Annotated in this window: 116 protein-coding genes, 1 pseudogene, 2 CRISPR repeat arrays, 2 riboswitches and 2 other annotated features (1 of these 123 running past the window's edge); of the genes and pseudogenes, 32 read left to right on the plus strand and 85 right to left on the minus strand. The window is 45.6% G+C overall.

The genetic code is table 11. The annotated features are described in order from the left end of the window. The first annotated feature begins 470 nt into the window (after positions 1–470). On the plus strand, positions 471–1,589 hold the full coding sequence (csaB, locus tag AB3351_RS15040; protein ID WP_371147967.1) for a polysaccharide pyruvyl transferase CsaB: 1,119 nt from the start codon (positions 471–473) through the stop codon (positions 1,587–1,589). A gap of 364 nt (positions 1,590–1,953) precedes the next feature. Here csaB and AB3351_RS15045 read toward each other — a convergent pair whose 3' ends face one another. Next, positions 1,954–2,871, minus strand: coding sequence for an SDR family oxidoreductase (locus AB3351_RS15045; protein ID WP_371147968.1), 918 nt, complete (start codon positions 2,869–2,871; stop codon positions 1,954–1,956). A gap of 6 nt (positions 2,872–2,877) precedes the next feature. Beyond that, the gene (gene murJ / locus AB3351_RS15050) at positions 2,878–4,464 is read right to left on the minus strand and encodes a murein biosynthesis integral membrane protein MurJ (protein ID WP_371147969.1); all 1,587 of its coding nucleotides are present in this window, start codon (positions 4,462–4,464) and stop codon (positions 2,878–2,880) included. A 216-nt stretch (positions 4,465–4,680) separates the two neighbouring features. On the opposite strand from murJ, the gene AB3351_RS15055 reads away from it, so the two are divergent. The 6 genes from AB3351_RS15055 (at position 4,681) to AB3351_RS15080 (ending at position 9,682) form a co-directional block, all read left to right on the plus strand. Next, entirely contained in the window at positions 4,681–5,808 is a 1,128-nt protein-coding gene (locus tag AB3351_RS15055; RefSeq protein WP_371147970.1) for a glycosyltransferase, read from the plus strand. A 128-nt stretch (positions 5,809–5,936) separates the two neighbouring features. Continuing rightward, positions 5,937–6,440 carry a DUF4330 domain-containing protein gene (locus AB3351_RS15060; protein ID WP_371147971.1) on the plus strand — a complete coding sequence of 168 codons (504 nt, stop codon included), beginning with the start codon at positions 5,937–5,939 and terminating at the stop codon, positions 6,438–6,440. Next, positions 6,440–6,910, plus strand: a complete 471-nt coding sequence (locus AB3351_RS15065; RefSeq protein WP_371147972.1) for a DUF4330 family protein — start codon at positions 6,440–6,442, stop codon at positions 6,908–6,910. Before AB3351_RS15060 ends, AB3351_RS15065 begins: the two co-directional genes overlap by 1 nt. A gap of 14 nt (positions 6,911–6,924) precedes the next feature. Further along, positions 6,925–7,269 carry a hypothetical protein gene (locus tag AB3351_RS15070; protein ID WP_371147973.1) on the plus strand — a complete coding sequence of 115 codons (345 nt, stop codon included), beginning with the start codon at positions 6,925–6,927 and terminating at the stop codon, positions 7,267–7,269. A gap of 20 nt (positions 7,270–7,289) precedes the next feature. Continuing rightward, complete coding sequence (locus tag AB3351_RS15075) at positions 7,290–8,627, plus strand: O-antigen ligase family protein (protein ID WP_371147974.1); 1,338 nt, start codon at positions 7,290–7,292, stop codon at positions 8,625–8,627. Then, positions 8,624–9,682, plus strand: a complete 1,059-nt coding sequence (locus AB3351_RS15080) for a glycosyltransferase family 4 protein (RefSeq protein WP_371147975.1) — start codon at positions 8,624–8,626, stop codon at positions 9,680–9,682. Before AB3351_RS15075 ends, AB3351_RS15080 begins: the two co-directional genes overlap by 4 nt. Positions 9,683–9,819: 137 nt before the next feature. After that, positions 9,820–11,946: a CRISPR direct-repeat array (repeat unit 29 nt; unit sequence CTTTACATCACACTACGTTCAGATAAAAC). A 34-nt stretch (positions 11,947–11,980) separates the two neighbouring features. On the opposite strand, the gene AB3351_RS15085 is transcribed toward AB3351_RS15080, so the two are convergent. The 10 genes from AB3351_RS15085 to AB3351_RS15130 form a co-directional block, all read right to left on the minus strand. After that, positions 11,981–12,112, minus strand: a complete 132-nt coding sequence (locus AB3351_RS15085; RefSeq protein ID WP_371147976.1) for a hypothetical protein — start codon at positions 12,110–12,112, stop codon at positions 11,981–11,983. Between the two features lie 48 nt (positions 12,113–12,160). Next, positions 12,161–12,421, minus strand: a complete 261-nt coding sequence (gene cas2 / locus AB3351_RS15090; protein ID WP_371147977.1) for a CRISPR-associated endonuclease Cas2 — start codon at positions 12,419–12,421, stop codon at positions 12,161–12,163. A 5-nt stretch (positions 12,422–12,426) separates the two neighbouring features. Then, positions 12,427–13,413: a type I-B CRISPR-associated endonuclease Cas1b gene (gene cas1b, locus AB3351_RS15095; RefSeq protein WP_371147978.1), complete on the minus strand. Its 987-nt coding sequence runs from the start codon at positions 13,411–13,413 to the stop codon at positions 12,427–12,429. Next, positions 13,403–13,921, minus strand: a complete 519-nt coding sequence (gene cas4 / locus AB3351_RS15100; protein ID WP_371147979.1) for a CRISPR-associated protein Cas4 — start codon at positions 13,919–13,921, stop codon at positions 13,403–13,405. The genes cas1b and cas4 overlap by 11 nt, the downstream gene beginning before the upstream one ends. An 18-nt stretch (positions 13,922–13,939) precedes the next feature. Further along, positions 13,940–16,177 (minus strand): CRISPR-associated helicase Cas3', encoded by a 2,238-nt coding sequence (cas3, locus tag AB3351_RS15105; protein ID WP_371147980.1) that lies wholly within the window; start codon positions 16,175–16,177, stop codon positions 13,940–13,942. Between the two features lie 53 nt (positions 16,178–16,230). Next, on the minus strand, positions 16,231–16,920 hold the full coding sequence (cas5b, locus tag AB3351_RS15110; protein WP_371147981.1) for a type I-B CRISPR-associated protein Cas5b: 690 nt from the start codon (positions 16,918–16,920) through the stop codon (positions 16,231–16,233). Next, positions 16,917–17,813, minus strand: a complete 897-nt coding sequence (gene cas7i, locus AB3351_RS15115) for a type I-B CRISPR-associated protein Cas7/Cst2/DevR (protein ID WP_371147982.1) — start codon at positions 17,811–17,813, stop codon at positions 16,917–16,919. Before cas7i ends, cas5b begins: the two co-directional genes overlap by 4 nt. Next, entirely contained in the window at positions 17,813–19,609 is a 1,797-nt protein-coding gene (locus AB3351_RS15120; protein ID WP_371147983.1) for a hypothetical protein, read from the minus strand. Before AB3351_RS15120 ends, cas7i begins: the two co-directional genes overlap by 1 nt. After that, positions 19,606–20,340, minus strand: a complete 735-nt coding sequence (gene cas6, locus AB3351_RS15125; RefSeq protein ID WP_371147984.1) for a CRISPR-associated endoribonuclease Cas6 — start codon at positions 20,338–20,340, stop codon at positions 19,606–19,608. The genes AB3351_RS15120 and cas6 overlap by 4 nt, the downstream gene beginning before the upstream one ends. A gap of 515 nt (positions 20,341–20,855) precedes the next feature. After that, positions 20,856–22,664: direct repeats of the CRISPR family, unit length 29 nt; unit sequence GTTTTATCTGAACGTAGTGTGATGTAAAG. Between the two features lie 224 nt (positions 22,665–22,888). Continuing rightward, positions 22,889–24,346: an aminotransferase-like domain-containing protein gene (locus AB3351_RS15130; protein WP_371147985.1), complete on the minus strand. Its 1,458-nt coding sequence runs from the start codon at positions 24,344–24,346 to the stop codon at positions 22,889–22,891. A 162-nt stretch (positions 24,347–24,508) separates the two neighbouring features. Between AB3351_RS15130 and AB3351_RS15135 the strand changes: the two genes are divergently transcribed. Then, positions 24,509–25,129, plus strand: a complete 621-nt coding sequence (locus AB3351_RS15135; protein WP_371147986.1) for a LysE/ArgO family amino acid transporter — start codon at positions 24,509–24,511, stop codon at positions 25,127–25,129. Here the strand turns inward: AB3351_RS15135 and AB3351_RS15140 are convergent. The 5 genes from AB3351_RS15140 to AB3351_RS15160 form a co-directional block, all read right to left on the minus strand. Continuing rightward, entirely contained in the window at positions 25,113–26,495 is a 1,383-nt protein-coding gene (locus AB3351_RS15140) for a glycosyltransferase family 4 protein (protein WP_371147987.1), read from the minus strand. The two genes, AB3351_RS15135 and AB3351_RS15140, sit on opposite strands and share 17 nt — an antisense overlap. Positions 26,496–26,692: 197 nt before the next feature. Continuing rightward, positions 26,693–27,988, minus strand: coding sequence for a nucleotide sugar dehydrogenase (locus tag AB3351_RS15145; protein WP_371147988.1), 1,296 nt, complete (start codon positions 27,986–27,988; stop codon positions 26,693–26,695). A 300-nt stretch (positions 27,989–28,288) separates the two neighbouring features. Further along, complete coding sequence (locus AB3351_RS15150; RefSeq protein WP_371147989.1) at positions 28,289–28,693, minus strand: DUF350 domain-containing protein; 405 nt, start codon at positions 28,691–28,693, stop codon at positions 28,289–28,291. Positions 28,694–28,784: 91 nt separating this feature from the next. After that, positions 28,785–31,145, minus strand: a complete 2,361-nt coding sequence (locus AB3351_RS15155; protein WP_371147990.1) for an endonuclease MutS2 — start codon at positions 31,143–31,145, stop codon at positions 28,785–28,787. 97 nt (positions 31,146–31,242) lie between these two features. Further along, complete coding sequence (locus AB3351_RS15160; protein WP_371147991.1) at positions 31,243–32,532, minus strand: amino acid permease; 1,290 nt, start codon at positions 32,530–32,532, stop codon at positions 31,243–31,245. 122 nt (positions 32,533–32,654) lie between these two features. Between AB3351_RS15160 and AB3351_RS15165 the strand changes: the two genes are divergently transcribed. After that, positions 32,655–33,548 carry a LysR family transcriptional regulator gene (locus tag AB3351_RS15165; protein WP_371147992.1) on the plus strand — a complete coding sequence of 298 codons (894 nt, stop codon included), beginning with the start codon at positions 32,655–32,657 and terminating at the stop codon, positions 33,546–33,548. A gap of 14 nt (positions 33,549–33,562) precedes the next feature. Here the strand turns inward: AB3351_RS15165 and AB3351_RS15170 are convergent, their stop codons facing one another. Then, the gene (locus AB3351_RS15170; protein WP_371147993.1) at positions 33,563–34,540 is read right to left on the minus strand and encodes a GNAT family N-acetyltransferase; all 978 of its coding nucleotides are present in this window, start codon (positions 34,538–34,540) and stop codon (positions 33,563–33,565) included. Between the two features lie 156 nt (positions 34,541–34,696). On the opposite strand from AB3351_RS15170, the gene AB3351_RS15175 reads away from it, so the two are divergent. Beyond that, positions 34,697–35,206 carry a PIG-L family deacetylase gene (locus AB3351_RS15175; RefSeq protein WP_371147994.1) on the plus strand — a complete coding sequence of 170 codons (510 nt, stop codon included), beginning with the start codon at positions 34,697–34,699 and terminating at the stop codon, positions 35,204–35,206. A gap of 46 nt (positions 35,207–35,252) precedes the next feature. On the opposite strand, the gene AB3351_RS15180 is transcribed toward AB3351_RS15175, so the two are convergent. The 4 genes from AB3351_RS15180 to pheS form a co-directional block, all read right to left on the minus strand. Then, positions 35,253–35,825, minus strand: coding sequence for a CvpA family protein (locus AB3351_RS15180; RefSeq protein ID WP_371147995.1), 573 nt, complete (start codon positions 35,823–35,825; stop codon positions 35,253–35,255). An 8-nt stretch (positions 35,826–35,833) separates the two neighbouring features. Then, the gene (gene zapA / locus AB3351_RS15185) at positions 35,834–36,151 is read right to left on the minus strand and encodes a cell division protein ZapA (RefSeq protein WP_371147996.1); all 318 of its coding nucleotides are present in this window, start codon (positions 36,149–36,151) and stop codon (positions 35,834–35,836) included. A gap of 146 nt (positions 36,152–36,297) precedes the next feature. Then, a complete protein-coding gene (pheT, locus tag AB3351_RS15190) occupies positions 36,298–38,724 on the minus strand; it encodes a phenylalanine--tRNA ligase subunit beta (RefSeq protein WP_371147997.1) in 2,427 nt (808 codons plus the stop codon). Positions 38,725–38,738: 14 nt separating this feature from the next. Beyond that, positions 38,739–39,773 carry a phenylalanine--tRNA ligase subunit alpha gene (gene pheS / locus AB3351_RS15195; protein ID WP_371147998.1) on the minus strand — a complete coding sequence of 345 codons (1,035 nt, stop codon included), beginning with the start codon at positions 39,771–39,773 and terminating at the stop codon, positions 38,739–38,741. Between the two features lie 59 nt (positions 39,774–39,832). Beyond that, positions 39,833–40,058: a binding site (T-box leader), on the minus strand. 231 nt (positions 40,059–40,289) lie between these two features. On the opposite strand from pheS, the gene AB3351_RS15200 reads away from it, so the two are divergent. Beyond that, positions 40,290–41,003: a DUF2225 domain-containing protein gene (locus AB3351_RS15200; protein ID WP_371147999.1), complete on the plus strand. Its 714-nt coding sequence runs from the start codon at positions 40,290–40,292 to the stop codon at positions 41,001–41,003. On the opposite strand, the gene AB3351_RS15205 is transcribed toward AB3351_RS15200, so the two are convergent. Together AB3351_RS15205 and AB3351_RS15210 are read right to left on the minus strand one after the other, a co-directional pair. Beyond that, a complete protein-coding gene (locus tag AB3351_RS15205) occupies positions 41,000–41,791 on the minus strand; it encodes a TrmH family RNA methyltransferase (RefSeq protein WP_371148000.1) in 792 nt (263 codons plus the stop codon). The genes AB3351_RS15200 and AB3351_RS15205 overlap by 4 nt on opposite strands. A gap of 31 nt (positions 41,792–41,822) precedes the next feature. Next, entirely contained in the window at positions 41,823–42,479 is a 657-nt protein-coding gene (locus AB3351_RS15210) for a potassium channel family protein (RefSeq protein ID WP_371148001.1), read from the minus strand. Between the two features lie 138 nt (positions 42,480–42,617). On the opposite strand from AB3351_RS15210, the gene sspI reads away from it, so the two are divergent. Beyond that, complete coding sequence (gene sspI, locus AB3351_RS15215; protein ID WP_371148002.1) at positions 42,618–42,833, plus strand: small acid-soluble spore protein SspI; 216 nt, start codon at positions 42,618–42,620, stop codon at positions 42,831–42,833. Between the two features lie 74 nt (positions 42,834–42,907). Here sspI and AB3351_RS15220 read toward each other — a convergent pair whose 3' ends face one another. Then, positions 42,908–44,008 carry a M42 family metallopeptidase gene (locus tag AB3351_RS15220; protein WP_371148153.1) on the minus strand — a complete coding sequence of 367 codons (1,101 nt, stop codon included), beginning with the start codon at positions 44,006–44,008 and terminating at the stop codon, positions 42,908–42,910. A 239-nt stretch (positions 44,009–44,247) separates the two neighbouring features. On the opposite strand from AB3351_RS15220, the gene AB3351_RS15225 reads away from it, so the two are divergent. Then, entirely contained in the window at positions 44,248–44,454 is a 207-nt protein-coding gene (locus AB3351_RS15225; protein WP_371148003.1) for a DUF378 domain-containing protein, read from the plus strand. A 73-nt stretch (positions 44,455–44,527) separates the two neighbouring features. Here the strand turns inward: AB3351_RS15225 and AB3351_RS15230 are convergent, their stop codons facing one another. Continuing rightward, entirely contained in the window at positions 44,528–46,294 is a 1,767-nt protein-coding gene (locus tag AB3351_RS15230) for a B12-binding domain-containing radical SAM protein (protein WP_371148004.1), read from the minus strand. Between the two features lie 126 nt (positions 46,295–46,420). On the opposite strand from AB3351_RS15230, the gene AB3351_RS15235 reads away from it, so the two are divergent. Next, entirely contained in the window at positions 46,421–46,795 is a 375-nt protein-coding gene (locus tag AB3351_RS15235; RefSeq protein WP_371148005.1) for a sigma-w pathway protein ysdB, read from the plus strand. A 60-nt stretch (positions 46,796–46,855) separates the two neighbouring features. Here the strand turns inward: AB3351_RS15235 and leuB are convergent, their stop codons facing one another. From leuB to AB3351_RS15275, 8 genes are all read right to left on the minus strand, one after another. Beyond that, positions 46,856–47,950, minus strand: coding sequence for a 3-isopropylmalate dehydrogenase (leuB, locus tag AB3351_RS15240; RefSeq protein ID WP_371148006.1), 1,095 nt, complete (start codon positions 47,948–47,950; stop codon positions 46,856–46,858). A gap of 18 nt (positions 47,951–47,968) precedes the next feature. After that, positions 47,969–49,504, minus strand: coding sequence for a 2-isopropylmalate synthase (locus AB3351_RS15245; protein WP_371148007.1), 1,536 nt, complete (start codon positions 49,502–49,504; stop codon positions 47,969–47,971). A gap of 33 nt (positions 49,505–49,537) precedes the next feature. Further along, positions 49,538–50,527: a ketol-acid reductoisomerase gene (gene ilvC, locus AB3351_RS15250; RefSeq protein ID WP_371148008.1), complete on the minus strand. Its 990-nt coding sequence runs from the start codon at positions 50,525–50,527 to the stop codon at positions 49,538–49,540. A 70-nt stretch (positions 50,528–50,597) separates the two neighbouring features. Then, positions 50,598–51,101 carry an acetolactate synthase small subunit gene (ilvN, locus tag AB3351_RS15255; RefSeq protein ID WP_371148009.1) on the minus strand — a complete coding sequence of 168 codons (504 nt, stop codon included), beginning with the start codon at positions 51,099–51,101 and terminating at the stop codon, positions 50,598–50,600. A 1-nt stretch (position 51,102) separates the two neighbouring features. Continuing rightward, on the minus strand, positions 51,103–52,848 hold the full coding sequence (ilvB, locus tag AB3351_RS15260; protein WP_371148010.1) for a biosynthetic-type acetolactate synthase large subunit: 1,746 nt from the start codon (positions 52,846–52,848) through the stop codon (positions 51,103–51,105). A 156-nt stretch (positions 52,849–53,004) separates the two neighbouring features. Beyond that, positions 53,005–53,255 (minus strand) — a binding site (T-box leader). A gap of 149 nt (positions 53,256–53,404) precedes the next feature. After that, positions 53,405–54,736: a nucleobase:cation symporter-2 family protein gene (locus AB3351_RS15265; protein WP_371148011.1), complete on the minus strand. Its 1,332-nt coding sequence runs from the start codon at positions 54,734–54,736 to the stop codon at positions 53,405–53,407. 37 nt (positions 54,737–54,773) lie between these two features. Continuing rightward, the gene (locus AB3351_RS15270; protein ID WP_371148012.1) at positions 54,774–55,361 is read right to left on the minus strand and encodes a xanthine phosphoribosyltransferase; all 588 of its coding nucleotides are present in this window, start codon (positions 55,359–55,361) and stop codon (positions 54,774–54,776) included. A 129-nt stretch (positions 55,362–55,490) separates the two neighbouring features. Continuing rightward, positions 55,491–55,592, minus strand: a riboswitch (purine riboswitch). Between the two features lie 136 nt (positions 55,593–55,728). Next, positions 55,729–57,237 carry a leucyl aminopeptidase gene (locus AB3351_RS15275; protein ID WP_371148013.1) on the minus strand — a complete coding sequence of 503 codons (1,509 nt, stop codon included), beginning with the start codon at positions 57,235–57,237 and terminating at the stop codon, positions 55,729–55,731. Between the two features lie 120 nt (positions 57,238–57,357). Here AB3351_RS15275 and AB3351_RS15280 point away from each other — a divergent pair, with 120 nt between their 5' ends. Then, a complete protein-coding gene (locus tag AB3351_RS15280) occupies positions 57,358–57,840 on the plus strand; it encodes a divergent PAP2 family protein (RefSeq protein WP_371148014.1) in 483 nt (160 codons plus the stop codon). Positions 57,841–57,903: 63 nt separating this feature from the next. Here AB3351_RS15280 and AB3351_RS15285 read toward each other — a convergent pair whose 3' ends face one another. From AB3351_RS15285 to AB3351_RS15305, 5 genes are all read right to left on the minus strand, one after another. Beyond that, complete coding sequence (locus AB3351_RS15285) at positions 57,904–58,578, minus strand: 3D domain-containing protein (RefSeq protein ID WP_371148015.1); 675 nt, start codon at positions 58,576–58,578, stop codon at positions 57,904–57,906. Between the two features lie 102 nt (positions 58,579–58,680). Next, on the minus strand, positions 58,681–58,950 hold the full coding sequence (locus AB3351_RS15290) for a YuiB family protein (RefSeq protein ID WP_371148016.1): 270 nt from the start codon (positions 58,948–58,950) through the stop codon (positions 58,681–58,683). Positions 58,951–59,040: 90 nt separating this feature from the next. Then, positions 59,041–59,193 carry a YuiA family protein gene (locus tag AB3351_RS15295; protein WP_371148017.1) on the minus strand — a complete coding sequence of 51 codons (153 nt, stop codon included), beginning with the start codon at positions 59,191–59,193 and terminating at the stop codon, positions 59,041–59,043. Between the two features lie 118 nt (positions 59,194–59,311). Beyond that, positions 59,312–59,566: a hypothetical protein gene (locus tag AB3351_RS15300; protein ID WP_371148018.1), complete on the minus strand. Its 255-nt coding sequence runs from the start codon at positions 59,564–59,566 to the stop codon at positions 59,312–59,314. Between the two features lie 17 nt (positions 59,567–59,583). Beyond that, positions 59,584–60,774: an NAD(P)/FAD-dependent oxidoreductase gene (locus AB3351_RS15305; RefSeq protein WP_371148019.1), complete on the minus strand. Its 1,191-nt coding sequence runs from the start codon at positions 60,772–60,774 to the stop codon at positions 59,584–59,586. Between the two features lie 344 nt (positions 60,775–61,118). Between AB3351_RS15305 and AB3351_RS15310 the strand changes: the two genes are divergently transcribed. The 3 genes from AB3351_RS15310 (at position 61,119) to AB3351_RS15320 (ending at position 62,679) form a co-directional block, all read left to right on the plus strand. Beyond that, the gene (locus tag AB3351_RS15310) at positions 61,119–62,114 is read left to right on the plus strand and encodes an NAD(P)/FAD-dependent oxidoreductase (protein WP_371148020.1); all 996 of its coding nucleotides are present in this window, start codon (positions 61,119–61,121) and stop codon (positions 62,112–62,114) included. 114 nt (positions 62,115–62,228) lie between these two features. Continuing rightward, on the plus strand, positions 62,229–62,411 hold the full coding sequence (locus AB3351_RS15315; RefSeq protein ID WP_371148021.1) for a hypothetical protein: 183 nt from the start codon (positions 62,229–62,231) through the stop codon (positions 62,409–62,411). Positions 62,412–62,427: 16 nt separating this feature from the next. After that, positions 62,428–62,679: a hypothetical protein gene (locus tag AB3351_RS15320; RefSeq protein WP_371148022.1), complete on the plus strand. Its 252-nt coding sequence runs from the start codon at positions 62,428–62,430 to the stop codon at positions 62,677–62,679. Positions 62,680–62,736: 57 nt separating this feature from the next. On the opposite strand, the gene AB3351_RS15325 is transcribed toward AB3351_RS15320, so the two are convergent. The 22 genes and pseudogenes from AB3351_RS15325 to AB3351_RS15430 all read right to left on the minus strand — a co-directional run bounded on the left by AB3351_RS15325 (position 62,737) and on the right by AB3351_RS15430 (position 79,159). Continuing rightward, positions 62,737–63,486 (minus strand): superoxide dismutase, encoded by a 750-nt coding sequence (locus tag AB3351_RS15325; protein ID WP_371148023.1) that lies wholly within the window; start codon positions 63,484–63,486, stop codon positions 62,737–62,739. 267 nt (positions 63,487–63,753) lie between these two features. Further along, positions 63,754–64,215, minus strand: a complete 462-nt coding sequence (locus tag AB3351_RS15330) for a carboxymuconolactone decarboxylase family protein (protein ID WP_371148024.1) — start codon at positions 64,213–64,215, stop codon at positions 63,754–63,756. A 112-nt stretch (positions 64,216–64,327) separates the two neighbouring features. Next, complete coding sequence (locus AB3351_RS15335) at positions 64,328–65,194, minus strand: RNA polymerase sigma-70 factor (RefSeq protein ID WP_371148025.1); 867 nt, start codon at positions 65,192–65,194, stop codon at positions 64,328–64,330. A 448-nt stretch (positions 65,195–65,642) separates the two neighbouring features. Continuing rightward, positions 65,643–66,320, minus strand: coding sequence for a superoxide dismutase family protein (locus AB3351_RS15340; protein WP_371148026.1), 678 nt, complete (start codon positions 66,318–66,320; stop codon positions 65,643–65,645). Between the two features lie 272 nt (positions 66,321–66,592). Then, a pseudogene (locus AB3351_RS15345) lies at positions 66,593–66,694 on the minus strand (iron-sulfur cluster assembly accessory protein); the annotation flags it as partial. Between the two features lie 752 nt (positions 66,695–67,446). Beyond that, positions 67,447–67,884, minus strand: a complete 438-nt coding sequence (locus AB3351_RS15350) for a phBC6A51 family helix-turn-helix protein (protein ID WP_371148027.1) — start codon at positions 67,882–67,884, stop codon at positions 67,447–67,449. After that, the gene (locus tag AB3351_RS15355; RefSeq protein WP_371148028.1) at positions 67,874–68,467 is read right to left on the minus strand and encodes a hypothetical protein; all 594 of its coding nucleotides are present in this window, start codon (positions 68,465–68,467) and stop codon (positions 67,874–67,876) included. Before AB3351_RS15355 ends, AB3351_RS15350 begins: the two co-directional genes overlap by 11 nt. A 52-nt stretch (positions 68,468–68,519) precedes the next feature. After that, positions 68,520–68,936, minus strand: a complete 417-nt coding sequence (locus tag AB3351_RS15360; protein WP_371148029.1) for a DUF2577 domain-containing protein — start codon at positions 68,934–68,936, stop codon at positions 68,520–68,522. Continuing rightward, a complete protein-coding gene (locus AB3351_RS15365; protein ID WP_371148030.1) occupies positions 68,936–70,867 on the minus strand; it encodes a hypothetical protein in 1,932 nt (643 codons plus the stop codon). The genes AB3351_RS15360 and AB3351_RS15365 overlap by 1 nt, the downstream gene beginning before the upstream one ends. A gap of 6 nt (positions 70,868–70,873) precedes the next feature. Beyond that, entirely contained in the window at positions 70,874–71,200 is a 327-nt protein-coding gene (locus AB3351_RS15370; RefSeq protein ID WP_371148031.1) for a hypothetical protein, read from the minus strand. 62 nt (positions 71,201–71,262) lie between these two features. Continuing rightward, positions 71,263–71,928: a hypothetical protein gene (locus AB3351_RS15375; protein ID WP_371148032.1), complete on the minus strand. Its 666-nt coding sequence runs from the start codon at positions 71,926–71,928 to the stop codon at positions 71,263–71,265. A gap of 46 nt (positions 71,929–71,974) precedes the next feature. Next, a complete protein-coding gene (locus AB3351_RS15380) occupies positions 71,975–72,427 on the minus strand; it encodes a hypothetical protein (protein ID WP_371148033.1) in 453 nt (150 codons plus the stop codon). A 2-nt stretch (positions 72,428–72,429) separates the two neighbouring features. After that, positions 72,430–73,023 carry a hypothetical protein gene (locus AB3351_RS15385; RefSeq protein ID WP_371148034.1) on the minus strand — a complete coding sequence of 198 codons (594 nt, stop codon included), beginning with the start codon at positions 73,021–73,023 and terminating at the stop codon, positions 72,430–72,432. Next, a complete protein-coding gene (locus AB3351_RS15390) occupies positions 73,013–73,444 on the minus strand; it encodes a hypothetical protein (protein WP_371148035.1) in 432 nt (143 codons plus the stop codon). Before AB3351_RS15390 ends, AB3351_RS15385 begins: the two co-directional genes overlap by 11 nt. A gap of 10 nt (positions 73,445–73,454) precedes the next feature. Continuing rightward, on the minus strand, positions 73,455–73,628 hold the full coding sequence (locus tag AB3351_RS15395) for a hypothetical protein (RefSeq protein ID WP_371148036.1): 174 nt from the start codon (positions 73,626–73,628) through the stop codon (positions 73,455–73,457). Between the two features lie 503 nt (positions 73,629–74,131). Next, positions 74,132–74,362 (minus strand): helix-turn-helix domain-containing protein, encoded by a 231-nt coding sequence (locus AB3351_RS15400; RefSeq protein ID WP_371148037.1) that lies wholly within the window; start codon positions 74,360–74,362, stop codon positions 74,132–74,134. Between the two features lie 106 nt (positions 74,363–74,468). After that, positions 74,469–75,305 (minus strand): hypothetical protein, encoded by an 837-nt coding sequence (locus AB3351_RS15405; RefSeq protein WP_371148038.1) that lies wholly within the window; start codon positions 75,303–75,305, stop codon positions 74,469–74,471. 19 nt (positions 75,306–75,324) lie between these two features. Further along, the gene (locus AB3351_RS15410) at positions 75,325–76,527 is read right to left on the minus strand and encodes a hypothetical protein (protein WP_371148039.1); all 1,203 of its coding nucleotides are present in this window, start codon (positions 76,525–76,527) and stop codon (positions 75,325–75,327) included. A gap of 455 nt (positions 76,528–76,982) precedes the next feature. Further along, a complete protein-coding gene (locus AB3351_RS15415) occupies positions 76,983–77,768 on the minus strand; it encodes a DUF3102 domain-containing protein (protein WP_371148040.1) in 786 nt (261 codons plus the stop codon). Positions 77,769–77,785: 17 nt separating this feature from the next. Beyond that, complete coding sequence (locus AB3351_RS15420) at positions 77,786–77,968, minus strand: helix-turn-helix domain-containing protein (protein ID WP_371148041.1); 183 nt, start codon at positions 77,966–77,968, stop codon at positions 77,786–77,788. Between the two features lie 451 nt (positions 77,969–78,419). Beyond that, positions 78,420–78,764 carry a hypothetical protein gene (locus AB3351_RS15425; RefSeq protein ID WP_371148042.1) on the minus strand — a complete coding sequence of 115 codons (345 nt, stop codon included), beginning with the start codon at positions 78,762–78,764 and terminating at the stop codon, positions 78,420–78,422. Further along, positions 78,764–79,159 carry a hypothetical protein gene (locus AB3351_RS15430; RefSeq protein ID WP_371148043.1) on the minus strand — a complete coding sequence of 132 codons (396 nt, stop codon included), beginning with the start codon at positions 79,157–79,159 and terminating at the stop codon, positions 78,764–78,766. The genes AB3351_RS15425 and AB3351_RS15430 overlap by 1 nt, the downstream gene beginning before the upstream one ends. Positions 79,160–79,357: 198 nt before the next feature. Between AB3351_RS15430 and AB3351_RS15435 the strand changes: the two genes are divergently transcribed. Then, on the plus strand, positions 79,358–79,612 hold the full coding sequence (locus AB3351_RS15435; protein WP_371148044.1) for a helix-turn-helix domain-containing protein: 255 nt from the start codon (positions 79,358–79,360) through the stop codon (positions 79,610–79,612). 1,006 nt (positions 79,613–80,618) lie between these two features. Further along, a complete protein-coding gene (locus AB3351_RS15440; RefSeq protein ID WP_371148045.1) occupies positions 80,619–81,146 on the plus strand; it encodes a hypothetical protein in 528 nt (175 codons plus the stop codon). A 219-nt stretch (positions 81,147–81,365) separates the two neighbouring features. Here the strand turns inward: AB3351_RS15440 and AB3351_RS15445 are convergent, their stop codons facing one another. The 5 genes from AB3351_RS15445 to erpA form a co-directional block, all read right to left on the minus strand. Further along, positions 81,366–81,629: a hypothetical protein gene (locus AB3351_RS15445; protein WP_371148046.1), complete on the minus strand. Its 264-nt coding sequence runs from the start codon at positions 81,627–81,629 to the stop codon at positions 81,366–81,368. A 216-nt stretch (positions 81,630–81,845) separates the two neighbouring features. Beyond that, positions 81,846–82,412 carry a recombinase family protein gene (locus AB3351_RS15450; protein WP_371148047.1) on the minus strand — a complete coding sequence of 189 codons (567 nt, stop codon included), beginning with the start codon at positions 82,410–82,412 and terminating at the stop codon, positions 81,846–81,848. A gap of 345 nt (positions 82,413–82,757) precedes the next feature. Further along, the gene (locus AB3351_RS15455; protein WP_371148048.1) at positions 82,758–83,609 is read right to left on the minus strand and encodes a hypothetical protein; all 852 of its coding nucleotides are present in this window, start codon (positions 83,607–83,609) and stop codon (positions 82,758–82,760) included. A 235-nt stretch (positions 83,610–83,844) separates the two neighbouring features. Beyond that, entirely contained in the window at positions 83,845–84,900 is a 1,056-nt protein-coding gene (locus AB3351_RS15460) for a tyrosine-type recombinase/integrase (protein WP_371148049.1), read from the minus strand. A gap of 171 nt (positions 84,901–85,071) precedes the next feature. Continuing rightward, positions 85,072–85,425, minus strand: coding sequence for an iron-sulfur cluster insertion protein ErpA (gene erpA, locus AB3351_RS15465; protein ID WP_371148050.1), 354 nt, complete (start codon positions 85,423–85,425; stop codon positions 85,072–85,074). 334 nt (positions 85,426–85,759) lie between these two features. On the opposite strand from erpA, the gene mqnE reads away from it, so the two are divergent. Then, positions 85,760–86,866, plus strand: a complete 1,107-nt coding sequence (mqnE, locus tag AB3351_RS15470; RefSeq protein WP_371148051.1) for an aminofutalosine synthase MqnE — start codon at positions 85,760–85,762, stop codon at positions 86,864–86,866. Positions 86,867–86,910: 44 nt separating this feature from the next. On the opposite strand, the gene proB is transcribed toward mqnE, so the two are convergent. From proB to cysK, 5 genes are all read right to left on the minus strand, one after another. Continuing rightward, positions 86,911–88,056 (minus strand): glutamate 5-kinase, encoded by a 1,146-nt coding sequence (gene proB / locus AB3351_RS15475; protein WP_371148154.1) that lies wholly within the window; start codon positions 88,054–88,056, stop codon positions 86,911–86,913. A gap of 266 nt (positions 88,057–88,322) precedes the next feature. Next, complete coding sequence (locus AB3351_RS15480; protein ID WP_371148155.1) at positions 88,323–88,577, minus strand: YuzB family protein; 255 nt, start codon at positions 88,575–88,577, stop codon at positions 88,323–88,325. A 15-nt stretch (positions 88,578–88,592) separates the two neighbouring features. Then, positions 88,593–88,892 carry a YuzD family protein gene (locus tag AB3351_RS15485; RefSeq protein ID WP_371148052.1) on the minus strand — a complete coding sequence of 100 codons (300 nt, stop codon included), beginning with the start codon at positions 88,890–88,892 and terminating at the stop codon, positions 88,593–88,595. A 10-nt stretch (positions 88,893–88,902) separates the two neighbouring features. Next, positions 88,903–90,036 carry a bifunctional cystathionine gamma-lyase/homocysteine desulfhydrase gene (locus AB3351_RS15490; protein ID WP_371148053.1) on the minus strand — a complete coding sequence of 378 codons (1,134 nt, stop codon included), beginning with the start codon at positions 90,034–90,036 and terminating at the stop codon, positions 88,903–88,905. 3 nt (positions 90,037–90,039) lie between these two features. Beyond that, positions 90,040–90,963 carry a cysteine synthase A gene (gene cysK / locus AB3351_RS15495; protein WP_371148054.1) on the minus strand — a complete coding sequence of 308 codons (924 nt, stop codon included), beginning with the start codon at positions 90,961–90,963 and terminating at the stop codon, positions 90,040–90,042. A gap of 204 nt (positions 90,964–91,167) precedes the next feature. Between cysK and AB3351_RS15500 the strand changes: the two genes are divergently transcribed. After that, positions 91,168–91,407 (plus strand): NifU family protein, encoded by a 240-nt coding sequence (locus tag AB3351_RS15500; protein WP_371148055.1) that lies wholly within the window; start codon positions 91,168–91,170, stop codon positions 91,405–91,407. Between the two features lie 62 nt (positions 91,408–91,469). Here AB3351_RS15500 and AB3351_RS15505 read toward each other — a convergent pair whose 3' ends face one another. Beyond that, on the minus strand, positions 91,470–92,345 hold the full coding sequence (locus AB3351_RS15505; protein WP_371148056.1) for a LysR family transcriptional regulator: 876 nt from the start codon (positions 92,343–92,345) through the stop codon (positions 91,470–91,472). Between the two features lie 110 nt (positions 92,346–92,455). On the opposite strand from AB3351_RS15505, the gene AB3351_RS15510 reads away from it, so the two are divergent. Further along, the gene (locus tag AB3351_RS15510; protein ID WP_371148057.1) at positions 92,456–93,700 is read left to right on the plus strand and encodes an MFS transporter; all 1,245 of its coding nucleotides are present in this window, start codon (positions 92,456–92,458) and stop codon (positions 93,698–93,700) included. A 30-nt stretch (positions 93,701–93,730) separates the two neighbouring features. Here AB3351_RS15510 and AB3351_RS15515 read toward each other — a convergent pair whose 3' ends face one another. Continuing rightward, complete coding sequence (locus AB3351_RS15515; protein ID WP_371148058.1) at positions 93,731–94,261, minus strand: NUDIX domain-containing protein; 531 nt, start codon at positions 94,259–94,261, stop codon at positions 93,731–93,733. 65 nt (positions 94,262–94,326) lie between these two features. Here AB3351_RS15515 and AB3351_RS15520 point away from each other — a divergent pair, with 65 nt between their 5' ends. Continuing rightward, positions 94,327–95,112 carry an SDR family oxidoreductase gene (locus AB3351_RS15520; RefSeq protein WP_371148059.1) on the plus strand — a complete coding sequence of 262 codons (786 nt, stop codon included), beginning with the start codon at positions 94,327–94,329 and terminating at the stop codon, positions 95,110–95,112. Between the two features lie 56 nt (positions 95,113–95,168). After that, positions 95,169–95,693, plus strand: coding sequence for a phosphatidylglycerophosphatase A family protein (locus tag AB3351_RS15525; RefSeq protein WP_371148156.1), 525 nt, complete (start codon positions 95,169–95,171; stop codon positions 95,691–95,693). A gap of 50 nt (positions 95,694–95,743) precedes the next feature. On the opposite strand, the gene AB3351_RS15530 is transcribed toward AB3351_RS15525, so the two are convergent. Further along, positions 95,744–96,535 carry a TIGR01457 family HAD-type hydrolase gene (locus tag AB3351_RS15530; protein ID WP_371148060.1) on the minus strand — a complete coding sequence of 264 codons (792 nt, stop codon included), beginning with the start codon at positions 96,533–96,535 and terminating at the stop codon, positions 95,744–95,746. 164 nt (positions 96,536–96,699) lie between these two features. Next, positions 96,700–96,807, plus strand: a riboswitch (SAM riboswitch). Positions 96,808–96,889: 82 nt separating this feature from the next. On the opposite strand from AB3351_RS15530, the gene mtnK reads away from it, so the two are divergent. Then, a complete protein-coding gene (gene mtnK, locus AB3351_RS15535; RefSeq protein ID WP_371148061.1) occupies positions 96,890–98,101 on the plus strand; it encodes an S-methyl-5-thioribose kinase in 1,212 nt (403 codons plus the stop codon). Positions 98,102–98,148: 47 nt separating this feature from the next. Here the strand turns inward: mtnK and AB3351_RS15540 are convergent, their stop codons facing one another. Then, complete coding sequence (locus AB3351_RS15540) at positions 98,149–98,808, minus strand: helix-turn-helix transcriptional regulator (protein WP_371148062.1); 660 nt, start codon at positions 98,806–98,808, stop codon at positions 98,149–98,151. A gap of 99 nt (positions 98,809–98,907) precedes the next feature. Then, on the minus strand, positions 98,908–99,336 hold the full coding sequence (locus tag AB3351_RS15545; RefSeq protein ID WP_371148063.1) for a DUF86 domain-containing protein: 429 nt from the start codon (positions 99,334–99,336) through the stop codon (positions 98,908–98,910). A gap of 287 nt (positions 99,337–99,623) precedes the next feature. On the opposite strand from AB3351_RS15545, the gene AB3351_RS15550 reads away from it, so the two are divergent. Together AB3351_RS15550 and AB3351_RS15555 are read left to right on the plus strand one after the other, a co-directional pair. Further along, a complete protein-coding gene (locus AB3351_RS15550) occupies positions 99,624–99,899 on the plus strand; it encodes a DUF3055 domain-containing protein (protein WP_371148064.1) in 276 nt (91 codons plus the stop codon). 74 nt (positions 99,900–99,973) lie between these two features. Next, a complete protein-coding gene (locus AB3351_RS15555; protein ID WP_371148065.1) occupies positions 99,974–100,294 on the plus strand; it encodes a hypothetical protein in 321 nt (106 codons plus the stop codon). 70 nt (positions 100,295–100,364) lie between these two features. Here AB3351_RS15555 and AB3351_RS15560 read toward each other — a convergent pair whose 3' ends face one another. Then, entirely contained in the window at positions 100,365–100,841 is a 477-nt protein-coding gene (locus AB3351_RS15560; protein WP_371148066.1) for a YutD family protein, read from the minus strand. Positions 100,842–100,976: 135 nt separating this feature from the next. On the opposite strand from AB3351_RS15560, the gene AB3351_RS15565 reads away from it, so the two are divergent. Continuing rightward, the gene (locus AB3351_RS15565; RefSeq protein ID WP_371148067.1) at positions 100,977–102,062 is read left to right on the plus strand and encodes a YhcN/YlaJ family sporulation lipoprotein; all 1,086 of its coding nucleotides are present in this window, start codon (positions 100,977–100,979) and stop codon (positions 102,060–102,062) included. Between the two features lie 55 nt (positions 102,063–102,117). Here AB3351_RS15565 and lipA read toward each other — a convergent pair whose 3' ends face one another. Beyond that, the gene (gene lipA / locus AB3351_RS15570; protein ID WP_371148068.1) at positions 102,118–103,041 is read right to left on the minus strand and encodes a lipoyl synthase; all 924 of its coding nucleotides are present in this window, start codon (positions 103,039–103,041) and stop codon (positions 102,118–102,120) included. A gap of 83 nt (positions 103,042–103,124) precedes the next feature. Between lipA and AB3351_RS15575 the strand changes: the two genes are divergently transcribed. After that, complete coding sequence (locus AB3351_RS15575) at positions 103,125–104,144, plus strand: M23 family metallopeptidase (protein ID WP_371148069.1); 1,020 nt, start codon at positions 103,125–103,127, stop codon at positions 104,142–104,144. Positions 104,145–104,163: 19 nt separating this feature from the next. Continuing rightward, on the plus strand, positions 104,164–104,685 hold the full coding sequence (locus tag AB3351_RS15580; protein ID WP_371148070.1) for a L,D-transpeptidase: 522 nt from the start codon (positions 104,164–104,166) through the stop codon (positions 104,683–104,685). Positions 104,686–104,704: 19 nt separating this feature from the next. On the opposite strand, the gene AB3351_RS15585 is transcribed toward AB3351_RS15580, so the two are convergent. From AB3351_RS15585 to AB3351_RS15615, 7 genes are all read right to left on the minus strand, one after another. Continuing rightward, the gene (locus tag AB3351_RS15585; RefSeq protein WP_371148071.1) at positions 104,705–105,253 is read right to left on the minus strand and encodes a class I SAM-dependent methyltransferase; all 549 of its coding nucleotides are present in this window, start codon (positions 105,251–105,253) and stop codon (positions 104,705–104,707) included. Positions 105,254–105,368: 115 nt separating this feature from the next. Next, positions 105,369–106,235, minus strand: a complete 867-nt coding sequence (locus tag AB3351_RS15590; protein WP_371148072.1) for an SDR family oxidoreductase — start codon at positions 106,233–106,235, stop codon at positions 105,369–105,371. Next, on the minus strand, positions 106,216–107,736 hold the full coding sequence (locus tag AB3351_RS15595; protein ID WP_371148073.1) for a carboxypeptidase M32: 1,521 nt from the start codon (positions 107,734–107,736) through the stop codon (positions 106,216–106,218). The genes AB3351_RS15590 and AB3351_RS15595 overlap by 20 nt, the downstream gene beginning before the upstream one ends. Before the next feature lie 146 nt (positions 107,737–107,882). After that, positions 107,883–109,847 carry a methyl-accepting chemotaxis protein gene (locus AB3351_RS15600; RefSeq protein WP_371148074.1) on the minus strand — a complete coding sequence of 655 codons (1,965 nt, stop codon included), beginning with the start codon at positions 109,845–109,847 and terminating at the stop codon, positions 107,883–107,885. Positions 109,848–110,037: 190 nt separating this feature from the next. Next, positions 110,038–111,564: an alpha/beta hydrolase gene (locus AB3351_RS15605; RefSeq protein ID WP_371148075.1), complete on the minus strand. Its 1,527-nt coding sequence runs from the start codon at positions 111,562–111,564 to the stop codon at positions 110,038–110,040. 446 nt (positions 111,565–112,010) lie between these two features. Next, complete coding sequence (locus tag AB3351_RS15610) at positions 112,011–113,324, minus strand: phytoene desaturase family protein (protein ID WP_371148076.1); 1,314 nt, start codon at positions 113,322–113,324, stop codon at positions 112,011–112,013. 170 nt (positions 113,325–113,494) lie between these two features. After that, a complete protein-coding gene (locus AB3351_RS15615) occupies positions 113,495–114,445 on the minus strand; it encodes an NAD(P)H-dependent flavin oxidoreductase (protein WP_371148157.1) in 951 nt (316 codons plus the stop codon). Between the two features lie 211 nt (positions 114,446–114,656). On the opposite strand from AB3351_RS15615, the gene AB3351_RS15620 reads away from it, so the two are divergent. Further along, positions 114,657–115,343, plus strand: partial view of a class I adenylate-forming enzyme family protein gene (locus tag AB3351_RS15620; protein WP_371148077.1) — the 5' end (the start) only. Its footprint extends 855 nt past the window's final position; 687 of the gene's 1,542 nt are visible here — the first part of the coding sequence; its start codon is at positions 114,657–114,659; its stop codon lies off the right edge, out of view.

Genomic DNA, 115,343 nt, shown 5'->3' on the forward strand with positions numbered 1-115,343 from the left:
CGTTCATCGGTCATGATTTCTTCGCCTTGAATGACGAGCGGGTAGTCACGGCCCAATTCAGCAGAAACTTTTTCTAGTGCGTCATTAATCGCTTTCATGTTGTTCTCTTCCGCAAAGTTAGTAAACGGTTCGGGACGATATGGGATCATATACGTAAGCCTCCTTAGTTCTTCTGTGAACAAACGATAAAATGTTTTTTCATGTCACCGTTTTAACAATGCAAAGGTCATGCCAATTACAAGATCAAGTTCTTTTTTGTATTTTCGACAAAAAATTCGAAACATAATGTAAAGATATATACACAAGTGTAAAATCACCTTTCCATTTTGAACAAAATTGTAAACATTCTAATCTTTATCAACCGAACCCAGATAAAATCTTCTAGCTAAGGGAACAACTTTCTTTCTGAAGACCAACCTGCTATACTAAAGTGTACATGTTTTAGTTCGGTTTGAAAGAAGGTCGCTTTCATGGCAAGAATACTGATATCAGGGTACTACGGATTCGACAACGCCGGGGACGATACGGTGCTGTACGGAATCATCTCTTCACTTACCAAACATATACCAGGTGTCGAGCTCGCCGTTCTATCGAATACTCCTGCCGAGACGCAAACCCTGTTCGGCATTCCGGCATATAATCGTTGGCGGATGGGTTCCATCATTACACAACTGCAACAATCCGACCTTCTTGTCATGGGAGGCGGCAGCCTGCTTCAGGATGCGACAAGCCCCCGAAGCGTCATCTATTACCTGGGCATCGTTATGATGGCCAAGATGCTGGGCAAGCCTGTTATTTTTTATGCTCAGGGCATCGGACCAATCACATCCACAATCAGCAAGCAGTTGATCCGCCGGATTGTAAACCGGGTCGATGTGATTACCGTGCGTGATGAACAATCAGGAGCCGATCTGAAATCATTCGGCGTTCACAAAGCACCCATCTATGTCACAGCAGATCCTGCCATAACGATTAACCCAAGTCAGGTCGATATTACGTTCGGGCAAAGCATCATTAAGAAATACAAGCCCGATACATCAAAGCCGATCATGGCGATCTCCGTGCGCGCATGGAAGAATGAACAGCATTACAAATCGGTCATCGCCAGGTTCGCAGATGAAGCACTGCGCATGGGCTGGGAAGTATTCTTCCTGCCGATGCAGAACCCGGCCGATCTGGCCCCCTCGCTTGATATTGTTGAACAGATGAGCGAAACCGGAGCTGTCGTTATTGAAGAGAAGATGAATTTCAAACAGATTTTCAGCTTCATCGGCGCATCCCAATTCGTACTCGGGATGCGGCTCCATTCCGTCATCCTAGCAGCGGTCATGGGCGTCCCGTTCGCAGGCATTTCATATGATCCGAAGATGGATCGTTTTGTGCAGCGGCTCGGTATGACCTCCGCCGGACATATCAAGAACCTGCAGTATGAATCAATGCTTGCACATATCGAACCGCTCCTTGCTGACCTTCCCGGTGCAAGGAAGAAGATGCAGCATAATATTGGCTCTCTCATTCAAGATGCGGAGAAGAGCAGCCGACTTGCTGTCGAACTGCTTGAGCGCAGTCAATCTAAAAAAAGCACGTAGCATTTTGTCGAATCCTGGGGCGAAAAAACACTTCTTTTGCTTCTTTACCACTAGTTTTGTAACGTCAGCAGGAAAATCCAAACAAATAAAGAAATCCCCCTTCACACGGACTATTCTACCTGTGAAGGGGGAATTTTTTTGAAGAAGTATGAGCAAGCTAATGTGCAGATCCTGTTCGATTTGTTTTCATGGAAAAAACGTGCCGGCGAAATCATCCGATTCGAGATTACTGAACGAGGGCGTTATTGGGTCATCTCTTTCATCTCATACAGCATGATATCCTCCTATGAGCATACGTTTGCTGCCTTCACAGGCGACAGTCACGATGACCTTTATCATTGGGTCTTGCCGCTTCTGACCGATTTTACCTTAGCGTTTGATAATAGCGAAGCGTCTTTTCCAATCCCTCCGCAAGCGAATACTGCGGCGTCCAGCCAAGCTTTTGTATAGCATTTTTGTTATCGAGATAGCTATGTACAATATCACCTTCACGCGGTGCTTCATATTTTACAGCTATCTCCTGACCAAGCGTCTCACCCATGAGTGCGATCAACTGATTTACGCTTGTTGGCTGATTGGTGCTAAGGTTAAAAATCTCATGATCTCCTACGGTCAGGGCCATAATGTTGGCTCTGGCCACATCCTGTACGTAGACGAAGTCACGCGTCTGTTCACCGTCTCCGAATACGATCAATTCCTCTCCTGCGAGCGCACGATCCACAAAAATGGACACTACGCCGCCCTCTCCTTTTGGGTCCTGTCTTTCACCGTACACATTTGCATAGCGAAACGCTGTATAAGCAAGTCCATACAGATGATGATAAGCATGCAAATAAAACTCTGGCACGTATTTAGAGATGCCGTACGGAGACAGCGGCTGTTTCGGATGCGCTTCATCTACCCCCATATACTGCGGCTCGCCATATACAGCTGCCGAAGAGGCGTAGACGAACTTGCGCACATGATGCCGACGTGCTGCTTCAAGCAAATTTACCGTACCTACAATATTTGTTGTCGCATCGCCCATCGGATCTTTTAGGGAAACCGGAACAGAACTTTGCGCTGCCTGATGGATTACGAAATCAGGTTTTTCCTTGTTGAATACATGCTCAATATCTGACAATGTAATGCTCATCTCATAAAAAGAAGCCTGCGGATTCACCTGCTGTCGCTTCCCTGTCGAAAAATCGTCAACAATACATACTTCATACCCGGCTTCGAGCGCCTGATCTACAATATGGGAACCAATAAAACCGGCCCCGCCCGTTACCAATACTTTCATGGCCTACTATCCCCTTTTTCTTCTTAGTAATTTCCCGGCAAACCTTTCGATAATACGCGTTGCCAGTGGCTCTCGCAATACAACAAGTGAAACGAAGAACAAAGCTGCGCCCACTCCAATTAAAATGACTGTGTATACTTTCTGCATCACAACATTATCAATGGAGACAAATGCGCTCGCCGTATACAACACAGCCCCCATAATCGCTGCCCCGGCAACCGTCTTCACCGCAGTAATCCAAAAGGTGCGCTGAATGAACGGACCGATATGCCTGCGCAAAAAGAAGCTTAGCACGAGCATATTCGCAAGCGAGCCGATCGTCGTGCCAAGCGCTACCCCCCCGTGACTTAAATACGGCATAAGTATCAGGCTCGACACAACATTAACAACAATCCCAATCACTGCGGCAATGACTGTGACTTTTGTATTTTCCATTGCATAGCACGCGCGGGTCAAAAGATCACGCGCCGCAAGAAAGAACAGTCCCAAACCCAAGAACATCAGTGCAGTTGCTGTTAATGTGACAGCATCCAGACCAAATTTGCCTGCCTCACCGGAATAAAACAATAATGAAATCAACTGCTCCGGAATGACAGCAAGCGCCACCATAACAGGGAGCATGAGAATGAATAAATACTGCATCCCTTCCGTAATCGCTTGCTTCATCTTACCCAGCTCATTCTTGGTAAAATACTCGACAAGATACGGATAGATGGGCAGTGTAAATGCGGCAACAAAAATCGCCATCGGAAGTTGGTAAATAATATTAGCATACCCAAGCGCCGCCACTCTTCCTTCGCCAAGCCCGGATGCAAGCACCGGATGAATGAAGCTATATACCTGAGTGATCAATGAGCCGAGCATGATCGGGATAAAGCGTTCCCCTACTTTTCTCATCTCAATTGTATTCCAGGAGAAATCAGGCTTTAGGGAATACCTCTCTTTTCTTACGGAATATACCATAGATGCAGCCGCAAACAAAAAGCCAAGCGTCGTCCCCATCGCCACACCGTAAATACCATACGTAGGGACGAAAAGCGGATAGGCTACACATACGACAAGCGCGTTGATGACCGTGCTCACCTGCGGAATGAAAAATTGCTGGTGCGCATTGAGCGTCGCCTGAAATACGCCAATGAGGGCGATAAATACAGCGGATGGCCACATGATCTGAAGCATTCGCGTTCCCATCGCAAGCTGCTCAGCACGCTGCTGAGGCGTAACTGCGTCAGAGCCCTGCTGCATGAATGTCATCGCCTGCATAATTTCTTTTGAGAAAATCATCCCAAGCACCATAATAATAAGGTATATAAATGTCGTTACAGTTAGCATTTTACGGAAGAGCGTGCGCGCTTCCTCCTGCCGATTTTCTACCAGCATGCTTTTAATAGAGGGAACAAAAATCGCATTCAGCGCTCCCGGTACAAATAAAAAAATCGTATTAGGAATCGCAAACGCATAGCGGTAGACATCAGCCTCAAAGCCGATGGCAAAGTTATTTGCAAGCAGCATCTCACGCAGCAGACCCACAACTCTGCCCACAAGCGTTACGATCATAATTACGACAGCCGAACGAAGTACAGTCTGTGCCATATGTACATAATCTCCTTACTACCCTAACAATACTCTGTCTAAAAATGTCCTCCGTGTAAAAACACGGCTTCTTTCATACTATACCTGAAATAAGAAAAATCAACCCTCTCATTGAACATCTACGCAAAGATGCGATATAATTGATACGATTTCATTGTGTAGCACGAATTGCTTTTAGTTGCTCTAGGGTCAGGAAGTGAACAGAGGATGTCCAAAATGAAAATATTGCATGCAATTGGCGGGGGCGAGTTTGGCGGCGCTGAGCAACATATTCTCGAACTGCTTGAAATTCTGTCCAGACACGCGGTTGACCCGGTTGTTGTATGCTTTTATAATGCTACCTTTGCGGAAGAGCTGCGCAAACGGAACATTCGCGTAATCGTACTAGATACATATGGACGGTTCGATTTCCGGCTTGTGAACGGACTCACGCGCGTATTTCAGGAAGAGAAGCCGGATCTGATTCATTCACATGGGGTGAAGGCGAATTTTTTCTGTCGGCTTGCTGTGCGCTCTCTTCCCCATACACCACTTGTAACCACCATACACAGCGTGCTCCGTTACGATTATCCGAATCCAATGGCTTACTTCCTTGCTTCCCGCATGGAAATGTGGACGCGCAAATGGAACGATCACTACATCGCCATCTCGAATTCGATTAAGCAGTCGCTTGAATCAGACGGGGTACAGTCACAGGATGTAACGCTCATCCATCATGGAATTCCGATTGACGAATTCCAAACCGGCGAAGATACGGATGAGATTCGTCGCTCGCTCGGACTTCCCCCCGATGCTTTTGTGATCGGTACCGTCTCACGCCTTGTCGCAGTGAAAGGACTGACGGATCTCATGGAAGCATTCGTTCTGCTTGCCAAGGATCATTCCCATGTTCACTGGCTTGTAATCGGGGACGGACCGGAGAAAGAGCCGCTGCAGACGATGGCACGCGAAGCAGGGGTAAGCGATCGGGTGCATTTTGCTGGCTTCCGTCAGGATGTACCGCGCTGTCTGCAAGCGATGGACCTGTTCTTGAGTCCGTCTTATTCCGAAGGACTGGGACTCTCCCTTCTTGAAGCCATGGCAGCCAAAAGACCGGTTATTTCCACCATGGTTGGTGGCATCTCCGATTTTCTTGTGGACTACCTGAACGGATTGGTCATCCCAACGAAGAACCCGGAAGAAATTCGACAGAACATCTTGATTCTTATGGAAGATGAAGCGCTGCGCACAAAGCTTGCTGAGGCCGGACTTCGGACAGTAAAAGAAGAATATACATTGACGCATATGGCTATGAGAACCAAAGAGTTGTACCGACAGCTCATCCGTACGCATACTTCGAAGTAAACCCGCTTACAAAAGCGGGTTTTTCCGTCTATACACGCTTTGTTGTATGAAGGTTGGTTGTATGATATTCTAGGAAAGGCTATGCCGTAACGATTTTTTGCGATACGAAATAGGAGGAACAGGATTCCATGAAAGTTTTTGATCAAAAAGGAAGAGTCTTTGGCGTTATTAACATTCTCGATTTATTCTTGATTTTGTTGCTCATCGCCGCACTGGTTTTTGCCGGAATCAAATTCACACAAGGAGAGGACACGGCCACAGGCCCGAAAGAGAAAAAGGAAATTACGTATGTACTGTATAACAGCGCGGAACACCCTTTTGTTGTTGATCAGATTAAAGAGGGTGATGTGCTTCGCAACAAAGATAACAACCAGAAGATCGGCGAAGTCGTCTCTGTGGATAAGAAACCGGGCAAGGTCGCTGTAACAACGGCGGATGGCCGCATGGTGATGTCTACCGTTCCCGAGAAGTATTCTGTCTTGATTACCGTTAAAACAAAAGGCTCTATCTCAGGAGAAACAGCGATCGGTGAAGACGGAAGCGCTCTGCTTACCGGCGGAAAAGTTGCCATCAAGGGTCCAAAATATATGATTGAAACTTTGATCTCGAAAGTTAATTTAGGTGATAAATAATGACACAGCGCTCTTTTTCTTTCACATTAAAAGACGCGCTCATTACCCTGCTGCTTATCGGAGCGGTGATCATCATTGCGCTAAAAGCATCTACGGCAGGCAAATTAGTCATGCCGTCTAAGGAAATGACGGTCACAATCGCCATTGAAGGACAGCGGCCTCCATTCAGCGAGTCCATCCGTCCTGGCGACCATATTTCTTTCCAGAAGGGAACGTTTACTCCTTTCGGCACAGTGACGGCAGTGAAGGCAGTACCGGCCAAAAAATACCTTCCGGATGCAACAACCGGAAAGTATAAGCTCGAATACTTTAAAGGAGAAGAAGACGTATACGTAACGATCAAAGCTTCCGGATTCATCTCTGCGAACGGAAGTCCGATTATCGATAATACGTTTTTCCATCCTAACCTGTACCTGCCTGCGAAGACGGATCGAGCTATATTCGCCTCTAGGGTAATCAGTGTGGAATAAGAAGGTGGAAATCAATGAAGAAGACGTCGTTTTACGATTGGCTTGCCAATAAAACGGTAGACGGGCTTGTATCACTGATGAAATGGTTCTCAGAGAGGTTCGGACAGCACTCCATGCTCTCTCGCCTCCAAAACCGATGGAATACCATCCAGTGGCAGTACGTATTCTGGACGCTGTTCATTATGGTTTTTCTGCATGCTTACGTATTGTTATTCCTGCAGAGCCTCATTCTCATCATCGCCCTTGACCTTGTCGCCGCAGGGCTGCTTGTATTCCTAGGACCAGAACGTCTCTGGACTATGATACGGACAAGCATTCCCGGCAAGCTGCTCACACAATTGTTTGATGTAAATAAGTAGGGAACCGGGAGTTCGATACTATGATGAAAACACGTCCGCTTATGCTGCTTGTAGCAATCTTGCTGCTGGCGGTTGGGATCGTCCAATATAAAATAGGCATAGCCGGCGAGTTCGTCCTGATGGGAGCGTTTCTTGCGATTACGTTATATCGCACGGAATACGGGCTGTATTTATTCGCCCTTTCGCTCCCGATTCTTACCTATCGGCCGCTGCTAGCCTTAATTCTTTTATTTATACTTGTTTTATTCGTCACGGCACAGGATTATCGTAAGCTAAAAGCTAACTTAAAAAACCATCTAAACCTTGCCGTCCTTTTGTTTCTGGCGATTCTGTTCGTTACAGCCCTCACCTCGGTGAATATAATAGAGAGCCTGCAGCAGTTTGCGCTGTATTACTTTGTCAGCTTCCTTCTCTATCTGCTGGTTGTAATGAAGCTGGATACGCGAGAGACGCTGTACCGCTTCATCGTCTGCTTGATCTTCTCCGCAAGCCTTGTCTCCCTCTATGGGGTGTATCAATACTTTACGATTGACTACACAAAGGCTGCATGGATTGATGTCAGTAAAAATGAAGGGGCGAAGCGAATTTGGGCTACGTTTGAAAACCCGAATCTATTTGTCCAATATTTGATTATGATTTTACCGCTAAATTTTGCGCTGATTTTCTACTCGAAGACATGGGGAAATCGCATTTTATTCAGCCTGCAATTCGGCTTGATTGCACTCGCTGCCTTTATGACGCTGTCGCGGGGCGGCTGGCTCGCCTTAGCGGTTGGTCTGGCTGTATTGGCGACAATGATTCACCGCCGTCTGCTGGTGATCGGCTTAATCGCGGCAGCAATCAGCTTAAACTTCCTGCCGGATTCGATTATTGAACGCTTCGCAACGATTTTTAATCCACAGGCCGATTCATCAAGCTCATATCGCCTGCTAATCTGGCAGGCTGCCGTGCCGATGATTCAAGATTACTGGGCAACCGGGATTGGATCGGATCTGACGACATTTAAGAAAATATATGCTGATTATATGATGCCTGGTGTACTCGCTAACCATTTTCACAACATCTACTTAATGAACTTTGCTACGGGCGGAATACTGACGCTTTTACTTCTGTTCTATATGTTCTATCAAAGCTTCCGCACAGCGATTGTTAGCCTATTCATCAACAACGGACAAGATAAGCTGCTCTCCCTTCTCGCAAAGGGCGGAATTGCTGCCGTCATCGCCATCGCTGTCGCCGGTCTGACCGAGGATGTATGGCATCAGTACAGGGTAGACTTTATGTTCTGGATTCTGCTCGCCATTCTGTCTGTTGTCTATAACCTGGCACGAGCAAGGAAGGAGCAAGCGCACGAATGAAGAAAACAAGATCCATAGCCGAAGTTGGCGTCTATCCCCCCCCAGCCGGGGGGATTTCTGTTCATATCGAACGCTTATGCGATCACCTAGAACAGAATCAGGTTCCCTTTATCATCTATGACGGAAACGGGGAAAACGGAGAGAAAAACAGGGCGGTTGTACCAATTCCAGAAATCGAGAAATGGTCATGGCGTTATTTATTTCAAAAAAACGAAGACATCATTCATAATCATTTCCTGCGCTGGCAAATGCGCTTTACGCTATCTCTGCTTAAGCTAAAAGGAAAAAAGGTCGTTCATACGATTCACAGCCTCCGCAATGATAGTGAACAGCTCGGTATGGCTCAGCGAATGATGGTGTATCTGACAGGGCTTCTGTCTGATCACTTCGTAGCTGTAAGTGAAGAGGTCAAGGACAAGCTGTTAGAGCTTAAAATACCGAAGAAGAAGATTTCTGTCATTCCGGCGTTTATCCCGCCGATGACGGATACAAAAGTAGACTTAGAACGGATTCCTGCCTATATCCTCGATATGTTTGATCGCTATCCGCAGGTAATTGTCGCAAATGGTGGTGTGGGAAACTTATACAATGGGGATGAATTGCACGGATTGGACTTATGCATTGATATGTTCAGTAAGCTGGCTCGTGAGAATAAGCAGCTTGGCTTTATATATTGCATTACCCATATCGTCGATCAGGATCTGCTTGATCGCTACAAGGAACGGCTGATTGCGCATGGATTAGAGGAGCGGTTCCTGCTTGTCTACGAGAAGATCCCCTTCTATCCGCTTATCCAAAAATCAGCGTTGTTTGTCCGTCCCACAGTCAGCGATGGAGACGCAATCTCGATCCGCGAGGCACTCTATTTCGGCACACCCACTGTGTCAAGCGATGTAGTGAGACGTCCAAATGGTGTTGTGACGTTTACGAATCGGGATGCCGAGGATTTCACGAAGGTATGCCGCGAGGTGCTGCATGCGCCGCCTGAGGATATACAGCAGTATGCGAAGGAGCAGGAGCAGTATATTGAACGCTTGCTTGCGGTTCTTCTATAAAAAGTCTATATAACACGAAGCAGGGATACGATAGCAAAGCAACGCTGATTTTTCTTTGAGGAAGAAAACAGCACTTTGCTGATCGTATCCTTTTTATATTGAGATACGGAAAAGAAGTGTAAACCACCAGTTGGCACCTTTGCATCACATTATGTTCAGATAAAACGCGGCGTTTAATAAAAGATGATGGACATTGCTTGCTTCCTTTATATCACACTACGTTCAAATAAAACCGTTCCTCCTTTGCAATAAAGTACGTATCCCTTAACTTTACATCACACTACGTTTAAATAAAACGTAACTATGTGCGTGATGCGTTTATCTATGCATATGCCTTTACATCACACTACGTTCAGATAAAACCTGGAACGTTACGTGCAGCAGGCAAAGGGGGAGCATCCTTTACATCACACTACGTTCAGATAAAACGAAGAGTGGCTGCCTAAATTCTATGAACTTGGCTTACTTTACATCACACTACGTTCAGATAAAACTCAAGTCCGAAACGATATTTTTTATCGCAGCTTCCTTTACATCACACTACGTTCAGATAAAACCACTGCCGGAACAATTCCTTACGTTCCTACAATCCTACCTTTACATCACACTACGTTCAGATAAAACATACAGATGGACACGCAAGAAAAACGCGGTAGCTGCGTCTTTACATCACACTACGTTCAGATAAAACCTTGATGATAGAACCAGCGCCGAATCAGCGTAATAAGTCTTTACATCACACTACGTTCAGATAAAACAAAAGTGTTCTCGAAAGATAAATTTGACGTAACAAATCTTTACATCACACTACGTTCAGATAAAACTTTCCTGCTTACCGTGATGGCGGGCGTCGCTCAACCTTTACATCACACTACGTTCAGATAAAACTGATAAACGCAATCTGGTCGGCCAAGTCTTTCATACCTTTACATCACACTACGTTCAGATAAAACCTTTTTGTTAACTTTTTGATTCACTTTTATAGCTTTCCTTTACATCACACTACGTTCAGATAAAACGGAAAAAAGAACGGCTATAAACGATTTTCCGCTACCCTGCTTTACATCACACTACGTTCAGATAAAACATGATCTTGATAATTTTGTGGAAGCTACGGAAAAGGACTTTACATCACACTACGTTCAGATAAAACGAACAGCCGCAAAAATAGCATTCAGTTGTGTAAGTACCTTTACATCACACTACGTTCAGATAAAACGTGTACGGAATTGTCGCCTTAAATCCGCTCCAGATCTTTACATCACACTACGTTCAGATAAAACTCAGACGGCGCCAATGGGGGGCTGGCGTGATTTTCCTTTACATCACACTACGTTCAGATAAAACTCGGGAAAAAGCATAATGCATGTGGACTCGGTTCCTTCCTTTACATCACACTACGTTCAGATAAAACAGAAAAATGGCAAAGACTATATCCTCGACGAAGAAACTTTACATCACACTACGTTCAGATAAAACGTTTAGGTGGTCTGGCTGTAATGGCTGGTATTCGTACTTTACATCACACTACGTTCAGATAAAACCGAGATGGTGGGTTGCATGATTGGACTGGCGCGCGCTTCTTTACATCACACTACGTTCAGATAAAACTTCGTGAGTATGGCGTAACAATGTATGTTGGAGATCCTTTACATCACACTACGTTCAGATAAAACTTACTTATCGCAAATTCTCAACTATTTGGTCATCGTCTTTACATCACACTACGTTCAGATAAAACTACAAGTTATGAATTAAATGATCTTGATAATTTTGCTTTACATCACACTACGTTCAGATAAAACACATATTATTCTTGCTGTATACCCTAGTTATTTTAGATCTTTACATCACACTACGTTCAGATAAAACTACGAGGTTGTTGAGTGTCGAACTCTCTTTAATCGTCTTTACATCACACTACGTTCAGATAAAACGTTTCCTTGCCCGGTTCATATGGAGGATTAAGTTCCTTTACATCACACTACGTTCAGATAAAACGTAAAATTTTTCGCGAATTTGGAGTCACTATGTACTGCTTTACATCACACTACGTTCAGATAAAACGCTCAAGCTTTTGATCTTCCTGATCAAGTCCGATAACTTTACATCACACTACGTTCAGATAAAACGAGGAAGAGAAGGCTCAGTAATGACTGCTGGAACAGGCTTTACATCACACTACGTTCAGATAAAACCAACCGCAATTTTTCCAACGCCAGGCTTTCCCTCTATCTTTACATCACACTACGTTCAGATAAAACCCTCCGCTTTCGCACGCGGAAACCCTTGATACAGCTAGGTTGCTAAACTACCGGCTTCACCGCGTTTGCAGTGAATCGGCAGTCGTGTTTTTGGCGAAAGGGAGAAAACAGCGTGCAGCCCGTATCCAGCAAGGGATTGACGGTTTTTTTGCAAAAAACGATCCACTGCACATTTCCTTCCCGTTTTGCCTTTCTTTTAGTATAATCAACCTCGTTATAGAAAGAAATTGATTTCATTTTTTTCTCTTCCATACGTTACTTTCTTAATGTGCTTAGGGTTAGCTACCTGGTATACATATACAGAATCTTCTTCTCGTATTATTTTTTGAAGCTCGGCAAGACAGGCTTGGAGCTTTCCTTTGGTTATTTCGCCTTCAAATACAGAGTTCTGTGTCCAATCTAAATATTCCCTTAACTTTTTACATACTTTTCCCACTCTTTTTTCATTGACATCGTACGTAATAATAACAAACATCGTTTTTACCACCAAGCCTTCAATGGTTTATAATTCTCGTCTGCTAGCAAATGCTTAATCAATTTATAGCACTCTAAACGAATAAGATAACGATACGTTGTTTTTCGTTTTAATCCTCTATGTACCACGCTAGTTTTTAACTTCTCCTCAAATGCTTGAATAAATTTCTTTCGCCCGTCTTCACTCAAATAACAAATCTCACCTTCAAGATAATCAAAATGCTTCTTCGTAATGACTTTTTTGTTTATCAATGAAAAAATTAATGGATCTATAATGAGCGGCTTGAATATTTCCGCTATATCCAAACTCAAAGAAAACCGCTTGGTTGATGGCTCGTGTAAATAGCTAATGGTTGGGTGAAGGGCTGTCCGATAGATTTCCGATAAAACCGCCCGATACATCATTGTATTTCCAAATGAAATTAATGCATTCATCGGGTCTCTTGGTGGCTGTTTTTCTCTTTTATCAAATACAAAATCTTGCTTGATCATTTGGTTAAAAGATTGATAATACAGATGTCGAATACGTCCCTCAATTCCCATAACTTGCGGGACACTTTGCGCTTGTTGAAATTTATTTATTTCCAACTGTATAGCTTCGATTGTCTCCAACGTTTCTATTTTATTCCTTCGTAGGTTCCTTATCATATGATGTGTGGCACCTTGAAGAAAGCTTATAGCCAAATACATTCTTTTGAACAGATCGCTATAATGACGGCTTTGCTCTACGAGAAGAAAGCCGGATACCTGCTTTTCACGAGGGTAATAGGTGCCTGCATAAAAGCCATAGTAATTGTAGACATGTATGCATATGTCATATTGACTCAAATAATTTAATAATTTCGTGTTAAGATCTACCTCCCCAAAAATATGTACATTACGGATTTTTTCAATTGGTAATGGCGTTTTTTCATCTTTATCGTTCACAAAATAAATCGTATTATCTTTCCTTTTTAGTCGCCCATTTGAAAAAATATAATGATCACGCATCATCTTCCTGCACCTCCCCGGCATAGCAAAACGAATAATAAGCACAACTTTTACAATAGGGAAGCGGCTTCAACCGAGGAGGCTGTGATTTCTCAATCACTTGGTATACTTCAGCTATTGCTTTGGCAACTTCTTGCTTCTCTTCTTCTCCTAATAAAATCTCTTCGGTTCTTCGCTCTTTTGTATAGCTAATGAGCCCTTTCTTTTTAACTCCCCGATTGTCCAATTGGTATAAGTAAAAAAGCATCTGAAGTCGGTCTGCATTTGTCATGCGGCTTGAGAGCTTTATTTCACGAACGTAGTCGCCATCAATAAGATCAATCTTAAATGCATCATCAATAAGTATCTCTCTAGTTTCAATACGACCGTATGACTGTTCATGAAGGATTGCTCCTTCCATTACACGATCCGATTCCTGTTCCATTGTAATCCCGTGTTTATACAGCCACAGCTTTCTTTTACAAAGAGCATAATAATGTAAATCAACGCCTCCAATCGCCTGCTCCTGCATTTTCCCATTCCCTCCCTATTACAAAAATGGATCCGTTTCTTTATCTAGATCGATGCCGATTTCTACGGAGTATTCACAATCAAGAACATACAATTCCCTAAATGATTTAGGAATTCCTGCTTGATGAATATGATCCCGAGACTTCCATTTATTCACACCAACGGTTAACTGTTCAATTTGTCTTCTAATTTCTCGCCGGGCTTTTTTATCGGTTTGCTTCTCATATGTATCAAATAAATCTTGTCCCTCTGCCAAAAAAATCTCACGTGGAATCACTTGCGTTTGCTCAATATCACGCAGCAATTCCTGTGCTTCTTTTTTGTCAATCTGGTAAGCTGGCATGTGGACCAGTTCCTCCAATGTATTTTCGAACTCTTTTTTAAAGGCTGTACCTTCTAGCTCTGCTTCATCATATAATTGCTCAATCATTTTCATCTTTTCTGATTCTAGTAAAAGCTGCTTGTCGAAAGCCGTAATCAGATGTACACTCCGCTCATAAATATCCGGGTGATAAACTGAGCGTTTTCCAATTCCACTCACGTTTTCCATGAATACATGCACATTGGGCTCCTCTGTCGGCTTTCCCCCTTTTCGATTGCATCTTCCGTAACGTTGAAACTGACTATCAAGTGTAGACATTTCCGTATACAGCACGTCAAAGTCAATGTCCAGGCTTGCTTCCACAAGCTGCGTCGTAACCCAGATTCCTGTTTTTCCCGAATGAGCAAATGCTAAAATCCCTTCCTCGCCGCTCTCTTTTGCTGCACGATCTCTACGAATAAACTGGGAGTGAAGAAGATGTATCTCTTGTATTGTTCCGTCTTCACTTAATTCTTTGTACACTTCTTTGGCTCGCTGAACCGTATTACAAATCACAAGCACTTTTTTATTAGTGGCATCTGTTATTACTTCCTCCGCTGCCTCCAATATAGAAGCATGGTGAATGTGCACATAGTGCCGCAAAATCGTATCATCGAAAAATGTTTCTTTCACAAGTGGAATATTGCTTTTACTTAGTCGTTTCTCAAGTGCTCGTATATAAATATCCGGCATGGTCGCCGTCATGATCATAAATTTGCCGCCAATCTTATCAATTAGTTCAAGTGCACGAATGACCAATGCTGCAATCCTTGGATCATAAGACTGCATCTCATCGATCACAATCTTTGCGCCTGCCATCGTAGCAAGCTCCTTTTCAAATCCGAGATAGAAAAAAGGGAATTTGAGGATTTGATCGATCGTGGAGATAATGAGCTTGTTAGCAAAATGCTTTGATTGCTCATACACCATCTCTAATTGCTGATCTTCCTTTCCCGTCTCCTTATCAAGATCATATAAATAATCCAAGCTAGTGGAATGAAGCAAGCCAATGGCTTCTTCTTCCACAGTTTCCGGTCTGCTTGTAAATCCGATTCCTTTGTCCGGGTCGCTCAGCCGCTTATACATGGCATTGATGCTTGTTCGCAAGGGCAGTGTGAAAAAACCTTTTTCCTTTCCGATCCACAGTAAGGCGGCTTCCGTTTTTCCCATGCCTGTTTGTGCGACAGCCAGGACATGATGGTACTGATTCGATTCGGTAAATACTTGTAGTTTACGTTTGGGCTGTTTTATCTTTTCAGAAAAGAACCGATTCACATATTCATCGACATGCAAGTGCGAAGCAAGTTCAACAGCTACATGTGCGGAAGCGGAATGATCGAGGCGATGAAGCAGCCCTTTTATCATAACGTAGCGAAAAAACAGGGCATCATCTGATAATACAATCCTTTTTTCCAACCAATCGATGGCCTTACTGCGAGGACGCTCAGTAAGCTCCACACCTGCGTGCCTGTTGATATCCTGTAAAATGGGAATGATATTTTGTTTGTAATTCGCAAGTATATCAGCCTTTTTCAGATCGGTTTTACGCTCATGATGATATCCGACCGCCAACGCCAATAACTTGCTTTCTTCATCAGTGAGTCCTAGCTTTTTATAGGGGATAGCTGCTACAGAAAGATAATTATGCGGTACAGAGTGAGTAGACTTACAGGGAAGTGTAGGCTTGCTCAGTACAGTTCTAATTTTATTTTGAAAAACAGGATCTGCCTTTCCGATATCATGGTACTTCACAGCAAGCTCTAGAAGCCACCAATCACGCTCCGATATGTGAAGGTACTTGCTTTTGTTTATTTCATAAAGACATTGATATCTCTGATAAAGCTGCTCTGTGTGTTCCTGAATAGATTCTTCGGGTAAAGATTTTGCGTAAAACATAGCTCTACCTCCTTCAAAAAAGAGGCTGAGTCATTTCTCAGCCCCTATCCTTATCACTCATGGAAAAAGACGGCTGTTTCTTCATCATCGACCCATATGCCTTCATCCGCTTCAATTGCGCTTCCCTTTTGCACATAACCGGCTTCGATCTTGTCCCATACTCGTACTCCATTGACAATACGATACGTCCAATTAAGGCGGTATGGTATATAGGAAGAATCACGAATAAACTTCGCTGGCACAAAAGCGTGTAACGTTAAATCAGCATCTTCTACTTCTGTTAGTTCGACGATTTCACACTCATCCACACGGACAAGATCTTCCCAACGCCCAAGACTAATGTGGCAGGAGGAACATATTCTCTCCTGTAGCTGTTGAAGTATATTGGCTTCCGCTTGAACAAATATCGTCAAATGAACGTGATAGAGCAAGTGTCTATAGATTGGCATCGTTGTAATATCAGCAAGTTTCCTTGTAATGCCCAGGCCATCAGCCGTCAATGCAAATTCGTCTGTTTTATCTTTTTTAAAGAAGTAATGCGTCTGATAGTCACTGATGATCGTATCGTATTCTCCTTGAATACATAACTTCATTGGAATCAATGTCCGGGCATCCATGACTGCATGAAGCATTCCCTTTACTGTCGAAAAAGGCGGCAATGGGTATGTTTCTGAAACCTTACATGCATGCGGCTTTTTATAACAAGCCGTTTCCTGAAATAACTTTAACCGTAAAACTTTCATTGAGATTCACCTTCAAAATACTGTACAATTTCTGCTTTTATGTATTCAAAAAAGTTCTCTACACTTCCGGCTCTTTCCTCAACCAGTTGCTGAAACTCTTCTTCATTTCCGAAGATACCATTAATGTATCCAATGTATGTTTGTTCCTTGACGATTTCTCCTCCAAAAGAGGTTTCCAATGTACTGCGAATGGCCTCTGTTTTAATCCGCCAGTCTTTTGATTGCGGCATTAAGTGAACGCGTCCTAAAAAGAACGGATTGGCCGCTTTATAGATCCCACCAATTACGAATAAGGGAGAAAGCGTTTCCTGACGCCCACGAATATTACGGTTTAATAGTTTCACAATGTCTAGCAGTTCGTGAATACGCTTAATTTTTTCTTCTGTGGAAAGCTTAATCTCCCCATCTTTTCCCACTCTGTTTAAATCCAGTGTTAACGTATATGCATACAGGCTATCATGCTGTTCAATGTTTGCAAGATTAGGATCTTCATTGATTCGCTCTGCCAGCCCCATATTGTTTAGAAACTCCATATCACTGCGGTAGGGTTCAAGCGATACCGCATGAGACAGACGGGCAACAGCCGGACGCTTCTCCGATTTCTTTCCTGTTTTCAAATATCCGAAAAGATCCATTTCCGTTGACTCTTTAATCGAGATACTTTCTTTAAACTGAACCGTTCCCTTCGTTTTATCCACGGTATCTAAGTTCCAGTCAAACCATTCATTTCCGAGCCGAACCATATCATAACGAAGGCTTTGTCTAGAAGCGAACGTAAATACATCTCCATTACCCCGATGAATTTTTTTCAACTCGGAAATGTTGCCAATTCCCTCTCCATAATTTAATGAATTGCCCCGAAAAACAATCGTCATTGTCAGTGCTCTGCCCATTATTGTTCATCCCCTTCTTTTGTGAAATCTTTACCTAACAATCCGGCAATAAACGCCCCGCCCACCGTTTCAAAATCAAGCCCTTCACTTTTGAGCACATCCATAAATACAGGAGACAATTCCTCACCCTGCGCAATATGCAGGCGAAACACCGTATCCAAGAAAGCCGTTTGATTCCCCGCCTTTACCGCATTTAATAAACGATAGGCAAGAGCATCGACTTTCTTTTTACCTGAAGCTTTGTACACGTCTGACTCTTTTGCACTTCCACGGCTGGCGACCATACTTTTTCTAAGATTTTTCCCTTGAAAGTAGACAGAAGACACTCGTTTATCGTATTTTTTGATATCTTCCATATTATTCACCCCTTTTTTTAAAAGCAGTATTCTGTGCCTCTCTCTTACCGCATGATAAGCTCCCTCGGCATGAAAATCTTGCTGGATCGCCTCCCGCAAATAACGAAAAACGGCTTGCTTAGGGTCTATGCCGCTTAATATGCTGCGAATAAAAACGTCTCTTTCCTCTATTAACAATAGAAGCTTTAACCGATTTCCATATTGCTTTATGTAGTGCGCACAATAATCCGGCATATGATAGTAATCCAGCAAGGTTTTTTTTGTGCCATCTGAATGAACCTCTATGAAAAGGAATGAATTGATCTTTTTGTCGGCACGTTCTTTTGTATCTGCCAGCAGACCTACAACCGCTTCGCTAAAAGAGCTCCCTGTTTGCCGAGCGTTTCGGTAGCGATGATTGATGTTATAAATTTCACTAAATTTCTGATCGAGTAAGACAAGCCCTGCATATTGTTTATATTCTATGGCCGTTCTTGAGCCAAGTCTTCGTTGATAGAAAGCGACTCCTACCGGAACAAGGAAAAGAATCAATCGGGCAAGAGCACTCATTGGCATTGGATTCTGCTTATTAAAATCCCAGTGAAAGTTGGAGGCGTTATTCGTAGAGATACCCAGCGGCAAAAAGATTTTTTCTTCGTAAGACATGGTTGCCGGCAAATCATCAATAAACGAACAAGGAAGAACATGGGGGGCAAACCATTCTTTTGCTTCTTTTATTGAATGAAGTTTTTTTATAGCTTTCAACCAGTCTTTGAAAGGTTTGTATTCTTTATGTTCGTCCAAAAAATTCTTAATATCATCAACATTTTCCGCACGTTTCATTTTTTCCTGAAATGCAATTTCGAGCTGAGCTGGCAAGACAAATTCTCTATGCATTTTTTCTACATGTTCCTGATAATCAAGCACACTGCAAGATCTTTGTAAGAATGAGGTTTGTCCATAGTACGGAGAAATAATAACCGCTTTTGCAAAATTAATGGTTAGCTTCTTATTAACAAAATCGGAAGTCATAATATTATGAAATTTATTGATAAGTATTTCTGCGGATTCTATATGTTCCTGGTTTTTAAGCTCTTTCATTTCTTCGACAAGATGCTTAAGCTCTTCACTTTCTTTTGCATCAGGAAAGTATTTTTCAACTTTTTTCATCTGCTCAGCAGCAATATTTCGTATCTCACTAAAGCGTTCCTTTGAGGATTCCGGCTTCTTTCTTGCACGCTGTAATAAACGCTCCATTCGCCCGGTATCCCGTTCAGCAATATTATATGTATCGAAGAAGTACGCAAAATAACGTTCAGCTAATGTATCAAGCAAATCTTTCCCAATTAGCAGGCCCGCCGGTGTCGTTTCTATTTCTTCCTCGTACAAACGCTTCAAGCCTAATAGCCCGCCCGTAAAAAACCACTCTTCAGCCCGCGCTTCCACAAAAAACGATGTCAAGATCTCACCCCCTCCATCTCAATATCCAGCATGCCTAACCCAAAAGATCGTCGTTTTGAAATGCCGTTTTGGTACAGACACAGTAAATCTTCTCGATCTCCTTCTATATATAAGTGACCTTTGAACGTAGTAAGATATAGAATTTGAAAAGGATGATCTCCTTCGCGAAGAACTCGATTCGATTCTTTAATCACCATTTTTTTCATTTGCAGAGGCTTTACAATCAACGGACGCCTTAATGATCTTCCAAGACAGGCCAAAACGACAAGATTAGCATAATAGTTAAATTCCTGCTCATACGAAGCATCATGGGGAAAGAGCGGTTTACCATCCTTTGATTCAATAAGAATAGGTGAAACTGTTTTAAACACAGCGTGTGAAGAATGAAGGCTTTTTTCAGGAAGCATGCGGATTTTCTCAAGTTCCCATTCAAATTCAAGATAACGACACGTCTTCATCTGGCTCATTCCATTATAAAAATGCGTCATAAATTCATAATCACTTGAAGTTAGAAATAGAGTAAAGCCATTCAGTTCAATTGTCTCGGCTTTGTAACTAAAATTCTTCAAATATACTGCATAGGCAAAAGGTTTTGGTGAAGGATTGTTGGAGAATACTTTATGATAATAGGATGGATTAGCTCTGGAAAGAGACTCTTTGATTAAGCTGAGCATTCCCATACGATAATACTTGGGAACTTCTTTTGCTTTAAAGTTTATTTCTAATCGCATGCTTTTCACCCCCTTTTTGAATTATAATTTTATAGTACCATCATTTTTACAATATTCAACATTTATTTCTATAAAATTACATAAAAAAAGACCGCTTCTCTGACGGTCTCTCTCCCACTTCGGTCAAATAAACTACACATCATAAAATTATAGTGCAAAATTTTATATCCCACATCGTTCCGATCGTATACGAAGTATAGCATGTTACAACAACATCTGAAATAGACTGTTGACTTAGAACTATCCTACTACCTCAATTAATGTAATCGTAATTATAAATGAAATTAATTTCTTTCTGTAACGAGGTTGATTATAATAAAAGAAAGGCAAAATGGAAAATAAAGGTGCAGCGGATCGTTTTTTGCAAAAAAACCGTCAATCCCTTGCTGGATACGGGCTGCACGCTGTTTTCTCCCTTTCGCCAAAAACACGACTGCCGATCCACTGCAGACGCGGTCAAGCCGGTAGATTAGCAACCCAGTTGTATCAAGGGTTTCCGCGTGCGAAAGCGGAGGGTTTTATCTGAACGTAGTGTGATGTAAAGTTGTATGAACGTGCGAACCGTATACTCAGGGCTGAGGTGTTTTATCTGAACGTAGTGTGATGTAAAGTCCAATAGTGAACGTCGTATATAACTTCGTTATTTTCGTTAGTTTTATCTGAACGTAGTGTGATGTAAAGGTTATTTTAACTTTACGCATCATCTCGTCCCCTTTCGTTTTATCTGAACGTAGTGTGATGTAAAGATTGCTTAAAAAAGAATGCTTTGCCTGCCTGTATGCAGTTTTATCTGAACGTAGTGTGATATAAAGGTTATCGCATTACGAGATCCGGCGGGCTCAGTCTACGTTTTATCTGAACGTAGTGTGATGTAAAGAGCATATTGGCAATACTCATCGAAGCTTGAGTACCCAGTTTTATCTGAACGTAGTGTGATGTAAAGGGACTGCCATCATGGCAGTCTTTTCTTCTTTCTGCCGCTTCCGGTTTTATCTGAACGTAGTGTGATGTAAAGACGATTCCAGACGGTGGGTATTACGCTAGGGAAGCGTGTTTTATCTGAACGTAGTGTGATGTAAAGTGTATATTTACTTTACATTATCGGGTAAAAATAGTAAAAGTTTTATCTGAACGTAGTGTGATGTAAAGGGGTATGTAGTGTTAGGAATTAAGGAAGAAGGAACGGCGTTTTATCTGAACGTAGTGTGATGTAAAGATTTCAATCGCAGTTTCCTTTCCCGGTTCATATGGAGTTTTATCTGAACGTAGTGTGATGTAAAGTTGGATGCCAAGGGGAAAGGCCAAAAGAAGATAAGGCAGTTTTATCTGAACGTAGTGTGATGTAAAGAACTATGAAGGGTTTAAACAACTTGGTAAACTGGACGAGTTTTATCTGAACGTAGTGTGATGTAAAGACGATTATTGTAAATGGAGCAATACGGGCCGATGGGTTTTATCTGAACGTAGTGTGATGTAAAGTACGCCTGCTTTTTCGTTTGTAGCTTTTTCAAATCCGTTTTATCTGAACGTAGTGTGATGTAAAGATTCTATGACTCGGATGATATACAAAGAGCTTTTCGTTTTATCTGAACGTAGTGTGATGTAAAGATTAGATATCTCGCAGCCAATAACACGAGCAAAACGTTTTATCTGAACGTAGTGTGATGTAAAGTTCTTCGAGGACTTCGTTAAGACGATGCGTGTATTCGAGTTTTATCTGAACGTAGTGTGATGTAAAGATTAGATATCTCGCAGCCAATAACACGAGCAAAACGTTTTATCTGAACGTAGTGTGATGTAAAGTTAAACGGTTCGGCTTGATGAAGCACGTCGAGTATAGTTTTATCTGAACGTAGTGTGATGTAAAGGAAGTTTTTCTCTCAGAGCTGACGCAGCAGCGGAAACGTTTTATCTGAACGTAGTGTGATGTAAAGCCCCTACAATGTTTGTAGCAAACGGGCTGTTAATAGTTTTATCTGAACGTAGTGTGATGTAAAGGAAAGTTAATGCGGTAAATTTGTTTGGAACCATTTTGTTTTATCTGAACGTAGTGTGATGTAAAGGAGGATGAAAAAATGGTTCAATTGCGTGTTAATGTACGTTTTATCTGAACGTAGTGTGATGTAAAGGGTATAATATATATAACAATAGTTTTTGGGCGACAGTTTTATCTGAACGTAGTGTGATGTAAAGTGGGATTTTTTTATTAAGCTTTGCGCTCAGATATTTGTTTTATCTGAACGTAGTGTGATGTAAAGCAGATCGCGGGGGCTGTCGCCGAAGTATCCAAATACAGTTTTATCTGAACGTAGTGTGATGTAAAGCGGTAGTCCGCGTCTATAACGCCGATACCATTCGGTTGGTTTTATCTGAACGTAGTGGAAAGAAACCTGCGAGAAAGAAGAAAGGAAGCAAGAAAAACACCCTTGTCTAACCAAGACACAGGGCGCTCCAGATATTCTCTTTCTTTTTCCTTCGTACTCCCTTTTCTTCCAACCACGAAAAGTGTGTCCATTTGTTAAGTGCGATTTATAAATACTGATCTTCTTTATCCTTCACTTGCCTTTTTCACCAGCAAAGCCAGACGACGGATACCTTCCTCCATCTCTTCAGATGATGCATAAGCATACGAGAGCCGCAAATAGGAACGCGCGTCTGGATGATAGATTGTGCCGGGATTCAGCAGGATTCCATGACTCAGCGCCTCATCAAACAGGGCAGAGAGCGAAAGTTCAGGAAGAAGGCGCAGCCAGATATAGAAGCCGCCCGCAGGTACATGCCACTCCGCAAGTCCGCTCATATAGGTAGAGAGCATCTCTACTGCCACTTCTCTTCTTTCTCGCAGCTTCTGCCGAATCTGTGCTACGTGTTCCGTATACAATCCGCTGGCAAGCCATTCTCGCGCTGTCCACTGAGACAATGAGCTTGAGCCGTAGTCTGTCTGCATTTTAATATCAGCCAGCCGCTGAATGACCGGTTCCGGCCCGATGAGCCAGCCAATCCGCAGACCTGGACTGAGCGTTTTTGAAAGACTGCCCATATAAAGGACAAGGCCATGCTTATCATGCGCTTTGAGCGGAGCAGGAGGACGCTTGTCAAGCCACAGCTCTCCATACACATCATCTTCAACAATCGGTAATCGCTCCTGTCCACACACATCAAGTAAGCACTTCCTTGCTTCCTCTCCCAATACACGCCCTGTAGGATTATGAAAGGACGGAATCGTATAGAGCAGAGAAGCCGCCGTTTTACGCTTACTGTGTGCGATCAGAGCAGGAATGTCTTTGGCACAAGGAAGTGCCTCCATATCGCAAAGCTTGATACCTGCCGACTGAAACACGCGTACTGAATGAAGATAGGAGGGTTTCTCTAACAGGATGGATGAGCCCTGCGGCAGCAGACCGATCGAGATTAGGTGAAGCGCCTGCAGGACACCGGAGACAATGAGAATAGACGAAGGCGATGCCGTGATTCCGTAAGATGCCACATGGCGGCTTATCTCTTCCCGCAGCGCATACAGTCCCTGCGGCTCTTCATAACCAAGTGAGTTGATGCTCTCCCCTGCCCGCACCATTATCTTTCTCATCGTCTCGGCCGGGAATAAGTCCGGGGCTATCTCTCCCGTACCAAGCCGGATGATGCCGGATGTAAATTCTTCACGATTAATACGCTGAATCATCGATAGATTGGGCCGGTGGACGCCCGATTCTACATACGTGCGCCAATCAGGTGGATGTGCGGCCGCAAGCAGCGTCCACGTGTTATTTACAACGTGTGTACCGCTCCCCCGCTTCCCTTCAATTAACCCTTCAGCCGCAAGTTCCGCAAAGGCGGTTGTAACTGTGCTTCGATTGACACCAAGCTGCTTGGCAAGCGTGCGCTCCGCCGGAATTCGAAAACCAATCGGCCACTCTCCTTGGGCAATTTTTTCTTTTATGTATGCGACAATTTGTCGATAGATCGGAGTCCCTTCATTAAGGTTCGGCCTCCATTCATCACTTCTCACACGCTATACCCCTTTCCTATCATGAATTGGCCGGTAGCTTCATCTGTCAATTGGCTGGCGACATGCTTTCCGTACGGCTCTATAATCAACTTATCATAGTATAAAAAAAGCTCCATCACATTTTATATATGACAGAGCTGATATAAAGGAGGACAATAAGATATGCTGCAAGCTTTCCTGCACGGTATGGTGCTCGCCTTCGGACTGATCCTGCCGCTTGGAGCACAGAATGTATTCGTATTCTCACAAGGTGCGGCTCAACCGACATTCATACGGGCTCTTCCTGTAATTCTAACAGCATCCATTTGCGATACGATTCTTATCGCATTAGCGGTATTAGGGGTCTCGCTTGTAGTGCTGACATTTACCTGGTTAAAAACCATGCTGTTTGCCATCGGTGTCCTGTTCTTGCTATACATGGGTTGGATGACATGGAGAAGCGACAACCATATTAAAAACGGCGAGCAGGGGAGCCTGCCGCCAAAAAAACAAATTGCGTTTGCTGCTTCTGTGTCGCTGTTGAACCCGCATGCCATCCTCGATACGATCGGGGTAATCGGGACCAGTTCACTTACATACGCCGGGGGTGAGAAATGGGCGTTCGCCCTCTCCTGCATCTTCATCTCGTATATGTGGTTCTTCGGATTGGCTATTGCCGGACGCATGCTTGGCACGCTGGACAAAACCGGGCGATGGATGCAGGCAATTAATCGAGGATCTGCACTCTTGATCTGGGGCGTTGCCTGTTATATGGCTGTACAGCTGCTTACCGCTCTTGCGTAAGCAGCTCTTCCATCAAGTTGCCGAGCATATGCGCCTGCACTTGACGGTTATAGATGGCTAGATCCCCACCATGAGCGCGCTGTAGAATATCGCGCGCGCGATCCGTGCCGCCAGGTGCTGCCTCCCACTGCTTGTACATCCGAAGAAATGCCTGCTTAATTTCTTCCTTATCAAGCGGATTGACGACTTCACCCAAGCTGAACTTGCGAATAATTTTCGTTGACTCCCCTTCAACAGATAACGCTAGAATCGGGTGTCCGATTGCCATATATTCATACAGCTTGCCTGGGATATAGACGCCTGAGCCCGGCGCTGTATCCCCGATGAGCATCAGAACATCCGCTCCCTTCATCATCGAAAGCGCCTCTTTATGCGGGAGGTTCCCCATAATCTCAACTTCACCCTCAAGACCTAAGCGATGCACACAATCAATGTTGTCGCTATAGCCCGGATAATCGAATACGCCAGCGAACCGCAGCAGAATTTTATTCCGTTCTATCGCCCCTGCTTCGATCAACTCAGCTATAGCCTCAAGCAGAAGACGGGGATTGCGCTCCCTATAGAAAATCCCAGGGTAGGCGAGCGTAAACTTTCCGTCTTCAGGCGGTTCAGCAATATCGCTATAGTCCTTGGGGTCAAATCCATTATGAATAACTTCAATTCGGCTGATTTCCTTTCCGAACTTCTGCTTAAAATTCTCTGCAAAGCCGTACGTTACCGTCGTTACAGCATCCGATTCGGCCATGACACTTCGTTCCATCCGCTCTTCCCAAGCTTCACGCCATGCCACACCGGAGCGGTGCATGTTCTGCGTCCATGGATCACGGAAATCAGCGATCCACGTAATGCCGGTTCCCCGCTTAATTTTACGGGCAACAAGGTGATTCGTATATGGACCAGACGTTGAAAACATCACAGAAATGTCATGTTTCTTCACGATCTCTTCGCCAAGCTTGGCTGCTTGCGGGAGCCAGCCAATCATATCATCTGGAATCATCATGGTATTTTTTACCTTTTTCAGCAGCGGAACAATCCGCTGCTTAAGCATCTGCTTCACCCCACCGCTCTGATGAGAGGGAGCTGCTGAATTCTGCTTGTCACTTTGCTTCGGTGCCTCTTTTTGTGTCGGTCGCATGGTCTGCACGAGATTGAATTCCTTGGCACGATATATGAACACATTGGAGGGCAATTGACGCAGAAGCGAGTCATCTTTCGTTGCATGATATGTATGATCCACTGTCAGTACGTGCACGTCCCAGCCTTCTTCTGCCAGATACCGGGCCATCTTCAAAGCACGCGGTACACCGCCCCCGCCAATCGGCGGAAATAGGTACGCTACCAGCAGCATTTTTTTCTTCGCCTTCATCCTCTACGACATCCTTTCGTATCATAAGCAAAACAAGACGAGCGCTGGGCGCCTTTATCACGAACCGAAGATAAAAAGAGAAGAGACAGAAGATACGATGATCTCCCTTCCTCTTCTCCGCCCTTCTTTTCTGCTTATTGTGCAGCCTATTGCGTGCTGTCTCGTTTTATCATTGTCTTACTATATCGTTACCCATATTAGATGCGAACAAGCACAGCATTTTCATCAATGCTGCGAGGTACACGGTTTTTTCCATCCAGAATCACCGGTTTATCCTTCATCAAGCCAATGAGTTTGTTCCAATCAATCTCAAGGAATTCTTCCTGTACCGTAACATAAATGAGCGCATCGGCATCTTTTGCCGCTTCCTCTAGGCTGGATGTCTTGTATTCGTATGTGCTTGGTACAGCCGGATCGTACGCGGCAACGGTAGCGCCGGCTTCACGAAGCAGTTGTACAAGGTAATGCGGCGGGCTGATACGGTCATCATTGGAGAAGTCCTTCATCGCAAGGCCTAGCACAGCGACCTTGCTTCCTCCCAATGTTTTGTTCTGCTTATTCAGCTCCGTCTCCACCATTTGCACAAGCACTTGCGGTACACTATCGTTAATCTGACGCGCCGTCTCCAACAGGTGGAGGTTTACACCGATCTCCTTTGCTTTTGGCAGTAAATAATACAGCGCGTTCGGCAGGCAATAGCCGCCTACACCTGGTCCTGGTGTCAGCAGATTTACGCGCGTATGTGTATTAGCAACGCGAATAAGTTCAAACGTATCAATACCAGCCTTTTCTGCAAAACGGGCGAACTGCTGCACCATAGCAATATTCACATCACGCTGTACATTCTCAATAACTTTTGATGTTTCGACAACTTTAATATCAGAGATCGTAACATCCGCTTCCGTCACGAATGTAAGCACATCATATGCGCGCTTTGCACTCTCTTCATTAATGCCGCCTAGGGCAAGCGGCATATGGATGAACTCCTCAAATGCCCGACCCTCCGCAATTCTCTCTGATGCATAGGCCAGGTAGAAGTCCTCTCCTGCCACAAGGCCACTCTGCTCAAGCAGCGGTTTTACAAGCTCTTCTGTTGTACCCGGAACCACCGTGCTGCGCAGAATGACAGTGTCACCTTTTTTAAGGACCTTAGCAAGCGCTTCGCAAGCCCCTGTCAAATAATGCATTTCCGGATCGCCATCTTTTACCGGAATGCCTACGGTAATAATATAGTTATCGACCGCCGAAGCCGCTTCTTCATAGCTTGTTGTAGCGGTAAAGCGGTCGGCTGCAATCTGTTCCTGAAGAATTTGCGCAAGCGATTTACCTTCAAAGTATTCAAGGTGGTGGGATTTCCCCTCGTTGATTTCTTTTACAAGCACTTCGCTTACATCAAGTCCGACTACATGTGCGCCTTTACGGGCATAACTTAACGACAAAGGCAGGCCAATAAAGCCTAAGCCAATGACGGCAATATTCAACGATTTTTCCATGACAATCTCCTCCGACCTATCGGTTCAAATCCACACTATAAACGTATTTATTTTAGCACAAACATAAGAAAAGAGCGATTACCAGCCTCTCGCTCTTCCGTCTCCCTATACTATCGAAATACGGCAAAGTATAAAATGCCGGCAAGAATAAACAGCACAGCTAGCGTACCTAGGATTTTCGCTAATCTGTCCAGCATCTCGACTCCCCCCTACCACATGCGGGATACACCGCGCATGCTTCTGCCATTATACACTACCCGGTTTTATGTAGCAATGAAGTCGCGTCCCCTGCTTCTTCCATCACACGATGCTTGCCCCAATGACATAGGACAATCCGATAGAGATGACCATGGATAATAGCCCGACCGCCCGGTTATCATTGGCAATCTCTTCATCGACCTTAAACATAGGCGTTAAAAATTCAAAGACAAAATAGGCAATCAACAACAGAAGAAACCCATACGAACTCCATAGAAGCGTATGGCCGATGCCGTCATTATGCTCGATGGAATAGCGGATAATATTGCAAATTCCAAAAATTTTTCCCGCTGTCGCCATAGCAACGGATACATTCCCCCGTTTGATCTCCTCCCAATCTTTGTATTTGGTTACAATCTCGAATATGGAAAGAAAAATAATAAGCGCAAGCAGCGCTGCCGCAAAGTAAGCAGCCGTCAGCACATACGGATTCGAAAAAATAAGCAATCCGCTCCCTCCTCCACCGTCAATAAAATACACCTGCCGATGCTTTAGTACGTATACGCATACACATCGGCACGGTTTCAGTTTTGTATTCTTACTTTAGTTCCACGATGGTAGCGCCTAATCCGCCTTCACCCTGACCGCCCCAGCGAATCGACTTCACCAGGCGGTGCTTACGCAGGTGCTTCTGGATACCAAGCCCAAGCGCACCGGTTCCTTTGCCATGGATAATCGATACTTGCCCAAGTCCGTCAATCAGCGCTTCATCAAGATACTTGTCAATCTGAATCATGGCGTCTTCGACCGTATTTCCCCGTACATCTAACTCCATACGCACAGGGTCGCGCGTCGAACGGATTTTTGTAATGGATTGTAAGACTTGAGGCTTCGCAGCTTTAAGTTTCTCCAAATTATCCGCTTTTACATTCATCTTAACAATACCGATCTGTACTTGAAACTCTTTATCGCTTACTTTGCCAACAATTTCACCTTTTTGATTAAAGGAAAGTACCCGTACTTCATCTCCGACTTCTAGCGGCTGCTGGTTGAGCGGTACGCTGCTTTGCTTCGGTTTTTTCTTCTTGCGCAGCGTAGGCGATGCTTCCTCTAGACGTTTCCTTGCTTCAATCAGCTTATGTTCCTTAATTCCGGCACGTTCTTCTTTGGCAATCTGCCGCAATTCTGAGATGATCGTCTCTGCTTCTTTGCGCGCCTTCTCTACCGCAGTACGCGCTTCTTCTTCAGCCTGCTGATACAGCTTGTCTTTCTTCTCTTCCAATCCGGAAAGCTCACGCTCAAGCTCTCTGCGCTCATGCTCAAGCTCGGCACGAAGACGCTCGACTTCCCGCCGCTCCGTCTCCGCTTTGCGCTGATTCTCCTCAAGTGAGGCTAGCATCGTATCAATCTCGGTCTCTTCCGTCTTTACGAAGTCACGCGCCTGCTGCAGAATCTTCTCTGGCAGCCCAAGCCTTGCTGCGATCGCAAACGCATTGGAGCGCCCCGGTATTCCAACGAGCAGACGGTACGTCGGACGCAGCGTCACCTCATCAAATTCCACACTCGCATTACTAATCTGGGGACGCTCGTACGCATACGCCTTCAGTTCGCTGTAATGTGTCGTAGCAACCAGCCGCGCCCCACGCTGATGCACATAGTCAATGATTGACATCGCAAGCGCCGCACCCTCTGTAGGATCGGTGCCTGCCCCCAACTCATCGAACAGTACAAGGCTGCGGTTGTTTACATGCTGTAAGATATAAGAAATATTTGTCATATGACTGGAGAATGTACTCAAGCTCTGCTCGATGCTTTGTTCATCTCCAATGTCAGCATAAATCCCTTCAAAAATCGTCAGTTCGGAGCCTTCATCAGCCGGAATATGCAGACCGGCCATTGCCATTAACGAGAATAGACCGATCGTTTTCAGTGATACCGTCTTTCCCCCCGTATTCGGTCCGGTGACGACAATAGCCGTATAGTCCCTGCCAAGTTCCACATCAATCGGCACGACTTGACTATCCGCAATCAGCGGATGACGGCCTTTCTTAATATGAAGATAGCCGTTGTCATTGATTTTGGGTTGAACGGCTTTGATTGCCTGTGCATAGGAGGCTTTGGCAAAAATGAAGTCCGCTTCCGCAAGGCATTCTACATTACCAAGCAGCACGTCGGATACTTCCTGAACCTGCGCTGAGAGGGCAAGCAGAATCTTCTCTACTTCACGCTCTTCCTTCATCTTCAATTCACGCAGATCATTGCTCAGATTTACTACAACCTGCGGCTCAATGAATAACGTAGCCCCAGATGCGGATTGGTCATGAACAATGCCGCCAAAAACATGGCGGTACTCCTGCTTGACCGGAATAACAAAACGATCATTACGGATTGTAATAATCGGGTCCTGCAGCATCTTCTGCGTATTGCTTGAACGAATCATCTGCTCAAGCCGCTCGCGTACACGCTTCTCCGCACCGCGAATCTGTCCACGAACCTGTGATAGAGTCGGACTGGCAGAATCGACAACGACCCCATTCTCATCAATGGCTCGGTTAATGTCATTTTCTAACCCTTGCAATCGCTCGAACTGGCTGAGCAGCTCTTCAAGCAGCGGCAGCGGCTCCTCTTCTACAAGAGAGAAGATAAATGTCTTCAATCTTCCACCACCGTATAGTGTGGAAGCGATATCCAATAACTCAGCCGTATTCAGCATCCCTCCCATGTCTGCCCGCTTGCATGCAGGTCGAATATCACGAATTCCACCCAAGGGGGCGCTGCCGCGCAGCCGAAGTACGGTGCTTCCTTCCATCGTCGCCTTCTGACGGCGCTCGACCTCTTCATAATTCGTTGAAGGGGCAAGCGCCTCTATTCTTTCTCTTCCTAAAGAAGAAGAAGCATGATTTGAGAGCTGTTCCATTACTTTATCGAATTCAAGCGTTGTAAACGTACGTGCTTCCAAGAGAAATCTCCTCTCTGTGTCCATAACAGTGACACACATCTTGTTCCTCTGCTATTATACCACCTCATGCAAGAAGAGGAGAATTCCTCCGCGACTGTCAGCATTCGGATTTTACTAGTATTTTTTCTGATTGCGGTTCCTGCATATAACGCTGCGCCCATAGAAAAATACCGGTAATCGCAATCGGATAGAATACGGACCAGCCAACGAACGGAAAAATGATCAGTGTAAGCACAAAGGAAACCCAACTGATCGAGAGGCCTAGGCGACTCTTTTGCAGCAGCTTTATGCCTGCGGCACAGCCTCCAAGATACGTTAGAATAAATGTCGCGTTCGGCAGTTGAATGAGCGTAGTCAAAGATACGGTACCCGTACCATACAGCCCAAGCACAAGCACAAACCAGCCGAAAAGAAAAAACAAACCGCCGACCGGTGTATGATAGCGTGCCGACACCTTTCCTAATGCCGCCGGTGCCTGGCCTTGATCCGCTAAAGCGCCGGCAAGGCGAGAGGCCGCACCCACATAAGCGATAATTGTTGCTGTACAAATAAACATACCGGTTATCCCCACCACAAGAGCGCCTACGTTGCCTAACAGACGCTCGATGACGAGTACAAGTGAAGCGGCCGAGGAGGATGCACCATAGCTATGTGTGCCTACGGTTGCCACCGCAGTTAAAAAATAGAGAACGCCAACCAATATAGCAGCAATGATTACACCTTTGATCGCTTCCCGTTGTGGATCAACGAATTCCTCCGAGAGATGCGAGACCGCCTCCCAACCGATAAAGCACCAGAAAAGAATAGCAGCGGACTGTCCTATGCTGATCCAGCCATGCGGCATGAACGGTGTAAAATTGGCAGCGTCAATATAAGGTACCGAGCCAACCGCAGCAAGAAGCAGCACACAGACGATCGCGATAACAACCGCTACCTGGATCTGTCCCGCTACCTTCATTCCAAAATAATTTAATACCAGCCCAATAACGAGCATCAAGGCAGCTAGACCTACCTTTACACCGTTTCCCCAACCGAAGGATGCGGTCATATAGCCTGCACCCGTCAGTGCTGCTACCGGTGCTCCAATCGGAACCGACATAAGAAAAAACCATCCAGTCAAAGCACCCGCTCTCGGTCCAAATGCACGCGTTACGAAGTAAGCAACCCCGCCCGTATTGGGAAACGTAGCCGACAGAAGCCCCATCACAAGCGCCATCGGCAGGACGAGCAGCGTCATTAATCCCCATGCCAGAAGCGATGCAGGTCCAGCAATCTCTGCGGCAAGACCCGGCACCAGAAGCACACCGGAACCGAGTACTGCACCAATATATAACGCGATTGCCTGCGTCAATCCAATTGTTTTTACTGTTTTTTGTTTTGCTTCCATCTCCTGACCCCTTCTCCATTGTTCTGCTTGCTTTTGTTCTCATCGTAGCAGATAATAAATGAATCAGTAAAACAGATAGATATGATGAAATCGATCTGAAAAACCGATGGAAGAGGTGTAAAATGGAACTGCGCCATCTGCATACGTTTAAAGTTGCAGCGGAGGTTAAAGGTTTTACGAAAGCAGCCGACATCCTTTCGTATGCTCAATCGAGCGTGACCGCCCAAATTCAAGCGTTGGAGGAAGAGTTGGGGATGAAGCTGTTTGACCGCCTGGGCAAGAAGGTGCTCTTAACTTCAGCAGGCGAGAAGCTGCTGCCTTATGCGCAGCAGATGATTGAGCTGCATGATGCAGCCGTGCAGGCTCTGACAACCAGCACCGTTCCAGCAGGCACGCTAACCATTGGTGCACCTGAATCACTTGCTGCTTTTCGTCTTCCTGCCATCATTCGCGAATATACAAAACGCTATCCACAAGTCAAAATTACGCTGCGGCCAGGGGTATGCTGGGAGCTGCGGGGTCTTGCCCGCAGCGGGGAGCTTGATGTCGTGTTTTTGCTTGAACCTGAGACTACTGAACACGATCTTGAAATCCAAACGCTTGTCATGGAAAAAATGGCGATTATATCGCCGCCGGATCATCCTCTTACCAAGCGGCAGTCCATTACCGGAGAGGATTTGAAGGAGGAGACGCTGCTGCATACCGAACCGGGCTGCAGTTATCGCACACTGTTTGAGAGGCACTTGAATAGCTGCGGCGTATTTCCGGCTTCAGATCTGGAGTTCTGGAGCATTGAAGCGATTAAAAACTGCGTCATGTCCGGACTCGGCCTCTCCTTCCTCCCGTGGATCACAGTGGAAAAGGAAATTGCGGACGGTACATTGCGAGCCTTGAACTGGAATGATGAGTCCTGCAGGGTGGCCACACAACTGGCCTATCATAAGAAGAAATGGATATCTCCCGCCCTGCAGGAATTTCTTATGCTCGTTGAGACTCATGCCCGTTCATGGAATTAATCAAGCCTTCGTGCTTAGAATTTGTCCGCTCGCCAGAACAAGAACGTAGAGGGGGCAAATAAAGAATGAATCATCTCTTCGTCAGTCTTCTCTCCCACTTCCATCCCTGTTTTCTCGGCCAATGACTCCCTGGTAATGACGCGCCACATCGCCTCTGATTTATATATTGTCCGGGTAGTAAAATGACGCTCCCACATCATCGACTTCTGCTGATGCGGGAATACGAGTCTGACTTGTTCCTTGATTCGTTCAAGCAAAGCAACTACCGCCTTATCCGCTTGCGGCTCCCAGCACAACTCTTGTATAAAGAGCCCGTCCGCTTCCTTTTTATATAGAAGGTAGGCAACGGGCCTTTCATTTCTTTTGGCCACCAATGCGGTAAGCTTGGTCCCTATTCTCCTAAAAATCGCTTGCTCCCAATAGCTTTCTGAGCGGACACGCGCTCCTCCATAGCGTTGACTGCATGCCTTATACAAGCGTCGTACATCCGGTTTATCTTCCACAGTGAACGGATGAATCTGTAGGTGTTCAAAAAAGCCCGCTCGCCCATCTTCCTCATCCCTACTCTTATGCTCAATTGTATGCACGGCCTCTTGTATCGGTATCCACCCCATCCTTTCATAAAAGCTCGGGATACCGGTAAATAGCAAGGACAGGTCATACTTTTGCATCTCCATCCAAGCAAGCATGCGGCGCAGAATCTGATGGGTTAAGCCGCGGCCTCTATAATTAGGGTGAGTAGCTACATTCCCAATACCGGCCACAGATAGTTTCCTTTTTCCATACCAGATATCAAAAGGAAAAATCTGCACCGAGGCGGCGATATTCCCATCTATACTTGCGATCCATGTCGTCTCCGGATTATAGGCAGGCTCTGCTTCCAGCCGCTCTATAAAGAACGCTTTATCTTCAGGAAATGCGGCTTCTAGGACTTCATAGACTTTAGCTTGTTCATGCCGGCTTTGTATCGAACGTATTTCAATGTGTTCCACCTTAGCGTTCCCTCCATTGCTTATAATCGTTTCTCTTCTATCGCTTCTACCTCCGTTTTTACCTGTATAACCTTTGATGTTTGCTTCTACTTATACATCGGGTAAGATTCTATATGCTCGACTTCTGCGATAGTAAAGGAGAGGAGTGTATTCAATATGAAAATAAACAAACTTATGGTTGTTGCTCATCCGGATGATGAGACCATGTTTGGCGGAGATGAACTGCTGCAGGAGAAGGGATGGAAGGTCGTGTGCATAACCGAGGGGGACAATCCAGAACGTTCACAGGAATTTGCCAAAGCGATGGAAGCATTCGGTGCAGAATATGAAATCTGGACATACAAAGACGCATGGACAGAGCATATCAATCGTCCCCACCTTGAAAAAGATTTGCGCCGTGTGCTGCATGAACGCACATACGAAAAAATCGTGACACATAATCTACAGGGTGAGTACGGCCATCCGGAACATAAAGCGGTATCAGAAGTGATGCACAACCTGGTTGAAAATAATCTGTACGTTTTTGATTTATCGCTCAATGAAGTACTTGAGATGCACATTCTGCGCAAAAAGCTTGAAATTAGCGAGATTTACCAAAGTCAACTGCATGCATTTGAGCAGCTCAGCCAGTATTGGATTAAGGCCCGCTCGGTAAAAATTAAATAAGAACGCCTGCTGTATACATCAGCAGGCGTTTTTATTGCAGCCATTGTTATAAAAAGTTGCCGCCATCGTTTGGTGACGATAATGGATTTTGCATTAGTTCTTTTACCCACTCCATCATATCAGAGGAATAACTCTGGGCATACGAAGCAAAAAACGATTGTTCAAGCGACTGCTGTACAGTTGGATTCGGCAGCAGGGAAGCCACTGCCAAAATAATAAACAAAATCAAACCGTTTTTGACAAGACCCAGCACAGCACCAATCAGACGATTCAACAGGGATATGCCGGGCAGGCGGGTAATCCCGTCCAAAAATCCTCCTATAAGGCGAACAGTAAGCCCTACAACAAACGCTAGCAAAGCAAATGCCACTATATTATATAGAGCCTGCTGTACAATTGGAAATCCCGCTACAGCTTCAAATGAGCCGCTGGCCTGTACTTTGGAGAGCGGAAACCACTCCGCAAGCTGTGCAGCTACAGGTCGGTAATACATAAAAGCCACCATAAGCGAAAGGATTACGCTTGCGACACGCACAAGCTGTCCGACCAATCCTGTCCTATATCCGCGCCATATACTAACCAGCAACAATACAAGTACAACAATATCTAAGATATTCATGCTGTCCCTTACTCCTTATCTATCTTGCCTTCTGCACCATCTGCCTTTTCGTTTTCCTCATCACTCTCCTGGGCCGTTTCCTCTAGCAGCTTAATGAGCTCTTCATATTCCAGCCGCAGCCGAAAATACTCATCCGCCATATTCAATGCTGCCAGCACAGCTAGCTTATTCGTATCCAAGCGCGGATTTGCCGAAGCAATCTTTCGCATCTTATCATCTACATACCCTGCAACCATGCGCATATGTGACGAGCTGCTGTCGCCTTTCATAGTGTAGTACTGCCCATATATTTCAACGACTACGCGTTCTTTGTTCTGTCCTGACACACTACGTCCTCCTCACGTCCTTGTACATAACTATATTCTACACAATACCACAAATAAAGAAAGGCGGGGAATCGAAAAGAATACCAAAAGTGCAAACAAGAAAAAAGGAGGAGACGCACCTAAGCATCTCCTCCTTCTTCCATCACTCATCCGCGCAATTCTGCGCCACACTCATTCGTCAGTGCCTCTACTACGGTACTATGTGCAGCCTGCACTTCCTCATCAGTCAATGTGCGCTCTACATCACGATACGTACACGATAGCGCAATGCTTTTCTTATTCTCGCCCAGTCTATCATCTACATACACATCAAAGATTCGAACCGACTCCAGCCATTGTCCAGCTGATTTCTCAATCACCTTTTGCAGATCGCCCGCACTTACGTCACGATCAACAACAACCGCGATATCACGACTAATTGCCGGATACTTCGGCAGTGGCATCATTCCCTGATGCATCGTTGCCATAGCGAGCAATGTATCGGCATCCAACTGGAATACATATGTCTCGTCTATGTCATATTTCTGCTGCGTAGCCGGATGTACCTGCCCTACATAGCCTACCATTTTGTCCTGCAGGACAATGTGAGCGGATCTTCCTGGGTGCATACCTGCCAGATCTTTGGCAGGACGATACTCAATTCCTGTAATTCCAAGACGATTCAGCAATACGTCAAGAATGCCTTTGACTAAGTAGAAATCAACCGGCTCACCTTTCTGCTGCCAGTGCGGTCCTACCCAGTTTCCTGTCAGAAGACCCGCCAGTGTCAGGCGTTCTTCTGGAAGCGTCCGCAGCGATTCTTCATCCGTTAAGAATACTTTCCCCATCTCAAACAGTGCCAGGTTCCGCTCTTTGCGATTCAAATTATACGCTGCAGTCTCTAGCAAATGAGGCAGCAAATTAACCCGAAGCACACTGCGTTCTTCGCTCATCGGCATTGCGAGCGGAATCGGCTTTGTTTCACGGTATACCGTAGCGAAATCATGCGCCATGTCAGGGTGTGTAAACGAATATGCCGTTACCTCATCGAGACCTGCACCATTCAATACCTGGCGAATGGTTCTGCGCAGCATCTGCTCCCGTGTGAGCGTTCCCTGTGTATTGTCTCCATATGGCAGTGTCGTCGGAATATGATCATATCCGTACAGACGCGCGACTTCTTCAATCAGATCGACCTCTCGCGTAATATCCTGACGACGTGTCGGTGCCGATACACAAATGGTATCCCCTTCTATTTTATATGCAAACTGCAAGCGTTCAAAAATAGAAGCGGCGTCACCAAGCGTCAGCTCTGTACCAAGCAGACCGTTTAAGCGAGAGAGCTTCAGTTCAACCTGCTTCGGTTCTGGGATCGTGACTGTTTGATCCGCTTTCCCTGAGGCGACCTGACCACCCGCTAATTCAGCCATCAGCGCTGCTGCCCGATCTAGCGCCCGTTCCACTGCTTGCGGGTCCACTTCTTTTTCGAAGCGCAGGCTTGCTTCCGAACGCAGACCCAACTTGCGCGCAGTTTTGCGAATGGACGAACCAGCAAAATGCGCCGATTCCAAAAGAATCGTCTCTGTCGCTTCCGTTACTTCGGAATTGGCACCGCCCATAACACCGGCAATACCGATGGCTTTTGTTCCGTCTGTAATCAACAGCATCTCTTCATCAAGCGTACGCTCCACATCATCAAGCGTAACGATGGTTTCATTCGGCTTCGCAAGACGAACCACGATACGGCCGCCCTCCACCTTAGCATAATCAAATGCATGCAGCGGCTGACCCGTTTCAAGCATTACATAGTTAGTAATATCCACCACATTATTGATCGGACGAACACCCGCTGCCATCAAGCGGTTCTGCATCCATAATGGAGATGACCCAAGCTTCACGCCTGAAATCATACGTGCCATATAGCGATGGCACTGCTCTTTTGCTTCAATCGCAATCTCAACCCTACCTTGAATGGACGCAGCTTCTTCCGGTACATTCGCTGCCGGAAGCTTCACATCTCGACCAAGGATCGCGGCCACTTCGTATGCCACCCCTGTCATGCTCAAACAATCTGAACGATTCGGCGTCAGCCCAAGTTCAAGTACGACATCATCAAGCCCTAACACCGGATGAATCGGCTGTCCAATCTCTACGTCTTCCGGCAGCACCAAGATGCCTTCTTGAATTTCTTTGGGCATCATCTTATCATTTATGCCAAGCTCTTTTGCAGAACAGATCATGCCGTTGGATGCGACACCACGCAGCTTTGCTTTTTTGATTTTAAAATCGCCCGGTAATTTGGCTCCAACCACCGCCACCGGAACCTTCTGCCCGGCGTCTACATTCTTGGCGCCACAGACGATTTGCAGCAGTTCACCACTGCCTACATCTACCTGGCAAACATTAAGCTTATCAGCATCCGGATGCTTCGCCTTCTCAGCTACATATCCGACCACAACATCCGTTACGCCTTGATCTGCGTATTCTACCGCATCGACCTCTACACCGCTGCGAGTCAGCTTCTCGGCAAGCTCTTCCGGCGTGATACCGGATAGGTCTACGTATTGTGCCAACCAGTTATATGAAACTTTCATTACCTTCTCCTCCCTTATACCCGATTAAACTGCTTTAGGAAGCGTACATCGTTCATATAGAAATGGCGAATATCATCAATGCCGTACTTCAGCATGGCAATCCGGTCAATCCCCATTCCAAATGCAAATCCCGTATACTTCTCTGAATCATAGCCGGCCATCTCAAGTACCCGCGGATGAACCATACCGGAACCTAGAATTTCAATCCAGCCCGTATGCTTACATACCCGACAGCCTTTCCCGCCGCATATACTGCATGATACATCCACTTCTGCGCTTGGCTCCGTGAACGGGAAGAAGCTTGGACGCAGGCGGATATTAGTGCCTTCACCGAACATCTGACGGGCAAAGTTCAGCAATACGCCTTTGAGGTCGCTCATGCGCACGTTTTCGCCAACCATCAGCCCTTCCACCTGATTGAATACATGCGAATGGGTGGCGTCATCATTATCACGACGATAGACGCGGCCCGGACAGATAACCTTAACCGGAACGTCGCCTTTCATTTTTTCCATGGTGCGAACCTGTACTGGGGATGTATGCGTACGGAGCAGAATATCCTCGGTAATATAGAATGAATCCTGCATATCGCGTGCCGGATGATCCTTCGGCAGATTAAGCGTCTCAAAGTTATAATAATCCGTCTCGACTTCTGGTCCTTCCGCAACGGTAAAACCCATGCCTAAGAAGATATCCTCGATCTGCTCCGACACAAGGGTCAGCGGATGACGGTTTCCCATCTGTATGCTGCGGCCTGGCAGGGTAACATCAATCGTCTCGCTAGAAAGCTTCGCTTCGATTTCCGCACGCTCTGCCGCTTCCTTCTTTTCTTCAAGCTTATCTTCAATGGCAGCACGTACCTCATTACCCAATTGGCCAATAATCGGCCGCTCCTCAGCAGATAACTTTCCCATGCCGCGCAGGATTTCTGTCAGTTGACCCTTTTTGCCGAGATATTTGACGCGCAGCTCCTGTAGCTGTGCCGTCTGCTCGATCTGTTCTAATTCCTTAAGCGCTTCGGCTTTTAAAGCTTCTAATCTTTCGCGCACTGCATAACCCTCCCTATAAGTCTCAATATATACAGAAATACAAAAAGACCTCCCACCCGATAAGGGGCGAGAGGTCGCGGTACCACCCTTGTTTGAGAACGGATTGCTCCGATTCCCATCTTGCTGCTTGATAACGGACAAGTTCCGGTACCCCCTACTCTTGATGTTCAGGGGCCAGCTCAGGAGTGAATTCGGTGAAAGAACCGTCTCAAGAATGCTTCCAGTCACGGCATTCTCTCCCTGGGAGTGTCCATCTCACGTACTTGTCTCCGTCTGCGCTTTTATTACCTACATACTATGTAAGTCAATCTATTTGATGATAAATTATATACGATATGAAGAAAACATGCAAGCATACCAAAATACTGTCATATGTATTTTTTCCTACCTTTACAATGCATTATGGCATATACTATACATAAGACACCCAGCATATTGGTATGTCTGAAAGAACAATTGTGATTATATGATAATAGGCCTTATGAACTTTATTATATTTACCTAAAGGAGCTACGCATGAGTCGACTAGATACCATCCTCTATGATAAGAAGTTCACCTGTACCCATTGCGAAAATCAGTTTACAAGTAAAAAAGCGCGCTTACGACGAAGTCATCCATATAAGCGCGATCCTGATTTCTGCGAATATTATGAGGATCAGGCGGAGAATCCGATTCTATATCATGTCATTGTATGTCCGCGCTGCGGCTATTCATTTAATGAACAATTCCGCAAAGAGATACCGCCCCAGCTTGAAGCGCTGATCCAAGAGAAAGTAACAGCAAACTGGACGGAAAAAGATTATACAGGCATCCGCAATATTAAAGAAGCGGTAGCCACCTATAAACTTGCGATCTTTTCAGCTACACTTCGCCATGAACCTCATTGTGTCCTGGCTGGATTATGTCTACGTCTTGCTTGGCTCTACCGTTATCAGAAAAAAGAAGCAGAAGAGCTGCGATTCATCGAACTCGCTCTCCATGAATACGAATCTTCCTATGAACAAGGTGATTATGTACGAGCCGGTATGTCCGAACTCAAACTCATCTATCTCATCGGAGAGCTGCACAGACAAACAGGCGATTACACCCAGGCACTACGCTTCTTCTCACGCGTTATTGAACACCCACTGAAAGCCAATGAACCTCAAATGGTGCGGGCCGCTCGTGACCAATGGCAAAATATGCGAGAAGATATGAAGCGCGCTAAAGACGAAGGGCAGCATACTTAGTTTGTACGCTGCCTGACTGCTTCATACATGAGGATGGAACCTGCAATAGCTGCATTAAGCGATTCCGCCTGTCCATGAATCGGGATGATGACATTCTGATCAGATTGAGCCAGCACTTCCGCAGAAAGGCCGCTTCCTTCATTACCAATGACAAGCGCGACATCTCCTGCATAGGAGATATCCGTATACATTTTGGATTCTGTCAGACTGGTTCCAATCACCCGCAGCTGTGGATGCTGCTCTCTGGCCCGGGCGATAAATGACGAGACATTCTCCTGCCATATGGGTAGATGAAACAATGAGCCCATTGTGGAGCGGATCGTCTTACTGTTATACAAGTCCGCACTTCCCTCTCCGATGACTACCCCATCGAAGCCGGCGGCATCTGCCGTTCGAATGAGCGTCCCGACATTTCCCGGGTCCTGCAGCTTATCAAGCACAAGCAGCAAGCATTGTTCCGGCAGCCTTTCTAGACGTACATTGCGCATTTTAGCAACCGCTATAATATTTTGCGGCGTTTTCGTTTCCGCTACTTTCTCCAATACGGGGCGATTTACATAAACCAATGATGTTTCTGGTTGGGCTGTCACATATTCTTCAAGCCACCTTGGCACCTCTACTCCTTCTTCTACAAGCGCCGTTTCCAGCGGTACATTCGCCCGGCATGCTTCTTCCACCAAGTGTGTACCTTCCAGCAGAAAGCAGCCTGTGCGCTCCCGTTCTTTGCGCGCATGCAGCTTCGCCCATCCCTTTACCCGTGGATTCTGTACTGAAACAATGATTTCCATGCTGATGCTCCTATCTTATCTATCTTAGCGCTCAGGACGCTTCTTCGAATTTTTTCAAATCGTCATTATGTCCGATCACGATAAGAATATCGCCTTCATGAATCGTATCAGTGGCGTTCGGAGCGATATTAAAGGAATTACCGCTCTTAATCGCCATAACATTGACCCCAAAGCGAGCACGTACATCAAGTTCAATCAAACTCTTGCCATCCATTGCGTCAGAGGCTGCCACTTCGGCAATGCTGTACTCCTCTGCCAGTTCTACAAAGTCCAGTACATTCGGTGAGATTAAGTTATGGGCGACACGAAGCCCCATATCCCGTTCAGGGAATACGACACGATCCGCTCCCACTTTATATAATACCTGGCCATGCCGTTCATTCTGTGCCTTGGCCACGATCATTTTGACGCCCATTTCCTTTAAGATTAGCGTGGTCAGAATACTCGCTTGAATATCGGCACCGATGGCGACAACCACGACGTCAAAATTCCTTATTCCTACTTCTTTTAGCGCCTGTTCATCCGTCGAGTCGGCTTGCACAGCATGCGTTGCAATATTAATATGATCCTGAATGCGTTCTTCGTCCTCATCCATAACCATTACATCATATCCCATATTATAGAGCGCCTGCGCTACACTGGCGCCAAAACGCCCCATTCCGATCACTGCATATGATTGAGCTGCCATACAATCCCACTCCTTTATTCATTCGCTCCTTATTATATCATCCCCGTTCCGTTTTGCACGACAGGCATGAAAATAATTTGTTCGGGTGAAACTATGGTACGAAACGATTTTGTTATTATACGAAGGAGCGTGAATCCATTGAATATCTCCAACCTTAATTTACGCGCTGCAATTATGCAGAATATGCACGGTTCTTCAAAGGAAGACGTACGCCATACGATTGTGGATGCGATCAGCAGCGGCGAGGAGAAAACCCTCCCTGGTCTTGGCGTGCTCTTTGAGCTGCTCTGGCAGGATGCAGATGACCAAGAAAAAAGTAAAATCATTGAATGTATCCATCAGCAGGTCCAATAGGCAGCACGTTGAGTGATAGACAAAAGCCTCCCGGCTATTCATCCGGGAGGCTTTTGCTTGATAGCGATATCGTCTTAGTATTCGCCGCGCTTGATTTTTGCAACCGTATCTTCATCAAGCTTTTTGATTGTCTCTGTGATCAGTTTCACCGCATTATCAATATCGTCTCGATGAAGAATCGCTGCATGACTATGGATATAGCGCGTAGCGATGCCGATCACGATGGACGGTACACCCTGCCCGTTCAAATGCATACGTCCTGCATCCGTACCGCCGCGAGCCATGGCATCATATTGGAATGGAATGTTATGTTCTTCCGCCGTCTCCACTACCAGCTTGCGCAATCCGGGATGGCCGACCATGGAAGCATCATAGAGCAGTACTTGTGGGCCTTCGCCAATTTTGGACATGGCATCTCCTTCTTTGACACCCGGCGTATCTCCTGCGATACCAACGTCTACAGCAAACGCAATATCAGGATTCACGGCGAATACGGATGTTTGAGCACCGCGTAGTCCCACTTCTTCCTGAACGGTACCGACGCCATATACCGTGTTCGGATGATCCACGCCTTTTAGCTGTTCAAGCGTCTGAATCGCCATCGCAATTCCGACACGGTTATCCCATGCTTTTGCCATCATAATCTTCGGATTGGTCATGACTGTAAACGGACATATCGGCACAACCGTATCCCCCGGCCGTACCCCATACTCTTCGGCTTGTTCCTTGCTTGAAGCACCGATATCAATGAACATGTCTTTGATGTCTACCGGTTTCTTGCGGGCTTCTGGAGATAGAATATGCGGAGGTACGGACCCGATTACCCCTTCGATCACGCCGCTCCTCGTTTGAATCGCAACGCGCTGCGCAAGCATAACCTGCTCCCACCAGCCTCCAAGCGGCTGGAACTTAAGAAAGCCTTTATCTGTAATCATCGTAACCATGAAGCCTACTTCATCAAGGTGGCCTGCTACCATGATTTTTGGTCCCTTATTTCCTTGACGGGCCAACAGGCTGCCCAGATTATCCGTTGTGACTTCATCTGCATAGGGTTCTATGTACTTGCGCATAACTTCCCGGACTTTACGCTCATGGCCGGGTACGCCCGGTGTTTCTGTCAATTCTTTATACATTTGCAGCGTTTTATCTTCCACAATCGTTCCTCCAGTCTTCATACCATAATTATAGAATGCCAACCTTTTCCTTCCTTATTCTCTATTATCGCATACTTTACACATATACTATATATAATTGCATGCACATTAAGTTAGACAAGTATTATAAAATTTTTCTACAAAAGATGAATATTTTACACGTGATGGTGGTATTTATGAATTATACAACGCTCTTATCTTACAATTCCTACGTAGGAACGTCTTAGGCTAAACTAAAACGGAAAGAGGGATTGATTCGTATGAACACATTGCTGCGCATTGCACTGATTCTTGTCATTATCGGTGCAATTAACTGGGGATTGGTTGGTTTCTTCCAATTTGATTTAGTGGCTGCGCTGTTTGGCGGACAGGACGCTGTGCTCTCCCGCATTGTGTACGGGTTGGTAGGAATAAGCGGCGTGTATGCGATTACGCTCTTCTTTGCCCCTGAAAAAGCAAGAATGTAATACTGTCACGTAGTTAAATAAAAGACCTGCCTCACTTCCGGCTTCACAAAGCTTGGAAGTGGCAGGTCTTTTGTTATGCAGGAAGCTTGCGCAGCGCCTCTAACGGAATGAAATACGTACACGGCTTATCATTGCCTTCGGGGTTATAATAGACCAGCAACAGGGTTTTACCTTCTTGCATCGTACCGGACACTATATATTCATCTGCATTAAATGGAAGTATCTCCAGCATCGTATGCTTATGCAGCAGCTTCTCATCAAGGCCAAGCGATGCGAATTCCTCTCCAGCAACGGATGGCATCTGAGCGAGCAGCTTAAGCAGGCGGGATTGCTCCGCTTTATCAATCTGATGCTTCCACCATACTTTGCGCGGCTTGTATTTATAGTTCATAAAATAATCATACTTCATCAACCCTTCAATCATCGGAAGGTTGCTTGTCTTTCTCTCGCTGAGGAAGAGATGCAGGCGCCGGAATAAATCTTCTAGCTGATGACCGATACGCGACCAGCCTCTTGCCTCCCAGAAGTCACCGAATTCCTGAAAGAAGTCGAACGCGGACGCAAACTCCCGTTCAATCAAATATAAGAGCGTGTGATCCATACGGTGCGCGTTCCAATACTTCTCCAATACGTCCTCCACACGCTTGATGCGAACGATGTCTGCAAAAGGAAGGACACGGTTTTCTAGCATTTCATAAGGGGCATGGTCCATATACTTATATTCGTATTTCTGGGCTTCGAGGCGCATGCCTGTCCCGCGCAGCATCTTCAGAAAGCCAAGCTGCAGCTCTTCCGGACGCAGCGCAAATACATCATTGAACGTCTTACGAAATGACATATAATCCTCTTCCGGAAGCCCGGCAATCAAGTCAAGGTGCTGATCAATTTTGCCGCTTTCTTTAACCTTGGTTACGGTACGGGTAAGCTTAGCAAAGTTCTGACGACGTTTGACGATGTCATTTGTCACATCATTCGTTGATTGGACGCCGATCTCAAAGCGGAAGATCCCCGGCGGCGCGTGCTCTGCCAGATAGTCAAGCACCTCCGGCCGCATGATATCGGCTGTAATCTCAAACTGGAAGACACAGCCTTGATGATTCTTGATTAAAAACTCAAAAATCTCCATCGCATAGTCACGTTTAATGTTGAACGTACGGTCAACAAATTTAATTAACTTAGCTCCACTTTCAATCAGGTGAAGCAGATCTCGTTTCGTCCGTTCAATATCAAAATACCGCACGCCTACTTCAATGCTTGATAGACAGAATTGACAGGAGAACGGGCAGCCGCGACTTGTTTCAAAGTACGTAACCCGGTTCCTAAGATTCGGCATATCTTCCGCGAAATAGAACGGGGATGGAATCTCATTGAGGTCAAGCTTCGGACGCGGCGGGTTGATGACTAGCTCTTCTCCCTTACGATAAGCCAAACCATAGACAAAATGAAATTTCTGATCTCCGTTCATCTCCTGTAGAAGATGACGGAATGTCTCTTCACCTTCACCCACGACAATAAAATCAACATCACTCAGACGATTCATCCAGTAATCGACATCATAAGAAACTTCCGGGCCGCCCAATACTACCTTCACGCCCGGCATAACTTTCTTTAGCATCGAGATAATCTGGATCGTCTCTTCAATATTCCAGATATAACAAGAGAATCCGATCACATCAGGCTTTTTGCTGAACAGATCCGATACGATGTTCATTGCCGGGTCTTTAATTGTATATTCCACAAGCTCAATCGGAAATTCATCCTGACAAAACGCCTTTAAATAACGGAGTGCAAGCGAGGTATGGATATACTTCGCGTTTAGCGTCGTAATAAGTACATTCATGAAATAGTATCCCTCATTTTAATTATCAATGTCTGTGTGCTAGTATAGCATTTTTCTGCATCCTTTTTCTAATGAATCCGTATAGAATAGGTAGATGGATACTTTTGTACGAAAAGAGGGGTTCAGATGTTTCGTCTGCTGCTGCTTTTAGCAATCATCGGCTTCATTATATGGTGGTTTCAATATACGTTTAATCCAAAACGAAAACTTCTATCCGCACACGAAAAAAAGCAGACGTTTTTTCTTGATGACGGCGATAATGTACGCCGTAATTTATTGTTGACATATAAAGGAGTTTTATTTGAAGGAGAAAAATACCTCGGCAATACCGAGGATCGATTTACAGTAATCAAAGTTTCTGTACACCCACGACAGCCAAATCGCCTCCAGGGATTTACACGCGATGATTTCTTTGAGATATCGGAAATTATCCGGGAGAGCTATCCAGATGCTGAAATTAAATGGGGTACGCCAATCAAGGAGTTTTTACATCGGGAATAAGACATAGAAAAGAGCCGTACGGATCACAGCTTGCACTGTAATCCATACGGCTCTTCTTCTTTACGCCTGCACGTAGACTTCGCGCATAGCTGCAATAATTTTATCAGCCATTTCTTTCGTGCCAACCGCTTCCTCACGATTCACAGCAATGTCAGACGTACGGACACCAGAGTTGAGTACCGTATGAACAGCCTGTTCAATTGCGTTTGCTGCTTTCTCTAAGCCGAACGAATACTTCAGCATCATACCAACGGATAGGATCGTCGCTGTTGGATTGGCAATGCCCTTGCCTGCAATGTCCGGAGCCGAACCGTGCACCGGCTCGTATAATCCAAAGTTGCCATCTGCTAACGAAGCAGACGGAAGCATGCCGATAGAACCTGTGAGCATCGAAGCCTCATCGCTTAAAATATCGCCAAACATGTTCTCCGTCACAACCGTATCAAATTGTTTCGGCCAGCGAATCAATTCCATCGCGCAGGAATCAACCAATTGGTGGCGCAATTCTACATCGGGATACTCCGGTGCAATGCGATCCACTACTTTACGCCAGAGGCGGGATGATTCAAGTACGTTTGCTTTGTCTACCGACGTCAGCTTCTTGCTGCGCAGGCGGGCCACTTCGAATGCTCGGCGTACAATCCGCTCAATCTCATCCTCATGGTAGATCAGCTCATCTGAAGCGACTTCGCCATTCTCCGTCTCATAGCGTTTTTTCTCACCAAAGTATAAACCGCCTGTCAATTCACGAATGACCATCAGGTCCACACCTTTGACGATGTCTTCTTTTAGCGAGGATACACTCACCATGCAATCAAGCATGAATGCCGGACGGAGGTTAGCATATAGTCCAAGCTCCTTGCGAATACCAAGCAAACCGGTTTCCGGACGCAGATGCGCCGGGTTGTTATCCCACTTCGGACCGCCAACCGCACCAAGCAGTACAGCGTCAGAACGACGGGCTTTATCTAATGTATCCTGCGGCAGTGGCGTGCCATCTTCATCGATGGCACACCCGCCGAGGCGCGCATATTCAAATGTAAAGCTTACATCCTCAAGCTCTTCAACCACTTTCAGCACATTAACCGCCTGCTCGGTAACTTCCGGCCCAATGCCATCTCCAGGCAGCACGGTAACGGTAAAGTTCTGACTCATGCTCCTCTTCCTTCCTCTCTACATTACGACTTCTTCTACCGCATCGCTTCTCCGTGCAATTAACTTGTTTACTGCACGCAGATATGCCTTCGCGCTTGCGTCCAGCACATCCGTGCTAACGCCACGCCCTTGCACTGTATAATCTCCCTGAGAGAGGCGCACATACACTTCACCAAGCGCATCTTTTCCGTGGGTAACAGATACGATCTTATAATCTTCTAACACAACATCTTCATTCGTAACTCGATCGATCGCTTTATAGATCGAATCGACAGAACCGTTGCCGCATGCCGCCTCTTCAAGCACTTCTCCTGCGCCTGTGCGCACGCGGATGCTTGCTGTCGGTACAGAATTATTTCCATATGACAATTGAATGTTCTCCAGAATAAATGCTTCCGGAACATCAACAAGCTTCGAATCGATCAAAGCGACAATATCTTCGTCACTGACATCTTTCTTCCGGTCGCATAAATCCTTAAAGCGGGTAAAGGCATCGTTGAGTTCTTCCTGACTTAATTGATAGCCAAGTTCGACCAATTTATCCTTGAATGCATGACGTCCAGAAAGCTTACCAAGCACGAGACGATTCGACTTAACACCGACACGTTCAGGACGAATGATTTCATATGTGGTCACTTCTTTTAATACACCGTCTTGGTGGATACCTGATTCATGGGCGAATGCATTAGCACCCACAACTGCCTTGTTACCGGGTACGAACATGCCTGTCAAGCGACTGACAAGCTTGCTTGTACGTGCGATTTCTTCAAGCTTCAAATTCGTTGTTGCCTGATAGAAATCTTTACGCGTATCAAGCGCTAATGCCACTTCTTCAAGCGCCGCGTTGCCGGCACGCTCACCAATACCGTTGATTGTGCCTTCAACCTGAGTCGCTCCTGCCTGCACGGCTGCCAATGTATTTGCTACCGCCATTCCCAAGTCATCATGACAATGGCAGCTCAGCTTCACATCTTCAATGCCTCGCACATTATTTAGAAGTTGGGTAAAGATATTTCCGTATTCTGCCGGGGTAGTATATCCTACCGTATCCGGAATATTGATGATGCGGGCGCCAGCATCTACAACCGCTTGCACCACTTCGATCAAATAAGGAATTTCGGTACGCGAGCCATCTTCGCATGAGAACTCTACCAGATCAAAATACTTTCTGGCATGCTTCACTGCTGCGACCGCACTCTCGATTACCTGTTCTTTCGACATATTTAATTTATACTGCCGATGAATCGGCGAAGTTGCAATAAAGGTATGAAGACAAGCGGACTCTGCCTCGCGCAATGCTTCCCAGGCTTTGTCGATATCCTGCAAATTCGCACGGGACAGGCTGACGATGGTTGAATTTTTTACCCGCTTCGCGATATCGCGAATGGACTGCAAATCTCCCGGGGAGGCAGCGGCAAACCCCGCTTCGATTCGGTTCACTCCCAGGCGTTCTAGTTGTAGAGCGATTTCCATCTTCTCATTTGAGCTTAAGTTGACTCCCGGGGACTGTTCACCGTCCCGCAGGGTGGTATCAAAAATTTCGATCGTGCGCATCTATAGCCACCTCCACAGTTATTGTTTTGCTTTTTACTTCTTAATCCAAGCCATCATCTCACGGAGTTGCTTACCTACTTGCTCGATTTGATGCTCTTTTTCTATGCGGCGGCGCGCTCCGAATGCAGCACGGCCAGATTGATTTTCGATGATCCAGTTTTTAGCGAATTCACCTGTTTGAATCTCTTTTAATACTTTTTTCATCTCTTGCTTCGTCTCTTCTGTTACGATGCGTTGACCGATGCTATAGTCACCGAATTCAGCCGTGTCACTGATGGAATAACGCATGTATTCAAGACCGCCTTCATACATCAAATCTACGATCAATTTCAGTTCGTGCAAGCACTCGAAGTAAGCGATTTCTGGTGCATAGCCTGCTTCTACCAGTGTCTCAAAGCCCGCTTTTACAAGCTCAGACGTACCGCCGCACAATACCGCCTGCTCACCGAACAGGTCTGTTTCTGTCTCTTCACGGAATGTTGTCTCAATTACACCTGCACGCGTGCAGCCAATGCCGCTTGCATAAGCCAAGCCGATTTCTTTTGCTTTACCTGTTCCATCTTGGTATACAGCGAGCAATCCTGGTACGCCAAAGCCTTCTGTATACACGCGGCGAACCATATGACCCGGGCTCTTCGGCGCAACCATAACAACGTCAACGCCTTCTGGTGCTACGATCTGCTCGAAATGGATGTTAAAGCCGTGTGAGAAGAACAAGGCTGCGCCTTCTTTTAAGTTCGGCTCGATTTGCTCTTTGTACACTTTTCCCTGCATCTCATCTGGAAGCAGGATCATGATCAAGTCAGCGCGTGCCGCTGCTTCGTCTACTGTCAGTACTTCGAATCCATCAGCTTCCGCTTGGTCCCAAGAACGTCCTTTGCGCAGGCCGATGACTACTTTCATGCCGCTGTCGCGCAGGTTTTGGGCCTGTGCATGTCCTTGGCTGCCATAGCCAACGATTGCGATTGTTTTGCCTTGCAGAAGCTCTTGGTTTGCATCTTTTTCGTAGTACATTGTGATCATGGAAAGTTCCTCCCCTATTTGTGTGCTATTTATATTGAAATATGGTGATAACGTTGGTCATGTATATTGCTTATGCATTGCGTGATAGCGCTGGCGTTCCCCGACCGATGGCAGTAACACCTGTGCGTGATAGCTCTTTAATACCGTATGGCATCAACAACTCGATCAGCGCATCGATTTTGTCGGAATCTCCTGTTACCTGAATCACAAGAGAGATGGGACCTACGTCTACAATGCTCGCACGGAACGGTTCAATAATTCCGTTAATCTCGGCGCGGGTTGCAGGTGTTGCTTCTACTTTAATAAGTGCAAGCTCACGGGAAACCATAGCACCACTGCTTAAGTGCTGCACCTTGAGCACATCGATGAGCTTATGGAATTGCTTCATGATCTGCTCAATCGTCCGGTCATCACCGCTTGTCACGATGATCATCCGCGACAAGCCCGGTTCTTCGGACTGGCCAACGGTGATGCTATCGATATTAAAGCCACGCTGTCCCATCAGATTCGCTACCCGGGTCAGAACCCCCGGCTGGTCATTCACTAGAATTGAAATGGTATGTTTTTGTTCCATGCTATTCCTCATCTCCCAGAACCATTTGGTCAAGTGTGTTGCCGGCTGCTACCATCGGATAGACATTCTCTTCCGGTTCCACCACAAATTCGACAAGCACCGGGCCGCTCGTATTCATCGCTTCCTGCCACACTTGCTCCGCATCTTCATCATTCGATGCCCGCAAGCCTTTGATGCCGTAAGCTTCAGCAAGCTTAACAAAATCAACGCTCATACTCAGATCGATCTGGCTGTAGCGATGATCATAGAACAGCTCCTGCCACTGGCGAACCATCCCAAGACACCGGTTGTTAATAACAACAATCTTAATCGGAAGCTTATGGTTGGCAACAACCGCAAGCTCCTGCAGATTCATCTGGAAGCCGCCGTCCCCGCTCACGGAGATGACCACCTTATCCGGATGCGCCATCTGCGCTCCAATCGCTGCCGGGAAGCCGAATCCCATTGTACCTAAGCCGCCTGAAGAGATGAAAGAGCGCTGGTTTTTAAATTTGAAATATTGCGCCACCCACATCTGATGCTGACCTACGTCTGTCGTCACGATGGCGTCCCCGCCGGTTGACTCATACATGATCTCGATAGCTTTCTGCGGTTTTAAGTTACCTTCGGGACTGAGATTATAGCGATATGGGTGCTCCGCATTCCATGCGTGGATTTGTGCTACCCATTCATCGGAGTCAGCCCGCTGCGCCTTCGGAAGTGCAGCAAGCAGCACGTTCTTCACATCACCAACAATCGGGATGTAGGCGTCGATGTTCTTTCCGATTTCTGCCGGGTCAATATCTACATGCACAATTTTCGCCTGCGCGGCAAACTCATTTGTCCGTCCCATTGTGATCCGGTCATCGAAACGCGCCCCCATATTAATCAGCAAATCTGTATTCAACAGGGCTTGATTCGATGCATATGAACCGTGCATTCCCGGCATCCCCGGACAAAGCGTATGCGTTCCTGGAAAACCCGCAAGCCCCATAAATGTTGGAATAACAGGAATGTTCGTTTTTTCGGCGAATTCCAATAATTCTTTCTCCGCGCCGGCTGCAATAATTCCGCCACCTGCAAGAATCACCGGTTTTTTTGCTTCCGCAATCGCTTTTACCATACGATCAACTTGAAGATGATTCGGCTTTACATTCGGATTATACGAACGAAGCTTCACCGACTCCGGATAATAGAATGGCGCCTTCGCATTGTTAACGTCTTTAGGAATATCAATAAGCACAGGCCCCGGACGTCCGGTTGTTGCAATGTGAAACGCCTCTTTAATAATGCGTGGTAAATCCTTCACATCACGGACAAAATAATTATGCTTTGTAATCGGAACCGTAATCCCGGTAATATTGGCCTCTTGAAACGCGTCTGTACCAATCAAACTCTGTGCCACATTTCCGGTAATACAAACCAGCGGCACAGAATCCATATGCGCCGTTGCAATACCTGTTACAAGATTTGTTGCTCCAGGACCTGAAGTGGCAATGACTACACCCGGCTTTCCTGTGGCTCGTGCATAGCCGTCAGCCGCATGAATCGCTCCCTGCTCATGCCGTGTTAGAACATGCTTCAGATGGCTTGAATAAAGCGAGTCATAAATTGGGAGAACAGCTCCTCCCGGATAGCCGAATACGTGTTCTACACCCTCTAATAATAAGCAGCGCAGCAGCATGTCAGACCCTGACATGCTCTCTCCCATTTCGATTGGCGGCAGAGCAGCTTTTCGATTGTCAACCATCGCCGTATCTGTGCTCATGATACTTCCTCCTTCTTTACGTATCTCCCCATTGTTAAAATAGTCTAAAAATTTATACTGAACAGGATACGGACGTCTAACCGCTCCGTCCAGAAGTCATATATAGTAGATGAAAAATAAAGAAAACCCTTTCATCCCCTGACTTCCATCATGTCAGCCTGGGGCGAAAGAGTTTCGCGGTACCACCCAAATTCATTGCCGCCTCGCGGTCAGCAATCTCAGCAGGTTAGCTCTCTCTGGCTAACCCTGACACATAACGCGTGTCTCGCGGCTATTCCTACTAGAATCATCTTCGTTCGGAAAAGCAACTCTGGGGTGAGATACATAGGGCATTCTTATCCGGCTTCCACCATCCCGGACTCTCTGTAAAGAAGTGGCACTATGCGCGTCCCCGTCGACGTTATTTCTTATTTATCGCTCAATTTTCAATTCGTGAAAATGTTTAAATCGTTTGTGATATTACATGCAATTATAGACATGGATAAAACAAGTGTCAACCCGAAAAACAAATAAAATTTTCAAAATTGTATTTTCTATCTGTCCATTTTTACCGAACTTACACAACCGTTTCAGCCGCGTGCTCGGATTTGAGCGCTGCAATCGTATCTTCTACGCTCTGACTGCGAATGCCATTTAAGATCATATTTAAGAAAATGGCGGCAAAGCTTCCGGTAACAATTCCGCTCTCCATAATCAGACGCAGTCCGTCAGGAAGCTGTGAGAATACGGCCGGAGCAATCGATACGCCAAGACCAAGTCCTACAGAAACCGCTACAATGAGCATATTCTCCATACGGCGAAAATCTACCCTTACCAGTTGACGCACACCGGAGGAAATCACCATGCCGAACAGCGGAATCATCGCACCGCCAAGCACAGGATTTGGGATAACCGTTGTCAGCGCAGCAACCTTTGGCAGCAGACCAAGAGACATAATAATTACACAAGCGGCCACAACGACTCGACGTGCTTTTACACCTGTAAGAGCTACCAAACCTACGTTTTGTGAATACGTCGTATAAGGGAACGCCTGGAATATACCACCGATTACCTGCGCCATTCCTTCCGCACGCAGCCCGCGCTTAATATCTTTTCCATCAATCTTTTTATCACATACATCCGCCAGCGCAAAGAACACGCCCGTTGATTCTACCATGCTGACGATCCCAACCAGTACCATAGCAATGATAGCGGATAAATGGAACGTAGGCATTCCAAAACGGAATGGCTCTACCATATGAAACCAGCTTGCTTTGCTTACAGTGGAGAAGTCAACAAGCCCCATAAAATAGGCAACCGCAGTGCCGATAACAAGTGAAAGAAGCACGGAAATTGATTTCATAAATCCTTTAAAGAAGCGGTTCATCAATACGATCGATAAGAGTGTAATAGCGGCCAAAAATAAGCTTGTCCCGCTTCCGTAGCTAGGCGAATTGGGCTGTCCTACAATATTACCCATCGCCGCACCAATCAGCGACGTACCAATAATAACCACTACGGAACCTGTTACAACAGGTGGGAAAAACCGTAAAATTTTATCCATAAATTGCGACATAATCATGATAATAATCCCCGCAGCAATTATGGCTCCGTAAATGGCTGTAATCCCTTGTGCATTTCCGATGGCAATCATTGGACCCACTGCCTGGAACGCACAACCCATCAAAATAGGCAATTTCACACCGAAATACTTACCGCCGATAACCTGCAGCAGAGAAGCAATCCCGCAGGTAAACAAGTCAATCGAAATCAAGTACGCGACCTGCTCCGGCGTCATTCCGATGGCCGGACCGACGATTAAAGGAACGACGACAGCCCCTGCATACATAGCAAGCACATGCTGCATACCCAGCGTTCCTGTTTTCCATAACCCTACTTTTTTCTGCACCGGAATTTCCTCCTAATTATCATCCTGTTTTTATTCGCTATGCTTGTACATACTCTTCAACAAACTGCACTTGACCATTCGTAAATGCGGCAATACGGGCTAACGATTCTACTCTAAATCCCTTCTCGCGCAGGCGCTTTCCGCCATCCTGAAATGCCTTCTCAATGACGATACCGATGCCCACAACTTCACTTCCGGCCTGCTCTACCAAGTGAGCAAGCCCCATAGCCGCTTCTCCATTTGCGAGAAAGTCATCGATAACCAATACTTTTTCATTTGCACCGAGGAACTTCTTTAAGATGGTCACATCATTCGTTTCATTTTTTGTAAAGGAGTGTACCTTTGTGGCATACACTTCCTCATTCATTAATGCCGATTTTTTCTTCCGGGCAAACACGACTTTAACATCCAGTTTCAACGCAGCCGTTAATGCAGCCGCAATACCTGAAGACTCGATTGTCAATATCTTGGTGACACCTTCGTCTGCAAATCGACGCGCAAATTCCTCACCAATATGCATCATCAGTAGAGGGTCGATTTGATGATTCAAAAATGAATCTACTTTCAATACTTTATCACCCAATACATGGCCTTCCTCTCGAATGCGCTGCTTCAATAATTCCATGTGTACCCTCCTAGCATCGTGTGGTAAAAATAAAAAATCCGGAAGCCGTTCGCTCCTCCGAGCGAAAACGGTCTTCCGGATCACAAAACCCGCCCGATTGTATAATCGGGAGATGGTATATTTTCCGAGAGAATTCTCGTTTTCACCCGTAGTCAGATTGTTTACGGCAATCTGGTAGAGACTTGCGGGCCATATTCCCGCTATTATACGAGTGCTGCGTATTTAATTCTTTGATGGAGTCATTATACCTAATGCCAGCAAAAAAATAAAGCCCGAATTCATAAAGAATCCGAACTTTATTTATCATAAATGGAACATTATTCGTATTTAGATGCGATATTTGTGTTTTTACTTCTGAAAAGACGAACTATTTTGTCTCTTTCACTTCTTCACGACGCAAAGCAAGTGTCGCCAGCGTACGCACCATTGCACCTGTACCACCCGTTGGAGACAGGTCGCTCGCCTTATACGCCCACGATGTACCGGCGATATCAAGATGTACCCATGGCGTCTCTTCTGCGAATTCACCAACGAAAAGACCCGCGGTAATTGTACCAGCATAGCGGCCGCCTGTGTTTTTAAGATCCGCAATTTCACTTTTAATCTGCTCCATATACGGCTTGTAGCCTGGCAGACGCCATACTAATTCTCCCGCCTCGCCGGCCGCTTCCATTACCTCTTCCATCAGCTCTTCATTGTTCGTCAGCGCAGCTGTCGTGCAGGTGCCTAACGCAACAAGTGCCGCACCAGTTAAGGTCGCCAGATCAATAAGGTACTTAGCTCCGATCTTACGTGCATAGCTCATCCCGTCGGCAAGAACGAGACGCCCTTCCGCATCCGTATTTAAGATCTCGACTGTCTTCCCGCTCATCGTCGTAATGACATCCCCCGGCTTTAAGGCAGAGCCGCTCGGCATATTTTCCGTCGTTGGAATGATAGCTGCAATGTTTACAGCAGGCTTAAGTGTGCCGATGGCCTCCATTGCACCCAGCACTGCTGCTGCACCGCCCATATCGCCCTTCATCTCATCCATACCCGCACCCGGCTTAAGCGAGATGCCGCCCGAATCAAAGGTAATCCCTTTACCAACGAATCCGATAACATCTTCCCATTTATCGAGCCCCTGGTATTTAATGGCGATGAGTTTCGGCGGCTCAATGGACCCCTGGCTTACACCCAGCAAACCACCCATCCCATACATTTCCATATCAGCTTTATCCAAAATCTCTACACTCATGCCATAACGCGTTGCCAGATCTTTTGCTTTTTCTGCAAGCACGGTCGGCGTAAGGTAATTACCCGGCATATTGATCAGGTCACGAGCCAGATTTGTGCCGCGGGCCAGCGCTTCAGCTACGTGGATACCTTCCGTTACATCCTCTGCTTCACTCTCTGCGCACAGCATCGTTACAGAGTCAAGCTGGGGCTTCTCTTCTGTGTCCTTATGGTAACCAGGGAAACGATAATCAGCAAGCAACGCCCCTTCGGTCAGCGCATAAGCTGTATCGTATGCTCCAATCATTTCCGCTTCCTCGCCCAGAATAAAAGCAATATGTTCAAGCTTTGCTTTCAATGCCTCTTTAGCAGCCCGCGCACCAATTTCTCTTACGTCTTCAAAAGAGAAATCTTCCTTCTTTCCAAGACCGATAATCATAATGCGACGCGCGGCGATTTTTCCGAACGTATGTATAAGCTGGGTCGTTTTCTTCTTACCGCTCATTTCACCATCGGAAAATAACGAGGCAAGAACGCCATTCATTTTTTCATCCGCTTCTTTAAGCGGAGCCGGCAGTGTGCTTTCTCCTTCAAAAATGCCGACAATCAAGCATTGAGCTGTACAATCTGTTATTCTGTCGTGCTTCACTTCAATTTTCATCGTTTCTGCACCTCCATAGAAAATTTTATCAGCAAATGGGGTAAAAGAAAATGTACAATGATTTATTTGCACATTCGTTATACAATAAAGGGAGAGACCTTTCAAGAAAGGAAGAAGTCGATGTCCGATTTGTTGTCTAACTTTCCGCTCTGGTCTGCGCTGCTTGCCATTGGCATCGCTCAAGGTGTGAAAGTCCCTATTACGTACATTGCGATTCGCAAGTGGGATTGGAGACTCGCCTTCAGCACGGGAGGAATGCCGAGCTCTCACTCGGCGGCCGTTACTGCGCTTACAACAGCGGTAGGTCTCACTGAAGGGTTCGGGTCTTCATATTTTGCCATAGCGGTTATTTTTTCGATTATCATTATGTTTGATGCTGCGGGCGTTCGGCGCCACGCAGGCACGCATGCGGCGGTTCTCAATCTGCTGGTGGAGGACTTCAACCAGCTAATCGAGGAACTCAAGTCCATGCGCGTCAAACCACGCCGGGAAAGAGCAGAGAAGCTCAAAGAATTATTGGGTCACCAGCCAAGCGAAGTGCTTGTTGGAGGATGGCTCGGTATTATTCAATCCCTTGCGCTATATTATCTGCTACAACTGTAAGCTGCGCTACATAGACGCACACTAAAAGAGAGGACAGGATAGCCTGTCCTCTTTATAATTCGATTATTGTTTTTTTACTTCGCTCTTCAATGCTTCATGCAGACGGGCAAAAGCAGCTTCATTCACCTTACCCCTGCCTCGCTCGATCACGTATACATCCAACTGCTTTTTACCCCAGTGTTTGTACACATCCTCTTTTTTATCGAAAAACAAGTCAATCTTATTTCCTTTAATTGCAGATCCAATATCGGTAACCACTCCATAACCGTAGCCCGGGATATACAAAATCGTTCCAAGCGGAAATACATTCAAATCAGCAGCAATCGTAGAGAAGGAACGAGCGTCGCGTTTCACTTTAACTCCCGAGTATGTAATCCCATAAGCGGGATGTCCAATATCTTTGCCTGTAGATTCAGGCCCCGGTGAATAACCCGTTGCCGTAACGTGTACTTTTGGATATTGGGTGAGCGTGGCCAGCGTCTCTACTGTTTCACCCTGCGATGCGAGCGGAAAACGCTCGATTGTCTGTTTTTTCTCCACTTGCTTCGCCTCGGATGAAGGTGTGTTTTGCCTTTTTACCGTGACCTGCCCCTGCTTCTCAGCCTGCTTGGTTTCAGGGAATACAACCGTCTTCTGCTGCGGCTTATCAAGCAACATATAGATACCAAGTACTGTACAGACGAGAGCGATGAGCAGATAGGCAAGAGAGCTTTTCACGTTTTTTACAATAATGTCCATGTAAGCAATAGCCTCCTCTTCTACTCATCATCTCCCGTTCATTCAGCACTTATACATAAAAAAAGAAGCCCCCTGTCAGGAGCTTCAGTTTCAAGCAATCGGTTAGAACATACGGTACCCTTTGGTTCGCAGCATTTTAATCGTCCATCCGCTGGCAACAGCGCCAAGCAAACCGGAGACTAGCATAACATAATCTACTACATGCGGCGTTCGATTATTCATAACCAGATATATAAGTACACCTACTACGACGCTTACATACAACAATGTTGGCATCCACGTCGTTTTTACAAGCATATTCAAGATAAAGCCGATTCCGAAAAGGAGGACGATAAAAAGCGGGATTCCAATAATAAATTGTGCAATATTCAACCATATCACCCCCATCCATATTCCTAAATTTTAGTGTAAAGGATTCGGACAAGGGGGTCAATCGCCTTGGCTATTTCGTCATTTTTTGTTCTATTTTACCCTTGCTGTCATTTCTGGTTCATAGGTGGACACTCTTCCCTGACCGCTGCAGGACGGACATGTGGTCGATCCTCCGGTTACAAGCTGAAAGTAACCATTTCCCTCACAGTATACGCACGTCTCTTGATTCATCTTCTCATTCATGCATATCCCTCCATGTCTCTCTATTAAAATTCTATATTTTCAAAATATTATAGCGAATAATAACTCCCCTGTAAAGTACAAAAGAGGAACCCCCTATTCATAGAAGGTTCCTCTTTTTCTATAACTGCTCTTGATCATTTTTGGCACGAGCAACAATCGGATCAAGATAATCCCTGCTTCCTCGTTGGCGGCCTTTCTCCTGCAACCGCTCAATCGCCGGCTCAATCAAAAGCTCTAGTTCACGCTGTATTGTATATGCCAAATCATGACGGCTTTGTACTTCAAGATATTTTCCAATCTCAAACAGCTTCTCATAGCGCGCGCGCTCTTCTTCTGTCAGCAACGCACGAACTTGTACACTGGCGTGTCTCACGGTCGTCTTGGCACCTCTTACAGTTTTACTTTCTTCATAACAAGCGACAGGCCGCCCAACATGTACAGAGAACGGTTGTCAATGATCTTCTTCATTAATGCAGCTGAACTGCCGTAGATCTTCTTGTCGCCAACCAAGCCGATTGCTTCGCCTTTACCAAGGGATGCTACCGTACCCTTAAGTTCAGGAACGAACGGCTTCATCTCTCCGCCACGGATAAGAGAAACTAAATTCTGCGCGAGGTTTTCACCTTGCTGAATTGCAATCTGAGCAGTCGGAGGATATGGACGGTTGATTGCTTCGTTAATGATCAATGCGCCATCTCCTACGATGAATACATCTTCGTGATTTGGTGCATGAAGGTATGGATCTACTTTCACACGTCCACGCATCGTTTCAAAGCCTGCGTTCTCGATGATTGCGTTTCCGCGTACCCCACCTGTCCATACAACAGTTGCTGACTTGATTTCTTCTCCATCAGCAAGCACGACGCCTTCCGGTGTGCATTCTTTAATCGGTGTGCTGATTTTGAATGTAACACCTTTGCGGCCCAATACTTCCATCGCATAATTTACTAGCTCAGAATCAAAGCCAGGAAGAACGGTAGGTGCAGCTTCAATGTTGTAAATTTTTACAACAGAAGGATCTACGTCGAACTCTTTGCACAGCTCAGGAATACGGTCAGACAATTCACCGACAAATTCAATACCTGTAAAGCCTGCGCCACCCACAATAAATGTCAGCAGTTCTGGACGTTTTTCCATTTTATATTTTGCGAAGCAATATTCGATATGCTCGCGGATTTCACGTACGCTGTTGATGCTGCGAATGCTGAATGCATGTTCTTTTAAGCCTTGGATACCGAATGTTTCCGGCTCGCTTCCAAGTCCGATAACCAGATAGTCATAAGATAGCACTTCTCCAGATTGGAGGACGACTTTCTTCTCTTCACGCTTAATTTCTGTTACGGTATCTTTGATGAAGTTGACTTTAGTGCTATCTAGCAAACCTTCAATCTCTACACGGCAATCATCCGGATCTTTTGTACCGGCAGCTGGCTCATGAAGCCACGTGGTGAAATAATGGTAATCATGCTTGTTCACCAGCGTAATTTCAGCTTCATTGTAGTTGATTTGCTTTTGCAGACGAACAGCTGTCATTAACCCGCCGTATCCTGCGCCTAGAATGAGAATTTTTGGTGTGCTCATGTTTTCACTTCCACTTTCTTCTGAAATTTATGTTTCACAAAAGCATTGTACCTTTTTTCACTATCTTCCCCTCTAATAAGGGACGTATGCACGAAACCTGCTGCTACCGTTACGATTTTGTTCACATTTTAATCATATATTGATTTACACCTTTTTTCAAGTGAAAATATGCACAATGGGTGCAAACTTACGTGGTTGATTGTAAAACGAATATTTTTACTCGTCAACAATAAATTATTCGCATTTATCGGTTTTTCTTGTGATTATTTCTCTTTCCATTATTTTTTTCCCTCGGTATAATAAAAAGGAATTATCGGCTTCTTAATTTTCGGAGGTGTAGCAAAATGGGTTTAGTAAGGGATGAGAAGGTGTATGAAATTACGGTAATCGGGGGCGGCCCGTCCGGCCTGTTTACAGCATTCTACGCAGGAATGCGGCAGTCAAGCTGCAAAATTATTGAAAGCATGCCACAGCTTGGCGGACAGCTTTCCGCACTGTATCCGGAAAAATATATTTACGACGTAGCGGGCTTCCCAAAAATCCGCGCGCAGGAATTAATTGACCGTCTTAAAGAACAAGTAGCGCAATTCGATACGGAAATCTGCCTGGAAGAAAAGGTTATGTCCGTAGAAAAGAAAGACGATCTGTTCGAGATTACGACAGATAAAGGAATCCATTATTCCCGCACTGTAATCATTACGGCTGGGGTTGGAGCTTTCGAACCGCGCAGACTTGAACTTGATGGCGCCGAAAAGTATGAAAAAGCTAACCTGCATTATTTTGTAGACGATCTAAATAAGTTTGCAGGCCAAAAAGTGGTTGTATTCGGCGGTGGTGATTCTGCAGTAGACTGGGCGCTTATGCTTGAGCCGATCGCAGAGAAAGTAACCATCGTTCACCGGCGGGACAAGTTCCGTGCGCATGAACACAGTGTAGAAAACTTAATGAAATCAAAAGTAAACGTACTTACACCATATGAACCGCACGCAATCGAAGGCGATGACCGTATCGAAAAAGTCGTGCTGCGCAACAGCAAGACCGAAGAGCTGGTAACCGAAGACGTGGATGCCGTCATCGTCAACTTCGGATTCATCTCCTCCCTCGGTCCGATCAAAGACTGGGGACTTGAGCTTGAAAAGGGATCCATTACCGTCAACTCCAAAATGGAAACCAATATCCCTGGCATCTATGCAGCCGGTGATGTAACGACATACCCAGGTAAAATCAAGCTGATTGCTGTCGGATTCGGTGAAGCACCAACCGCTGTGAACAACGCCAAGTCTTATATGGACCCGGGCGCTAAAGTACAGCCGGCACACAGCTCCAGCATGAAAATGTAGAGGAATATTCTATCTTCTTATAGCCCGCGATCTGCGGGCTTTTTCTATATAGCTTTTCCATGTATACATCCCGCTTGTCAGGCAGAATCTAAGCAAAAAAGGATGTGACTTTGCATGGCAAGAAGCACGATTTATACTCTGTACATGATAGCCGTTATTGCCTTAACCATCGGCGTCCCACTTATGCTTTATTATGGCAGCAATGACAAGCTCGCCGGCATGCTGGCCGCCGTCCTATCCTTTGGTGTACTCGCCAGCTATGTTCTCTACGGCAACCTGCTTAACCGAAGAAATTAGCAAGGAGGAGCATACGATGTCGATGTGTCCAATCTGCAACGGCTTCGAGCATGTTCAGTATGCCTGTCCTGCTTGCCAATGGCAGATGGAAGACGCCGGAAAGCTAGAGACATTTTACGGTCCGTACAGCCCTTATGAGGAATGGGGCGATGTTGCGATGACGAATGGCTACCTTGACCAAGCCGAAGGGCAATGCATGCACATCTTTAGCTGTCCGCACTGCGGGCTTGAAATCACCACAGGTATCGAGGAGATTACGGTTTTGTAGGCAGACAATCCGCATAAAAAAAGCGTCTGAATGCTTTGTTCGGACGCTTTTTCCTCATTATTTCTCCGTTACTTTTCTCGCTTCCGTATATCGTTTGTTTACATCATCCCAATTTATTACGTTCCACCATGCCTTACTATACTCTCCTCGCTTACTCTTATACTTCAAATAATATGCATGTTCCCATACATCAAGCACAAGTAGCGGAATCACACCCTGCTGAGTCAGATTCTGATGCTTCTCAGCCTGCAAAATCTCTACGCGGCCAGCCTGCGGAATCCATACCAGCATCGCCCACCCAGACCCCTCCACTTTCTCTGCCGCAGCAGAGAAGTGCGCTTTGAACTTGGTAAAATCGCCAAATGTGCGGTTGATCTCTTCGGCGATGACGCCATGGGCGACTCCCCCGCCTTTCGGCTTCATATTGTTCCAAAAAATTGTATGCAAATAATGACCGGAGCCATGAAACGCAGCTTCTCTTTCCCAATGCTTAATTAGGTCATACTTGCCGGCCTCACGCGCTTTCTGCATCTCCTTCTCTGCTTTGTTCAACCCATCTACATACGCTTGATGGTGTACATCATGGTGCAGGCGCATGGTCTGTGCGTCAATGTATGGCTCCAGCGCATCATAAGCATACGGAAGCGGCGGTAGCCTATGTTCTCCAATCGGAATCGTTCTCTCTCCGGACTGCGTCTGTATGTCCGGATGCGCAGAGACAGAATTGGCAGACATGTATTGAGCACCGTATGCAAACGCAGACGAGAGCAAGACGGCGGCAACTGTTCCCCATACTATTCGTTTCATTGCTGTCACTCCTGTAATAGGCTGTAATTTTTTGCATCAGCCATAATGTACTTCATCTGTTAACATGCGCCAATTCTTCATTATGTATGCTTTATTTTTATTTTAGCATTCGCGCTATAAGAGCCATTATATTTAGAAAGGAGATTATCAATTGACGGAACTATCAAATATCTCACATAAAAAACCCGAATGATGGACTTTCTTCAAAGTGTCTATCATTCGGGTTATAGTTAACTATTCTGAATACAGAGATTTTATGTTGGCAAATTACTTTTCTGTTGTAGGCTTGTAGTGTCCGGGTATGCTTTTGGATGAAATGGCCAATCGGTTCCAGCCATTAATCGTGATAATTATGGCGATGAGATCGATATATTGTTTTTCATTAAAATGAAGGCGGACCCGCTCATACAGATCATCTGGTACACCGTTCGCTGAAATGGTTGTGACTGCTTCCGTTAATTCTAGCGCTGCCCTTTCCGCTTCAAGATAGAATGGTGACTCACGCCAAGTATTCAAACAGTAAATTCTTTGTTCGGTTTCACCATTTGCGCGGGCATCCTTTGTGTGCATATCCAAGCAGTACGCACAGCCATTGATTTGAGACGTACGAATTTTAATCAATTCGATTAATTTGTTATCAATTCCCGTTGTTTTCTTGTACTCCTCCAATTGACTCATTAACCTTACAAATTCCCGATTGGTCCTCATGTAGTTAATGCGCTGCTCCATGTCTATCTCCTCCATTACATCATTTTGGATTTTCACTAATAAGACAAAATAGAGGATTGATTTGTGACATAAAATATAGGGAGCCTCGCATTGAGCTCTCAGTTTATCCTTATTAAGGAACTGGAATATGATTTAATTTATCCGGATTTGAAACAATAAAGATCCTCTGGATATTTTTTTGTTTTGAATTTAATTCAAAGCAGATGACTTTAACAGGATGCCCCTCTTTTACTTGCAAGATTCCTTTCTGACCATTGACCATCACCGGAAGAAGTTCTCCTATGAAACTTCCTTTAGCGGAAATTCCTTTAAGAAAGGCAGATACGCGCTGTTTGTTTACAATTGGATTTAATGCAGCAATCACTTTTCCTCCGCCGTCGGTAACAAGTACAACATCTTCTGTAAGAAGATCAATAAATTCTTCAAAGTTTCCAGTCATTGATGCTTTTATGAATGTCTTTGCCAAGATATCAACACGTTCCGTATTCTCCAGATGGACAGGGATATCATTCTTTAATTTTCGCTTAATACGGCTGTAGATTTTTCTGCAATTCACTTCAGTCTTTTCCAGTATACTGGCAATATCCTCATAGTCATAAGCAAACGCTTGTCTAAGAACGAACACTGCTCTTTCGACAGGTGACAGTTGTTCCAGCAAAACGAGAAAGGCATACGAAACTGCTTCCTCTGTTATAATCTTATCTAAAGGCAGATCTGTTTGATGTACCCGAGGCTCAGGCAACCAAGGCCCTGTGTAAATTTCTCTTCTCTTACGGGCTGATTTTAAAAAGTTTAGACAGCGATTCGTCGTCACTTTCGCAAGATGTGCCTTTAAGTCCTTAATTTGATCGGTGTCAAGCTTAAGCTGAAGGAATAGATCATGAACGATATCTTCTGCGTCGGTGACTGATCCAAGCATCCGGTACGCAATGGAAAAAAGAAACGGTTGATATGTCTTATATAATGTATCCAACTCCATCACTTGTTTCACCTATTTTCTGTTACATTTATTCTCAAGTTTATACGATTTGCAGATCGAGGAATATCCATAGAATGTATAAAAAATTTGGGAACTGTTTCCGCATCTTATCAGATGTAAATCGTTAAACCTATGTTTTATTGAATGATGAACTTTTCAAAAATTAAAGGAAAAGCCTGTTTGCATTTTGTAAATGATTATATAATATAACTCCTAAAATATGTAACGTAGTAAGCGTACCTTTCGAGATAAAAAGCAAAGGAGGGATCTTCTTGGAAATACAACCCAGTAACACATAAACTAAAAGAATTAGAACAGCGAATTGAAAAGCTCGAAAACAAAAATAGAAATAGCCATTCAGATTGAATGGCTATACAGTAGTGTGGAAAACTCATACGTTTCTCTATATTTTGAGAAGCGGCATACACCGCTGCTTAGCTTGCTTCTATTATTGCGGAATGTTTCCTCCTGCTACACGATCCCCCGCATTACCAGCCGGATCGGACTTCATATCATCTTCATCCGCATGAATAATGATCGCTTTGCCCAAGATGGAATGAGCATCCCCCGGTTTTAGATTGGCCCGATTCACCATAAACTCGGCTTTACCTGTTCCATCCTCTTTTACTTCCAAGTTTGGCATATCCGCGACATGATGTCCTTCTGGATTCTCTAATCCATGCTTTTTATTGTCCGGGTTAAAGTGACCGCCCGCTGACTTGAAGTCATTTTTCACAAACGCCTTCTCATGCACATGGAAGCCATGCTTGCCAGGCTTCAGACCTTGGACTTCCACTTCCACCTTGACGCCTTCCTTCTCTTCCGTCAGCACCGCATGGCCAATCCGTTTGCCTTTGGCATCTACGATATGGACATACGGCTTATCGATCGAGATTGCGGAATGCATACCGTCCCAATACACCTGATGTCCTGTCGCTTTAGAGAAATCCCGTACTGGAACATACGCCGCACCGTTATGAACAAGTACTTGTTTTTCCCCCATCGTTTCTTCTTTGCCGCCTGCATAAATAGAAAAGGAGGCCGTATCCACCGTTAATGAGGCTGCATAAGCTGCCCCGCTTGAGAGTACCGCTCCCGCTACTACTCCTGCCATGAATTTTTTCATAAACTATGTATCGCCCCTTTCATGTAAAAAATACAGTATATATCCTCTCCTTCCTCTATTTATCTGAGGTGAAACATTTTTCAAAATAATTCGTGCCTTTGTCATAAGTAATGGATCTAACGAGATACAACCCGTCTCATCAACCTCAAGTAGATGTATGCTTCCTGTGTATTTTTTTGAATCATTTGTGTACTTGCTTTGACATAAAAAAGCACCCCTAAACGTATCCAAAAATACGTCAAGAAGTGCTCATGTACGCACTCTTTAGTCGATTAGCACTCTTCCGGTACACCTTGATCGTCACGTGTACGGAATGAGGAACCGCACCCGCAGCTCGCTACTGCATTCGGATTTTCGATGGTGAAGTATCGTCCGTAGTAAAATACGATACCTTAGCGTTATCCCCTACGATAAACTAACGGTCATTGTACGTTCATATAGCGTTAAAGACGATTGTATATTCGCTCAACAGCGACGTATTATCTTCAACGTGTATTGTTACTTCATTATATATGCAGAGATAGGAACGATACAAGCGCAGATTAATGATTCAATAGAAATTTCGCTGTGACCCTTTCTAACTCAAACGCAACTATTCGTTTATCAACTCTCATTCGGTTGTATCTTTGTATATGACGTAATTGAACGATACCCAGTTCGCTAAATTTATAGTTATTATCCTTGTTCTTTTTCCAATCAATTAGTTTATCGAATTTGTTTATACGACGTATAAGTGCCTGATAACTTATCCCGATTAGTTCAGCTGTGTATTGTGCTGAATATATATATTTAAGTTTTCTCATCGCCTGTACTCACCTCATAGATTAAATTTGAAAATTATTCTACCATGAGGGTTGCGTATTAAAACATACGAGTCTCGAACCATTTTTTATTGATTTTTTTGTTTTTTGTAGTATATAATAATCTATTATTATAATTTATAATATTTCATTTTAACGATAACTAACGAAAAGAAAGCGTAACGTGACGAATAAAAAACACTGAAAAGTACGTTTTTAACCTCTACTCTTCTAACGAAACTTTAACGAAAAAACCTCTGCAATGTTACAAAAAAAAAGGCGGCAGCAACCGATATTACCCGATCACCGCCGCTACTACTTATGACTTATTTTGTTAACCCCGCCAACTCCGCCAATTCTTCCGCAATCTCTGCGGCAGATAAACGCTTCGGTCCATCTCCGATTTCATTCGTTGTAACTTCCGAACGATTCACCAGGCGAGCTGTCAGTTTATAGTAAAGCTCTAGCGCCTTAATCGACGCGATCCCGTTGTTGCTCGTCCCTTCAATTAATCGTTTTAGCTGCGCATCTGCTACGCCGCGAAACGAATCGAGCTGACGATCTGCAAGCGCATTGTAATACGCGATAAAGACCGGATTCTCTTTGCGCCAATTAAAAAGCGCGGTGCGTGATACGCCGACCTCAGCGGCAATGTCGTCTAATGTCCTGCGCTCTTTAGTCGGTCGCATTTCGTTTTCAAGCACTAGAAACGCTGCTTTGCGTTGGGGTAGCGTTAATTTCGATTCTAATTCGTTAAACTTCATATTCACTCAGCATCCAATCTAATTCGTGTTTTACTGCGTCATAATCTGCGTTAGCTTTCGCAAGCTCTCGCGCAACCCGCTCTGGATCGGCGATAAGCTCCGCCAACTCTTGCGGGGATAGCGCAGGTATAACTTTTTCGTTCATAATTTCGCTATAGTATTCTGCTATTAACGCTTCAAAGCGTACTGTCATATGAATATCGCTTGCTACGTCTGCTTCGTTCATTATTCCGGCTTGTAGCTTGTTGAAATTAGAGATAATACGCAGGGCTATCCTAGCCTGATCCGCATATTCTTCCGCCACACACTTGCGCAGCATATCCGCTTCCCGATGCATACCCGCAAGCCATGCGTAATCCACTCCGATTTCGTCTGCCGTATGTCCTTTCGCCATAAGCGCGGCCACCCTGACGCTGTAGTCCCGCACCCTCCGAACCTTCTCGGACAAGAGAGCGCCTGCTTCACGTGAGATAAACGGTGCTGGTTCCTCCGGCTGCATTCCCGCCGCAATACGCTCTTGACGGTGTTCTTCAAGCTCGCGATCTAGTCGTTCAATATCTTTCTTGATCTCTTCTATCGTCATACAATCGCCTCCATTAAAAAGAGCCGCGCCATTACAGCGCAGCCCTGTTCGTTTACTTATATTTCATCATCCGGTCTACAATCATAAACGCTTGACCGTTGTCAAACTCTGCAACTGCTACACGATCCCCAACTTTCAATACGTCTTCAAACGTCAACTTAACGAAGTTATACGAAAAAGACGAATACGGCGCTTGTTTATCGTCAGTATCGAGGTAATCCTTTTCCGTTTTATCTCCGAGTTGTCGTTCTTCGTTTTCTACGTGCTCAATCGTCACAATGCGCGAGTGTCGCGTAAGATGTTCAGCAACGAAAACATCTTCCGGATACAGTTCTGTGTTTGTATGATCGAGTCTGATACGTAGATGCGGCGGAGGCGAAGTGACAGTAGCCATAAGTAGATCAACGTCTTTGTTATAGCCGTGTCGCTTCATTAATTGAACAAAACGGGTATATGTGCTGCCTTCCATCACGCCATAGCTCCTCCCGCCATCTCGATTTCTTTAACGATAAGCATTGCAACTTGCCGCGCCTGTTCCGCTGTAGTAGCATTAGAACCGTTTATAGCGACGGAAATATTACCTATATGAAGGCCATGCTTTCCTTGCGAATATCCACGGTTCTCATTCGCTGGAACAACGCGCTCCTCTTTGTGAAGGATCGCTTTATACCCGTCATACGGAACTCTTTCGATTCCGTTGTAGTGCGAGAAAGCGTTACCAAACCAGTTCTTCGTTTTCTCCCACGTAGACGGTTCGTACGCCGTCATTGTTCCACTGCCGTAAATCGGCTTTGGTTGAGGTAGTCGTCCAGTATTGCGATACAACTTCTCCTTCTCCAAGTCGTTACGCGCTTCACTCTTAGCGCTATTAACTACTCTATTCATAGCCCGACCATATGGCGTAGTTTCTACGTTTCGTACCGCTGCTTGTACTTTATCGATTTGTTTCAGCGCACTATCAACGCCCTGGGTAATATACGACATCAACGCTCCGGCTGCCGCTAATCCCGCGGCTCCAAACGCTTTTACAAGCGGTCCGCCCGGCAAAGAGAGTCCAACCATCATACCTGCCAGCGCGGCGCCCATCGGATGTTGCTTAAAATACGTCCCTACGCCGTCAAGCATTCCTTTACCGACCGCACCGCCGATTCCCATTGCCGCGTTCATTACAGCAGACGAAGCACTAGCGATTTTCTCGCTACCTCCGCTATTCAAATAGTTCACAACGCTATCCATGCCGATTTCCGTCATTTTGACGAACTTGTCTGAGATGGACAGTTTGTTCCACGCTGGATCATTATTCAGCTTCGTCACAAACGAATCCAGACCGATGGCGACCTTCTCTAGCCCCCCGATTGCACCGGCGATGATATCGGAACCGAAGTTTTGTAGGCGATTAAATTTTCCGTCTGAGAACATTTTGTCGATGCGATCAAGGATCGGCTTTGCACGTTCCAGACCTTCGAAGCCCATATCGGTTAAGCCCTGGCTAAACTTTTCTTTGACTTGTTCATACTTCGCTAATCCGGATTGGTCGGCTACCTGCTGCCTAAGTTTATCTGTGTATCCGATTCGATTTAGCAACCGATCCATCTCGCGAATGAACGCATCCCCTTCTTTTCCCTTCAACGCGCCAACCCACTTCTTCGGAAGGTTGAAGCGCTCGACAAGCGATACCATATCTCCCGACATCGCTTCACGAATCGAAAACGAAGCCCCCTCTAGTCCTTGCATTGGATTTGAAAGGGCTAGACGTTCAGTTAGCGATGTTAGCTTCTCTACTTGTTTCAAGTCGCGTGTGATGGGAAGATATGCTTTAGCCGAACCGAGAAAATCCTGCAGCGAAAACATGGGGCTTTCTAACGCTTGTTTCTTCATCGTATCGAACAGATTATTTGCTTTCTTGTCGTCTTGCACTAATGCACGAATCGTAATTTTCTCGTATTCCTGCTTTGCTGCAGCTCCTACGGTAGCTTCAAACGCTTTCACCGCGCCCTGAGCCGTCACATATGCGCCAGCAAGCGCCGTGACTCCGGCCACCATTCCGCGAAAGCTCCCGCCCGCTGTTACTGCTGCACCACTCGCACCTGATAGAGCGCCACGTACCGACATAGCCTTCGTTGACAAGCTCGATAGTGCCGACGTAGCATGGCCGCTCGCAGACGTAAACCTTCCAAGTGAGTCGCGTAGTTGTCCGCTAGTGCTACGAAGACGTTTCGTTGCTGTACCGGTTTGATCCATCGCTTTTTCTAGTATGCTTGTTGTTTTTGCTGATGCGGTCATCGAACGAGATACTGCGTCAGTCTCATTCTTAATAACGCGTAGATTACCGGCAGCTCTCCTTGCGGGCTGACTCATATTATCGACGAGTTTTAACCGTGCAACTAAATCGTAAGCCATCCGTTATCACCTCCTGACTAATTCGGGTAGGTGTTTGTCTATTGAAGCTAAACACCGATCCATTCGTTTTATTAAGCGCCGGGACGAACGAGAATGCGGATTTTTAGCGATTATAATCGCACTTTCTAACAACTCATCCGCTCTTTTCGCGACTAATTGAGCTTTCAAGCGCCTATCATTCGCTAGTTCATCGAGAAACTTACGATGCATACCGATACGCAATAAAAATTCCCACATGTCGACAGAACTTTTTGTTTCACGTGCTTTCGCTATCATCTCCGCACATAGATCGGCTATTTCGGATAATCCTTGTTCAACTGGATGTACGTTCATTTGCGTTCTCCTTCCGCAAAACAAAATAGACGCCCGACTAGCGAGCGCCTTGTCCGTTGCACCTACTTAATTTTTGTTACACCGTCGATAACGAACGGAAGCCCGGTATCAATGCTATGTGCCTCGATCCGTCCCTCCATCGCTTTCCGAAGTTCCCCGTCGCTGATGCCGTACGGTTGCTGAATACCGCCGTAGTAGAAGAACGGAGCAAAATCGCGGGCATGCACTTTGTCAATCGAAACGCCTGCTGCTTGTTCTGCTGCATATTGCATATCAACGATTGCTTTGCGCGTATTTGCGTATACTGCTACTGCATGTAGATACTCCGCTTTCTTCTCTGCAATCTTACGCATCGCAGCATTGTATTTCTCGTCTGTCTGCGCTTCTTCCGCCAGTTGGCGTACAATCGACTTTACTTCTGTTGCAGCTTTATCAATACGTTCGTTATAGATATTACCAGCACGCTTTGCAATTTCTTCATACGACGATATCTCCGCCTCTAGTCCGAGTAGTTTCTCGCGCAGTTTCTTCTCTTCCGCCATATTCTTATCAGACGAATCAAGCACGATAGCGTCAATTGCTGCAGAAAGCGCCACTTTCGTCTCAGCAATAGTCCGGCGAATTTCTTCCGCTCGCGCTTCGTGTTTGGCGACTGATTGCGCTTTTTCTTGGCGAATTACATTTACTTTCTCAATAGCTTCCTGTACTTGCTTAGGTAGTGTAATCATTCATCATTTCTCCTTTATTTTAGTCTAATATGAAAAAAGACGCCGGTTATTCCGACGCCTCTTGCGCTAACTCATGTTTAATTTTTGAATACAGAACTATATTGTCTATAGACGAGTGCTGACGAGCAAGTAACTCGGCACTTGATAAGTCTGATTTCGTTAATTGTTCCCCAGAACTGATTTTTTTCATTAGACTAGAGCGAGTTTTAACATAATCAAAATGAGCTTGTTTATGTTCGTATTCGTACATATCAAAACGATCCTTCATAACAGCATACCGCGCCTCATCTACTTCATCACCGGATTCCGCTTTCTCTGCTAATTCTCTTACATACTGTTCGCTCGGATTGTCAACGAACTGTGTATCCTCATCAAAAAGGGCTTCAACCAATTCGTTGTAAGCCCGTTCCTTTATTTTGTATTCAGCTATTTTTTGAGAATTTCCACGTGACATAGTTTTTAGCTTTTTCAATTCTACAGCTGTGATCGTTAATTTCATTACTAATTCACTCCTTTTAAAGATTTAGGATACTGTCTGTTCTCTAGCTCGTATAAATCGTTATCTGTGATAAAGTAGCGTTCAATATCGGTGCGATAAGCAAATTCAATCGACTGCAGTTTATACTGATATTTCTCGCTAACTTCACCAATAACATAGCTCTTTTCCGCGTTAAATTCAGCAATAGTAGCATGATAGTCTAGAACCGCATTAGCAAATGCTTTCTTCGTTTCAAGTAACTTTTCGAGGACGGCATCGAATCGCTTCTTACGAAATTGCGGAACGAAATCTTTGTTCCAGGAGTCAACTACGTTCTGCGCTGTAATTTCCTCAGGGACAATATTTGTATAACTTACACGTTCCAAATTGCGTCGCTCATACGCTGTAATTGCAGATGCTACCTCTTTATCTAGCGCATCTAGTTCAGCGTCCTTGTTTTGACCGCTGACTAATGATTCGCGAAGCATTTGCTCATACTTTGCTTTAAGAGCTTGAACAGTTTCTAGTGCCGATTGCTCCCGTTTTAATAACTCCTGATGTGCAGACGCGCGACTTTCCTTCTGAGCAACAAACTTATCTAACATTTCAAATTTCATACTTTCCATCTCCTTCGATTTGTTTTAATATCTTACGAATAGCTCCAACTAAAAAAGCCCGCCATCTCGGAAGCGGCGGCTTTGTTACTAGCAATTTAATATCATGCAGTTCTTTCAGAATGTCAGCGTTATACCCGATTGTGTATCCTGTATCGGCTGTGTCACTTGTATGCTTAATAACTCCAGCCACTCCTGGCGTTTGTAGCGATAACAAATATAGTCGATTGTCGCTCGTCCAGAGTTCAAACGATTCTACACCGTTCCGTTCCGCTAGTTCTCGGATGATTAGCAGCGAAAGTTCATACGATTCAAACGGTAGAATCAACTCGTCTAGGCGCTGTCCGTCTTGATCGTAAAGAACAGCGACAAGAAACGGACTAGCTTCGATTGTCTCAACGTTAGCAATGATTAGCGGGCGCATTATCTATTCCTCACTTTCTCGGCTTTCTGCGACCGTCACCGATCAAAGTTGGTAGCATTTTCAACGCTCGTTCTTTTGGAACATCTCTTGAAAAACAAAAATTCCGTGTACATCCGGATTCGTCTGTAATCTTAGCTGTATAATGCTTTTCATATCCGTATGGTTCAAGCCACTCAATCTTCATTCATTTATCCTCCCTTTGTGTACGTTTAGACACCACTAAATAGATAATGTAGGGTAATCCTATTCACTACTAAAACAGCAAGCAATACAGGGTAAATACGGCGCTTATACGGCGTGATTTTCGTCCGAAATGTACACACTTTCCCGTATATTTCTCATGTTATTTCTATTGCGTTCTCGCCGTTTAGCTTCTCTACAATCGGTACAATATTTCTGTCGATTAGACTTCCGCAAATACTTCGTGCTACACCGTTCGCAGCGGTCTATTGCGCCGTCTGTATGCTGCGTTTTGATTCCGAATGAAGCGAAGTATGATGCCGCTAACACCTGATCGCTCGGAAGCACATGTGTCTCGAAATATTTGCAACGTTGGTTTGCGCAGTTGTTAAAATACAAACAGCGAGGGTCCCCGCCTGGTTCGATATGGCAGCCGTTCTCACCGTTGAAGGTTGCGCAATGATCGTGTGCATATCGCTGGATCGTCTTTTGTAAATCGTTCATTCTCTACCCTCGCTTTGTAAATTCGTAATAGATGCTCTTAATGCGCTGCAACTTACTTTCGTTTAATTCCAACGCTTCAATCAAATCCTGTCTCAATCTATCAGATAAAGGGCGCTCACCCTTTTCTACGCGATGTAGATGCGACTTTGAAACACCTACCAATACTCCTAACTCGTCCAGACTGAGACGGTACACAAACCTAATCTGATGCAGTGTGTCTGCATTAATTGTCATTTCACCATCCTCCTCTAATTTGTCGCGGCAATAAAAGTTGCCTAAAATGCACAAAAAGAAAGACCCAATCTGTTCTTATCCAGATTGAGCCTATCCTTCTTCACTATTACAGGAAATTATTCTGCAAAATCGAACGCCAATTCTCACTTGTCCTATTCGCATTTTTCCACTTACTAGCCTCCATTTCTTCCGGTGTAGTTTCGCTCAGATTATACGTCAACACACTGTTTGGTTTATGGTCTGACTCTGCAAATCTAACTTTTACCTTATGCGTACGATCTGAATCAAGGGTAGGCGCAGCTTTTTTAATTCGACCTCCAATCTCTTTTAAATCGTTTTTCATCGGAAATACCTGGTACGGTATCTCTATTTCCTTATAAATATCCTGTAATGTTCCTTCACGATAACTTTCGTAATACTTCACAGGTAAAAGTGTCCCGTATTTACGCAAACGTGCTGTTGCAACCTTTTGTTCATTAGCGCAGTGTGTACTGCAGTACCTCTTTCGCTTGTGCTTTAGATAAAAAACTGTGTTACATTTCCAACAGCTACAAACTGCATAATTTGGATTTGTCAACGCAGGGATATCGCCTGCTACTGTTTTTATGTAACTCCGCTCTATCTTCTCCCACTCTTCGCGTGTTCTCTCCCCGTTCCGCTGCTTCTCTTCATCTCTTTTAATGTTTTCCTCGATATAAAGAGTCTTATCACCGAGGAAGGTAATGTGTTTCCAAAAATCGCTATACTGAACGCGAATTGCCTTATCTTTCTTTTCTGACTTCGTATTAGTTAGCAAGTCTCGTTTCTCAATTTGAGCAAGATATTCTTCTGCAAGGTTCTCGCATTCATCGTTGAATGCTTTAATGTCCACATACTTAGCGTTTGCTTTCTTTTCTAAAGCTCCTGCGTCTTGAACAAAATAATAAATAAGTGGTGTCTTCATTTTTACAGCCCTCCCATAATTAGATTTCATACTTCGCCCACGATTTTAGCAACGAACGCATTCGGCTGGACGGCAGGTATAGGCTAATCGGTTGGCCTTTGCGAATACGCGACCGCCATACCCATTGCAGAAGATCAGATACAGCGAATAGGTCTTGATCGACAGATACTCCGTTATCTTCAAAAAATACACGCTCAATCGGATGGCAATATCGGTTGTACACGTAGGCAAGCGCCCACCTATCCGCATACTCATTCGTTGCGCGTAGATTACATGCCGTAAATGCTTTAGAGTATCCTTTTCCGGACAAGTCACTCCGCCGTTCTTTAATCGTTGTCCACATAATCTCGTTCGACTTAGCTTTCACGATGTTACGGAAGTAATTTGATATCGCTTTTTTCAGTCCCTCCCGTACGCTCTCATTAGCTCTACTGAGCCAGGTTGTACTAAGCGCGTTAGACCGTTCAGCCACGTCATTCAGTTTCCCTTCGTATAATTCAATCAGCGACATAAGCTGCTCTCGTCTCTCTGCCATCCGATCATATTTCGTTAGTTCATATGCTCGTCCGTTGTGTCTGACCGCATGAAACTCGTATTCTAGCCCATGTAAATCATAGTAATAGCGCTGTACCTGAGCATTAAATAGATACGTCAGTACATAAACATCCGCAAACGCCTGGAACACACGCGGAGGAAACGCCCATAGTAAAAAACTGCCTCGATGGATAAATAGGTTTCCAGCCCGCGCTAGAAGTTTAATGTCGCTAAACCTCCCGTCCGTATATCCGTCATATATCCAGTTCACGCGGTTTTCTACTATTTCGATGTACTTCGAGTCTAAGAGCGCCCTTATGTCGTGATTACCGATATTAGCTCGCTCGATTACGTCCATAACTTCGTCCAGAATGAGCGTATATCCGCTGTCAGTTAATAATTCGATTAGCTCGTCATCTGCCGTTTGGAATAGCGAGTGCGTTGCCGCAATATCCTTGCCAGCGACGATTAGCTCTTTCAGACTCCGCAACTTCCGTCCTTCGCTGTTATTATTATTAGGTTGGATAAATGTACGGGATTTAACCGAAGTAATGATTCGCTGCACTTCGTCCAGGTACGGCGTAATGTAGATGAATTTTTTGTACATCGGCGCATCTTCAATATACTGTAACGCCCAGCTCGTCTTGCCTGCGCCCATAATCGAATCAACAATTTTAATCATATTCATCCGTTCCTCCCTCTCCGCTATTCGTACACCAAGCGGATCTATCGTTTTATTAGGCGAGAGATACCGCCGATAAGATAAGTACAAATAATACCGAAATAGTAAATAGCGGTGGTCTTACTTATGCGAAATAATCGTTAATATAGACGATAGTGGAGTCCCGATTTTGGACGACACAGCAAGCCGCTTGCGGCGCGCTAGTAATAGTCCGCAGAATGACTCATTCTCCGTTACTATTGGCGCTTCTGTTATAACGGGCTATCGCCCGACTCTGCGCTTCGTTTCACTTCGCTTGAGTAACCGTCCATTTCGTTTAGCACTTTTTTATATACTCTTTTTAAGGAAATCGCGAAAAAAGCCAGTAATGACGCGGGTTTCAGCATTCGTTTAGCACTTTTTTGTGCTAGGCGTAATTGCCGGTATAAAGCGGAATAACTCGGTTGGTGTACGATTGGTGTTTATACCGCAAACCTATTCGCCTTTAAAAAGTCATACGCTGCCTTTACTTTTATAAACGCCTCATTATTACCGCCAGTATCCGGATGAACTCGCTTAACCGTTTCTCTGTACGCTTGTCTTACTTCACGAGGGCTTGCGGCAAACCTAACGCCCAATGTATAGTAAGCTCCTGTTAAATCAGTTCCGCCCTTATATGCCGAATCTCCGAATATACGATCAGCAAAGTCGAAACCCTGAGACTTATCCTCTGGAACTGCCTCCGCAAGTTCTAAAATCGCTGCGATTTTTTGCAATCTATCATCGTTGTTATTAAGCCTACGTATCGCATCCGTAACTGAGCGTTTTAAATCCGATTCTCTGGATGAAGTATCGCGCGATTTACCGGAAAGCAATCGTTTTACCTCTCGACGTTCCTTCGTGTTCATTTCAGTGATTTTCTTACGCTGACCATTAGAAGGAATCGTATGAAGTTCCTGACGTAATTCTTTTGGAAACGTGGCTAGATCGTACAACAACTCTACGTTCCCACCGTCTTCTAAATCGTTCGTCAACGAACGGAATAAAGGATCGCTTTCGTACACTTCGTAAATAGCGATATATTTGCGAGCCATTGGCGGTGAAATCTTTACGCTTTCTTTTAACCAACGCTCCCATTGCCCGTGTATTAAACGGTTTTTCTTAACATGATTGAGGCGTCTACCGATTTCATAGATAGACTCACCGGCTCTTTTCTTATAAGAAACGATTTCTTCCGTAATCACTTCTATTCTCATAGAGAGTGTCATATTATCTCCTCCTTAAATTAATTGATGTACCGCGCCAGTACCTCCGACAGCACCCGCAGATTCTCCGGTTTCATTTCGCTATGTCCGTTCAGCCAGCGACTAAGTGTGACCCGATGTATACCGGCCTTCTGCGCTATGATTCGATGCTTCATTCCCTCTCGTTCGATAATTTGCGTTGCTTGTGCGCGTGTTAGCGTCATTACGCACCCCTCCGTTTTATCGTTTTGTAGCGTGTAAGATAAAAGAAAAGCGCCTATACTGGACTAGACGTAGATTCCGGAAATCTCGCGCAGGTTAAGCGGAAATTTTTTCGTTCTCATAAGGTAATACGTCTGCCGCGAACGATCTCGCTAAACTTTTGCGAAATTTTTATAAAAAATACGAAACTTCGTTCGCATACCTTTCGTATAAGATGGAAGAAAATAAAAAAGCGCCAGGTTGCAGCCTGACGCATGAGTCACGACGTTCTGCGATAGCCTATCCCGTGAACGTGCGGTAGTGATATGTACGATTGCCGTCGTCATCTCACCCGTTGATATGTAAGTAGGCGCTTGTTGCCGCAAACACCCACCGTGTTATAATGTAACCGAGCCGGAACAAGGTTGCCGCCAAGTCCCGCGCTTATTCGATTAGCTAGCGTTGCAGCGCTTGTTAGTCGGATGCAATATCGTAAACTTCGTCGTTCCTTCGGTCTAGTCGTGTGGTGAAGTACTCGTAGATGCTCATACGCTTCATTCGCCGCACGATTCGCCGAAGGTACGCCGCATCATCTTCGCCTGGACGCGGATTATATCCGAGACATACATACGATTTCTGTACGAATACACCTTCGCTATTGGTCGGAATAATCTCGGCTAGTGACGTTGTTTCGTATTCGTGATCGACGTAGATTGCGAATCTATCGTCAATCTGCAGACCGTGACACACTTCGAATACGGTTGGCTCTCCGTCCATCGTCGCACTGAACGATTCTACTAGAATTACCACATTGCGCATTACAATCGCTCCATCAATTCGATTACATCCGCAATCAACTCGCGATACCCTTCCGCTTCATCTAATTTGCACCCGTTTACCGCGTACCAGGCGACTAGTTCTACCGGTTTCATATGAACGAATACCTGCGTATCTTTCGCGGCTACTCTACGCACGAACAATTCATATAATGCGTCTACATCCGCTGATATACAACCGAGCGAAAAACGACCGTCAATGCCGATTGATTGCGCCGCATCCGGTGATAACGTGAATAATGGTCGCTGCATACGCGGGAATTTTACGTTGTACCAACCTGCGACTGTCTTCGTATACGATACGGTTGCTTTCGGTGACTTTGCGAAGTTAAACGGGATGAATCCATCTTCGATTGATTGCGCTACTGCTACTGACATAATAAATCGCCTCATTTCGTAAATTTTTTCAACGTCAAACATAACATTTGCATACATTAAGTTCGCGTTTGTATACTTATAGTACATTTTATTCTTGCGCATGTCAAATATATCCGAACTAAAAGTACGTAATTGCGAAACTTTCGTCTATTCATTACGTAATTGAGGTATAATAGAGAGTACGGAGGTCATGTAAATATGGAGGAATCGAGAGAAAAGATAGCACTGACGTTGAAGCCGTCATATAAACCTTTGCAACACACATTAATTGATCGCGGAAAAAAGAAACAGGACTTGCGAGATGATTTAGGACTATCACCGTCAACTCTTGCGAAACTTACTAATGAAAAGTTTGTTATGCTCGATATTATTGCAAAGATATGCCAGTACTTAGATTGTAAAATTGAAGAAGTAGTCGAGTTTGTTCCAGACGCAGAAACAAACGACAAATAAGCCGCTAGGATAACGTATCCCTGGCGGCATTTTTATTTTCGAGACTCCTTCGCCTGCTCCCGTATCTCCTTCGCATCAGCGACGCTTGTAGTGCCTACTACGTCCTCTCCGCGTAATGTCAGTAGTGAGCGTTGTTCGTCGGGCGTAAGATACGCTAACTGCTCGGCAGCCGTTGTTCCGAGCTTACCGGATGATACTAGCGTTTGAATTTCGAGGATGAGGTCGTTGAGTTTTAGGAGTCTACGCGTTGTCTTTTCTGACTCTCCGATTGTTTCCGCTATGTCTGCTGCTGTTTTCAAGCGGCCATTTTGTCCACTTGATCTATCTCCACCGTGCTTAATACCGAAATACTCCTTTAGAAACGCCGCAATACGTCCCTTTTTTATCGGATCATGTTCCGCCTCACCTCGCCTCTCTACGTTTTCTGCGATTAAGAGGTACTCCGCTTCCTACTCTTCGCCTGCCCTACCGCTTCCTCTGCCTTCTGTGCGTGTCCTCTCGCGCCTCATTTAGCGCCTTCTTGACTTCGCGTAACTCCCGTACAGTCATTTCATCTACCGTCTTTTCTTCGCCGGTGGACGGGATTGTGTGCGCTGTAGATACGAACTCTTGACGGTCGATTTCGGATGGTAGTTGTATGAGTTCAAATATTTTCGACGAGTGTAACGACGTCGTTACATCGTTGAACTGTTCGTATGATTGTATGAACCTATGCGCCTGCATTCTAGTGAAGTCTACATGTTCCGAAAGCCATCGTATCCACCCACCTGCGTTCTCGCGCTGTTCCGCCAGTGCGCGTTCTTTTGCGTCAATGCTGTCAGGCTTAGCATCTCTTACATGTTTTAGCCTCCTCCCGATTTCGAAGATAGCGTTACCTGCGATCTGTTTATACGAGTTTATTTCTGCTGTTATTACGGTTATATCAGGTTAAACGAAAAGGAAAAACGTCCTGACCGAAGAATTATATCGTATAGGAAAATAATACCTAACGAAAGGAGTGAGCGATATGAAACGTCTAGTACCTACGGTATGTGCCGCTGTGCTGGCGCTATCAATCCCGGTAACAACGAATGCCGCACCGTATCCAACTGACGACATGTTCCGTGATGATGCGCCGAATACCGAAGATATCTTACGTACGCAGGTACAGAAAGAACTCGGTAACGATACGTCAGATACGCGCTATCTCGACCCGAATTACGTTATTGACGAAGATGAGGCGTTATTAGACGAAGAAGAAACAGCGTATTGGTATGCGCCGACGTACGTTGACCGTGAGTATATCGTCGTTGCGGTAAATCCGAAGCTGAAGCGGTATATGGTAAAGAGTGTCGAGCCGACTCCGGTAAAGATGAAGCAACACGTTATATTTACGCAGGAATGGTTGATTACGGGTGAACCGTTGAAAAAAGGCGAACGCGTGTGGTTGACGTTTGACGAGGATGAATCGGACGGTATCGATTCGGAGCGTAAAGACGGATTAGTGTACGTAACGCCGCAATGGGCGCTGGAACTGCCAGTAGCGGAGGAGTAAACGAAGAAAAGCGCCATCTTTCGGTACATTCCGTTAGATGGCGCTTGTTTATTCGTATAAAGGGATTGAACATTGAGAATACTTATAAAAAAAGAAACGGAGGTATTTTCGATATGAAATGTCGTGATTGCGGAAACAAAGGAGCTGCTGATAAGCGATGGGGCCTTTGCGCAAAATGCTATAAAATACACAAGAATTTTGTAAAAGGCTTTCCGAAACTTAAGCGTAAGTAATAACGCCATTCTCTACAATCGGAATAACCCGTCTCTTATCTGGCGCCTCATACTTCGTCTGTAGATAGTCGATAATGTTCGTATTGTTAACGCATAGGTCGATAATGTCCGCAGCGAGTACCGTTTTCGGAACGCTACAGGCGAAAGCTAAGCGTTCGAGTTTATCGTGAGTATCAGCGGACAAAGCCGGATTGACTCGCGTCTTCTTATCGCTACGTACTTTACGTACCTCTCCCCCACTGTTTCGCATAAAAACGCCTCCCTCAAGCGATTTATCTCCGGAAATGATTTAACGGGTAAATGCGTAAACCATTTACGTTAAGGAGTATATGCGTAAACAAGCCGCATATTACCGATCAACCCCCGAGTTAAAAAATATTGTGCGCAAATTGCATACACCAGGCGCAGGGTTTTTAAAAGGGGGGGCTTGGGGCCGCGTCACTCTTCGCAAAAGAAAAACGCCAGCTCATTTGCTGACGCTATCCTTACGATTATTAATCGCTCTATATAACGTTGCTTTACTAACATCGGTAGCTTCGACTATCTCCGGTACGGTCAAGTCACCTGCGTCATATAATGCCAATGCCGTAGCAATCTTCGTCTTGTCTGTTTTCGGTCTACCTCCGACTCTACCACGCGCTCTAGCCGCCTGTAAGCCCGCCTGTGTACGCTCTGCGATAATATCCCGTTCCATCTCCGCAAGTACCGCCATCATACGGAACATAGCTTTACCAACCGCTGTAGACGTATCTATGTTATCTCGGATACTGACGAACTCAACACCGCGCTTCTCTAGTTCAGCCGTTAGCTCTAACAGCTTAAACGTTGAGCGACCGAGACGATCTAACTTATATACGACAAGCGTATCACCGTTACGTAATGCGTCCAGGCAACGTTGTAGCTCCGGCCTATCGTCTCTCTTACCGCTCATCTTCTCGGTGTAAATACGTTCGCATCCGGATGCTTTTAAGGCGTCCATCTGCATATCGAGGTTTTGATCCTGCGTTGATACGCGCGCATATCCGATTTTCATACGTACCTCTCCCTTATCGTTTCTTTATTCGCATCGTATCATAAACGGAACCTTATAGCAACGATAATATTGAAACGAGTTTAGGAACGGTTAACAAGTGATAAAGCTAGATAGCAACGGTACATTTACGACCGTATCATTAATAATCGTTTTTGGAACTGATAGATGCGTTAACCCCTGAGTTTTCGAGGCGGGCGTCCATCAGGAGCGTGCAGCGGATGTAAGGAGCGTTATTCCACGTATCGGCAATCGTCGGCAACCGGTAGCACTAGCGACAACCCGCGTCATATCAACGTTTATTAATGTTTTACCGCGTTAAGGCATCACTTAACACGCATAGCTTTATTACGTTAGCATCGCGCGAATAAGCGCCAGTTCCTCTTCGTACGACATAGCGTTCTCTTTCGCCTGCTGTGCTGCTATCCGTTCATGCTCCATGCGCTGCCGTTTCTGATCCGCTACCCATGTCGGAAGGATATCGGACTTATTCGCCTTGGCTGCCCGTTGTTTCTTACGAGATATATCGGATGCCTTCGCTTGCTCGAACGTACTGTGAGCGCCTGTATACGGTTTAGACGATGCTTTATGCGTTGACTGCTTGCTCGATGCGTTAGAACGGCGCTGACAACCGGCAATCGCTCGCTGTATCGCTGATTTGACGTACGCAACGATATTACCGACGCTGGCGACGTATTTCTTAATACGATCGAGAACAGGCTGACGTTCAACAGCCGGTAACTTTTCTTCGTCTGCTATGCGGTTGAATACCGTGTCTAAATCATCATCGTCTTTATTCGTTTCTTTAGCTTCCGTAGGTTCCTTAGATTCGGCGCTGGAAAAAGCGGCTTCATTCGTTGACACGCCTACGCTTTCACCGTTTTCATGTTTGGAAAAATCGGTGGAAACTTCTGCGCAAAAGTCCGGTAAGATAAACGGGTGCAAGACGAAGAAGCGCAGCTCCATCCCGCTTACTTCGATGACTTTACGCTGTCCGATACGTAGTTCTTCGAGACGAGCGAAGATATTGCGGATTGTACGCTCGCAAGTACCGAGATTCTTCGCTAATGTATCCGTAGCAAGCCAGCAAACGCCCGGTACAACGACGGAATGCTTAACGATGATATCTAACGCTTCCCTGGCGTTCTTATGCAACCTGCGGCCTGCAGCGAGCTTATGAGCGGTGATATGCTCGTCCATTTCCGTTCTACTTTCGAATGATCTTAGTGTTTGCGCGAAGGTACGATATATACGGCTAATTAACATGACATTTCCCCCGTTAGCACACGGAAGAAAAAGCGAGTCCACTTCGAAAAAAAGCAATACTTAAGAAGCCTTGAATTATCGAATTTTTTTCGATAAAATAAGGTTAGCTAAATATTTCGTAAGTGGTCCTGCGTTGGCGCGCAGGGCTTTTTCTTTTTGTGCGGATTATTTATCTTCTCGTTACTTTCGTGCGTAAACGATTGACTGGCGAATACTTGTCGTGCTGCAGCTTTATGTCTTCGGCAGTCATCTGTATATAGCGCCGAGTCATCTGCAGCGAACTATGGCCGAGTAACAGCGCTAATGTATACGGATCTCCTCCGTTTAGAATGTAATTTCTAGCCGCTGTATGACGCCAAGTATGCGCTGTCGTCCGTATCTCTTTTCCAACTCCGGTGATATCTCCGTAATACTTCAGTCGCTTGTTCATCTGCGTATCACGAAGCTCCTCACCATAACACGAAAGAAAGATTTTCTCCGCATGGGGAAAATGTGTGCGATTCTCCTCCATTAACTCCAACAACAATTTAACTGTTTGGTGCGACAACGGAATAATCCGAGAGCGCCGATTCTTATTAAACTCCGCTCCTAACTCAATGCTGCGCGTTTTAAGTTCAACCGATTCTCTACGCAAAGATAATGCCTCATTCATCCTCATTCCGCTATCCAGTAAAAGAACTTGAAATACATAATCACGGAAGCCTACGTATGTGCGTTGATCGCAAGCACCGAGTAGTTCATTAATCTGCTCGTCCGTAAACGATTGAATCTTATCTATATCCGTTTTCTGGATGCGTATATTATCCATTGGACTGCGCTGAATAAATCCCTCACGCAACCAAAAATTAAATATTGCTTTTAACGCCCGAATGCGCATGTTAATCGTTGCTGCTGACAATCCTGTACCTTGATCGTTCTGAATGTATTTATGGCCTTTAAAACGCGGCGCTTCTACCGTTAAGTAGTTAATGTATTTACGGCATACTTCCGTTGTAACTTCGTGTATATGCTTAACGAGATAGCCATTTTCCTTTAGCCAATTCGTAAAGTACCGCCATGTGTTCGAATAATCCTCACGTGTTCGATTGCGTATTCCTTCGCCAATTTTTGCCGATATAAAGTAATCAAATGCTTGCTGTAATTCCATCGGTTTACAATCAAAGGACTCGAATACTCGTTGCTGGACCGGTTGATTTCGCTTTTTAATAATACGTGTCCCTGCCATAACGCAAAAAGCACCTCCCAACGTATCAGAAAATACGTCAAGAGGCGCTCATACCCTCGTCTTTGTTCACTTCAACGGAGGTATTGTACGCATACCTTTTACAGGTAAATACGTAACCCCCACGCTATAAACTAACGCACATTGTCCGAGTCATTAACGAGGCCAAAACGCTTAGCACTCTTCCGGTACACCTTGATCGTCACGTGTACGGAATGAGGAACCGCACCCGCAGCTCGCTACTGCATTCGGATTTTCGATGGTGAACCCGCCACCCATCATCGATTCTTTATAATCAATCTTCACGCCGTCTAAGAAGCGAATGTCATCCTTCTGTACAACTACTTTGACACCGTGCTCTTCGAATAATACATCGCCTTCCTGCTCTTCATCATCAAATCCCATGCCGTAGGAGAAGCCGCTGCATCCGCCTGCACGTACACCAAGACGTAGAAACAGATTGGCGTTATCTTCACTGGCGATCATTTCTTTAATCTTATTGCTCGCTTGTTCCGTAAGGTTGATCATTGTGAATTCCCTCCTTGTAGGATTGCGCTGTGCAATGCCTCTTTCATAAAGTATACTAAAATTTACTTTTTGTCTCAAGGTTTCTCATATTATTATACAATTATGTTTACTTATCTGAAGTAAGAATTGGAACAGCACACGTCTTGTTGTATCGATCAATTACTTCTATAATAAAAGAATGGTTTTTAAATTATAATCTGTACAATAACCTGAGCGGTACACGCAGACGGCTTTCCTTTGACGGATATGCCTGTACGGCAACATGCCGGTTGAACAAATACCCTATATACTATGCTGCGCGTATTTGATTAGTCTGACCTGAGGGGGAAAAAACATGAGTGTATTTACCAAACCATTTATCCAAGATGAAACGCTGCTGCCAATCATCGAGAAAGTGGAAGCTGGGGAGCGCCTTACATTTGAAGATGGTATGACTTTGTACAATTCCAATGATCTATTGACCATCGGACAGTTGGCAAACCATGTAAACCTAAAAAAGAACGGAAATAATGTCTACTTCATCGAGAACATGTACATTAATCCAACGAACGTATGTGAAGCGAACTGTAAGTTCTGCGGCTTCCGTCGGGACCCTGGCCAAGAAGGCGCCTATACGATGAACATGGAAGAGCTGCTTGCCTATGTAGAGAAAGGGTACACCTCTACGATGCGTGAATTCCACATTGTTGGCGGCCACAACCATACTGTGCCGTTTGATTATTATCTTGATACGGTTCGCACGCTGAAAAAACATTATCCTGATGTAACCATCAAAGCCTATACAGGTGCAGAGATTGTCTTCTTCGCTCAAATGACGGGCATGACCGAAGAAGAGGTGCTAAAAGAGCTGATTAAAGCCGGCCTCGATACGCTGCCTGGCGGCGGCGCAGAAATTCTTACTGAAGAATACCGTTTAAAAATGAGCCCGGATAAAGCAAGCACGGACGAATGGCTGAACGTCCACCGTCTTGCACACAAACTCGGTCTCAAAACGCATGCAACCATGCTGTACGGATCAATCGAAAAGCTGGAAGAACGCCTCATTCACATGACGCGCCTTCGTGATTTGCAGGATGAGACGAATGGGTTTATGGTGTTTATTCCACTTGCGGTTCAGCCGAAAAAAGCGACCGCTTCCATCAAACGCCGCACATCTGCAGTGGATGATATGAAAACAATGGCAATCAGCCGTCTGATGCTGGACAACTTCCCGCATATTAAAGCATACTTTATCAATATCGGAACACAACTGACCCAGATGGCACTCTCCTTTGGCTCTTCTGATGTACACGGCACATTGGTTGAAGAACGCATCAGCCATGCGGCAGGTGCTCTGACACAATCCGGTCTGACACGTGATGAGCTACTTTGGCTGGTTAAAGGCGCAGGGAAACAACCAATCGAACGCGATACGTTCTACAATATTATTAAAAAATACTAACGTGCAAAAACCACCAGCGGACAAACTTCCGCTGGTGGTTTTCTTTACCCTCCAACCAAGACAGGGACATGCACCGAACAAACCATTTCGCCCGCCGCTATGACTGCCTTTTCGTTATGGGATTTAGCAGACTGCCCGCCTATACAGCGGCGAAGTTCATCCGCATCGCACATCACGACACCGCGGCCAATCTCACGGTTATCCCCGGTAAGAATGCGGACAACCGAATTCTTACTAAATTGTCCCAGGACATTCTGAATGTGCGCCATTTCCAAATGACGGTCTTGATTCATAATGACTTCTAGCGCTTGATCGGTAACGATAATATCGCCTTCCGTTCCGGAGTTAAATGCAATCCACTGCTTTTTTCCATCGAGATTATCTTCTTTCTGCGCTTCGAAATACGTGCCCCGCGCCCCCTCTTTTACCGCTTGGGTTAAGATGCGCGGCGTATTGGCCTTACCGATGAATGTAGGTACGCCGGATGCGGCAGCAATTTTTACGGCATCTATTTTGGAGCGCATACCGCCTGTTCCGACGCTGCTGCCGGAATCTCCGGCCAATGCTTCGATTTCAGGGGTAATTTCTTTTACGTTGCGAAGCAGCCTAGCCTCAGGATTTCTACGCGGATCTCCATCATACAATCCATCGATATCTGAGAGAATGATGAGCTGATCTGCATCGGCCAATCCCGCCACTTTCGCTGAGAGCGTATCATTATCGCCAAAGCGAAGACGTTCTACTGTAATGGTATCATTCTCATTAATGATCGGGACAATGCCTCGCTCTAACAACACATTGATCGCATTGCGTACATTGCGATAACGTTTCCTGTCAGAGAAGTCGCCACGTGTAATTAAAATCTGTGACGCTACATAGCCATGAGAGAGAAAGCGCTCCGAGTACGCTTCCATCAGCAATCCCTGCCCGATTGATGCGGCAGCCTGCGTAAGAGATAATTCGGTCGGTCGTGTTAGACAGCCTAGTTTACGGTAGCCGGCTGCCACCGCTCCAGAAGACACGAGAATGACTTCATATCCTTCATCACGCAAATCGGTTACCTCGTCTACAAGCATATTCAGCTTATGACGACTAAGCTCGCCTTGCACGCTGGTCAAAGAACTGCTGCCAATTTTAATGACAATTCGTTTGCGATGTTTGCCGTAATCCGTAGGTCTACTTTGTTGCACATAGTCGGTGTTGTTTTGTAGCACCAAATGCCTCCTTCATTACTGCGTTTTTCTACGTGTCAAGAACTTTACAATCATTAATGGTATCACTTTGAGATAATACTTCAACTCTTATACCTTAAGGCAAACTACTCTATATTTTCTGTTAATTATTTTTGTAATCGCTTCACCATACTGTTTATCTGCTTCTGCGCATGTTTCCTTTTCTCCTATATTTTTATAACGTTATAAAAAGACCGGATACAGAAGCATCCGGCCTTCTCTTGCTAGAAGCCCAGCTCTCGCCAAGCTTCATCATCTGCTTTTGCTTTTTGAATTTGCTCCTTGATTGCTGCAAGCAGCTCCTGTGGAGTATTACCCGAAACCAACTGTCCATCCACCAATGCATACGGTTGAACGAAACACTGCCCACAATTGCCAAGACAGCCGTATTCAAGCACATCTACTTCATTTTCTTCTTCAAGAATTTTCTTCACTGTCTCTGATCCAAGCGAAAAATTACTGACACAGAATTCAACCATGGGTCGCACGATGAATCATCCTAACTTTACGTTTTCAATCGCCTGCTGAATATCTTTTAGCTTCGGATTCCCCTCACCGATAACCTGCCCGTCTAATACAACTAACGGATACCAGAATTCTTCAGCATGAATACGAGCAGCAAAATCAGCTTCTATACCTTCAAGTTCCTGATCAATGTCGATATAGCGCACCACAATATCTGTCCCGTATTTTCTGAGTAAGGCCGCCTGAAGCCATTCTGCTGTATCCTTGGCAGATGGTAAATTCACGCAGCTTGCGCATAGCTGCTGTGCTCCGAAAACAAGAATCTCCATATGCACGCCTCTATACAAGAGCCCGTTCTAACTCTTCGATCAAGTCTTCTACATCTTCGATACCGACTGAGATACGAATCAATCCATCCGTAATACCAAGCTCAGCGCGGCGCTCTGCCGGAATTGAGGCATGCGTCATCTGTGCAGGAACAGAAATCAAGCTCTCTACTGCACCTAAGCTCTCAGCCAAGGTAAAGATTTGTACGCGAGACAGTACTTGTTCGGCACGTTCACGGCTGCCAACATCAAATGAAATCATGCCGCCGAAGCCGCGTGCCTGCTTGATGGCAATGTCATGACCCGGATGATTTGTAAGACCAGGGTAATACACTTTTTCAATATCACTGCGCTGTGAGAGCCATTCGGCAATGCGGCGTGTGTTTACTTCGTGCTCTTCCATCCGCACACCTAATGTCTTCATGCCGCGCAGCAAGTAATAAGAATCCTGCGGCCCCAGTACCCCACCTACAGAGTTCTGTACAAAATGCATGCGCTCGCCCAACTCTTCATCCTTCACAACGACAAGTCCTGCTACTACATCACTATGACCGCCCAAATATTTTGTCGCGCTGTGGAATACGATATCCGCACCTAGCTCTAGCGGATTCTGCCAATACGGTGTCATGAACGTATTATCAACGATCAGAAGAAGTCCTTTTTCTTTCGTCAAGTTCGCCACCGCTGCAATATCAGTGATTTTAAGCAGCGGATTGCTTGGTGTTTCGAGCATGACAGCTTTTGTATTTGGCTGAATCGCCGCTTTAATGGCTTCTACATCTCCCGTATTAACAAAGGTCGTCTCAATACCAAAACGATTGAATACTTTGCTTAATACACGGTACGTTCCACCATATACATCGTCACCCACGACAAAATGGTCACCCGTATCAAACATCATAACAACTGTAGATAGCGCAGCCATACCAGATGCAAAAGCAAAGCCGCGAACACCGCCCTCGATATCGGCAATGTATTGTTCTACCGCATGACGGGTCGGATTACCTGTACGTGAATATTCATATCCCTTATGCTTACCTACGCTTTCCTGCTTATAGGTGCTAACCTGATAAATGGGAACATTCACCGCACCTGTTAAAGGATCACCGTCCACGCCGCCATGAATCAACTTTGTCTTCATTCTCATTGCTTATATCCCTCCTTCATAAATTTTCTTGCTTAAATAGCGTTCACTGCTATCGGCAAAAATAGCAACAATATTCGTGCCTGGTGAAGCCTGCTTTGCTTCTTTCACTGCCGCATGCATCGCTGCACCGGCCGAACTGCCCACAAGCATGCCTTCCTTCGCTGCCAGTTCCTTGACCCAGCGGAATGAATCTACATCATCAATCGTATGAATCGCGTCAAAATAACTCGTATCCATAAACTCCGGCAAAAACTCCATTCCGATACCTTCCGCCTTGTGCGGTCCAGATTCGCCACCGTTTAGGATCGAGCCTTCTGGTTCTACGATGACTGTCTTAATATTCGGGTTCTGCTCCTTTAGATAACGGGCCGCTCCCATAAATGTACCACCGGAGCCGGCACCTGCCACAAATATATCTACATTGCCCTCCATCTGACTCCAGATTTCAGGACCTGTGGTTTTATAATGGGCCGCCGGATTGGCCGGATTGGCAAACTGCTGCGGACAGAAGGAACCTTCTATCTCTTGCTCTAACTGTTTTGCTTTCTCGATGGCACCCTTAATCCCCTGCTCTGTTGGCGTATTCACAACCTCTGCGCCCAGCGCGCGCATTAAGTCCTGCTTCTCAACCGAGAATTTTTCAGGCACGACAAAAACAACACGATATCCTGTCCCTACTGCGGCAAGCGCTAAACCGATGCCTGTATTACCCGCGGTTGGTTCGATAATCGTGCCGCCCGGCTTTAATACGCCGCGCTCTTCCGCATCACGAATCAATTCAATACCAAGACGATCCTTTACGCTGCCGCCAGGGTTAAAGTACTCCAGCTTCGCAAATAAGCGTACGCCTTCTGGTAAATCAAAAGAGGTAATTTCTACGATCGGTGTATTGCCGATCAGTTCTTTTATATTGCTGTAAACCTGCATAATATTCTTCCTTTCGATGCAGAATGAGTATGTCTAATAGGCCACCCTATTATAGCATATTTTATACACGGAATATAACCAAGTAAACAACCTTGTTTTATATATTTATTAATTCATCCTAACATACAATTAGGGAAAAACGATAGATTTATCAACAAAAGGGTATTATAATATTAGTATGTTTGGAAAGGAGTGAATAACCTTATGGTAGACGCGAAAAAATTCGAAGAAGTACAAGAGGTTTTAGATAAACTGCGTCCGTTCCTGCAACGCGACGGCGGAGATTGCGAATTGGTTGATGTAACAGATGAAGGTGTGGTTCAGCTTCGCCTGCATGGTGCATGCGGCAGCTGCCCAAGTTCAACAATTACGTTGAAGGCAGGTATTGAGCGCGCGCTGGTCGAAGAAGTAGAAGGCATCACTGAAGTCCAACAAGTATTCTAAGTTACCGATAAACCCGGGAGCATCCTGCTTCCGGGTTTTTATTATGTAAAGCATGGTCCGCCCTATTCTTGAATTCGGTTCATCAAAAACGATAAAAAAGCTTGATTGGCTTTCGAGAGATATGCATTTTTATTCCATGCCACCCCAAGTTTTAAATACACGGGCGGCTTAAGCGAAACAGGAACTAAATGCGAATCCTCTGCGACAACCATACGCAGGAACAACGTTACACCAAGCTTACGGGCCACCAGTGACTTGATAAGCGAAATCTGATTCGTCTCAAAAGTAACGTTAAGCGGAAGACCCGATATTTGACTTGCCTGTGCAATGATTTCCCGCTGAAAATATCCTTCCTTAAACAGAATGAGTGATTCTTTAGCAAGCTCTTCGTATGAGACCGCGTGAAGGCTTGCAAACGGATGCGAAGCCGGAACGCACACGACCATCTCCTCCTCAAGAAAGGACAATACTTCAATGCCTTCCATCTCATCATCCTCTAAAATCACACCCATGTCTATCTCTCCGTCCATCAGCATCTGGCGGATTTTCACGGTCCCCTGTTCGTATACCATAATCTGCAGATCTGGATACTTCTTCTTAAAATCAATAATCAATCCTGGGAAATAATAGGAGCCGACCATAGAAGGAAGACCGATACGCACCTCCCCTTTCTTCAATCCACTAAGCTCCTCCATCTCTGCCTTAGCGTGTGCCAACTGGTCAAGAATCGTTTCTGCATGCTTAAGCAGCACTTCTCCTTCTGCCGTTAAGGACACCTTGCGCTCCGCCCGGTTAAAAAGAAGCAATCCGACTTCATTCTCTAATTTTTTTATGCTTTTACTGATTGCTGGCTGTGCAACCAACAACTCCTCTGCCGCTTTCGTGAAGCTTTGCCTGCGGGCAACCTCTACGAAAAACTCTAATTGCCGAATCTCCATTCTCTATCACCATAACCTTTAGTTATCGATATGATAAAAATAATATATTTTATTTATTTATACTCCCATGCTACGATCAAAGCAACAACATTTATTACAGAAGAAAGAAGATGATTTTCATGATTGAAGCAGGAACGAAATCGTTCTGGCGGGCGTCGCTGGCGCTCAGTATTGCTTCGTTTCTCGTGTTTGCCAACATTTATTTTCCACAGCCTTTGCTGCCGCTCTTTACAGAAGAGTTCAACCTATCGCCGGCAGTGTCTAGCCTTTCGGTTTCACTTACGATTTTTGCATTAGCTATCTCGCTTCTATTCTACGGACCGCTCTCCGATGCAGTGGGACGCAAAAATATTATGTTGATTACAATGCTAGGTGTAACGGTACTGACTATATTGGTCGCCTTTGTTCCGGGCTTTAAAACCCTGCTTGCTTTCCGCATCCTGCAAGGCTTTTTCTTAGCCGGGCTTCCGGCCATTGCCATAGCCTATATCGGTGAAGAATTTGATCCAAAGGCTCTTACTGTTGCAATCGGTATTTATATTAGCGGCAATACTCTCGGCGGATTGTCCGGCCGTATTATCGGCGGATTTGCTTCAGACTTTCTCGGATGGCATGGCGCATTCGCCGTGATGGGCGTAGTTAGTCTGCTTTGCCTGATTGCCTTTGTGTGGCTATTGCCGCGCTCGACACATTTTGAACCGAAGCACCTGGACTGGAAAGCCGCGACCCAAAGCCTTGGGCAGCACATGCGAAATCGCACGCTTCTATACGCCTTTGCCATCGGCGGCCTCCTGTTCTTCGTATTTATCGGCCAATACAATTACATCACATACTTACTGCAGGGAGAGCCTTATCACCTTCCCGCATCAATCGTGAGTTTATTGTTTCTCACGTATCTTGCCGGAACCGTAAGCTCTACACTATCCGGACGTGCGTCGCGTACGCTCCCGCAGTCATGGTGTATCGCCATTGGAGTGGCACTTATGACACTCGGTGCGCTCGCCACCCTGCTCGACAGCTTATGGATGATCGGGGTAGGACTTTTACTGACCAGTTTCGGCTTCTTCTTCGCTCACTCTGCGGCCAGTTCGTGGGTTAGCCGCCACGCCGCCTTTGACAAAGCAAGCGCCTCAAGCCTATACTTGCTGTCATATTATCTCGGCGGAAGCTTAGGAAGCTTCTGCCTCGGATTCTTCTACAATGGGATGGGCTGGATGGGTGTCATCCTCGGCTGCCTGCTTGTGCTTATGCTGACGGGTTGGTGCACATGGCAGCTGCACCATATCGAACATCGTGAACACCTGCGGGAAAAAGCCATCGCACGCAGAAAAATGAGAGAAGCGCTCCAGATGTAGGAGCGCTTTTTTTACGTCTCATCTGTCTCATCATCCACGAATATATGTATGGGAGAGATAGCTTCGACACAACGGAAAGATGTTATCCTGAATGAATGGACTCATCCCCTTTTGAAACGGCATAAGCGATAATGAAAAGGAAGCGCGCTCAAGCGTCTCAAATCCTACAGGAAGCTCCTGCCACCGCTGCACCACCCCTGTATAGATGTTCTTTACTATTTTTTCTTTTTCAGATCCAGCATCAATCACATACTGGGCAACCCACTCCAGCTTATCGATCTCTGTTCCTGTTTCTTCGAATAACTCCCGGTGTGCTGCTGCTTCCGGCGTCTCTCCAGGCTCCACTTTTCCGCCCGGAATCTCCCATCCCCGCTTCTTATGACGGGTCAGCACAATTCCATCTCCCCCCCGCTCCGTATAGGCCCAGATCAGCACATGCTGTGCACCCGGCAGGAAATGCTTATCATCGAATGTTAAAGAAATAAACTGTCCGCTTTTATCATAAAAATAATAGAACAATGCCCTGCACCACACTTTCCGACTTTCAATACTTTCTTTCATTGTTACCCTTAATATACAATTAAATAAAGACTAATCAAACATTCCATGCAGGAAGGGGTGGTTTTTTGAAGCGTACTCGTACAGCATTAATTACCGGAAGCGCCAAAGGCCTGGGTGTCCGCATTGCTCATGAACTTGCAGCACAGGGCATCCACCTTGCACTCAACTATCGGACAAGCACACAGGAAGCCGACAAGCTGCGCAGAGAGCTTATTGAGCAATACGGGATTGACGTGCTGCTGGTTCAAGGCGATGTAAGCCGTCCTACGGAGGCACAGAATATCGTCGAAGCGCTCGCCCAAGCTTTCGGACGTGTCGATATTCTCGTCTTAAACGCCGGACCGTACATAAAGCCGCGAAAAAAACTTGCGGAGTATACAGATGATGAATGGAACAACATGGTAACCGGGAACCTATCAAGCGCCTTTTATCTAAGCAGAGCCGCCATTCCATATATGCGTCACAATAGATGGGGGCGCATCATTACGATCGGTTTCGAAAAAGCTCAAACCGCCCCCGGTTGGATGTACCGCTCCGCGTTTGCCGCGGCCAAAACCGGATTAGTATCGCTAACACGTACGATTGCATTAGAAGAAGCGGAGTATGGTATTACAGCGAATATGGTGTGTCCCGGCGATATTGTAGGAGAAGATAAAGAGAAACACATCGCAGATGTTCGCTCTATTCAAGATGCAGATACACCCATCGGACGTCCGGGAACCGGAGAAGACATCGCACGCGCGATTACCTTCTTCTGCAGCGAGGCATCCGACTTCATCACCGGTACAGTCCTTGAGGTTACCGGAGGAAAAGACGTCCTTAATAAATACAAACAAATGCGGGAACAGTAAGCAACACACATATTTCCGTAAATCCCCATACAAAGGAAGCGAAGCCAATGAGCAACATGGAACATGCCGTTCGAGATGAAAAAGTGCGGGAAACCGCTTATCGTTTGTTAAAAGAACGCGGAGTCACCATGGACCATATGGTCGAGCTGGTGATGTATTTACAGAAACCATACTTTCCTGATCTCTCCTATGATACCTGTGAACACAACATTAAAAAGGTGCTGGAAAAACGTGAAATTCAAAACGCCATCCTTACAGGCATCCAACTTGATATTCTGGCTGAGAAAAAGCAATTAATGGAGCCGCTGCAAGAAATGCTGGAACAAGACGAAGGACTGTACGGCATTGATGAAATACTGGCTCTGTCGATCGTCAATGTCTACGGCAGCATCGGATTTACAAACTACGGCTACGTGGATAAAGTAAAACCAGGCATTCTAAAAGAGTTAAACAGCAAAAAAGAGCATAATACACAGGAGGAAGAGGCTGGAAATGTCCATACGTTTCTTGATGATATTGTAGGCGCTATTGCAGCCGCCGCTTCCAGCCGGTTGGCACATAGCCGCTTCGGCACAAAATAATTACGTCCAATTGAAGAAAGCTGCCGCATATATACGGCAGCCTTTCTCCTTTATATTGTCCAATCGTCTAAACTCTGCGCCGTATATGTCGGCTTTACCACTGCTCCTGCAATGTCAGCTTGCTTGCTGAATCCACTGTATACAAGAAGCGTATCCACCCCGCTGTTTCCACCGGCTGCAATGTCTGTCTCCAGATTATCCCCAATCAGCAGCACCTCATCGGATTGAAGACCAAGCCGCTCCAACGCCAGAGTAATAATGGCCTCCTCCGGCTTCCCGACATATAAAGGCTCTGTTCTTGTTGCATAGGAGATGGCGGCTGTAAGCGATCCATTGCCAGGCACAAGTCCTTCCTCTGTCGGAATCGCGCGGTCGCAGTTCGTCGAAAGAAAACGGGCTCCCCCATAAATCGAAAGCGTTGCCTGCTTCATTTTCTCATAACTAAATTGCCGGTCAATGCCGACAACTACATAGGAAGCGGGCGCTTTCTCTACAATAGAATATCCTGCTTCAGCTAGTGCCGTCCTAAGCCCTGTCTCGCCAATCGCAAGTACAGTGACAGGGGCCTGGGTCTTTTCCTTACTCACCAACTTCTCTATAGTTTCAGCCACTGCCATACTCGACGTGAAGAAATCCTCTGGCTTGGCATCAAGTCCCATTCCACTCAACTTGTTCGCGAGCGCTTCCGGTGTCAGCGATGAATTGTTCGTGACATACAGATATGGAATTTCTCTTTCCTTTAACGCTTCAATAAATGTGACAGCCTCCGGAATCACCTCACCACCCCTATAAATCGTACCATCAAGATCAAGTAAATACCCCTTATATGTACGCTGTGTCATCGTATGCCTCCTTCTTATTCCTCTCCTCTACACTTTCTTGATCATATCATACAACAGTGAAGGCCAATGCAGGTGCGCCCAGTAAGCAGAAGAGTATTTTAATTTGCTTGACAAATCAAATAAAGCATTCTACATTTTAAAGAATCAAGTCAGAAACTTATATATACTTATCAAGAGATGGTTGAGGGACTGGCCCAATGATACCCGGCAACCTGCCGCACGATACGGTAAGGTGCTACCTCCTGCAGAATCTGCATTCTGAAAGATAAGGTTCCGATTGTATGCGCGCCCTTCTTTCGAATGCGAAGAAGGGTTTTTGTTTTGAAACGTGTGAGAATAAGGAGAGTGATCGTCATGTCATACCGTACACTTAGTGAGCAAGAGGCCGTTGAATATGCTCGCAGCATCCCCGGTCTTTTTCCACAGGATGCCAAACTGACCAGTCATGAGATCGGAGATGGAAATTTAAATTTTGTCTTCCACATTAAAGACGAAGGTCCATCCGGCAAAAGCATCATCTTCAAACAAGCGCTGCCGTATGTACGCGTAATCGGTGATTCCTGGCCGCTTACACTTGATCGCGCCCGCATTGAGAGTGAAGCACTTATTCTTGAAAATGAACTGTGTCCTGGGTCCGTTCCTATTGTCTACCACTATGACACAGAGCTTGCATTAATCGTCATGGAGGACCTGTCCGCCTACCAAATTATGCGCAAAGCACTTGTTGAAAGAAAGCGCTATCCTAATTTCGCAAAACATATTGGTACATTTCTGGCCCGAACGTTGTTTCTAACATCCGATTTGGCCATGCCGCCGGTAGAGAAAAAAAGAAAAGCAGCTTCCTTCATCAATCCGGAGCTCTGCAACATTACAGAGAGCTTCGTATTTACCTATCCGTTCCAAGATGATCCGTCCAACTCCTACAATCCGCTTATCTCTAACGCCGTGCAGCGCATCTGGGCAAATGATGATCTGCGGCTTGAGGTAGCCAAGCTCAAAGACGGCTTCATGACACGGGGACAGGCGCTTCTGCATGGAGATCTCCATACGGGAAGCATCATGGTAACGGAAGACGATACCAAAGTGATCGACCCGGAATTCGCTTACTACGGTCCAATGGGATTTGATATCGGCGCTGTTCTTGCCAATCTTCTGCTAAACTATGCCGCACACGAAGGGCATACGTTAGACCCTCAGGAAAGAGATGCATATCAGAACTACTTGCTAGAGACTACCGCTGATGTATGGCGGGTCTTCGAAGCTGAGTTCCGTACCTTATGGACGGAGCAGGCGCATGAGCCGTATGCGAAGGTTCCCGGCTACCTGGATGCATACCTTCATAGCATACTGCAGGATACGGCAGGCTATGCCGGCTGCAAAATGATGCGGCGCATAATCGGTCTTGCCCATGTTTCTGATCTAGAGAGCATCAGCGATCCGATTCTTCGCGCGAAGGGGGAGGCGCTCGCGCTTACCATCGGCCAAGAGCTAGTTCTCAAGCGCGGGCAGTTTCAGCAAATTGACGATCTAATTTCACTTATCTCCGCTTCAGTTATACAAAAGTAGCCTACACAAAAAAGAACCGCACCGAATCTAATTCGGTGCGGTTCTTTTCACGCTTGCTTCGTGTCTTCTCCATCTTTCTTATGAATAATATATACGCAATTATCGCCTCCGGTGGCCATGCATTCTTCCTGCTCCACCTTCGCATTCAGCACGTTTTCAAACAGTGTTTTCTCACAATTACATGCATATACATATTCCTTGGCGACTGTTGAGATCGGACAATTCGATTCGACGAAAATATATTTACCGGTTTGTTCGTCCTTTTTCAGCTCAACCATGTATCCTTTTTCATTCTGCATCTTCACAAGCGCTTCAAGCTTCTTCTCAAAGTCACTATCAGAAGGCACAATGTCACGATATAGACTCTCCTGGCGCTGCTGGCGAAGCCGAAAAAGTGCCTCCACCATATGTGCACCCTGTAACTCTTCAATATCATTAAGGAATTCTAACGTGAGATCCTGATAATTCTTAGGAAACATATTGTCGGCTTCCTCGGACAGCGAATATACATTGGTTGGGCGTCCCATTGCTTGACGCAAAAGACGTGACTCAATCAAATTATCCCGCTCTAATGTATTAAGGTGACGGCGCACAGCCATTTCGGTAATGCCTAGTTCTTGCGCCATATCGCCTACCGTCATTGAACCTTTCATCTTCAGCATATGCAAAATTTGGTTGCGCGTAGAAGAGGATTTGTCTTTGTTCATCTTCCTTCACCTTCCTCTCCTATATTGTACTTGATTTTATGAAATAAGTAAATTTCTATACAATATAATATAAAAACTATCGTGACGATGTTATCGGAATTATAGCAGTTCTTTTTTCAAGTAATCGCGTACACGCACCGGAAACTGTTGCAAATGAGAGAAATGGGTACACAGCATGGTCCTCACTGTGTGCCGATCCACATCCGTATAGGTAGTAATCAACATCTTGCGGGCGTTTACTACATAACGCAGCGATTCCGCCATCTCCGGCTCAACGACGGTCTCGTCCTCTAGAATATCAACGATGTCTTCGTAGCTGCCCGGGTCCCGCATAATAAAGCCATCAATCAGATAATTGCCTACATCCGCTACCGTCTCAAGCGCAATGTGCAGCGCTCGTTCAAGCGCAAGCACTGTCAGAGCATCGGCAGCTTCCTCGCTATCCTGTATCACGGGAGCAATATAAAACAGCACCTGTTCAAGATAGGTTAAATGTTCTTCAATTTTTTCTACATTTACTTGATACATCCTATTCGTCCACTCCTATTTATCGTTCTTTTTCTTTTTTCTTTTTGATGCAACAATGGTGATAACAAATGTTAAAATGAGCAGAGTAAAAATGGTTACACCCTGCATAATATTCTCCATTTCCATTTCATTCACTCCTTGCAAGAGATCCCCTATTGCCTCAGTATACCATGACTGAAAGTGTTCGGACATTGCCCTACACTTGCGGTTATCATATAATTGCCATAGAAAAAGAACGTGGTAGACTTACCGCATATAATAAACACATTCCATAGGAGGGTCAGATTATGTCACAGCATGGAGATTGGACATTTTTATATGATCATACAGAAGAAACAAAAACAAGATATGTAAGCTTCATCGGGGAGACTGCCCGTCATGATCTTGCGATTATTAAAACAAAGAATTTCTACGGGAAAAGTCTTGTGCTTAATATCCTCACCCACCGTATGGCAATCCTTGGACAGAAAGATTTAGATGAAGAGGGTTATCTAGAGGAAGCATTCAATATGACGGAGGAAGAAGCGGAAGAACTGCGGGAGTTTTTGCGTTTAAGCATTTAATTCCCTGCATAAAACTACCTGATCTGCTTGATACTACCCCTATCCTGATATGTGAAGAAGGAGGGGGTTTTTTGTTGTTTCGCAAACCACTATCCGTTAAGCGCGAAGAACAATTTAGACCGCTTAAGACAGAGGAGAGCGTGATTCATACGCGTTATCCTGAAGAGTTTCCTGAGGGTCCATATGGTACGGCAGCATTCGCCCATCCATTCCTTGGCAAAGAATCCTGGGATACGGGGGAGAAGGTGCAGTCTGCCTTCGCCTACGAATACCGTTCGCTGCATGAAGGCATTCCTCGCCAAGACCCCGGCGCTCATCCAACACATGACAATCCAGCCGAAAATGAAGATCCGATGCTCAATGAGGTAAAGACCGGAATGAGAGAAGATCAATAAGACATAGGTGCAGATTACAATTCCATGCAAAAAGGACTTGTCCGGCTGATGCGGCAAGTCCTTTTGTGTGCTATTCAGGATGAACAGGCTGCTTTTCTTTATGATCCTTCAGCTCTTTTGATTCTTTTGGTTTTCCTCTACGGGAGCGAGAACGGCGCTTATCGCGGCGCTTGCCGTCCTTATTGCGCGGAGGCTTCTCTTCCCCTTTTTCCGTCTGGGTCTGCTCGTCTTGATCCACATGCTCCGCCTCTTCCGTATCATCAATACGGGTAGCCTGCTTGACTTTCTTGAGCAAAAAATACGGGCAGCCGAAATTACAGTATTCCATAATGTATTCATCAAGAAAGCTAATGCGTGAATCAAACGGGGCTTTGCGGTTTGTATCTTCGTAAAACCCTTTCAACCGAAGCTGGCCGTATCCCCAGTCGCCCACGATATAGTCAAATTTAGTTAAGATGTCGCTGTACCGCTCTTTGAATGTTTCTTGGATAAAACCGTCTTTATTTTCCTCAATTAATTCGTAGACCTGGTCCTGGACCCGTATCACTTCAGCTGCCTCCTCTCCGGCCACCGGCTTGGTGGTTTGCGCCTCCTATTTTACCACAATTTCTTGTGCCGCACACAAATTTGCCACGAAAACTATAGTGCACCGCGGGTATTCTACACAGTAGGAGGTGTACCAATGAAAAAATTCTTATCAGTGCTTTCTGCAGTAGGTCTTGCCGTATCACTCGCTGCTTGTTCGCCAGCAGCAAATAATGCACGAACAAATGAATACCGGCCGATGAACGTCGGACCGAATAACCCGACCGGAACGGTTACGGGCTATGATAAATACCACCGCTATAACAATGCCGCCGGATATGGTACCGGTAACTATGGCACTACCGGATATACGACAGGGCCACACGCTGTTGGCGATGGTCGGTACGATACGTACCGAAACGGTGTGATCAAGGATCAGACCAACCACCGTCCCGGCGTACTCCGCGATTCCCGTGACAGAATCATGCGCACGCAGGGTATGAATGATCTAGGCATCAACCAAAACGGACAGCGGATGTATGGCACAGGCTATTCTCCATACGGAACCGGTGGAACCACCGGCACGTACGGAATGGACGGCACTGCCGGCATGTATGGCATGTACGGCTATCACGGACAGCAGCACTCCATTTATCAGCCAAAACCAGGCGGATACGGCACTTCTACACAAAGCGCCCAGCCACGCGTCGGGTATGCACACCTTAGTGACAACCAAGGTGCTGCCGGCCGCACGCACAGCGGTACGACCGTGCAAAACCGCACCATGCCAAACGGAAACACGATGCATCAGGGACAGAACATGGGTGTAGCCGGGGTTCACGTTGATCGTCAAATGCTCGCTTCCGCTGTATGCGGTGTAGCTAAACAGGTTCCCGGTATAAAGCAGGCAACCGTACTGGCAACCGATAACCAGTTGTTCGTCGGCTGTGATACATCCGGCATGACGCCTGCACAGGCGCAGAAAGCACTGGAAAAAGTGCAGAAGGGCTGCGAAAACGTATCGCCGCGCTACTACAAAGTATACTCAACAAACGATCAGAACATTATCAGCAAAGTACAAACGCATGCTACACAAATGGGGAACAAAACCGATCAGCAGTTTGAACAGATGATCGGCCACACAGCTAACAACATGCACAAGCTGTCCACAAACAGTGAATCAAACAAAGCCAGCAGCAGCAAAGCCGGAGCTCCTGCGCATCCTAAGCATAAGCACAAGTAAGAAAACAAGCCCTGCCGCGACATCGGCAGGGCTTGTTCATTGTATGGGGTTTTATTTACAGCGCTTTGGCCGCTGATTCCACCTGCTCATGCGCATGATATGAACTGCGCACCAGCGGGCCGGATTCTACATGCTTAAATCCACGCTTTATGCCTTCTTCTTTAAGCACAGCGAACTCATCTGGATGGTAGAACTTCTGCACCGCCAAATGCTTTGGAGACGGCTGTAAATATTGTCCGATTGTGAGAATGTCCACATCAACCCGACGCAGATCATCCATAGTCGCAATAATCTCTTCAGTCGTCTCGCCAACACCGATCATAATGCTCGACTTTGTTGGAATCCTTGGCTGAAACTCTTTTGATTTTGCAAGTAATGCCAGCGTTCGGTCATACTTAGCTTTTGAACGCACACGATCAGATAAACGCTCAACAGTCTCAATGTTATGGTTAAGAATATCTGGTTTTGCATCCATTACTAAGCGTAGCGCATCCCAATTGCCAAGGAAATCAGGAATTAATACCTCCACACTGCACATTGGCGTCCGTTTGCGTATCGCTTTAATGGTTTCTGCAAAAATCATGGCACCGCCATCTTTAAGGTCATCACGCGCTACCGACGTAACAACAACGTGAGCAAGTCCCATCTGCTCGGTCGCTTCAGCCACACGTTCCGGCTCAGCGAGGTCAAGCTCAGTTGGAAGCCCTGTCTTCACCGCACAAAAACGACAGGCCCTCGTACATAAATCCCCAAGGATCATAAACGTAGCCGTTCGATTCGCCCAACATTCATATATGTTTGGACAGCGCGCTTCTTCACAAACCGTATGCAGCGTCTTACCCCGCATCATTCGCTTCAGCTCTTTGAAGTTCTCACCTGTGTTCAGTTTGATTTTCAGCCATTCTGGCTTACGTTCTGCCATGAAGCGCTCATCTCCAATCTGTTGTCGTTTTACCTCTCCCCTATTGTAAAAAAGCATGGACAGTAAAGCAATTCCAAATGCTCATAAAATCATCCGGGATGCGTACACTAAGCCCAAGACTTTTCATTACGGAGGACGCTATGTGGTATAAAGCATTACTTCTTATTCTAGCCTCGATTCTGCTGTTTATCCCGCTGCCCGCAAAGGCTGGAGCAAAAGAAGCGAACACAGCGGAAGCAGCAGCACGGGAGCGGCAGATCCTGTTTGAACACATGCAGGCCATTACAGGAATCCCATGGTATTATCTGGCCGCAGTAGATCAATATGAACGCAGCATTCATAAAAGCGCAAAGAAAAAAGACGATCATACAAAAGCGCAAACCCGCAAGACCGGCATCGTATTTACCCCGGAAGCATGGGGTGGATTTCTCAATCCCAATCCCGATGATACCAATCCGACCAGCATAGCCTTTTTTGGAGGCATAGGCAAGGACGGTGACGGGGATGGAAAGGCGGAAGCCGACAATGATCTTGATATCGTCTATACGATGGCCAGCCACCTAAGTGAGTACGGCTATACAGAAGATGATATCCGTATTGCGCTGTGGAATTATTATGCACGTGATAAAAATGTGGAGATCATCTCTGAACTTGCCAGTCTATACAGGCATCATAACACACTTTACCTGGTGGGAAGTGCATTCCCTGTTCCGCTTACCTATAGCTACAGCTATCGCAGTACATGGGGAGATCCGCGCGGCTGGGGCGGACGCCGCATTCATGAAGGAACCGACATTTTTGCAGGATATGGGACACCTGTTCGTGCCACCAAACACGGTGTAATCGAGACAATGGGCTGGAATCCGTACGGCGGCTGGCGGATCGGCATTCGGGATATTGATTCCCTCTATCACTACTATGCACACCTTAACGGCTTCAACAAAAAGTTTAAGGCAGGCGATATTGTACGCCCCGGCGATGTGATCGGCTATGTCGGCAGTTCAGGATACGGAAAACCCGGAACCTCAGGCAAGTTCCCTCCTCATCTGCATTACGGCGTGTATCGTGATAATGGCAGAACGGAATACTCCTATGATCCGTATCCGTTATTAAAGCGCTGGGAGCGGGATGAATATAATGCAAAGAGGAAACGAAAATAATGGGAGACGAGGAGATTTCATGCGTATCGCACCGCGTTTCTCGCTGCGCTCCCTTCTCTCCCTGCTGCTTGTTCTCTCCTGTCTGTCTGCTCCCTCATACGGACATGCTTTGGAGGATGAGGTTCATATTGTCATCAATAAAACAACCAATCGCTTAACTATTTTTGTAAATGATACGCCCGTTTACGTCTTTCCTGTAGCCACCGGCAAAAATAAGCATCTGACTCCAGAGGGTGAGTTTTTGGTGATTACACAGGTAGAAAACCCGTGGTATGTGCCGAAGAATGTACCCGGGGGCAGTCCCCAAAATCCGCTAGGTACACGCTGGCTTGGCCTTAATGTGCCGGGAACCGGAGGCTATAAATATGGCATCCACGGCACAAACAATCCAGCAAGCATCGGACATCACGTAAGTCAGGGCTGTATCCGTATGCGCAATAAAGATATCGAATGGATGTACCGCAATATTCCACTCGGAACAAGAGTGGTTATTACGAGCAATACAAATAAGGCTAGAGAAAAAAACAAATCTGCCCCGTAAAAAACAGGGCAGATCCTTTTTATGTTTTCCGGCAATAATAGACGAATGCGGGCAGAAAATTCAGCGGCACATATCTAATGGTCATCTCATCAAATGTAGCACGCAAATATTTACGCATCTGAAGTGAAAATTGAAACATAATGAAATACCCACCCGGTTTCAAGGACTGATATACCATGCTCATTAAAGCTTCATTTTGTTCCTTAGAAAACCAGGACACGGGAAGTGCTGAAATGATGCAGTCCATTTGCATAATCTTATGTTTTTGCATCATTTCGAGAAGCGAGAAAGCATCTGCGTATATAGGTGTAGCTGGAAATTCTTCTTGTAGGTGCTGCTTAAGACTTTCCTCATTCTCAAATACGAGAAGCGATTCAATGGATGGACATTGATTCACAAGCGCACGGGTTAGCACTCCGGTACCAGCCCCTAACTCTGCTACCGTTGCTGGCTGTATCCGATTTACATGCTGCGCAATATGCTTGACCAGAAACGGAGAGCTTGGGATTAAACTGGCTACCTGGAGCGGAGAGCGAAAAAAGCTTTTCAAAAAAAGAACTTTATCCATAACTGTTTCTCATCCTTTTATCCAATGAATTATTATTAGCATTATGTATGCGCTGCTGCATTATACGCTACTTTTCTTTACCCCTTGCTCCGAAATAACCAAACATAGCCCTACCTTATCGTTTTAACGTGCGATCAATCAGCCTCTTCCATATGTTCCAAGGAAGATAACGCCTTATCCGAATCATTGTCCACACGCCTCTTCCAATCGGATAGCGCAGCGCAGGACGCTTGACTGTAGCTGCATGGACAATAAGCTCAGCCACTTCCTTCGGATCTCCATACTTAGACATTCCCGCTGTTAGATGTTCATCTATGGCTTGCAGCAGGGAGGCGTATGGTGAGTCTATACTTTTTGATTGAGCTGCAATCCGTTTTCCTGTTGACCAGATCGTAGTCGCATACGATCCCGGCTCAATTAACACAACATCAATACCGAAGCGGCTTACTTCTAAGCCTAAGCTCTCGCTGTATCCTTCCACCGCAAACTTAGAGGCCACATAAGGGGCAAGCCCTGGAAATCCCATCCGGCCACTAATGCTGCTCATATTGATAATTCTTCCGCTCATTCTCTTACGCATCAGCGGAAGTACAGCCTGAGTAACACGTATGACACCGAAAAAATTCGTCTCAAACTGCACGCGCCACTCTTCCATACTAATCTCCTCTGCAAAACCGCCCAGCGCAAAACCGGCATTGTTCACCAATACATCCACCCGGCCTATAGATTGCAGAAAGGCTTCTAAGCGTATAATGGATGCTTCCGAAGCTACGTCTAAAGAATAAACATATAGCCTGTTCTCGACTCCTTGCTCACGCGCTAAAGCAAGCACAGCATCCTGCTTTTTTGTATCACGCATGCTGGCGATAACACAAAATCCCGCCTTCGCAAGCTCCACCGAACATAGCAGGCCAAATCCGGCCGATGATCCCGTCACGAGGGCAACCGGATCATTCTCCTGATTAAAGGATTTCATATACATCCGTATACTTTTTCTCCAAATACGAAGTTAAATAATTCGCGTTAATTCCTTCCCCTGTGGCACGCAAAATGATTTCAGAAGGCGCAAGCAGCTTACCATGACAGTGCACATGCTCTCTCATCCACCCTGTAATCACCGCAAATTCACCCTGCCGTACAGCGTCCTGGTAATTCGGGATGGAGCGTGCTAATGCCGCTTCAAGCTGTGCAGCATACATATTACCGAGCGAATAGGTAGGGAAGTAACCAAAGTCGCCGCCGGACCAGTGGACATCCTGCAGTACACCTCTTGCATCATCGGGCGGTACAAGTCCTAGATATTCCTCCATCTTCTCCGCCCATGCACCCGGCAGATCAGCCACCTGCAAATCTCCCATAATAAGCGCCTTTTCCAATTCATAACGCAGCATAATATGCAGATTGTAAGTCAGCTCATCCGCCTCAATTCGAATCAATGACGGTTGTACTTGATTGAAGGCACGGTAGAGATCGCGCACAGAAGCACCAGATAGCTGCTCTGTAAATGCACCCGATACATCCGAACAAAAATAGCTCCAGAACGCCTCACTGCGTCCGATCATATTCTCGAAAAAACGGGATTGGGATTCATGGATGCCCATCGAAGCGCCTTCCGCAAGCAACGTTCCCGTTAGTTCCTTAGCAATATTCTGCTCATATATTGCATGTCCGGCTTCATGAATGGAACTGAACAGCGCCATCTCAATGTCATGCTCATAAATTTTCGTTGTAATCCGCACATCCCCCGGATTCAGTCCTGTCGCAAATGGATGCACGCTCTTATCCAACCGTCCAGCCGAAAAATCATAGCCAATTTTCTTTAGTATCTGCCGATTGAGCTGAAGCTGTTTCTCAGCAGGATACAGACCGGCTAGAAATGAAACATCCGCCGGCTTTCCGCTTTCTTGGATACGATGCAGCAGCGACACAGATTTTTGACGAAGATCCGCAAACAACGGGTCCATCATCTCCACCGTAATCCCCGGCTCATACCGGTCAACGAGCGTATTGTAACGGTGTCCCTCATAGCCCCAAATCTCGATGAATTGATTCAAATAGCCGATGATGCGTTCAAGGTACGGTCGAAACAACGAGAAATCAGACGTATGCTTTGCTTCCTCCCATACGACTTGTGCTTTGGACGTAAGAATCGTATACTCCTGAAACAGCGCAGGTGGAATGCTTTTGTTTCTCTCATATTCTTTTCGCCTCTCCCGCACCATTGCCTGTGTTATCGGGTCTAGCTGCGCATGTGCCTCCTCTTCACCCAGCCGCGCCAACAGCTCATACATCTCCTGGGCAATGCTCATCTTGAAAAACTCGGTAGACAGCATGCCTATAACTTCAGCGCGCTGTTCCTTTCCTTTTGGCGGTGCACCTGTCGCCATATCCCAGCTTAATACTGCGGCGGCCTCATGATAATCAGCCATCTTTCTAACGTATGTGTGAAATGTATGTACGGTCTCTTGTATGTTGTGAGACATGTGCAATCCTCCTTATCGTTCCTTCCTCATTACTTCTCTATTGCCTTCCCCCTCTCCTCCTATCGGATAACCTCCACAGTAAGGACATATCTAAGAAAGAAGCCGCCAACCAAAAGATTGACGGCTTCTCGCTTCTATTCTGATTGTTATATGGAGAATCGACGAATAATATCATGCAGTTCATCTGCCATACGGGAGAGCATCGCAGAAGATGATGAGATTTCCTGCATGAAGGCCATCTGCTCTTCTGTCGCTGCAAATACAGTTTGAATATCTGCCGAATTGGTATCCGTTATACGAGCAATCATATCCATTGTGGCCGCAATCTCCTGCGTACCGCCAGATACCTGCTCCACAGCAGAAGATACCGTTTCGAATTCGGCTGCCGCTTCAGCAATCGACCCTTGAATCCTTGTGAACAATTCTCCGGCTGCTCCTACGACTGCAATACCTGCGGCGACCTCCTTTGTACCCTGGTGCATAGATTGAACAGCAGCCTGCGTCTCCTGTTGAATGGCATGGATTAACATGGCGATTTGTCCTGCTGATTGCGCCGACTGCTCCGCCAGCTTGCGCACTTCATCGGCTACGACAGCAAAGCCTTTGCCATGCTCCCCGGCACGTGCCGCTTCAATCGCGGCATTGAGCGCCAACAGATTGGTCTGTGTGGAGATCGCTGTGATCACCTCGATGATCTGACCGATTTCGTTGGAACGGCTGCCAAGCCCTTTGATAATATCGGAGAGTTCATGCACCGTCTTATCAATCGCCCGCATTTGCGCTACAGCCTGCTGAAGCGCTTCGTTTCCTTCCTCGGCCATATCCTTAGTCTGCAGGGCGGCATGGTTGACGAATTGGGCATGAGTGGCCATCTCTTGCGCACCCGCTGACATTCCTGCAATGGTTCGTACGCTTTGCTCCATGCCGCTTACCTGGCGCTCTGAGCCGCCCGCCACTTCCTGCATAACGGATGTAATCTGCTCGGTCGCCTCGTTGGTTTGTTCGGCGCTTGCAGCAAGCTCTTGCGAGGAAGCAGCAAGCTGCTCCGACTTATGGTTGACCTCCCGAATAAGTACAGCAAGCGAATCGGCCATGTGATCGAAGCTTTCGCTAAGTTCGCCCAACTCATCCGTAGAATTCATATTGATGCGCTCCGTTAAATCGCCCTCGCTAATGCGATGAGCAGCCTCATTTATTCTTTTCAGCGGTACGATAATGGAACGTATAACGAAAAAGCTGCGCACTGCTCCATACAATAAAGCTACTGCCAGTACGCCAACCGTCATCCAAAAAATCGGACTCGCCTCGTCTTTTGCCTCTGAGACATTCATCGCCCCTGCAATTTTCCACCCGGTCAATTCATTCGTAGCAAAAAATAGTCGCTTTTCCACTCCATCGGACGTATCGATGAATTCGCCCTCAGCAGATGCGAACATTTTAGCAGTCAGGCTGGCCTGTGCTTCTTCCCCTGCCTTTTGCAATGGATGAGAGACAAGTTTCTTCGTCTGGTCGACAATAAATGCATAGCCCTCGCGACCAATTTTAATATGATTGACATTGTCGGAGAGCGCGCGCAGATTCAAATCAACCCCTACAACACCGCTTCCACCCTTCAATAAGGCAGAGATGGTTACTACTACGCTGCCTGATTCCGCATCTACATACGGTTCCGTGATGGCGATACCGCCTTTTTGGGCTACAGCCTTCTCATACCATATGCGGGTTCGTGGATCATATCCTTTCGGGAGATCCCCTTTTGGTATGAGCAGCATTTGTCCCGTCTTCAGCGCAGTAAACGTATGCAGGATTTCTGGATGCAGTTGTTGAAAAGCCGTAAGCTTTTGCAGCACCTCCGCCTGATTTACCTGCGCACCCGGCCCTTCTAGGGTCGCCGCCATAAATTCAATATCCTTTATCGCCGGTTCAATCGTACGAGTAATAAATTTATCCAGCACACTAACATTTTCTTTTGCACTATAGATGATTTTTTCTTCTACCTTCCGCTTGGCCGTCTCATAGGAAGTACCTCCGATAACAAGGCTTGGAAGCAGCAAGATGACGGCAAAAGCCATAATTAGTTTACTTTTAATACTTTTCCTTTTCTTTTTCATATAAATATCCTGCCTTCTTCTTTTTTCACAAAACATTATTTATTCCTTTTACTTACCCAAGGTAAGTTATCGGACTTTTTTCTCAGAACTTTAATGTTAGATCATCCTTAATCCCTACCATTTTGTTTTTGTTCATATAAAAAAAGCGAGGCTCTTATACCTTCGCTTTTTTTTATATGAATATTTACTTCTAATATGGATCAATTTCTTGGCCGCTTTGCAAGTCAATCACTTTGTCCTTATGCTGCGGAACGCCTATTGTCTTACTTGCCGGCGCCGGCTTCTTATTCTCCACCCAATCCACTAACAGATCAAAACATTGATGTGCGTATGGAAGAAGCGGCTGCATTTCTTTATCCGGGTCCAGCTTTCCCCACACCAAACCATCTACATGATTTCCCTTCTCAATTTGATATAGACGGTAAAGCGAAGCTTTTCCAGCCTGTTTCACCAGCTTCTCGTAAGCGTTTGCATGAATATCCGGGAAAATCAATGCATCCCATGTTCCGGTAACACTGAGCAGCGGTACCCTAATATTTCCTGTATTTTCGATATGAGCTACCTCTTGTTTGACAAAGCCAGGTCGTTTCGTATAATCATATGCTTCATATATCTGATCCTGCGAGCGGTCACGCAAACCATCTGGGTTAAACTTTACATATTCACGCCAGTCCAGCGCACCCGGCGCTTTCGGATCAATCTCATTGCGGTACGTGTTCAGTGTAAGAAACCAATAGGCTTGATCATAATACGCCCACAGCTTCTCAGAGCCTTTAGGCACACCAGAAGCGTACAGCCTCTGCCTGGCTTCCTCCCTCTCTTTTCCCTGTCCATAAATCGCCGCCTCCGCATGATTGACTACTGTAGTGAGCGATGTAATCAAATTCTCTTCTTTTGCCTGCCACAATACACCTTCCCAATCTACCCCGCCATCAAATAGAGCTGCTTCTTTTGTTTTTTTCGGATCATCATGTTCAAGTGCATAGCGTACCACGTATCCTCCGTTTGAGATTCCCATCGCATACGTCGGAATTGGATGCTCAGGCTTAACCAGTTTACTTGCCGGATTTGCAGCATCTGTAGGATCAATCAACTGTTTTGAATGATGTGCTGTTAGGTACGTCTGTGCGGCCTTGGTAACCTGTCTAAAGCGCTGATGCCATTCACGAATCGAGTCTTCCTCTGCCACAAGCGGATTTTTTGCTTTGGCCAGTGGATCGGCAGGGTCTTCTTCCCCCTGTGTTCCCTTGTCAATAGCCGCAAAGGCGTAGCCTTTGCCTACCACATAATCGCTAAATAATAGATCGGTAGATGTCTCATTCCGTGTTCCCGGTATTCCTGATGCAACCAGTTTTCCGTTCCAATTGTCTGGAATACGGATTACGAATCGGGCATCCTCGAACATACCCGTAATCTGTTTCCCTGTGATCGCGGCCGGACGATACATACGATGCCAGCCTGTTCCTTCCGCTTTGCTGCCCCATTCAGTCGGTGCGAGCGCCGCGTTCCCGCCTATTGCAGCTTTTGTATATTGCACAGGATTCTTTGTTGTTAGCCAATTTTCTTCCTTACCATCAAACACGCTCACAGCCACGCTGTGTGCTCCCGGGATAACGGGCGAATAGGCTGCCTGGATACTCTCTGTATGTACGGTAAAGGGAATGCTGGGAAACAATAAGGCTGCTGTTACTACTGCCGCGCTCCATTTCTTCTTCATCAATCCTCTCTCCCTTCACTTTGCAGTAAACAAAAACGAAGCCTCGTAATCTCGTATATGCTATAAAGATGTTCTATCCACTTGTTATGATCCATCCTTTTCCCACCTTTGTTCTTTAATATGAACTCATTTTTATATAAAGCAATAAGCATGCCATGTAGAAGAAGCAGGTATACCGCTTTTTTTCTTACAACTCCTTAGATTAAATTCTAATTATTCGGAAATATATTTTGATATGTACCTTGAAAAAGAGGAACGATACAGGTTCCACACAATTCCATAATTCTGGACAGATTTTAATATTTTGGAAAAGGAGATAAAAAAAGGCCGCCTTATTAGGCGGCAGAGGAAAAGGGGGAGAATATAGGGAGACACTTACTCCTATAACTACTATTATCATTCCCCTTTTCCCTATATGTTAAACCGTATAAACGGTTTTTTTACAATTATACGTAACAATATTTTTGTAAAATAAGCTTACTTGCTTCATATGCGCTGTGGAAAGATAGTTCAGAGAGCTGTCCCTTTCCTTCGCACCAGTCTCCCGCAAAGAATACATTGCGGTAATCAGGCAGATAAAGCGGCATGGCTTCCTGGTTCATCGTCCATTTGATTTCTTGTGCTGCTGCACGCTTTGATACACGCGGTACAACGAGATGATCGCGCCAGCCAGAGAAATGCTTATCATATAGCGCTTCGATCTTCTCGTGGTATTCCTGCACTTTCTCTTTATCCTTTAGATCCTCTTCTGACAAGTATGCAATCGCCTGTAGAAGCTGACCGCCTTCCGGCACACACGTCTCATCATAATGTGAGATGTCGGTAATGAACATCTTGTTCTGCTTATCATAAATATAGGTGTACGGTACATCAATCCGCTTGTCTAAGCCGATATCATATACATACACATAGCTTGGATCATAGCTGGAATACTGCTTGATGAAATGCTCGATCTTCGTGCCGCCGACGACCTTCTCCAGTTCCTTCGGCGGAATGCAGAAAAGGAATTCCTGGCCGGTGAATGCTCCCTGTGTCGTCTGTACCGTCGTAATACGATGGCTCTCTCCTTCTACAGACTCTACCTTTGCCTTCGTAACGATTGTACCGCCGTTCTCTTCAATCACACGGACGAATTCCTGAATAAGTGCCTGCCAGCCTCCACCAATATAAGCTACGGGCTTATTTGTCGTAAAAAGACGTTGATAGTAGTTGAAGAAGACATCGGAAGGAATACGCTCAGGCTCACGTGTAAAGAAGTTAGAAGAAGCAAGCGTCAGCATCATTTCCCGCACATCACTGCTTACGTTTTTCTCTTCCATCCATTTCTCAATAGACATATGCGGATGTCCTTTTTCCATATGAAGCATCGTCTTAAAGATATTAAATGTAAACTTAATCTTACCAAGACTGTTTAAAATAGATGTATTAAATAGGCCTTGGATGTTAGCGGGCATGTCTGTTAATTTGTCACCAATATCATATTTTGCTTTATTTGGCACAAAGTCGCGCCAATCAATATGAATGCCCAATTCTTTTTCAAATTTGCGCAGCACGGAACTGTCCCGCCCATAGATCGCATGAGCTCCAAAGTTGAATGAGAAGCCTTTCAATTTTAATGTAACGGCCCGTCCACCCAGGTTGCCCCGTTCTAGTACAACGACCTTCTTTCCATTCTTCGCCAGGTAAGCTGCCGATGATAAACCAGCCAGTCCCCCCCCAACGATAACCGCATCATAGAGGGTTGCTTCAGTAGTTTCCATGTTGATAACATCTCCCATTGTGCAAATTGATTTTACACTATATTGGTGTTGCTTATATATTACCATCCAAATATGACATTTTACCTTCTTCAGAGTAATTAGACAATAGGGAGAATGATTTTACCAACAAAAAAGCAGCTTCATCCAAAAAGGAGAGCTGCTCTAAGCGTTTATAATACCTGGCGTTGTACATTTAATTGAGCCATTTCATATTCTTTCATCAGCCTGTCGATAATCGTCTGTACAGGCAGAATTTCTTTAATCTCGTGCACGCGCGCTCCTGCAAATACGAGTCCGTTTTCTACGTCTCCATTAACAGAAGCAACAAGCGAATCGAGCGTACAAAAACGGTAGGAACAATTTTTTAGGCAATCATGGCATTTTTCGATTTTTAATCGACCATCGTCGCTAATTGCATCCGTAAAGTGATTACGAATCGCACGTCCCTGCAAACCTACCGTTGTTTTAACCAATACGAGATCATCAGCATCAACTGTGTCTACATATTTTTGTTTGAATACATCCGGCGCATCGCACTCGCTGCTTGCGACGAACCTAGTTCCCATCTGTACACCGGAAGCGCCCATAGCAAGAGCACGTGAGATATCTGCACCGTTCATAATACCGCCTGCAGCGATTACGGGAATCTTGACAGCTTCCACTACTTCAGGCAATATGTCAAACAACGGTCGGTCCGTACCAAGATGCCCTCCTGCTTCAAATCCTTCCACAACGACAGCGGCGGCACCTAAACGCTCGGCAAGCTTGGCCAATTTTGCAGAAGAAACGATAGAGATTACAGGTACACCGTATTCTCTTCCCCATGTATACATGTCACGCGAGAAACCCGCACCCGAAATAATGAAATCAACCTTCTCTTCCATTGCTGCCTTAATCGTCTCCGGAAAATCATTCATCGCAAACAATACATTTACACCGATATATCCTTGTCCATTCGTCAACTCTCTCGCCCGGCGAATGTGAGCCCGCATCTCATCAATAGGTATGCCCGTTCCTGAAATAATTCCAATTCCCCCAGCATTAGCGACGGCTGCTGCCAGATTACTTAGTGAAATTCGCACTCCCATTCCGCCCTGCATAATTGGCACGTGCGGTTTCATATGGGCAATTTGCAATTGTGGTATATGCACCCCAATACCCCCTGTTCCATAACTCTAACCCTTGATTCAAGCATCCCAAAACGTAATTTAAACTATATCACATCTTGCGTCCAAAAAGTGTTAATTTTTCAAGGCAAATTTAACAATTCACACATGTCATAAAGTGATATAATTTTCTTATCATATAGAATAGATAGAAAGGATTGAAACCATGCTAACATTTGGAACGATTATGAAACAAAATACCGATAAGTATGCCGACAAACCAGCCGTAATCTTTAGAGATACAGTGCATACGTACAGAGAATTAAACAGCCGTGCAAATAAACTTGCAAACGCTTTCCTTTCCATCGGATACAAAAAAGGGGACAAGGCAGCCGTTCTCATGAAAAACCATGCCGCTTACGTAGAAATGATGATTGCGTTTGCGAAAATTGGCGTCGTTACGGTGCCGATTAATTACCGTCTCGTCGGTGCAGAGATTGACTACATTCTACAGCATTCAGATAGCCGTGCTCTTATCATAACAGCAGAGTATGCAGCAGAAGTCAGTACCTTACAATCCACGCTCTCTAAGCTCGATACCGTACTCGTAGTGGATGGAGCAGGAGAGCTTGGAATGCAGGATTATGAAGCATTTATCGCTGAGGCACAGGACAGCGAGCCGTGGTCGGATGTAGAGGAGATTGACCCGTTTTATATCGGATATACCTCAGGTACAACCGGCAAACCAAAAGGCGTAGTCATCTCTCACCGCTCTCGCGTGCTTACCGGGATGACAGCCGCTTACGAATATAAGCTTGACGAATCGGATACACACCTTGTGGCAGGACCGATTTATCACGCGGCCCCGTGGATCTTTCTTGTTACGCAATTGCTCGTAGGCGGTACGCTAGTG

The sequence above is a fragment of the Aneurinibacillus sp. REN35 genome (assembly GCF_041379945.2).
Classification (GTDB): Bacteria; Bacillota; Bacilli; order Aneurinibacillales; family Aneurinibacillaceae; genus Aneurinibacillus.

Coding starts and splice junctions, on each gene's coding strand:
- csaB (WP_371147967.1), top strand. CDS start 471: ATGGCAAGAATACTGATATCAGGGTACTACGGATTCGACAACGCCGGG.
- AB3351_RS15045 (WP_371147968.1), bottom strand. CDS start 2,871: ATGAAAGTATTGGTAACGGGCGGGGCCGGTTTTATTGGTTCCCATATT.
- murJ (WP_371147969.1), bottom strand. CDS start 4,464: ATGGCACAGACTGTACTTCGTTCGGCTGTCGTAATTATGATCGTAACG.
- AB3351_RS15055 (WP_371147970.1), top strand. CDS start 4,681: ATGAAAATATTGCATGCAATTGGCGGGGGCGAGTTTGGCGGCGCTGAG.
- AB3351_RS15060 (WP_371147971.1), top strand. CDS start 5,937: ATGAAAGTTTTTGATCAAAAAGGAAGAGTCTTTGGCGTTATTAACATT.
- AB3351_RS15065 (WP_371147972.1), top strand. CDS start 6,440: ATGACACAGCGCTCTTTTTCTTTCACATTAAAAGACGCGCTCATTACC.
- AB3351_RS15070 (WP_371147973.1), top strand. CDS start 6,925: ATGAAGAAGACGTCGTTTTACGATTGGCTTGCCAATAAAACGGTAGAC.
- AB3351_RS15075 (WP_371147974.1), top strand. CDS start 7,290: ATGATGAAAACACGTCCGCTTATGCTGCTTGTAGCAATCTTGCTGCTG.
- AB3351_RS15080 (WP_371147975.1), top strand. CDS start 8,624: ATGAAGAAAACAAGATCCATAGCCGAAGTTGGCGTCTATCCCCCCCCA.
- cas2 (WP_371147977.1), bottom strand. CDS start 12,421: ATGTTTGTTATTATTACGTACGATGTCAATGAAAAAAGAGTGGGAAAA.
- cas1b (WP_371147978.1), bottom strand. CDS start 13,413: ATGATGCGTGATCATTATATTTTTTCAAATGGGCGACTAAAAAGGAAA.
- cas4 (WP_371147979.1), bottom strand. CDS start 13,921: ATGCAGGAGCAGGCGATTGGAGGCGTTGATTTACATTATTATGCTCTT.
- cas3 (WP_371147980.1), bottom strand. CDS start 16,177: ATGTTTTACGCAAAATCTTTACCCGAAGAATCTATTCAGGAACACACA.
- cas5b (WP_371147981.1), bottom strand. CDS start 16,920: ATGAAAGTTTTACGGTTAAAGTTATTTCAGGAAACGGCTTGTTATAAA.
- cas7i (WP_371147982.1), bottom strand. CDS start 17,813: ATGGGCAGAGCACTGACAATGACGATTGTTTTTCGGGGCAATTCATTA.
- cas6 (WP_371147984.1), bottom strand. CDS start 20,340: ATGCGATTAGAAATAAACTTTAAAGCAAAAGAAGTTCCCAAGTATTAT.
- AB3351_RS15135 (WP_371147986.1), top strand. CDS start 24,509: ATGCTGCAAGCTTTCCTGCACGGTATGGTGCTCGCCTTCGGACTGATC.
- AB3351_RS15140 (WP_371147987.1), bottom strand. CDS start 26,495: ATGAAGGCGAAGAAAAAAATGCTGCTGGTAGCGTACCTATTTCCGCCG.
- AB3351_RS15145 (WP_371147988.1), bottom strand. CDS start 27,988: ATGGAAAAATCGTTGAATATTGCCGTCATTGGCTTAGGCTTTATTGGC.
- AB3351_RS15160 (WP_371147991.1), bottom strand. CDS start 32,532: ATGGAAGCAAAACAAAAAACAGTAAAAACAATTGGATTGACGCAGGCA.
- AB3351_RS15165 (WP_371147992.1), top strand. CDS start 32,655: ATGGAACTGCGCCATCTGCATACGTTTAAAGTTGCAGCGGAGGTTAAA.
- AB3351_RS15175 (WP_371147994.1), top strand. CDS start 34,697: ATGAAAATAAACAAACTTATGGTTGTTGCTCATCCGGATGATGAGACC.
- AB3351_RS15180 (WP_371147995.1), bottom strand. CDS start 35,825: ATGAATATCTTAGATATTGTTGTACTTGTATTGTTGCTGGTTAGTATA.
- pheT (WP_371147997.1), bottom strand. CDS start 38,724: ATGAAAGTTTCATATAACTGGTTGGCACAATACGTAGACCTATCCGGT.
- AB3351_RS15200 (WP_371147999.1), top strand. CDS start 40,290: ATGAGTCGACTAGATACCATCCTCTATGATAAGAAGTTCACCTGTACC.
- AB3351_RS15205 (WP_371148000.1), bottom strand. CDS start 41,791: ATGGAAATCATTGTTTCAGTACAGAATCCACGGGTAAAGGGATGGGCG.
- AB3351_RS15210 (WP_371148001.1), bottom strand. CDS start 42,479: ATGGCAGCTCAATCATATGCAGTGATCGGAATGGGGCGTTTTGGCGCC.
- AB3351_RS15220 (WP_371148153.1), bottom strand. CDS start 44,008: ATGAAGACTGGAGGAACGATTGTGGAAGATAAAACGCTGCAAATGTAT.
- AB3351_RS15225 (WP_371148003.1), top strand. CDS start 44,248: ATGAACACATTGCTGCGCATTGCACTGATTCTTGTCATTATCGGTGCA.
- AB3351_RS15230 (WP_371148004.1), bottom strand. CDS start 46,294: ATGAATGTACTTATTACGACGCTAAACGCGAAGTATATCCATACCTCG.
- AB3351_RS15235 (WP_371148005.1), top strand. CDS start 46,421: ATGTTTCGTCTGCTGCTGCTTTTAGCAATCATCGGCTTCATTATATGG.
- leuB (WP_371148006.1), bottom strand. CDS start 47,950: ATGAGTCAGAACTTTACCGTTACCGTGCTGCCTGGAGATGGCATTGGG.
- AB3351_RS15245 (WP_371148007.1), bottom strand. CDS start 49,504: ATGCGCACGATCGAAATTTTTGATACCACCCTGCGGGACGGTGAACAG.
- ilvC (WP_371148008.1), bottom strand. CDS start 50,527: ATGATCACAATGTACTACGAAAAAGATGCAAACCAAGAGCTTCTGCAA.
- ilvN (WP_371148009.1), bottom strand. CDS start 51,101: ATGGAACAAAAACATACCATTTCAATTCTAGTGAATGACCAGCCGGGG.
- ilvB (WP_371148010.1), bottom strand. CDS start 52,848: ATGAGCACAGATACGGCGATGGTTGACAATCGAAAAGCTGCTCTGCCG.
- AB3351_RS15270 (WP_371148012.1), bottom strand. CDS start 55,361: ATGGAATTATTGAAGCAGCGCATTCGAGAGGAAGGCCATGTATTGGGT.
- AB3351_RS15275 (WP_371148013.1), bottom strand. CDS start 57,237: ATGAAAATTGAAGTGAAGCACGACAGAATAACAGATTGTACAGCTCAA.
- AB3351_RS15280 (WP_371148014.1), top strand. CDS start 57,358: ATGTCCGATTTGTTGTCTAACTTTCCGCTCTGGTCTGCGCTGCTTGCC.
- AB3351_RS15285 (WP_371148015.1), bottom strand. CDS start 58,578: ATGGACATTATTGTAAAAAACGTGAAAAGCTCTCTTGCCTATCTGCTC.
- AB3351_RS15295 (WP_371148017.1), bottom strand. CDS start 59,193: ATGAATGAGAAGATGAATCAAGAGACGTGCGTATACTGTGAGGGAAAT.
- AB3351_RS15305 (WP_371148019.1), bottom strand. CDS start 60,774: ATGAGCACACCAAAAATTCTCATTCTAGGCGCAGGATACGGCGGGTTA.
- AB3351_RS15310 (WP_371148020.1), top strand. CDS start 61,119: ATGGGTTTAGTAAGGGATGAGAAGGTGTATGAAATTACGGTAATCGGG.
- AB3351_RS15315 (WP_371148021.1), top strand. CDS start 62,229: ATGGCAAGAAGCACGATTTATACTCTGTACATGATAGCCGTTATTGCC.
- AB3351_RS15320 (WP_371148022.1), top strand. CDS start 62,428: ATGTCGATGTGTCCAATCTGCAACGGCTTCGAGCATGTTCAGTATGCC.
- AB3351_RS15325 (WP_371148023.1), bottom strand. CDS start 63,486: ATGAAACGAATAGTATGGGGAACAGTTGCCGCCGTCTTGCTCTCGTCT.
- AB3351_RS15330 (WP_371148024.1), bottom strand. CDS start 64,215: ATGGAGCAGCGCATTAACTACATGAGGACCAATCGGGAATTTGTAAGG.
- AB3351_RS15335 (WP_371148025.1), bottom strand. CDS start 65,194: ATGGAGTTGGATACATTATATAAGACATATCAACCGTTTCTTTTTTCC.
- AB3351_RS15340 (WP_371148026.1), bottom strand. CDS start 66,320: ATGAAAAAATTCATGGCAGGAGTAGTAGCGGGAGCGGTACTCTCAAGC.
- AB3351_RS15350 (WP_371148027.1), bottom strand. CDS start 67,884: ATGAAGTTTAACGAATTAGAATCGAAATTAACGCTACCCCAACGCAAA.
- AB3351_RS15355 (WP_371148028.1), bottom strand. CDS start 68,467: ATGACGATAGAAGAGATCAAGAAAGATATTGAACGACTAGATCGCGAG.
- AB3351_RS15360 (WP_371148029.1), bottom strand. CDS start 68,936: ATGGAAGGCAGCACATATACCCGTTTTGTTCAATTAATGAAGCGACAC.
- AB3351_RS15365 (WP_371148030.1), bottom strand. CDS start 70,867: ATGGCTTACGATTTAGTTGCACGGTTAAAACTCGTCGATAATATGAGT.
- AB3351_RS15370 (WP_371148031.1), bottom strand. CDS start 71,200: ATGAACGTACATCCAGTTGAACAAGGATTATCCGAAATAGCCGATCTA.
- AB3351_RS15375 (WP_371148032.1), bottom strand. CDS start 71,928: ATGATTACACTACCTAAGCAAGTACAGGAAGCTATTGAGAAAGTAAAT.
- AB3351_RS15380 (WP_371148033.1), bottom strand. CDS start 72,427: ATGAAATTAACGATCACAGCTGTAGAATTGAAAAAGCTAAAAACTATG.
- AB3351_RS15385 (WP_371148034.1), bottom strand. CDS start 73,023: ATGAAATTTGAAATGTTAGATAAGTTTGTTGCTCAGAAGGAAAGTCGC.
- AB3351_RS15390 (WP_371148035.1), bottom strand. CDS start 73,444: ATGCGCCCGCTAATCATTGCTAACGTTGAGACAATCGAAGCTAGTCCG.
- AB3351_RS15395 (WP_371148036.1), bottom strand. CDS start 73,628: ATGAAGATTGAGTGGCTTGAACCATACGGATATGAAAAGCATTATACA.
- AB3351_RS15400 (WP_371148037.1), bottom strand. CDS start 74,362: ATGACAATTAATGCAGACACACTGCATCAGATTAGGTTTGTGTACCGT.
- AB3351_RS15405 (WP_371148038.1), bottom strand. CDS start 75,305: ATGAAGACACCACTTATTTATTATTTTGTTCAAGACGCAGGAGCTTTA.
- AB3351_RS15410 (WP_371148039.1), bottom strand. CDS start 76,527: ATGAATATGATTAAAATTGTTGATTCGATTATGGGCGCAGGCAAGACG.
- AB3351_RS15415 (WP_371148040.1), bottom strand. CDS start 77,768: ATGACACTCTCTATGAGAATAGAAGTGATTACGGAAGAAATCGTTTCT.
- AB3351_RS15420 (WP_371148041.1), bottom strand. CDS start 77,968: ATGACGCTAACACGCGCACAAGCAACGCAAATTATCGAACGAGAGGGA.
- AB3351_RS15425 (WP_371148042.1), bottom strand. CDS start 78,764: ATGCGCAATGTGGTAATTCTAGTAGAATCGTTCAGTGCGACGATGGAC.
- AB3351_RS15430 (WP_371148043.1), bottom strand. CDS start 79,159: ATGTCAGTAGCAGTAGCGCAATCAATCGAAGATGGATTCATCCCGTTT.
- AB3351_RS15435 (WP_371148044.1), top strand. CDS start 79,358: ATGGAGGAATCGAGAGAAAAGATAGCACTGACGTTGAAGCCGTCATAT.
- AB3351_RS15440 (WP_371148045.1), top strand. CDS start 80,619: ATGAAACGTCTAGTACCTACGGTATGTGCCGCTGTGCTGGCGCTATCA.
- AB3351_RS15445 (WP_371148046.1), bottom strand. CDS start 81,629: ATGCGAAACAGTGGGGGAGAGGTACGTAAAGTACGTAGCGATAAGAAG.
- AB3351_RS15450 (WP_371148047.1), bottom strand. CDS start 82,412: ATGAAAATCGGATATGCGCGCGTATCAACGCAGGATCAAAACCTCGAT.
- AB3351_RS15455 (WP_371148048.1), bottom strand. CDS start 83,609: ATGGACGAGCATATCACCGCTCATAAGCTCGCTGCAGGCCGCAGGTTG.
- AB3351_RS15460 (WP_371148049.1), bottom strand. CDS start 84,900: ATGGCAGGGACACGTATTATTAAAAAGCGAAATCAACCGGTCCAGCAA.
- erpA (WP_371148050.1), bottom strand. CDS start 85,425: ATGATCAACCTTACGGAACAAGCGAGCAATAAGATTAAAGAAATGATC.
- mqnE (WP_371148051.1), top strand. CDS start 85,760: ATGAGTGTATTTACCAAACCATTTATCCAAGATGAAACGCTGCTGCCA.
- AB3351_RS15480 (WP_371148155.1), bottom strand. CDS start 88,577: ATGGTTGAATTCTGTGTCAGTAATTTTTCGCTTGGATCAGAGACAGTG.
- AB3351_RS15485 (WP_371148052.1), bottom strand. CDS start 88,892: ATGGAGATTCTTGTTTTCGGAGCACAGCAGCTATGCGCAAGCTGCGTG.
- AB3351_RS15490 (WP_371148053.1), bottom strand. CDS start 90,036: ATGAGAATGAAGACAAAGTTGATTCATGGCGGCGTGGACGGTGATCCT.
- cysK (WP_371148054.1), bottom strand. CDS start 90,963: ATGCAGGTTTACAGCAATATAAAAGAACTGATCGGCAATACACCGATC.
- AB3351_RS15500 (WP_371148055.1), top strand. CDS start 91,168: ATGGTAGACGCGAAAAAATTCGAAGAAGTACAAGAGGTTTTAGATAAA.
- AB3351_RS15505 (WP_371148056.1), bottom strand. CDS start 92,345: ATGGAGATTCGGCAATTAGAGTTTTTCGTAGAGGTTGCCCGCAGGCAA.
- AB3351_RS15510 (WP_371148057.1), top strand. CDS start 92,456: ATGATTTTCATGATTGAAGCAGGAACGAAATCGTTCTGGCGGGCGTCG.
- AB3351_RS15515 (WP_371148058.1), bottom strand. CDS start 94,261: ATGAAAGAAAGTATTGAAAGTCGGAAAGTGTGGTGCAGGGCATTGTTC.
- AB3351_RS15525 (WP_371148156.1), top strand. CDS start 95,169: ATGGAACATGCCGTTCGAGATGAAAAAGTGCGGGAAACCGCTTATCGT.
- AB3351_RS15530 (WP_371148060.1), bottom strand. CDS start 96,535: ATGACACAGCGTACATATAAGGGGTATTTACTTGATCTTGATGGTACG.
- mtnK (WP_371148061.1), top strand. CDS start 96,890: ATGTCATACCGTACACTTAGTGAGCAAGAGGCCGTTGAATATGCTCGC.
- AB3351_RS15540 (WP_371148062.1), bottom strand. CDS start 98,808: ATGAACAAAGACAAATCCTCTTCTACGCGCAACCAAATTTTGCATATG.
- AB3351_RS15545 (WP_371148063.1), bottom strand. CDS start 99,336: ATGTATCAAGTAAATGTAGAAAAAATTGAAGAACATTTAACCTATCTT.
- AB3351_RS15550 (WP_371148064.1), top strand. CDS start 99,624: ATGTCACAGCATGGAGATTGGACATTTTTATATGATCATACAGAAGAA.
- AB3351_RS15565 (WP_371148067.1), top strand. CDS start 100,977: ATGAAAAAATTCTTATCAGTGCTTTCTGCAGTAGGTCTTGCCGTATCA.
- lipA (WP_371148068.1), bottom strand. CDS start 103,041: ATGCTTTTTTACAATAGGGGAGAGGTAAAACGACAACAGATTGGAGAT.
- AB3351_RS15575 (WP_371148069.1), top strand. CDS start 103,125: ATGTGGTATAAAGCATTACTTCTTATTCTAGCCTCGATTCTGCTGTTT.
- AB3351_RS15580 (WP_371148070.1), top strand. CDS start 104,164: ATGCGTATCGCACCGCGTTTCTCGCTGCGCTCCCTTCTCTCCCTGCTG.
- AB3351_RS15585 (WP_371148071.1), bottom strand. CDS start 105,253: ATGGATAAAGTTCTTTTTTTGAAAAGCTTTTTTCGCTCTCCGCTCCAG.
- AB3351_RS15590 (WP_371148072.1), bottom strand. CDS start 106,235: ATGTATATGAAATCCTTTAATCAGGAGAATGATCCGGTTGCCCTCGTG.
- AB3351_RS15595 (WP_371148073.1), bottom strand. CDS start 107,736: ATGTCTCACAACATACAAGAGACCGTACATACATTTCACACATACGTT.
- AB3351_RS15600 (WP_371148074.1), bottom strand. CDS start 109,847: ATGAAAAAGAAAAGGAAAAGTATTAAAAGTAAACTAATTATGGCTTTT.
- AB3351_RS15605 (WP_371148075.1), bottom strand. CDS start 111,564: ATGAAGAAGAAATGGAGCGCGGCAGTAGTAACAGCAGCCTTATTGTTT.
- AB3351_RS15610 (WP_371148076.1), bottom strand. CDS start 113,324: ATGGAAACTACTGAAGCAACCCTCTATGATGCGGTTATCGTTGGGGGG.
- AB3351_RS15615 (WP_371148157.1), bottom strand. CDS start 114,445: ATGAAACCGCACGTGCCAATTATGCAGGGCGGAATGGGAGTGCGAATT.